The following is a 115,343-nucleotide window of genomic DNA, read 5'->3' as shown; positions in this document are numbered from 1 at the left end:
ATCCGCGCGCCGTTCAACTGCGGATGATCCAGGAGGGTGAAGCCATCTTCCACGACGACGAAATGCCGAGCAGCGACTCGCTCTTTGATGACATCGAGGCGGATCTCGATGAAGAACAACTGGATCTGGAGGTATAACCGGTGCGAGGCAAGTTCAAATCCCTGACCATGGTCAACTGGAACGGCTTCTTTGCCCGGACCTTCGATCTCGACCAGCTGGTCACCACTCTTTCCGGCGGCAACGGCGCGGGCAAGTCCACCACCATGGCGGCCTTTATCGCGGCGCTCATCCCCGACCAGTCACTGCTTCACTTCCGCAATACCACGGAAGCGGGCTCCAGCAGCGCCTCTCGTGACAAGGGGCTCTACGGCAAGCTGCAGCGCGGCCACTGCTACTCCCTGCTGGAAGTGATGAACAGCCGCGAACAGCGGATCTGGGTCGGCGTCCACCTCGAGCAGGTGGCCAACCGTGACAACAAGGTCAACATCACCCCGTTTGCGCTGGTGGATGTGCCGGAGAATCTGGCACCGACCGATCTGCTGCTGGAGAAGCTTGATGGCGGCAAGGGCCGGGTACGCGCCTTTACCGATCTGAAAGGGGCGGCCGCCGAGCTGGGGGCGCTGAAAGTCGCCAAATTCAATACGGTGACCGACTATCACAACTTCATGTTCGAGTTCGGTATCACCCCGAAGAAGCTGCGTGATCAAAAAGATCGCGGCAAGTTCTACCGCCTGATCGAAGCCTCCCTCTACGGCGGCATCTCCTCGTCCATCAGCCGTTCCCTGCGCGAGTACCTGCTGCCGGAGAACTCCGGGGTACGCAAGGCGTTTGCAGACATGGAGGCGGCCATCTATGAAAACCGCCGCACGCTGGAAGCGATCAAGGAGACCCAGGGTCAGCGGGATCTGTTCAAGAATCTGATCACCGAGACTACCCACTATGTGGCTGCCGACTATGTGCGCAACGCCGCCGAGAAGAGCCGTCTCTCCGAGCTGGCCCTCAAGGCGCGTCAGGAGCTGGCCGACAAGCGCCGCATTCTGGCCGAAGAGAAGCAGCGCGCCATCTATCTGGCCGACGAGGTGGAGCAGCTCACCAACCGCGAGAAACTGCTGACCGACGAGCTGGAGTCTGCCTCAGAGCATCTGGCCAAGGTGATGGCAGCGGTTTCCTTGCAGAAGAAGATCGAGATGTACCGCGCCGATCTGGCGGATCTCTCTGACAAACTCGAGCAGCAGCAAGCGGTGGTGGAGGAGATCCACGGCCAGCTGCTGGAAGTGGAAGAGCGCAAGGAGCTGGCACAGGCAGAAGTCGACAGCCTCAAGACCCAGCTGGCCGACTACCAGCAGGCGCTCGATATTCAGCAGACCCGCGCCATCCAGTACCGTCAAGCGGTGCAGGCGCTGGAGGCTGCCCGCGAGCAGTGCGAGCTGCCGGGGCTGACCGCCGAACAGGCGAGCGACACCCTGCACCAGTTCCGCGCAGCCGAGCAGAGCCTCACCAGCCGGGTGCTGGGGGCCGAACAGCAATTGGCGCTGGCCAAGGCGGCGGTAGCCGAGCATGAAGCGGCGTTGGCGCTGCTTTTGAGCATCGCCCCGGAGACAGTGCGCGAGGCCGCCTGGCCCACCGCGCAGGCGTTGCTCAAGCGTCACATCGAAGACAAGGCTCGCATTGCCCAGGGGCAGGGGCTGCGCGCCGCGCTGGCTCGCCTCGAGAAAGAGAGCGAAAGCCAGAAGAGTCTCTTCAAGCTGCGCGACGAGCTGCAGCAGGCCTCTGGCCAGCTGATTGCCAGCAGCGATGAGCTGGAGATCTTCCTCGAAGCCCAACGCACCCGTCAGGAGGAGCTCTCCGAGCAGCAGGCGGAGGTGAACCAGCGCCGCGCCAGCCTCGAGCATCAGGGCACCCAGCTGGGGCGTGATATTGCTGAGCTGACCAAGCTGGCGCCGCGCTGGCTGAAATCCTTTGAAAAGCTCGAGCAGCTGCGCGAACAGAGCGGTCTGCCGCTCGCCACTGCCGAAGAGCTTTCGGCCGGTATGCAGACAGTGCTCGACAAGGAGCGCGAGTTCGAACAGGAGAGCAACCGCATCGCGGCGCAGAAACAGGCGCTGGAGCTGCAAATTCGCAATCTGCAGCTGGGGGCAGGCGAGGCGGATCCACGTCTTGCCCGCATTGCCGAGCAGGTGGGGGGCGTGCTGCTCTCCGATGTCTACGACGACATCTCCATCGACGATGCCCCTTACTACTCCGCGCTCTACGGCCCGGCTCGCAGCGCCCTGGTGGTGCTCGACCTTGAGGGTGCCATCGAGCGGTTGAAAAAGCTGGAAGATTGCCCGGAAGATATCTACCTGATTCAGGGCAACCCCGACTCCTTTGATGAGGATCTGGTGGAAGCGGACGAGCTGGGGGACGCCGTGCTGGTGCGCACCAGCAAGCGTCAGGTGCGCTTCTCCCGCTATCCCGAGCTGCCGCTGTTTGGTCGCGCCGCCCGGGAAAAACGGATCGAGCAGCTCGACCTTGAGCGCGAAGGGCTCATCGAGGGTTACGCCAAGGCTGCCTTCGAGCAGCAGAAGTACCACCGTCTCTACGGTCACTTCCGCGACTTTATTGGCCAGCATCTGGATATCGCCTTCCGCCCCGACCCCGAAGCCGAAGTGCAGGCCAAACAGGCCGAACTGCGCGCGCTGCAAGGGACCATCGGTGAGTGCGACAAGCAGCTGGCCGAGGCCAAAGCGGCCGGCGCCCAGCTGACTCGCCATATCCAGCTGGTGCAGGGGATGCTGCCCTTTGCTCACCTGTTTGCCGAGACAGAGCTGGCGGCCCGCCTCGAGGCGGCTCACGCCGATGTGGAAGCCCTGAAACAGGCCGAAGCCTTTATCGCCAAGCACGGCAAGTCGCTGGAAAAACTGGAAACCATGGTGCAGGTGCTGCGTCAGGATCCGCAGGATCTTGCGGCGCTGCAGGCTGCCTATGATGAGGTGAGCGACCTGTTGGCCGAGCAGAAGCGCCGTTGCTACGCCCTCGATCAGCTGGTGGCCCGCCTGCCGCACTTTGCCTATCAGGATGCGCAAGACCTGCTGGGCAAGGCCTCCGAGATGAGCGAGCGACTCAAAGAGAAGCTGAAAGCGGCAGAGCTGGCGGCCCGCACCGCTGGCGAGCAGCACAAGCAGATTGCCCAGCGCCACACCGAGGCGTTGCAGCTGCGCACCGCCCTCAACTCCAGCGTCGAGGCCAAGCGCCAGACCCTGACCGAGTTTGAGCAGGAGCTGGCGGCCATGGGCCTGACCCTCTCTGACGATATGGAAGAGAAGGCGCGCGCTCACAAGAAAGAGATCGAAGAGCTGCTGATCCGCACCCGTTCCCGTCGCACCAGCGCCGAGGCCCAGTTGCAGGTGACCAAGCGCGAGATTGAATCCCTCGGTGGCCGTCTCAAGCTGGAAGGCAAGGATTACTACAGTGCCCGTAAATCCCTGGTGGGTCACAAGGCGAGCTGGTCGCGGGTGGTGCGGCTGGCGCGGGAGACCGACGTCGAGAAGCGCCTCAACAAGCGCGAGCTGGCGTACCTTGACAGCGACGAGCTGCGTTCCATGTCGGACAAGGCCCTCGGCGCCCTGCGGGTGGCGGTGGCACACGACGAGGCCCTGCGCGATGCGCTGCGTCTCTCCGAGGGCAACCGCAGCACCGAGCAGAAGGTGGCCTTCTACGTGCAGGTCTACCGTTACCTTAAAGATCGCATCCGCAACGACATCATCCGCTCCGATGATCCGGTCGAAGCGATCGAGGAGATGGAGATCGAGCTGGCCCGTCTCGCTGACGAGCTCAAGCAGCGGGAAACCCATCTGTCGCTCTCCTCCCATGAGGTGGCGGCCAAGATCACCAATATCATCCGCCGCGAGCAGAACCGCATCCGGGTGCTCAACCAGGGTTTGCAGAACATCGCCTTCGGTCTGGTGCGCGGGGTGCGCCTCAACGTCAATATCCGCGAGGCCCACACCCGTCTGCTGACGGCGCTGGCCGATCAAACCGCCATGCACAACGATCTGTTCGCCGACAAGGAGCTCAGCTTCTCCGAGGCGATGGCCAAGCTGTTCCAGCGCCTGAACCCGCAGATCGAGCAGGGGGATCGCAGCTATCAGGTGATGGGCGACGTGCTGCTCGACTATCGCAACTATCTGGAGCTGGAGATCGAGGTGCAGCGCGGGGCCGATGGCTGGCTGCGGGCCGAGAGCGGTGCGCTCTCTACCGGTGAGGCGATCGGTACCGGTCAGGCCATCCTGCTGATGGTGCTGATCAGCTGGGAGGAGGAGTCCCGCCGTCTGCGCGGCAAGGATATCGCCCCCTGCCGTCTGCTATTCCTCGACGAAGCGGCCCGTCTGGATGGCAAATCCATCGCCACCCTGTTCGAGCTGTGCGAGCGGCAGGATATGCAGCTGCTTATCGCAGCGCCCGAGAACATCAGCCCCGAGAAGGGCACCACCTACAAGCTCATCCGCAAGGTGCAAGGCAAGCACGAGCATGTGCATGTGGTGGGTCTGCGCGGTTTCGGCTTTGCCGACGACAAGCTGATCGCCTGACTCTGATGGGCAAATAGCAAGAGAAAAGGGAGGCATTCGCCTCCCTTTTTATTGGAGAAATATGGCAAAGTAGCGGCGCTGCCCCTGATGGGATAAGGCTGCGGATGAACGGGCTTGCCCGGTTCTGGTTAATAAGTATCCCTCTTGTTGTGCTGCGTTTCGGACGCAGATCGGAGGGGGGTTGCGTGCTCTTGTTGGCAAACGAGAGCAGAGAAGTGGCCCCTTGATTGTCTCTTAGGTGCAACAGTGGTGATTTAAAGCCTGTGTTTATTGCAACAATCGCGGTGACCACTGCGTTGGCAACAGGGCTGGGCCCCATGATGGCAAGGGGCCGCCTACATTGCGGTGGCTTGCCGGTATGGGGAGAGTCTCCCCGTTACTGCGACGTGAGATGATCCGCCGGACTATCTATCCGGCAAGGTGAGCGAGGAGAAGTAGATGCGCGGCATCGGGAGAGAGGGAGTGGTGCAATCGGTCTGCAAAGGGGGGCTGTTGCTTGTCTGCCTGCTGCTGGCCGCCTGTAGCAGCCGTTATGACGAGAGCCACGGCGGCAGCTGGCGCGGCTATAGCGAGACCGGTTATGCCAGCTATTATGCCGACCGCTATCACGGTAAAAAGACCGCCAGCGGCGAGCTCTATCGTAACAACCTCAATAGCGCCGCCCATATGGAATTGCCCTTTGGCTCCATGGTGCGGGTGACCAACCTCGCCAACGGCAAGAGCGTCGTGGTCAAGGTCAATGATCGTGGCGCCTTTAAAAGCGGGCGAATTATCGATCTCTCCAAATCGGCTTTTAGCTCCATCGGCAATATTCGCGACGGGATTATCAAGGTAAAGGTTGAGGTGTTGTGACCGCTCGTGATGCTTCAGAAGCTGCCGTTTGGAGAAATCGTAATAGGGTGATTGTGTGCTAACCGCGTATCCAATATGGCTTGAGCAGGGAAAGAGATGGATATTGAGCTGATTAATGTGCCGCAAAGTGAATTGGAGCAGGTCTTTACTGCCGTCAAAGAGGGAATATTTCCCTATGTTGAGGCGCTCTTTGGCTGGGATGACCAATTTCAACGCGAACGGCTAGCCAGCTCATATTTGCCGCAATGGTTTTCGTGGATCCTGCATGGGGGAGAACGCATTGGTCTGTTATGTAGCAAGCCATATGAGGATGCCCAGCATGTTCATCTGCTGATCATTTTCCCTCAGTATCAGGGGCGGCAGCTTGGCGCTGCCGTGATGGAACGGCTTCATCAGGAGGCTGAGCGTGAGGGGAAATGCCGGGTCACCTTGTCCAGCTTCACAGAGAACCATGGGGCGATACGGTTTTATGAGCGCCTTGGTTACAACGTGGTCGAAGAGGATCAGGCGTTTGTCTCCATGTCCCGGCCGTTGGGCAGTGACCTCGGATTGAAAAAAGTGGTTAATGGAGAGTTGTGATGGCGATTTTGAATATTTTGACGGCTCCCGACCCCAGGTTGAGGCTCAAGGCCGAGCGGGTTGAGGATATTGCTGCCGTACAGGGGCTGATCGATGACATGCTGGCAACCCTGTATGCGACGGAAAACGGGATTGGTTTGGCCGCGACTCAAGTCGGGCGTAAAGAGGCGATCGTTATTATCGACTTGTCCGAGAGCAGGGATCAGCCGCTGGTTTTGATTAATCCACAAGTGATAAGCGGTACTGAAAAGGTGCTTGGACAAGAGGGCTGTCTCTCCGTGCCGGATTATTATGCGGATGTCGAGCGTTACAGCTCGGTGGTGGTATCTGCACTGGATCGAAAAGGCAATCCGATTACCATCGAGAGCAGCGATTTTTTGGCCATTGTCATGCAGCATGAAATTGATCATCTGGATGGCAACTTGTTCATTGATTACCTGTCACCGCTCAAGCGGCAGATGGCACTCAAACGCGTTAAAAAATCGCTCAAGTCCGCCAGCTAACATCTGCGGATAGTGGCTGGCCGTTTTAGTTATGTGAAGAGCAGGCAGAATGAAAGTAGCAAGATGGAATGTCAGGGCACTGTTTGGCCGCAATAGCAAAGGAGGGCAGGGGCGTTATGGCTTATGTGCTGCGTTGCTGCTGGGAACATTGTGGGTAGCTCTCCCCGTATCAGCCGACGAAGAGCAGCTGCCGGCCGAATATCGCCCCTTTGTGCAGCAGTTGGTCGATGCGGCAGAAGCCCGTGATCATCAGGCCCTTGCCAACCAGATGAAGTACCCCTTCAAGCAGGAGTATCCCATTCCCGCCATCAAAACCCCGGCGGAGATGCTGACCCGTTTTGATGAGGTATTTGATGACGCCATATTAACAAGCATTGCTACCTCCCGGGTCGGGCAGGATTGGCAGACCATGGGCTGGCGCGGCATCATGCTGGGCAGTGGCGAGGTCTGGATGGACTTTGATGGCAAGGTCATCGGTATCAATCATCAGACGGCGCAGGCCGCCAAATTGAAAGCCGAGCTTATCGCTAGGCAGAAAAGTGGTCTGCATCCCAGTGTGCGAGAGTACAAGAGCCCCGCGCTGATGTGGCAGACCGAGAAATTTACCATCCGCATCGACGAGCTGGACGATGGCCACTATCGCTACGCCTCCTGGGCCAAGGGCAAGACGCTCGCCGACAAGCCGGATCTGGTGTTGAAAAATGGCACCGTCAGGGTGGAGGGGACGGGGGGCAATCATACCTACCTCTTCACGAGCGGCCCCTATCGCTACGAGTGCGTCGTCACCGTATTGGGTGAGCGAGGCGTGCCACCGGGTGAGCTGGTGGTCTATAAAGGCGACGTCGAGATAGTGCACCAACCGGTGATCAAGGTGCTGTGACAGCAAATCCACATAAAGAGAGATCAAAGAGCGGCCAGGTGCCGCTCTTTTGCTTTCACACACAGAGGGATGAGCTGCGCTAGCTTTGCGGCACCCTGACCCCTTTATCGAGATAGAGGCTGCTGTAGTTGGCCCTGTGGGTGACAAACATCACCTGATGGCGGCTACCGTCGGAGAGGATAAGGAAATCGCCCGCCTGGGCAGGGCTTTGCAAGGAGACCTCCTGCTCGGGGGCGGTCAGGCGGTCGACATCATCCTTGAAGGTGAGGGTGTAAGAGAACATATGGCGCTCCACTGCTGGCTCATATCAAACACTGCCTCCAAGGCTAGTTGCTGCGAGCACTGCATGCTGCGCCCGATTGGCGCTGTTCGACCAAATTTCTGAAACGGTATGCAAAGAGAAGGGGGATCACCTGGCATCGTCAAGCCAGTCCAGCAGTTGTGCACCGACCTCCGGGCTGCCGAGCAGGGCCATATGAGTGGTGCGATAGACAATCAGGGTATGTTCGGGGGGAAAGTCGAGTTGATGTGCGCGCTCCCGGTGCAGGCCCAGCGCACTGCGCAGGGGGACCAGTCCATCGCCAATCAGCCGTTCTGCCAGCAGGGTGCGTTTGGCGGATGTGGTGCCGGCGATGGCAAAGCAGGCTACGTCGCTTGGAAGCGGGAGCGGTTGGCGGGGATCACGCCCTATGGTGCGCTCCCTGTTATTGCGGGAGGCGTCGATGACCTTGCCATGGCGAAGATCCCGAATGCCCTGGCTGCGTATGCGGGTCAGATTCACAAAGGGCATGCTGTAAGGGGTGACTGGCAGCAGCTGCTCCAGCCAGTGGCCAGCGGATTCGAGCGGCGCGCCGTGGTGCGGGGTGCCAAGAAAGATCAGATGCTGCAGTCGCTTGGGCCAGCGCAGTGAGTGGATTTGGGCGTAATGGCAGGCACTTCGGATAACCAGTCCCCCCATGCTGTAGGCCAGCACGCTGAGCTGCTTGATGGCCCCCGGCCATCGGTCACACAGATCCTCCAGCTGCAGCGCCAGCGCCTGCCCGTTGCTGGCAATGGAGAGACCCGAGTTGTAGCGCAGATAAAGAGGCAGATAGCCAAGCGCCCTGGCCACCGCTTCGCCATGGTTGACGGACTTCCCCTGATAGCTGGTGTGCCACTGCAAGTCGTTCATGCAGAGGCCATGGATCATCAGCAGCACTCGCCCCGTGTGGGGAAGGTCGGCTGGCATGGTCTGCCAATCGAGCGGCTTGCCCTGATAGCGCAGAGTCATCGGGGTGGCGAGGGCGTTTTGCTGCTCGACCAGCTTGTCCCCCAGCACCCCATTGAGGGTGGCAAGCAGAGCCGCGCGCTTGGGCGTCTCTGCCACAGAAGGTCGCGTCGGGAGTGGCAGGCGGGCCAGCAGGCCATTGATACCACTGCCGAGGCTATTTGCGGCCCCGTGAACTCCCTTGTAAATAAGCCCGGTGAGCCCTGCCGTCTTACCTTTCTCTCGCCCCTTGATACCCATACCACCCAGCACCGCCTGATGCACCGCTTCCGTTATCTGTACGGTAGCGGGCAGCGCCTGGGTCAGCAGTTGCGCCAGCTCGCGGATATCCGAAAGCTGCCAGGAGGAGGGCGACTTGTCGGCGGCATCGGTCATAAGCACTCCTTGCTGTGGTGGATAAAGTGGCCGGAGCCATGCTGCGAATGGTCTGCAGGCCAAACCAGCTTGCTCCCTTTGGCCTGTGTTTACCAGTCTCGGAAAGGCGCTCGGGTATTCGGACAGATGTGGCATATATGGCTCAATGCCCTTTGCAAGGCTGCAGAGAGGAGGGGAGGCCGTCACCTCCCGGCCGCTTATCATAATGATAAAGTTGGTCTGCTTTATATCATTTCAGCCCCGAGTGATGTGTCCGGGTGATAATTATCTCTACCGTTACTCGGTTTTATCACCCCATGAGATGTGGTCGCAGCAGGATAAATTCAGTGAACGCATAACCTCATCAGCTAAATAGGGCTAATCGCTGCTATTTTTGTGGCGCCCATCACATACTTTTGCCATTTCTTATTATTCCGCCGCAAATGTTTACCTTGGCACGCTTATTGATTGCCCTATATCGACGCTAACCGATGAGCTCACCCATAACCGGGATGCTGGTGACATCGTGAGTGACTGGGGAGCTATTCATATATCATCCAACGAATTGGGGCGAACGATGAAAGCAGTGAACGAGTTAATCAAAGAGATCAAAGCACTCAAATCCAACCTGCATGAAAAAGATTTTCTGCTGACCTGGGAGCAAACACCTCAGGAGCTTGAACTGGTATTGAAACTGGCCGAATCCCTCAAGACACTGCGTGCCGAAAATATTGCTACCAAACTGTTTAACAGCGGGCTCGGTATCTCGGTTTTCCGCGATAACTCCACCCGAACCCGCTTCTCTTATGCCTCTGCACTGAACCTGCTCGGTCTGGCCCAGCAGGATCTGGATGAGGGCAAATCCCAGATTGCCCACGGTGAAACCGTCCGTGAAACCGCCAATATGATCTCCTTCTGCGCCGATGCCATCGGTATTCGTGACGACATGTATCTGGGCGCTGGTAACGCTTACATGCGTGAAGTGGGCGCCGCACTGGATGAAGGGTTCGAGAAGGGGGTGCTGCCCCAGCGTCCGGCGCTGGTCAACCTGCAGTGCGACATTGATCACCCGACCCAGTCCATGGCTGATCTGGCCTGGTTGCAGGAGCACTTCGGCAGCCTGGAAAACCTCAAGGGCAAGAAGATTGCGATGACCTGGGCTTACTCCCCGAGCTACGGCAAGCCGCTCTCCGTGCCGCAGGGCATCATCGGCCTGATGACCCGCTTTGGTATGGATGTGACCCTGGCCCACCCGGAAGGCTATGACCTGATCCCGGACGTGATCGAAGTGGCCAAGGAGAATGCCAAGGCATCCGGCGGCAGCTTCCGTCAGGTCACCTCCATGGAAGAGGCGTTCAAGGATGCCGATATCGTCTATCCCAAGTCCTGGGCTCCTTACAAGGTGATGGAACAGCGTACCGAATTGCTGCGTGCCAATGACCACGCTGGCCTCAAAGAGCTGGAGAAACACTGCCTTGAGCAGAACGCCAAGCACAAGGATTGGCACTGCACCGAAGAGATGATGAAGCTCACCAAGGGTGGCGAAGCGCTCTATATGCACTGCCTGCCGGCCGATATTTCCGGTGTCTCCTGCAAGGAAGGGGAAGTAACCGAAGGGGTATTCGAGAAATATCGTATCGCCACTTATAAAGAGGCGAGCTGGAAGCCCTATATTATCGCCGCCATGATCATGGCTCGTAAATTCTCCGCCCCGGGAGAGACCCTCGAAGCGCTGCTGAAAGAGGCCCAGAAGCGGGTTAAATAAGTAGCGTTGGCTGAAATAAATAAAAGAAATGGCAGGGGTAATCATTCCCCTGCCTGCTACAACAGCGGAATTGTCGTGAGTTTTCTCCCCGTGGTATCTGAATATCGGATTTCCCGGTGAGATGGCTCCCGACCCCATAATCTGGATGAGGTACGCATGTCCCAATTTTCTCTGAAGATGGATATTGCCGATAACCGTTTTTTTACCGGTGAACCATCTCCCCTGTTTTCTCGCGCCGAAGCACAAAAGGCCCGTGCCTTTCATAAGAAACTGGCCGGTTATGAACCGACTCCCCTGTGCGACCTGAAAGATCTGGCCGCCTATATCGGGGTAAAAAATATTCTGGTCAAGGATGAGTCAAAACGCTTTGGTCTCAATGCCTTCAAAATGCTGGGTGGCGTCTACGCCATTGCCAACCTGCTGTGTGAAAAATACGGGGTGGCCGTCGAGGATTTCTCCTTCGATCTCATCAAGCGCACCATCAAGGAGCCGATGACCTTCGCCACCACCACAGATGGCAACCACGGTCGTGGCGTCGCTTGGGCCGCCAAGCAGGTGGGTCAGCATGCGGTGGTCTACATGCCCAAGGGCTCTGCCCAGGAGCGGGTTGACCACATTCTCAATCTCGGCGCCGAGTGCATCGTCACCGACATGAACTACGACGACACCGTGCGCCTGACCATGAAGATGGCCGAAGAGCGCGGCTGGCACATAGTGCAGGACACAGCTTGGGAGGGTTACACCAAGATCCCGACCTGGATCATGCAGGGTTACTCCACTCTGGCCGACGAAGCGGTCGAGCAGATGCAGGATATGGGCATCAAGCAGCCCACTCACGTGCTGCTGCAGGCCGGGGTAGGGGCGCTGGCGGGCGGGGTGCTCGGTTATCTGGTGGACTGCTTCGGGGCGAAAAACTTGCACAGCATCGTGGTCGAGCCGGATCAGGCCGACTGCATCTACCGCTCCGGCGTGGCAGGGGAGATGGTCAACGTGGGGGGCGACATGCGCACCATCATGGCCGGTCTCGCCTGCGGCGAACCCAACCCGCTTGGCTGGCCGCTGCTCAGGGGCTGCACCACCCAGTTCATCTCCTGTCACGACAAGGTGTCGGCACTGGGCATGAGAGTGCTCGGCAACCCTCTTGGCAATGACCCTCGCATCATCTCCGGTGAATCCGGCTCGGTCGGTACCGGCGTGCTGGCGGCGGTGCGTCACCACCCGGATCGCGCGGCGCTGATGGCTCGCCTTGGGCTGGATAGCAACTCGGTCGTACTCATCATCAACACCGAAGGGGACACCGATGTTAAGCACTACCGGGAAGTGGTGTGGGAAGGCAAACATCCTGCCTGCGATTAACCCCGACTGTGACTAATCCCTGCGAGAGCAGAGACACGAATTGAAGAACTGATCGCGCCTCGCCAACGGGGCGCGGTAACGGGCACAGGGCGCTGCCGACGAACAGGCCGCGCACTCTCAGTTGTTATGGAGAATCACAATGAGCAAGCAAATTCCGTTTGAAATGGTGTTGGAGAAGGCCTACCAGTACAAGGCCGAGATGAGTCAGTTCCTGCGCGACATGATCGCCATCCCGAGCGAGAGCTGCGATGAAGAGCGTGTCGTGCTGCGCATCAAGCAGGAGATGGAGAAGGTTGGCTTTGACAAGGTCGAGATCGACCCCATGGGCAACGTGCTGGGCTATATCGGCCACGGCCCGCACCTGATCGCCATGGATGCCCACATCGATACCGTGGGCGTCGGCAACATGGCCAACTGGAAGTTCGACCCCTATGAGGGGATGGAAGATCACGAGATCATCGGTGGCCGCGGCGCATCTGACCAAGAAGGCGGCATGGCCTCCATGGTCTATGCGGGCAAGATCATCAAGGATTTGGGGCTGGAAGATCAGTACACCCTGTTGGTGACCGGTACCGTACAGGAGGAGGATTGCGATGGCCTCTGCTGGCAGTACATCATCGAGCAGAGCAAGATCCGCCCCGAGTTTGTGGTCAGTACCGAACCCACCGACTGCCAGATCTACCGTGGCCAGCGTGGCCGCATGGAGATCCGTATCGATGTGCAGGGGGTCAGCTGCCACGGCTCCGCACCGGAGCGCGGTGACAACGCCATCTTCAAGATGGGCCCCATCCTTGGCGAGCTGCAGGAGCTGAGCCACAACCTCGGCAATGATGACTTCCTCGGCAAGGGCACCCTGACCGTCTCCGAGATCTTCTTCACCTCCCCAAGCCGCTGCGCCGTGGCAGACAGCTGCGCCGTCTCCATCGACCGCCGCCTCACCTGGGGTGAAACCTGGCAAGGGGCGCTCGATGAGATCCGCGCCCTGCCTGCGGTGCAAGCTGCCGGTGCCGAGGTCTCCATGTACCAGTACGACCGTCCGGCCTACACCGGTCTGGTCTACCCGACCGAGTGCTACTTCCCGACCTGGAAGGTGGAGGAGGATCACATCACCGTCAAAACCCTCTCCAAGGCTTATCGCGAGCTGTTCAACAAGGAGCCGGTGGTAGACAAATGGACCTTCTCTACCAACGGGGTCTCCATCATGGGTCGCCACGGTATTCCGGTCATCGGTTTTGGCCCGGGTAAAGAGCCGGAGGCCCACGCCCCGAACGAGAAGACCTGGAAAGAGCATCTGGTCAAGTGCGCCGCCATGTACGCCGTGATCCCCATGCTCTATCTGGCCGAGCTGGACAAGTAAGGGGTCTGCCGGGTGGTGACTCTCATCACCGCCCGGCTGTTGCAAGTGCCCCGTCTCCATTGAGGCGGGGCTTTGCTGTTTGAAGTGATGTTCGAGGTGGTGGGGATGAAACGGCTGATCAAAAACGGTGTGCTGGTCGATGCACAGGGGGAATATCGTCAGGATCTGCTGATCAAGAACGGGGTGATCCGCGCGCGAGCCGCCGCTATCTCGCCCGATGGCGAGACCGACGTGATCGATGCCAGCGGCTGCTATGTGATGCCGGGCGGCATCGACGTCCATACCCACTTCAACATCGACGTGGGCATTGCCCGCAGTTGCGATGACTTTTTCAGCGGTACCCGTGCCGCCGCCTGTGGTGGCACCACCACCATCGTCGATCACATGGGATTTGGCCCGGCGGGGTGCAATCTGCATCACCAGCTGGCCCGCTATCACGACTATGCCGCCGATCAGGCGGTGATCGATTACAGCTTTCACGGCGTGATCCAGCATGTGGATGACGCCATCCTCCACGAGATGGCCGCCATGGTGCAGGAGGAGGGGATCAGCAGCTTCAAGCTCTATCTCACCTACCAGTACAAGTTGGGGGATCACGACGTGCTGCGCGCCCTGGCCCGCCTCAAGGAGGTGGGGGCGCTTGCCACCGTCCACCCCGAGAACGATGCCGCCATCGCGGCGCGCCGGGCTGCCCTATTGGCCGCAGGCCATCACGAGCCCTGGTATCACCCGCAAAGCCGCCCACTGGAGTGCGAAGCCGAGGCGGTGGCCCGGATGATCAATCTGGCGGGGCTCGCTGGCAATGCCCCGCTCTATATCGTCCACCTCTCCAATGGCTTGGGGCTGGAGTATCTGAAACTGGCGCGTCGTCAGGGCCAGCCGGTCTGGGTGGAGACCTGCCCGCAATATCTGCTGCTCGATGAGCAGTGTTATTACAAGGAGAACGGGGTCGACTATCTGCTGAGCCCGCCGCTGCGCTCGCGCCGCGAGCAGGACAAGCTGTGGGTCGGTATCGCTGCTGGTGACATCGATACGGTGGCGACCGATCACTGCAACTTCTCCCACGCCCAGCGCATGACCCTCTCGGGGGGCGATTTCAGCCGCTGCCCCAACGGCTTGCCCGGGGTCGAAAACCGGATGCTGCTGCTCTTTGCCCACGGGGTGCTGGGCGGGCGCATCTCGCCGTCCCGCTTTGTAGCTCTCACCAGCGCCAACCCGGCGCGCCTGTTTGGCCTCTGGCCGCGCAAGGGCAACCTGCAACCGGGGTCTGACGCCGATCTGGTGATCATGGATCCCCGCGGTGACACCCTGATTTCTCACCCACTGCTGCATGACAACGGCGACTACAGCCCCTACGAGGGGATGCGCTGCCCCGGCCGGATCAGAATGACCCTGAGCCGTGGCGAGATAGTCGCTCGCGATGGCGAGTTTCTGGGGCGGCGTGGTCATGGCCGTTTTTTGGCCAGAGCGCCCTTTGATCCGGCCTTGGCGCCGGATCTGCACTCGCCTTGCCCCGCGGCTGCAGGCTGACAATCCGTTCGAAACACGCAGAGCAGCAAGCTTATGTGAACAACGAAAGGTGGGCCGGTATCGCGCCGGCTTGTCCCATCACTGGAGATAACAAGATGAAACAGAGAATCGTACTGGCCCTTGGTGGCAATGCGCTGGGCAACAACCTGCCCGAGCAGATGAAGGCGGTGCAGAGCACGGCAGGCACCATTGCCGACCTGATCGCCCAGGGGCATGAAGTGGTGGTGACCCACGGCAACGGCCCGCAGGTAGGGATGATCCAGCAGGCGTTCGAGGTTGCGGCCCGCCATGACCCCAAGGCGCCCCATCTGCCCATGTCGGTCTGCGTGGCCCTGAGTCAGGGTTATATCGGTTATGACCTGCAAAACGCCCTGCGCGAGGCCTTGCTGGCGCGTGGTATTCACAAGCCGGTCGCTACACTGGTGACCCAGGTGGAGGTGGATAAAAACGATCCCGCCTTCCTTGATCCGAGCAAGCCCATCGGCGGTTTCTTCAGCAAGGAGGAGGCCGAGGCATTGATGGCCAGGGGCGAGCGGCTCAAAGAGGATGCCGGCCGTGGCTATCGCCGGGTGGTCGCATCTCCCAAACCGGTTGATATCATCGAGAAAGAGACCGTCTCAGCGATGCTGGCCGTCGGTCAGGTGGTGATCACCGTCGGGGGTGGCGGCATTCCGGTGCTGCGCGAGGGCAATCACCTGCGCGGCGCCAGTGCGGTGATCGACAAGGATTGGGCCAGTGCCAAGCTGGCGGAACTGATTGACGCCGACATGCTGATCATCCTTACCGCAGTAGAGAAGGTTGCCATCAACTTCGGCAAACCCGATGTGCAGTGGCTCGATCAGCTGAGCGTGGGAGATGCCCAGTGTTTTATCGAGCAGGGGCAGTTTGCCAAGGGATCCATGCTGCCCAAGGTGGAGGCGGCGCTCTCGTTCGCTACCTCTATGCCGGGGCGCAAATCCCTGATCACCTTGCTGGAGAAGGCCGCCGACGGCATTGCCGGCAAGACCGGAACCCTTATCTGCCGCTAGGCGTTCCAGCTCGGGTTGAGTGTGATTGCGGGGGCCGTCGGCCCCCTTGTTCATTTCGGGGCGACCATGGTCAGCGGAAGATGAGCGGCGTAAGATGGCCGCCTTCAAGCGCGGGCAAGACGTCGAGAGCTGATCCGGCGCAATGAGTGACAAGAGGTGAGTAACAAACAAATGAGTGGAAAGATCAATATGGCGGCACTGGGGGGGCTTGTTCTGCTCACCGCCATCTGGAGTTACAGCTGGATCGTGATGAAGCAGGTGATGCTCTACGCGGGGGCCTTCGAGTTCACCGCCCTGCGCTGCCTGTGCGGATCTCTGGTTCTGCTGCTGGTATTGGCCCTGCGCGGGCGCCGTTATCTCAAACCCACCCCGTTTCGCTATACCCTCGCCATCGCCCTGTTCCAGACCTGTGGCATGGTGGGGTTGGCCCAGTGGGCCCTGATCAGCGGCGGGGCGGGCAAGGTGGCTATTCTGAGCTACACCATGCCGTTCTGGGTGGTGATCTTCGCGGCGATCTTTCTCGGCGAGCGGATGCGCAAGCTCCACTATCTGGCGGTCGGGGTGGCGGCTTGCGGGCTGCTCTTGGTGATCGAGCCATGGCAGCTGCATCTGGATTCCATGAAGAGTGCGCTGCTGGGGATTGCTTCCGGCATCTGCTGGGGGATCAGCGCCATCATCGCCAAGCGGATGTATGCCCGCCACCCCGCGGTGGATCTGATGTCCCTCACCACCTGGCAGATGATCTACGCCACCATGGTGATGGCCGTGGTGGCGGCGCTGGTGCCGGAGCGACCCATCGACTGGCAGCCCTATGTGTTTGGTGCGCTCGCCTACAGCGCCATCTTCGCCACGGCGCTGGCCTGGAGCCTCTGGCTGTTTGTATTGAAAAAGCTGCCGGCCGGGATCGCCAGCCTCAGCACACTGGCAGTGCCGGTGAGCTGCGTGCTGCTCTCATGGTGGCTGCTTGGTGAAAATCCGGGGCCGGTGGAGGGGAGCGGCATCGCCCTTATCGTGCTGGCTCTTCTCGTCATCAGCCGCAAGGGCAAGCGCTCTGTGGTGTCGGTGGCGGGGGAGACTCGCATCAAGCACGGCTGAGTCGATTGTCGGCAACGAAATAAAAAGGGCCCGCCATGATGGCGGGCCCTTCTGGTTTTAAGAACACTCTCTTATCTGCGCTGGGCCAGATGCATCATGGCTTCCAGCACGGCGCCGCCGATGGCGCGTGCCTTGTCCGATACCGTAGTGGCATCGGCCCGCTCGCCTCTGGGGTCGATGTCACCGATCTTGAAGCCGACGGTCACCTCGATGCCATCGCTGAGCAATCCCCGTACCATGCCGGAGAGCGGCGCTATGATGGGGGCGTCTCCCACGTGGGCGATCACATCCCCCTCCTGCACCAGATCACCGAGCTTGATAATGCTCTTCATCACCCCGGCGACGGGGGCGCGCACCACCCGGCGGGCGGAGTGCCCCTCGATCACCCCGGGAATGCCGGTATTGGGCTGGGCAGGGCCCTGATAGATGACCCGGCCCAGATGGTGGCCGCGGTTGGTCTCGATGACCGCATCGCAGTCGCGCCCCGCCTCAAACCCCGGGCCAAGGGCCACCGTAATGGGGGCCATCTCCTTGTGGGTGCCGAGATTCTGCTTGGCGAGGATGGCATCCACCAGATAGCGGGGCTTGAGCTCGGCGAGGGTGGCACAGTCAGGGTCAACCAGTAGCGGAATGACGCCCCGATCCAGCTGCTCGAACGCCTGTTCGACGCTCTCGACCCGCTTGGCACGCACTCCCTCGACCCTTGTTTCGCCGTCGAACATCCCCTGAGCGAAGGCGACAGTGCGGCGGATCACCGTGGGCTTGTCGAGATCCAGCATCACCACCTTGAAACCGGCATTGTGCAGGCGCAGTGCCACCCCGGTGGCGATATCGCCGGAGCCACGCATCACCACCAGCTGATCCCGCTTGAGGCGCACATCGTCCTGCATCAGACCACCTGCTTTGCCGTTTTTCACTTGAAGTAGCTCGGCGAGGATGCTGATGGCGATCTCCTCGGGGGTTTCGGCTCCGATGTTGTAACCGATGGGGGCGTGCAGCTGCTGCAGTTGCTCCTGGCTCACCCCTTGCTGGCGCAGCGCCTGGGTGAAGGTCTGCACCTTGCGCTTGCTGGCGAGAAGCCCCAGATAGGCGAGGGGACGGCTGATGAGCCGATCCAGCGCCTCCTTGTCCTGATGGTTGGTGGCGATGATGACGAAGTTGGCGGGCTCGATGGCCAGTTTCTCGATCACCGCGCTGATGGTATCGGCCTGCACCAGATGGGTACCGGCGGGGAAGAGGTCAGGGTTGAGGCTCCCTTCGAAGCAATCCCCTACATGGACATCAAAGCCGAGCGGCGCCGCAGCATGGGCCACAGCCCGGTTGACGTGGCCGGCACCAATGAGTACCAGCCGTGGTCGCAGACCATAGACATCGATATAGACCGACATGGCACCACCGCAATCCGATCCGACCGCATGCTCACCGTTGCGTGCCATCCGGCCGTGGAAGATGCGCGGCTTGCGCTCGGCAATGGCGGCCATCGCTTCCTCGATCACCAGCCGCTCGATCATGCCGCCGCCGATGGTACCGAGGATCTGGCCATCGGCCATCACCAGCATCTGGGCCTGATGGCGCGGGGTGGAGCCCCGGCTCTCGATGATCTGGGCCATGGCAAACGGCGTGTTCTCCTGTTCCAGTTGGGCTGCGTGTGCAAACAGATTCATAAGGTACCTCTTTTCATCCTTAAAACGTCAGGGGCGAGGCTAAAGCGCCTCCCCGTGCGGAGCTGTGCAGATCAGGTGACGGATGGGGGGGGATTCGCGCACGGCCCCCTGCCAGATGGCGTGGATCTCGGGGTGGCGGCTCTGCAGCTTTATCAATTCCGCCAGCCACGACGCCTCATTTTGATAATCGCCATTGATAAACCAGATCCGGCGCGCCCCGGGCGGGGTGCCCTTGAACACCCCCTCGGGGTGGGAGAGCAGCCTGTCAAACAGTGCCCAGTCAAGTGGCTCACCCGCCGCAATCCCGCACAGGGCCTGCAATTCAGCCCAGCGGTGGATCTGCGCCGGTTCTGCATTGGCTCCCACCATGGCGCCGCCCAGCAGGGCGATCACCCAGTCACTCTGGTGTGGAATGCAAGGTTCGTGCAAAGCGGGCACTTTCAATAACTTGTGATGGGCGCCATCCGCTTCGACCAGGATGAGATCGAAACGCTGCTGTCCTTTGAGCAGGTCGATTTGGCGCAGATCCGGCCCTGCAACCTTGCCGGTGCGCTCGTCGAGATGGCTGAACAGGGCAACCAGGGTCGGGCCATCCGGCAGCGCCTGACAGCGGGTAAGTTGACGAACGGGATCCGTCTCGATAATCAATTCCCGATAGTGTGACGGGGCTGGCAGAAACATCCGGGTGGTGGTGGTAATTAGCACCCTTTTACCCTGCTTATAAAAATATTCCGCCAGCCAGAACAGGGTGCTGGTTTTTCCGCCGGCACCACAAAGGCTAATTAGCATGGTATGGTTGTCACTATTTTCAAGCAGTGGATTTAAAAGCGAACCAATATCTGGAAACGCGTGAATAACAGAGTGTGGCAAGAACATGGCAATGACCGAAATAAATTGCGAGGTGAATGAAAAGGTGCAGGCTCGGGGGCGTGAACAGTGTGACTGTATAATTACCGCAGCAGGTTTGTCATCCCGCATGGGGGCATGGAAAATGATGCTACCTTATGGCTCGGGGACAATTCTTGATGCAAGTCTCAAAAATGCCCTGGCCTTCTGTTCCCGGATTATTTTGGTCGTGGGCCATCGCGGGGCCGAGCTCGCTGCCTGTTATGGGAATCGCCCCGACATTCTCATCGTCCATAACCCTGACTATGAGTTGGGGCTGGGCAGTTCCATTCGCTGCGCTCTGGCGGCCAGCGATGCTGACTACCTCTTTATCAGCCACGGGGATCTGCCCTGTATCCCGCGCGAGGTCTATCAACAGTTGTGGCAGGCGCGCGGAGAGCTCGCCCTGTTCCCGAGCTTTGAGGGGGAGGCCGGCCACCCGGTGTTGCTGCCAAAATCCCTCGCAAGGGAGCTGGCTGCCGCGCCGGCACAGGGTTCGGTGCGCCGCTGGTTACTGCAACGCCCCCATCGCACCATACCGGTTGTGAGTCCTGCCATCCTCTTTGATATCGATACCCCCGAGCGCTATCAGGCGCTGATCCGCGGCGAACTGGAGCTGCGTTCTGCCGAAGCACTGGCACCTGAACAGGGCTGAGTCGTATCGTTGGGACCCACCTCCCTCTGCATACAATGGCAGCCAGAGGGGCGGTAACGCGAGTCATCTCGCAGCCTTTGGATAAACCGAAATAGCGACGACTGCCTTTTATATAGCAGTGACTTTTAAGCAAACCCCGGCCATATTGGCCGGGGCTGGCTTGCGATAATGCTGGATGATTTTCACCCTATCAAAGTGATATTTATCGCTGCCGATTTGATACTTTTCATTTTTCTCTGGCATTGCCTTGAATAAAATATCAAGTGAGTGAGAACCACTCTCATTAATCATAATGGCGACATGCCAAACCGCCTTCATTAATTCGAGCCATCTCACGCTTTTACCCTAAAAAATAGTTTTGCCGATGGAGTGGCCTGATAGTTGCTGCTCTCCTTGCCAAGGGGTAATGCCCGTGCGGGATACCCCATTTATTCATGCTGCCAATGCGCAGAACAGCTGCAAGGAGATAGCCATGGGCGATATTATGCGACCCGTTCCCTTCAAGAACCTTCTGACCCGTATTTTTGCGGAATATAAAGAGAGTCAGACTATTTTCGGTATTCCCGCCGCACAATTTTATCGCAAGCAGGACGAGCGCAAGATCAAGGTGTTCGGTGAAACCTGCGAGACTCCCATTGGCCCAGCAGCCGGCCCCCATACCCAATTGGCCCAGAACATCGTCACCTCCTGGCTGACCGGCGGGCGCTTTATCGAGCTCAAGACGGTGCAGATCCTGGACCGTCTCGAACTGGAAAAGCCCTGCATCGATGCCGAAGACGAGTGCTTCAACACCGAGTGGTCTACCGAGTTCACCCTGCCCAAGGCGTTTGACGAGTATCTGAAAGCCTGGTTTGCCCTCTACCTGCTGGAAGAGGTGTTCGATCCCCGCCTCGACGGAGAGGCCAAGTCATTCATCTTCAACATGAGCGTGGGTTACAACCTCGATGGCATCAAACAGCCACCGATGCAGCAGTTCATCCACAGCCTGATGGATGCCAGCAGCAGTCCGAAATTTGCCGAGTACCAGCAGGTGGTACGCGAGCTGGTTGCCGACGAGCAGTTTATCGCCGAGCTGGGACTGGGGGCGCGGCGCGATCGCCTGCAACAGCTGGTGGAGCGCATCCCGGCCAATCTGGTGCACGGCGTCACCCTCTCTACCATGCATGGCTGCCCGCCCAACGAGATCGAGGCCATCTGCCGCTACATGCTGGAAGAGAAGGGGCTCAACACCTTCGTCAAACTGAACCCGACCCTGCTGGGCTATCCGCGGGTGCGCGAGATCCTCGATACCTGCGGCTTTGATTACATTGGTCTGAGCGAAGAGTCGTTCGATCACGACCTCAAGCTGGATCAGGCCAAGGCGATGCTGACCCGCTTGATGGCGCTGGGCGCCGAGAAGGGGCTCACCTTCGGGGTCAAGCTCACCAACACTCTCGGCACCATCAACCGCAAAGGGGCGCTGCCGGGGGATGAGATGTATATGTCCGGCCGGGCGCTGTTCCCGCTCTCCATCAACGTGGCCGCCGTGCTGTCCCGCGCCTTCGATGGCAAGCTGCCCATCTCCTACTCCGGTGGTGCCAGCAAGTTCAATATCGCCGAGATCTTCGAGACCGGTATCCGTCCCATCACCATGGCCACCGATCTGCTCAAGCCGGGTGGCTACCTGCGCCAGATTGAGTGCCTCAAAGAGATCGACGCCTCTGACAGCTGGGGCATGAGTCAGGTAGATGTGGCCAAGCTGGAGGCGCTTGCCGCCAAGGCCCTCACCATGGATTACACCCAGAAGGAGTGGAAGTCCGAGGATCGCATCGAAGTGGGTGGCGGCCTGCCGCTGACCGATTGCTACGTGGCGCCCTGCGTCACTGCCTGCGCCGTGCATCAGGATATCCCCGAGTACATTCGTCTGATGGGCGAGGGAGAGTATGTGGCAGCCCTTGAGCTGATTTATCAGCGCAACGCCTTGCCTGCCATCACCAGCCATATCTGCGATCACCAGTGCCAGTACAACTGCACCCGTCTCGACTACGACAGCGCGCTCAATATCCGCGAACTGAAAAAAGTGGCGCTGGAGCGCGGCTGGGAAGGGTACAAGGCCCGCTGGCACAAACCGGCCGGCAGTGGTGACAAGCACCCGGTGGCGGTCATTGGCGCCGGTCCGGCCGGTCTCTCCGCCGGTTACTTCCTGGCCCGTGCCGGCCATCCGGTCACCGTGTTCGAGCGCGAAGCGGATGCCGGTGGCGTGGTCAAGCACATCATCCCCGAGTTCCGCATTCCGGCCGAGCTTATCCAGCACGATATCGACTTTGTTGCAGCCCACGGGGTCAAGTTCGAGTTTGGCTGCGATCCGGCGCTCACCGTCGACAAGCTGCACGCCCAGGGCTTTAGCTATGTCTTCGTCGGCATCGGCGCCGACAAGAATGGTGGCATGCGCCTTGAGGGGGGGCACGAGCGGATTTACAAATCCTTCCATTTCCTGCGCAGCTTCAATCAGGGCAAACCGCTGCCGCTGGGCCGTCATGTGGCGGTGATCGGTGCCGGCAACACCGCCATGGACTGCGCCCGCGCGGCTCTTAAAGTGCCGGGTGTCAGCGATGTCACCGTGATCTACCGTCGCAGCGAAAAAGAGATGCCCGCCTATCGCGAAGAGTATCTGGAAGCGGTGGAGGATGGGGTGCGTTTCTGCTTCCTCACCAATCCGGAGCGTTTTGAGAAAGATGGCAAGCTCACCGTGCGGATGATGGCGCTGGGGGATCCTGACGAGCAGGGCCGCCGCCGTCCGGTGCCCACCGAGCAGACCGAAGTGATGCAGATGGATGCCCTGATCACCGCCATCGGCGAGCAGCCTGACTGCGAGGTGCTCAAAGCGATGGGGATTCCCCTTGGCAGCGATGGCTGGCCCGAGGTGGATGGCCAGACCGGCGAAACCAGCCGTCGCAACGTCTTCCTCATCGGTGACGTGCAGAGTGGCCCGTCCTCCATCGTCGGTGCCATCGGTGGTGCCCGCCGCGCCGCGGATTTGGTGCTCTCTCGCGAGCATATCGCCAGCCAGCAGAGTGAAGTGACCATCCAGCCGTCGGGCAAAGACGAGATCTACCGCCGCAAGGGGAGCATCGCCGTCACCATGGTTGACAAGAGCGAGCGCGATGCCTTCGTGGCGCAAGAGGCGCACCGTTGCCTCGAGTGCAACTACCTCTGCAGTAAGTGCGTGGATGTCTGCCCCAACCGGGCCAACGTCGCCATCGCGGTGCCGGGCTTCAAGGATCAGTTCCAGACCCTGCACTTGGATGCCTACTGCAACGAATGTGGCAACTGCGCCCAGTTCTGCCCGTGGCAGGGCAAGCCCTATCAGGACAAGGTCACCATCTTCAGCCTGCCTGAGGACTTCGACAACAGCCGCAACCCCGGTTTCTATCTGGCTGACGGTGGCGAACTGCGGGTGCGTCAGGATGGCGAGACCTATCGCCTGACCATAGATGCCCAGAGCCGGATCAAGGACGCGCCAGCGGCCCTTGGCGACATGTGCCGGATCATCAGCCATGTCCATGCTCATCACCACTACCTGCTGGGGGCCGTCGAGGCCTGAGCGAACCACGAATAAGCGAAGGAGCAAACCATGTTTATTCTGAAGAACGTCACCGCTGTCCAGCTGGAGCCGACCCGGGTGCTGGAAGGGGTGGACATCGCCATCGAAGGATCGCTTATCAAAGCGATGGGGCCCAATCTGCGGGCCCTCTACCCGGAGGCCAACTATCGGGAGATGGGGGGCAAACTGGTGATGCCGGGCATCGTCTGTGCCCACAACCACTTCTACTCCGGCCTGTCGCGGGGGATCATGGCCAATATCGCCCCCTGCCCGGATTTTATCTCCACCCTGAAAAACCTCTGGTGGCGGCTGGATCGGGCGCTCGATGAAGAGTCCCTCTACTACAGCGGTCTCATCTGCTCGCTGGAAGCGATCAAGAGCGGCTGCAGCGCGGTGATCGACCACCACGCTTCGCCCAACTTCATCAAGGGCTCCCTGAATGTGTTGCGCAAAGGGTTTATGGAGGCGGGTCTACGCGGCATGACCTGCTTCGAGACCACGGATCGCAATGGCGGCCTTGCCGAGCTGCAGGCCGGGGTGGAGGAGAACATCCTGTTCGCCCAACAGATCGATGCGGCCAAAGCCAAGGGGAGCGAACCCTATCTGGTGGAGGCTCATATCGGTGCCCACGCCCCCTTCACTGTGCCCGACGAGGGGCTGGCCATGCTGCGCGAAGCGGTGCAGGTCACCGGTCGCGGGTTGCATATCCATGTGGCGGAAGACCGCTACGACATGGCTCACGGTCACCACCACTATGGCAAGGAACCCATCGCCCGGCTGGACGAGTTTGGCCTTATCGACAGCAAGACCCTGATCGCCCACGGCATCTACCTGAGCCCGGCTGACATCGAGCTGCTCAACAGCCGCGATGCCTTCCTAGTGCACAACGCCCGTTCCAACATGAACAACCATGTGGGCTACAACATGCACCTGCCGGAGTATCGCAATCTGGCGCTCGGTACCGATGGTATCGGCTCCGACATGCTCGAAGAGCTCAAGTTTGCCTACTTCAAGCACAAGGATGCCGGCGGCGCGCTCTGGCCCGACAGCTTTGCCCGCTTCCTCTGGAACGGCAACACCCTGCTGGAGCGCAACTTCGACGCCAAATTTGGCCGCCTGGAGCCGGGATACAAGGCCGACCTCACCATTTGTGACTACGCCGCACCGACCCCGCTGGCGCCGCGCAACCTCGGCGGCCATCTCGCCTTTGGCATGGGCTGTGCCAGCGTTAACAGCGTGATGGTCGAGGGTCGCATGGTCTATCAGGACCGCGAGTTCGCCTTTGACGTCGAACCCATTTATCAGCAGGCCAGCAAGGTGGCGAGCCGCCTGTGGCAACGGATGGATCAGCTGGCCTAGGGCCACCCTCCAGAGTTTTGGACCGGATTGCCCGCCCTGTGGATCTCCCCGGCGGCGGGCTGCAAGAGTAAGGACGACACATGATTGAGCAATTCTTCCGACCCGAACAACTGGGTCAGGCTTTGGAACTCAAGGCCCGCTTTGGCAGCGACGCCGTCTACATGGGGGGCGGCAGCAAGCTCAACGCAGCCCCGACCCGCACCGACAAGAAGGTCGCCATCTCGCTGGACAAGCTCGGACTTGGCCAGATTGAGCAGCAGCACGGTCAACTCCACATCGGCGCCACCATCACCCTGCAAGCCCTCAAAGATGACCCCCGTACCCCGGCCGCCCTGTGCGAGGCGCTGGGGTTTGTCTACTCCCGCCATCTGCGCAATCAGGCCACCATTGGCGGCGAAATTGCCTGCCAGCAGCAGGACTCCCCGCTGTTGCCGGTACTGCTGGTACTCGAAGCCGTGGTGGTGCTGGAGAACAATCAGTTGCAACCCATCGATGCCTATCTGGCGGGCCAGCGCAAGGAGCTGGTGCTGGGGGTTGTGCTGCCGGAGCCCGCGCTGCGCTGCGCCACTCGCCGCATCAGCCGCAACGCCGACGGTCTGGCGGTAATGACCGCCGCCGTGGCCCTTGATGCCCTTGGCGAGATGCGGGTCGCCGTTGCTGGCGTTACGCCGCAGCCGATGCGCCTGCGTGATGTGGAGCGCCGCGATCTGCACGATGCCGCGCTGGAGGCGGCCGTGAGCGAGCTGGTTGCACCGCGCGAGGATCTCGGTGGCAGCGTGACCTACAAGCGCTATATCAGCGGGGTAGTGGTGGCGGATCTGCTGGTCGAGTGCCAGCAGCAGGAGGTACAGGCATGATGGAACTCAACTTCACACTGAACGGTGCCCTGCGCACTGTCATCACCCCGGCTGGCGAGAATGCCCAGCGTGTGCTGTTCAACCAGTGCCGGATGCACTCAGTGCGCAACAGCGACGACGGCTTTGGCTTTGCCGGCTCCGACGCCATTCTCTTCAACGGCAAGGTGATCAACGCCTCCCTGCTGATCGCTGCACAACTGGATGGATCAGAGGTGCGCACCGCCGAGTCCCTCGGCAGCTGGAACCAGCTCAGTCTGGTGCAGCAGGCGATGGTGGACGTGGGCGTGGTGCAGTCCGGCTACAACGATCCGGCTGCGGCGCTCATCGTCACAGACCTGCTTGATCGCCATCCCAAACCGACCCGTGATCAAATCGATGACGCGCTCTCGGGCCTCTTTCACCGGGACGGCGGCTACCAGCAGTTCTATCAGGCCATCGAGCTTGCCAGTTCACGGATGAAGGATCCCGATTATCTGTGCCAGATTGCCCCCGAGTTTTGTGACGACCTGCGCCACATCGGCAAGAGCTGCCCGAAAGTGGACGCAGCCAAGATGGTACAGGCCAAACCCTGCTACGTGGAGGATCGGGTCACCGAGGATGCGCTGGTCATCAAGATGCTGCGCAGCCCCCATCCCCATGCGGTGATCACCAAACTCGACGTGAGCCGCGCCGAAGCCATGCCGGGGGTGGTGCATGTCATCACTCACCTCAATTGCCCGGATATCTACTACACCCCGGGTGGCCAGAGTGCCCCCGAGCCGTCACCGCTGGATCGCCGCATGTTTGGCCGCAAGCTGCGCCACGTAGGTGACCGGGTGGCCGCCGTGGTGGCCGAGAGCGAAGCCATCGCATTGGCTGCGCTCAAGCTCATCGAGGTCGAGTATCAGGTGTTGCCGGCGGTCATGAGCATTGACGAGGCGATGGCCCCCAATGCGCCGCTGGTCCACGACGAGCCCATCGTCTACATGGCCGGGGCGCCGGCGGATCTCGAGCAGCAGAACGCCTGCTCGGTGCGTCGCGGTGACGAGCACATGATCATCAACTTCCCCATCGGTTCCCGTCCGCACGAGAACCTAGCCGCCAGCGTCCATGGCCAGATCGGCGATGTGGCCAAAGGCTTTGCCGAGGCGGACGAGATTGTCGAGCGCACCTACGAATCGACCCAGGCCCAGCAGTGCCCGACTGAGCCGCACATCTGCTTCACCTACATGGATGGCGATCGTCTGGTCATTCACGCCTCCACCCAGGTGCCCTGGCACGTGCGTCGTCAGGTGGCGCGCATCGTCGGCATGAAGCAGCACCAGGTGCATGTGATCAAGGAGCGGGTAGGGGGCGGCTTTGGCTCCAAGCAGGATATCCTGCTGGAAGAGGTGTGCGCCTGGGCGACCAAGGTCACAGGCCGTCCGGTCACCTTCCGCTACACCCGTGAAGAGGAGTTCATCAGCAACACCTCGCGCCATGTGGCCAAGGTGAAGGTGAAAGTGGGGGCCAAGAAAGATGGCACTATCACCGCCATCGAGATGGATTTTCGTGCCAACACCGGCCCTTACGGCAACCACTCATTGACGGTGCCGAGTAATGGCCCGGCGCTCTCCCTGCCGCTCTATCCGTGCGACAACGTGCGCTTTACCGTCAACACCTACTACAGCAACATCTGCCCGACCGGTGCCTATCAGGGCTACGGCGCGCCCAAGGGCAACTTCGCGCTGACCATGGCCATTGCCGAACTTGCCGAGAAACTGGGCATCGATCAGCTCGACATGGTGGAGCACAACCGGGTGCATGAAGGAGACATCCTCAAGGTGCTGGGTGCCATCGGCGAGGGCAAGATGCCTACCTCGGTGCCCCACGCGGCCAGCTGCGCCCTCGAACCCATCCTCAAGCAGGGTCGCGAACTGATCGCGTGGGATAGCCCCAAACCCGCCGATGGAGATTGGCGCATCGGCCGTGGCGTCGCCATCATCATGCAGAAATCGGGGATCCCGGATATCGATCAGGCCAACTGCATGGTCAAGCTGGAGTCTGACGGCACCTTTATCGTCCACTCCGGTGGCGCCGATATCGGCACCGGCCTCGATACCGTGGTGGCCAAGCTGACCGCTGAAGTGCTGCATTGCCCGCTCGGGGATGTGCATGTCATCTCCGGCGACACCGACCACGCCCTGTTCGACAAGGGGGCTTACGCCTCATCAGGTACCTGCTTCTCCGGCAACGCGGCCAAGAAGGCGGCCGAGAACCTCAAGGAGAAGATCCTGTTCCATGGTGCTGCCATGCTGGGCGAGCCGGTAGCCGATGTTGAGCTGGCGTTCCCGGGCGTGGTGCGCGGCAAGCTGGGGGAGGTGACCCTCGCCAAGCTGGCCCACAAGGCCGAGACCGGTACCGGCTTCGGTATCCTCGTGGGCACCGCCAGCTACATCACCTCTGAGCTTGCCTTCCCGTACGGGGCCAACTTCGCCGAGGTGGCGGTCAACGTCAGAACCGGCGAGATCCGGCTCGACAAGTTCTACGCCCTGCTCGACTGCGGCACCCCCATCAACCCGGAGCTGGCGCTCGGCCAGATCTACGGGGCGACTATGCGGGCTATCGGTCACTCCCTGACCGAGGAGATCTGCTATGACGGCAAGGGCATTCCGCTCACCCGGGATCTGAAGAGCTATGGCGCGCCCAAGATTGGCGATATTCCGCGCGACTTCCGGGCCTTCCTGGTACCGAGTGACGACAAGGTCGGCCCTTACGGCGCCAAGTCCATCTCGGAGATCGGGGTCAACGGCGCGGCGCCCGCCATCGCCACCGCCATCCATGACGCCTGTGGTGTCTGGCTGCGCAAGTGGCACTTCACGCCGGAGCAGATCCTGCGCGAACTGGGCAAGCTGTAGTCATAAAACGGCAGAGACCGGCAGGCGGAGCAGACTCCGCCTGCCGGATAAACCCGGGTCACTGTGGGGTGTGATGCGCCGGGGTTATTGGATCGTGTTCGATACACCGGAGTAATGAAGGATGTCTGAGAAATCGCGCAAGGACTCTGACCTGATCTACGCCTTGGAAGATCAGCCCCCCTTTGGCCAATCCCTGGTCGGGGCGGTGACCCATCTGCTGGCCATTCTGGTTCCCATGGTCGCACCTGCCCTTATCGTGGGGGCGGCCCTTAATCTCTCGCAAGAGATCACCACTTATCTGGTGTCGATGTCGATGATTGCATCGGGCATCGGTACCTGGTTGCAAGTCAACCGTTATGGCCCCATCGGTTCGGGCCTCCTCTCCATTCAGTCGGTCAACTTCTCGTTCGTCACCGTGATGATCTCGATCGGGACCGCCATGGGCAAAGAGGGGATCGATGAAGCCCAGATCATCTCCTCCCTGATGGGGATCTCCTTTGTCGGGGCGTTTCTGGTGATGGGGGCATCGTTCGTGCTGCCCTATCTGACCCGGGTGATCACCCCGACCGTGAGCGGCATTGTGGTGCTGATGATTGGCCTGTGCCTCATCAAGGTCGGCATTATCGACTTTGCCGGTGGCATGGCGGCCAAGAGCAGCGGCACCTTCGGCAACTATGAAAACATCGGCGTCGGCCTGCTGGTGCTGGCGGTGGTGATCGGGTTCAACTGCTGCAAGAGCCCCCTGCTGCGGATGGGGGGAATCGCCATCGGCCTGCTGGTGGGGTATATCGCCTCCATCATGCTCGGGATGGTGGACTTCTCCGTGTTGCAGGGGTTGCCGGTGGTGACAGTCCCCATGCTGTTCAAATATGGTTTCTCTTTTGATTTCGGCGCCTTCCTGGTGGCTGGCACCATCTATCTGCTGAGCGTACTGGAGGCGGTCGGGGCTCTGACTGCCACCGCCATCGTCTCCCATCGTCCGGTGGAGGGGGAGGAGTATACCCGCCGCCTCTCCGGTGGTGTGCTGGCAGATGGGCTGGTATCGGTCATTGCCTCGGCGCTAGGCTCACTGCCCTTGACCACCTTCTCCCAGAATAACGGGGTGATCCAGATGACCGGGGTAGCGTCGCGCCATGTGGGCAAGTTCATCGCCATGATCCTGGTGATCATGGGGCTCTTCCCGATTGTTGGCCGCTTCTTTACCACTATCCCGTCCCCGGTATTGGGCGGGGCCATGACCCTGATGTTCTCCATGATCGCCATCGCCGGTTGCCGGATCATCCTGACTCACGGCATGGATCGACGGGAGACCCTGATCGTCGCCACCTCGCTGGGGCTGGGGCTCGGTGTCTCCTACGACCCGAGCGTATTCAGAGTCTTGCCCGATGCCATTTATGTGCTGGTGGAAAACCCCATCTGCGCCGGTGGTATCACTGCCATCATCATGAATCTGGTATTGCCCCAGAGCCGTACCCGCAAAGCGAAGGCTGCTGCCAAAGCGCTCAAGACCGCCGATGCGGTAGAGGTGATCCAGCTGAGCGACAAACCGGATGTGACTTTCACCGCCCGTCCTGTCAGCACTGCGAACCGCCGTGATGAAGAGGCTCTGGCCGATGCCAAACCGGTCGCCGTCGTTCAGGTCGAACGGGTTTGATGGTCACAACAGAACAATAATAAGTAGGGGAACGAGGTATGAAATACGACAACTCCGTCAAAGCCGTGCGCGGCAGCTTCTTCGACATCACCCGGGTGGTGGATCAGCCCGAGGAGATTGAGTCCAACGCTCGTCTTATCGAGGATGGTCTGCTGATCATTCGCAACGGCTGCATCGACTGGTTCGGTGAGTGGGAGGAGGGGAAAGATCGCATTCCGGCCGAGGTGCGGGTGCGCGATTACCGCGGCAAGATGATAGTGCCTGGCTTTGTCGACACCCACATTCACTATCCCCAGAGCGAGATGGTGGGGGCCTATGGCGAGCAACTGCTGGAGTGGCTCAACCGCCACACCTTCCCGGCCGAGCGGCGTTACAACGATCTCGAGTATGCCCGCGAGATGTCCACCTTCTTTATCAAGCAGTTGCTGCGTAACGGCACTACCACGGCGCTGGTGTTTGGCACCGTTCACCCCGAGTCGGTGGATGCTTTGTTCGAGGCGGCCAGTCGCATCAACATGCGGATGATCGCGGGCAAGGTGATGATGGATCGCAACGCGCCCGACTATCTGCTCGATACCGCCGAGAGCAGCTATGTGCAAAGCAAGCAGCTTATTGAGCGCTGGCATGGTAACGGTCGACTTTTATATGCCATCACACCACGATTTGCACCCACGTCGACATCCGAGCAGCTGACGATGGCGCGGCGGCTGCGCGAAGAGTTTCCCACCACCTATCTGCACACCCATTTATGCGAGAACAAGGATGAGATCGCCTGGGTAAAATCTCTCTTCCCGGCACACAAGGGTTATCTCGACGTCTATCACCAGCATGGGCTGACCGGCCACAACTGCGTGTTTGCCCACTGTGTCCATCTGGAAGAGCAGGAGTGGGATTGTCTGAAAGAGACCAATTCCACCATCGCGTTTTGTCCCACCTCCAACCTCTATCTCGGCAGCGGCCTGTTCAAGTTGCACAAGGCGTGGCGCAAGCAGGTGAAAGTGGGGATGGGCACCGACATCGGCGCCGGTACCACCTTCAACATGCTGCAGACCCTCAACGAGGCCTACAAGGTGATGCAGTTGCAGGGCGAGCGCCTCTCGGCCTATCAGGCCTTCTATCTGGCGACCCTGGGCGGTGCCCATTCGCTCGGGCTTGATGAGAAGATCGGCAGCTTTGCGGTAGGCAAGGAGGCGGATTTCGTGGTGCTCGACCCGGTCGCCACCCCGCTGCAACAGCTGCGCTACGACAACTCCACCACCTTGCGCGACAAGCTCTTTGTGCTGCTGACGTTGGGTGATGACAGAGCCATTTACCGTACCTATGTGGATGGTCAACTGGTCCACGAACGGGGTTAGGGAGAATAAACCGGGCAGGGCAGCAAGATCGCCGCTCTGCCACGAATACGGAGGCTGGCGTGCCCGCTCGGGACGCCAGCGCCGCGATACATCAGGGCGCCCCCCTGATGACCAACCTGAAATGGCCCGGTTTTTTGATCAGCAAGGCAAACGTTTGATTGATGCTGCCAGCCCTGGTCTCTGAGTTGCACCTTCGTGTGCAATGGCAGATCCACAGATCCTGTCGCCATTTCGTGATGAAACACTCAGGCGCTTGTGAAGGAGTTGGGTATGACCCAAGCAAACAGCAGGACAAACAGCGTGGAAGGGCTGGCCAGTCAAGACACCGGCAAGACCGCATCACAACAGCAACCGCTCACCGCTCTCGATCGCTATTTCATGATCAGCGAGCGGGGCAGCAACGTCAGACAGGAGGTGCTGGCCGGGCTCACCACCTTTCTCGCCATGGTCTATTCGGTGATCGTGGTGCCCGGCCTGCTCGGCAAGGCAGGGTTTCCACCGGGCGCCGTCTTTGTGGCCACCTGTCTGGTGGCGGGGTGTGGTTCATTGTTGATGGGGCTCTGGGCCAAGCTGCCGATGGCTATCGGTTGCGCCATCTCGCTCACCGCCTTTACCGCTTTCAGTCTGGTGCTGGGGCAGCAGATCCCCATTCCGGTCGCGCTCGGTGCCGTCTTCCTGATGGGGGTGCTGTTTACCGCCATCTCTGTGACCGGGGTGCGTAGCTGGATCCTCGACAACCTGCCGATGGGGATTGCCCATGGCACCGGTATCGGTATCGGCCTCTTCCTGTTGCTGATCGCGGCCAACGGGGTAGGGCTGGTGATCAAGAACCCACTTGAGGGGCTGCCGGTGGCGCTGGGGGCCTTTACCTCTATGCCGGTCATCATGACCCTGCTCGGCCTTGCGGTGATCTTCGGGCTGGAGAAGCTCAAAGTACCGGGCGGGATCCTGCTGGTGATCATCGCCATCTCCATCTTTGGCCTTATTTTTGACCCGGCGGTGAAGTATCAGGGATTGTTCGCTCTGCCGAGTCTCTCCGACGATCAGGGCAAGTCTCTCATCTTCAGCCTGGACATCATGGGCGCGCTCTCGCCGCTGGTGCTGCCCAGCGTGCTGGCACTGGTGATGACCGCGGTGTTTGATGCCACCGGCACCATTCGCGCCGTGGCAGGGCAGGCCAATCTGCTGGATAAGGATGGCCACATTATCAACAGCGGCAAGGCGCTCAGTGCCGACTCGGTGAGCAGCATCTTCTCCGGTCTGGTGGGGGCATCTCCGGCCGCCGTCTATATCGAATCGGCGGCGGGCACGGCGGCGGGGGGCAAGACCGGCCTCACTGCCACCGTGGTGGGCGGCCTCTTCCTGCTGATGCTGTTTCTGGCGCCGCTCTCCTATCTGGTGCCTGCCTATGCCACCGCACCGGCATTGATGTATGTGGGTCTCCTGATGCTGAGCAACGTCACCAAGCTCGATTTCAGTGACTTCGTCGGGGCCATGTCCGGTCTGCTGTGCGCCGTCTTTATCGTGCTCACCTGCAACATCGTCACCGGTATCATGCTGGGCTTTAGTGCGCTGGTGATTGGCCGCATCTGCTCCAAGGAGTGGCACAAGCTCAACACGGGCACCGTCATCATCGCCCTGGCGCTGGTGATTTTCTATGCTGGGGGGTGGGCTATTTAGGGATAACCCGCCCGTTTCGGGGCTGCAATCGGCAGCCCCGCTTTTCTTTGCCAAACCTGCATGTTCCTTTGATTTTCACCCCGTACCATTTTGATAAATCTCCTTACCAGATTGATAGCGCAGCGGGCACTGGTTGCATCGGGGGCTGCTGCTTCGTCTTTGGTTGGCACCTTGCCGGCCAGAAAAAGGGAGACAGATGGGATCCTCTTCACACTTCTTCCCATCGCCGGGGAGAGAGGGGGAAATAGGCGCATATCTTGCTGTTTTTTATCCCGGTTCTGGATTTTTCTTCCCTGAAAAAGGACTTGATCATGTCCATAGGATTACCGCTCAAGCGGGTGGATGCCGAGGCCAAGGTGACCGGCAGTGCCCGTTATACCGATGACAACATCATGCTCGGCATGCGCCACGCCAAGTACGTGCGCAGCAATGTCGCCCACGGCAAGGTGCTTGCAATCGACGCCAGCGAGGCGCTGGCGCTGCACGGGGTCGAGGCCGTGTTTACCCACGAGGATGTGCCTACCACCTGTTTTCGCACTGCCGGCCACGCCTGGTCCCTCGATGAGGCCAAGCGGGATGTGAAAGACCGGCGTCTGCTCACCGACCATGTGCGTCACTTTGGTGATGGCGTCGCCATCGTGGTGGCGCGCGATCCGCTGGTGGCCGAGAAGGCTGCCGCCCTGGTCAAGGTGACCTACGAGCCGCTGCCGGTGATGACGGATGCCCACAGTGCGCTGGCCGAGGATGCTTATCCCATCCATCCGAATGGCAACCTGCTGCGGCAAAGCCAGATCCGGGCGGGTGAGCCGGAACAGGCAATCGCAACAGCGGATCTGCAGTTCAAGGCGCACTATCAGACGCCGGTGGTGCAGCATTGCCATCTGGAGACGGTCACCTGTTACGCCTATATGGATCAGCCGGACCACATCATAGTGGTCAGCAGCACCCAGATCCCCCAGATTGTGCGCAGCCGGGTGGCCAAATCCCTCGGTCTGCCCTGGTCGAGCGTGCGGGTGATCAAGCCCTACATGGGCGGTGGTTTTGGTAACAAGCAGGATGTGCTGGAAGAGCCGATGGCGGCGTTTCTGAGCTACAAGCTTGGCGGTGTGCCGGTCAAGGTTACCTTGAGCCGGGAGGAGTGCTTCTTTGCTTCCCGCACCCGCCACGGCTTTGCCATCGACGGCACCCTCGGTATCAACCGGGATGGCACCCTCAAGGGGTATCAGCTCGACGTGCTCTCCAACACCGGCGGCTATGCCTCCCACGGCCACTCAATCGCCAGCGCCGGGGCCAACAAGATCAGCTACCTCTATCCGCGCAGCGCCTTTGGCTACGACGCCAAAACCTTCTACAGCAACCTGCCCACCGCCGGTGCCATGCGCGGTTACGGTGCGCCGCAGGTGGTGTTTGCCCTTGAATGCATGCTGGATGATGCCTGCGCCGAGTTGGGTCTGGATCCGCTCGAAGTACGCATCGCCAACGTGGCGCGCGAGGGGGATGTCAATCAGGTCAACCAGAAGACCATCTACAGCGCAGGGCTCCCTGAGTGTCTGCGCCGGGGCGGCGAGCAGTTCGAGTGGGAACGGCTCAAGGCCGAGTGCCTGGCGCAGGATCCGGCGAGTCGGGTACGCCGTGGCATCGGGGTGGCGTGTTTTAGCTACGGCTCCAACACCTACCCGGTGGGGGTCGAAATTGCCGGCGCCCGCATGCTGCTCAATCAGGATGGCACCGTCAATCTGCAGATCGGCGCTACCGAGATAGGACAGGGGTCGGATACCGTCTTTGCCCAGATGGCGGCCCAGACTTTAGGCATTCCGTTTGAGCAGATCCGGGTCATTTCGACTCAGGATACCGACATTACCGCCTACGATCCGGGCTCGTTCGCCTCGCGCCAGAGCTATGTGGCAGCCCCTGCCATTCATCAGGCGGCGCTGCAGCTGCGGGCGCGCATTTTGTCGCTGGCAGCCCAGCTCTGCCATCAGGATGTGGGATCGCTCACCCTGATCGACGGCTACGTGGTGCTGGCTGGTGCGCCGGACAAGGTGTTGATCAGCGTCGCCGAGGTGTCGGTCAATGCCTATTACCATCTCACCATCGGCGGCCAGATCACCTCCGAGGTCTCCCACAAGACCACCACCAATCCGCCGAGTTTTGGCTGCACCTTTGTCGATCTCTGCGTCGATATCGATCTCTGCAAGGTGACCATCAATCGCATTCTCAACCTGCACGATGCGGGCAAGATCCTCAACCCGCAGTTGGCTGAGGGGCAAGTGCACGGCGGCATGGGGATGGGGATCGGCTGGTCGCTGTTCGAGGAGATGATCATCGACGCCAAGAGCGGCGTGGTGCGCAACCCTAACCTGCTCGACTACAAGTTTCCCACCATGCTGGATTTGCCGGAGCTTGAGTGCGATTTCGTTCAGACCTACGAGCCCCAGTCGGTCTATGGCCACAAATCCCTGGGGGAACCGCCCATCATCTCGCCGGGCCCGGCCATCCGTAACGCCATTCGCATGGCGACCGGGGTGGCCATCAACGAGCTGCCCATCACCCCCAAGACCCTGTTTCGGGAGTTTGTCGCCGCGGGTTTGATTGGCGAGGGAGCAGGGGAGGAGCAACACCATGTTTGATATTGCCCGTTATTACAAGGCGCACAGTGTGGCCGAGGCGGTTGCCCTGCGTCAGGCCGACCCCGAGGCGCGCCTGTTGGCCGGTGGCACCGATGTGATGATCCAGCTGCATCACCTCAACGCCGCCTATCGCCATATCGTCGATATTCACGACTTGCCCGAGCTCAAAGGGGTGAGCGAGCTGGCCGACGGCTCTATTCGCATCGGCTCCGGCACCACCTTTACCGAGCTCATCGAAAACGAGCTGGTGCAGCGCCGCCTGCCGATGCTGGCCGAAGCTGCTGCCACCATCGCCGGGCCGCAGATCCGCAACGTCGCCACCTATGGCGGCAATATCTGCAACGGCGCCACCAGTGCCGACTCGGCTGCGCCGACTGTCGCGCTGGAGGCTGAGCTGGAAATCGCCGGACCCAATGGCACGCGCCGCATCCCCATCGCCGGATTTCATACCGGCCCCGGCAAGGTGGCGCTGCAACCGGCGGAGATCCTGGTGGCGTTTCACTTTGCGCCGGATCCCCATCCCCATGTGGGCTCTCACTACTTCAAATATGCCATGCGCGATGCCATGGATATCGCCACCATCGGCTGCGCCGCCTACTGCCAGATTGAGAATGGCCACTTCAAGAGTCTGCGGCTGGCCTATGGGGTGGCGGCCCCGACCCCGGTGCGTACCCCGCACGCGGAAGCGGCGGCCGAGGGGCAACCGCTGACTCGCGCCACACTGACAGCGATTGCCGAGGCGGTGGTTGCCGATGTGGCGCCGCGATCCTCCTGGCGGGCAGAGAAGGAGTTTCGCCTGCACCTTATCAAAACCCTGGCGCAGCGGGTGGTCGCCTGCGCAGTAGAACGTGCCGGAGGCAAGATCCTATGATGCAACCGCAAAGCTGTCCTGCAGTGGAGATCCAGTGCGAGATCAACGGCAAACCCTACTCCTACGCTGTGTCGCCCACCATGTCGCTGCTTCATTTCCTGCGCGGGCAGGGGCTGATCAGCGTGAAAGAGGGGTGCAGTGTCGGTGAGTGCGGCGCCTGTACCGTGCGGGTGAATGGCACGGCTATCGACAGCTGCCTCTATCTGGCAGTGTGGGCCGATGGCAAATCCATTCGTACCGTGGAGGGGGAGCGCAAGGGGAATGAGCTCTCCGATGTGCAGCAGGCCTTTATCGACGAGGGGGCGGTGCAGTGCGGTTTTTGCACCCCGGGTCTCGTGATGGCGAGCGCCGCCCTGCTCGACAAGACCGAGCGCCGTCCGCTGACCGATGCGGAGATCCGTCGCGGGCTGTCAGGCAACCTCTGCCGCTGTACCGGTTATCAGAACGTGGTGCGGGCGGTGAAGAGGTGCTGCAAGGGTTGAGCAGCAGCTTGCCCCTTCGGTGACAAAAGCCGCGTAACAAGCGATAAAACCAAAGGCCCGTCTCGCAAGAGGCGGGCCTTCTCTCTTTGAGTCGTTAACCGGGTTGATTACCCTTTTTGCGGCTCGATCACCAGTTTGCCATCCTTGACCGGAATGGTGGGGCCGGGAGCCTGTTTCATCCGGATCACCCCCTCCTGACCGGCTAGGCGGTAGGTCACGTCATAGCCGATGGTGCGGGTACTGCTATCCTGCACCGTCTTGCAGCGCTGCTCGGTGGTGGTATAGGTGTCGCCCGCCTGCATATTGCCCTGCACCTGATTGCCGGCGTAGCCACCCGCAACCGCTCCGGCGGCTGTCGCAACCTTCTTGCCGCTGCCACCGCCAAACTGGTGGCCGAGCACACCACCCAGCGCGGCGCCAACCACGGTGCCGAGGATCTTGTTCTCATCCTGTACCGGTTTGCGGTGGGTGAGCGTGACGTTGCGACACTCCTGACGCGGAGTCTGGATGGTCTCTGTGACCGGCTTGCTGGCAATCACCTCGGCAAAGGTGGGGGTCGGTGTAAAGAGCGAGCCACTGGCCGCCGCCGACAGCGCGAGTGCGGAAGCGACGCCAATACCGATACCTGCCATCATGGATCTGTTCATTTTGTTGTTCTCCTGCAATGTCCATTCGAGCTGTTCCAATCTGGCGCCATCTTGTCATAGCCGCTGCAGCGGACAAGGCGAGAGGGATGAGGGTGCGACAGCCGGTGACAAGGTCAAAAAACAGCCACCATGAAAAAGTGTCTGACTTTGGCGACAGAGCCGTAAAAATGACCATTTTGGCGATAATGAAAAGGAGGCGAGGGGGGGGATGGCCCATTATGAGTCGCATTTTGCAATGAAAAAATGACGGTTGTCTGGCATGTGGCAAACTGCTTCCGCCCGCGAGGTCAAGTGGAGAGTGTGAGTCCCCATATGCTGCCGCCAACTCATTGATAAAACACTGCAGCCAGATCGTCTTTGTGCCGATAAGAGAATACGGCAAGCCTTTTGCTTGGATTGGGGTAAGGAGAGTGGGGCGTTAGGCACCAAGGGGCCGCGCCAGACAGGAGACCACCTCCGAACCGGAGCAATGAGGGGGAGATATGTCAATGTTACCCAGCTGGATCACCCCGGCCATTCAGGCCAACATCATCACGGTGCAGCAGGCCGAACGTCTGCTCTCATCCCTCTACCGGCCCCTGGCCGAGCAGGGAGAGGAGCTTCCCGCCGATATCGCCGATATCAGCCTTAAACTCTACTGCTTCCGCCAGCAGGGGCGGATCCGCCACTGAGCTCTATCCCAAAACAAAGAGCCTTTTACTCACGGTGAGAGGCTTCTCTTCGCTGTCTCGTTCTTCATCACCTAGTTGAGGCTCTCTCTAAGACGTTTTGCTAATACCTGTGGCCATTACCTCGCGGTAGGCTGTGATCCCCGATACGAGCACCATCTGGCAGGATGCCAGAGGATGGTTGCCGGCGCTCCCGGGAGCGCACCGCTTTTGCTACCTGCGAGGAAGGAACCCGATGACAGAGCAGAACATCTATCAGCGCGATCTGGAAAAAAATCCCGCCAATTACGAGGCGCTGACCCCCATCAGCTTTCTGGGACGGGCAGAGCGGGTCTACCCCGACTATCCGGCGCTGATCCACGGCCCGCTGCGCCAGAGCTGGGGCGAGACCGCCCGCCGTTGCCGCCAGCTGGCCTCGGCCCTGCGGCTTCGCGGTATCGGGGAGGGGGATACCGTCTCCATCGTCGCGCCCAATATCCCGGCGATGTTTGAAGCGCACTTCGGCGTGCCCATGAGCGGCGCCGTGCTCAACACCATCAATACCCGCCTCGATGCCGAGTCGATGGCCTTTATCTTCCAGCATGCCCAGAGCAAGGTGGTGCTGGTGGACAGGGAGTTTGGTGCCGTGGTGCGCAAGGCATTGGATCTGCTGGAGAGTCAACCGCTGGTCATCGCCATCGACGATCCCCTCTACCAGGAGGGGGCGCTTGTCAGTGGCCTCGACTATGAGGCGTTTCTTGCAGAGGGGAATGGGGATGAGCCTGGCTGGTTGCCGCAAGATGAGTGGCAGGCCATCTCCCTCAACTACACTTCCGGCACCACCGGCAATCCCAAGGGGGTGGTCTATCACCATCGCGGTGCCCACCTCAACGCCATCAACAATGTGCTCTCCTGGGAGCTACCCAAACACACCGTCTATCTCTGGACCTTGCCGATGTTTCACTGCAACGGCTGGTGTTTCCCCTGGACGCTGGCGGCCACGGCCGGGGTGAGCATCTGCCTGCGCCATGTGCAGGCGGTGGCCATTTATGAGGCGCTGCACGAGCACAAGGTGAGCCACTTCTGCGCTGCGCCCATCGTGCTCAATATGCTCAACAATGCCGATCCGGCGCTCAAGCAGGGGCTGGATCACCCCATCAAGGTGATGACCGCTGGCGCTGCGCCCCCCGCCACCGTGATCGCCGGTATGGAAGCGATGGGGATCGCCGTGACCCACGTCTATGGCCTCACCGAAACCTATGGCCCCTGCGTGTTGTGCGAACCGCAGCGAAGCTGGCAAGGTCAAGATGCCACCACGCTGTCGCGTCTCAAGGCACGGCAGGGGGTAGCATCCCCCCTGCAGGGGGAGATGCGGGTCATCAATCCGGTCAGCGGCGAGCCGGTGGCCAAAGATGGCAAAACCATGGGCGAAATCGTGCTGCGCGGTAATGTAGTGATGAAGGGGTATCTCAAGAACCCTTCTGCCAGCGCCGAGGCGATGGCCGAGGGGTGGTTTCGCAGTGGCGATCTGGCGGTGTGGCACCCGGACGGTTATGTGGAGATCAAGGACAGATCCAAGGACATCATCATCTCCGGCGGGGAGAACATCTCCAGTCTGGAGGTGGAAGATGTGCTCTATCGCCATCCCGATGTAGACGAAGCGGCGGTGATCGCCATGCCTGATGAGAAGTGGGGGGAGGTGCCCTGCGCCTTCGTGAAATTGAAAGAGGGGCGAGAGACCACCGAGGCCGAGCTTATCGCCTTTTGTCGCGAGCAGATGGCCCACTTCAAGGCGCCCAAGCGCATCATCTTCACCCCGTTGCCGAAGACCTCGACCGGCAAGGTGCAAAAGTTTGTGCTGCGCAAACAGCTGGGCTAGGCGCCAATGGCGCGTGAGTGAAAACTGCGTGCAATAGGAGCGAGAGATCGGGATAAGTGCAAAAAAAGGCGGTGGGAGAGCCTGACTGGCCAGCCAGCTATCGCGCCTTGCACGCGACGCAGTTGCGGCCGGTCTGTTTGGCCTGATAGAGCATTTGATCGGCGCGGGCGTAGAGGCTCTCCATCAGCTCCCCCTCGCCATTTTCCACCAGCCCGGCACTGATGGTGATGACCAGCTCATCCCCATCGGGCAGGGGCAGCGTGCTTTGCATCACCTGCAGGCGCAGCCGTTCGGCCAGTGATGCTGCGGCCTGGAGGGTGGTGTTGGGCAGTAAAATGGCGAACTCGTCGCCACCGATACGAGCCAGCACATCTTCGCTGCGCAGCACCGATTGCATCACCCTGCCCAGATGAACCAGCGCCCTGTCCCCCAGGGGATGGCCGAAGCGATCGTTGATGCACTTGAACTGATCTACGTCCAACACCATCAGCACCGAGGTGAGGTGGTGGCGCATGTCCAGACTGAGGTTCTTCTCGCACATCTCGAAAAAGAAACGGCGGTTGTAGAGGCCGGTGAGGCCATCGCGCACCGACTGCTGGTGCAGCTGCTCCTTGAGCTGGTGCAGTTCGGTGATATCGGAGGAGATACCGATCAGGGTCGGGGTGCCATCCCCCAGCAGAAAGGGCACCTTGACCGACCAGTAGTAGTGCTGATTGCCCTCAATATCGGTCAGCGTCTCTTCTCCGGCTTGCAGTTCTCCCGTTTCGAATACCCGGTTGTCCAGCCGCCATAGCTGGCAGGCGCTGGCGGCCGGGAACACCTCATCATCGCGCCGGTTGATGATCTGCTCGGCAGGAAGGCCAAGCAGATTGGAGACCTTTTGATTGACGTAAAGAAAGCGGTGCTGGCTGTCCTTCATGTAGATATGGGCATCGACATTGGCGAGGATGATCTCCAACAACTGGTGCTGCTCGGCCAGACGGGCTTCTATCAGTTTTTGCTCTGTGATATCGGTAGAGATGCCGCATAGTCCGATAAGTTGTCCCTCACCGTCGTAGAGCGGTTTCTTTACACTCCAGTAAACCCGCTTTTCTCCGGTGAGTTTGAGGTAGTTCACCTCTTCTCTGGCGATCGCAACCTGTTGTTCCAGTACCAGCCGGTCGTTGCGGGAGATGGAATCCGAAATATGCAGATCGAAGAAGGCACTGTCATCCTGCCCCTGCAACTCGCTCAGTGAGCAACCAAACAGGTCGAGGACTGCCTGATTGGCATAGGTGTAGCGCCCCTCCAGATCCTTGGTAAACATGTAGGCGCCCGTCTCGTTGAAGATGGATTTGAGGTGATCCAGCTCGTGCTGCAATCGGGTAGAGAAGGAGGGAGCCTTCATGTTTGTCTGGTCATCCTTGAGCAGAAACGATGGAGTTCGAACAGTGACGAACATTTCCATCAACTGCTTTAAATTAAGCACTATCCCCCTCAATTTTCGCGGATTTTGTGAGGGATCTGCGGTATATCACACAGTTATTGTCATGTCCTGATATCGAAGGAAATCAGCTGAGTTCTGCATTCTGTGAATGATGGAAGCTGAATGACAACGTGCGTGGTAAGGAGTGGCAAACAAGTAAAAAAGCCGGGGTTTTAATCCCGGCTTTGCTGATGAACACTATTTTTGATGCCGCTCATAAAGTCGCTGTACCACATCCTGCAATCCCAGCCCTTCATTTTGCAGCAGCACGGTCAGGTGGTAGAGCAGATCGGCGGATTCATTTATGAGCTCTTCCCGATCCTTGGCCATGGCGGCCAGTGCCACTTCCACTCCTTCCTCACCGACCTTCTGGGCGATGCGCTTGGTGCCTTTGCCGTAGAGGCTGGCGGTGTAGCTGGTGGCCGGATCGGCCCCTTTGCGGGCGGCCAGCACCTGCTCCAGCTCCGCCAGAAAGCCGAGCGGCGGCAGCGGGTGACCATGGAAGCAGGAGGTTGTGCCCTTGTGGCAGGTGGGGCCGACGGGGTTGGCGGCGATCAGCAGGGAGTCCTGATCGCAGTCGGTGCTGATGGCCACGAGTTGGAGCACATTGCCCGAGCTTTCACCCTTGGTCCACAGTCGCTGTTTGCTGCGGCTAAAGAAGGTGACCTGACCGGTGGTCTGGGTTTTTTCCAGCGCCTCGCGGGTCATAAAGCCCTGCATCAGAACCTCGCCGCTGGCGGCGTGCTGGACGATGGCGGGGATCATGCCACCACACTTTTCCCAGTCGAGCTGCTCGGCAAAGGGGCGCGCGCTGGCGGTTGTTTGTGCATTTTCAGAGAAGTTATTCACGGATGGCGACTCCTTCGGTTTTCAGCCAGCGTTTCAATTCGGGAATGGGGATAAGGCCCTTGTGGAACACGGAGGCGGCCAGCGCCCCGTCCACATCGGCGAGGGTAAATGCATCGCGAAAGTGCGCCATGGCACCGGCACCGCCGGAGGCAATCAGCGGCACCTTGCAGACGCTGCGCACCAGTTTGAGCTGTTCAAGGTCATAGCCCTGACGCATGCCGTCCTGATTCATCACGTTCAGCACGATTTCGCCTGCGCCGCGTTTTTGCACCTCCTGCACCCAATCGAGGGTATGCCAGGCGGTGGTGCGGGTGCGGCTCTCGTCACCGGTAAACTGTTTGACCTGATAGTGGCCCGTCTCGGCGTCGAAGTAGGAGTCAATGCCCACCACCACGCACTGCACGCCAAAGCGCTCGGCCAGTCGGCTGATGAGGGTCGGATCGGCCAGTGCCGGAGAGTTGATGGAGACCTTGTCGGCACCAAATTCGAGGATCTGGCGGGCATCTTCCACGCTTTTGATGCCACCGGCGACGCAGAAGGGGATATCGATCACCTCAGCTACCCGGCTCACCCAGCTCTTGTCCACCACCCGCGCATCGCTGGAGGCGGTGATGTCATAGAACACCAGCTCGTCGGCCCCTTCCTCGGCGTAGCGGCGCGCCAGCTCGACAATACCGCCCATCACCTCGTGGTTGCGAAACTGCACCCCCTTGACCACAACGCCATCTTTCACGTCGAGGCAGGGGATAATGCGTCTTGCCAGCATCAGTTGCCTCCTGTGGTAACGGCTGCGGGCGTTTGCCAGCAGGCGATGGCGTCACCCACCGAGAACTTGCCCTCCAGCAGGGCGCGGCCAAGGATGATCCCCTTGACGCCGGAGCCCTTGAGCGCCTCGATATCCGCGATGCCGCCAATGCCGCCGGAGGCCTGAAAGGCGACGCTCGGGTAGCGGGCGCAGAGATTACGATAGAGCTCGACATTGGTGCCAGCCAGGGTGCCGTCACGGCTGATGTCGGTGCAGAGCACGTGCTTGAGCCCGGCGGGGAGGAAGCGCTCGATCAGCACCTCGATGGTCACGCCGCTGTTCTCCTGCCAGCCTGCCACCGCGATATGGCGATTGCCCTGCTCATCGATATTGACGTCTAGCGCCAGCACGATCTGCTCGGGGCCATATTTCTCCATCCAGCTCGCCACCAGATCCGGGGATTTGACGGCGGTGGAGCCAATCACCACCCGGTTGGCACCGGCGGCCAGCAGATCTGCCACATCCTGTTCGGTGCGCACGCCGCCGCCGACCTGCACCGGCGCTTCGGTGGCCGACAGCAGTTGGGTCAGTAGGGGCAGCTGGCGCGCCTTGGCATCCTTGGCACCGTCCAGATCCACCAGATGGAGCTGCACCGCCCCCTGGGAGACATATTCATCGAAGCGGGCTTGCGGGCTGCTGCTGTATTCGGTCTTCTGCTCGTAGTCCCCCTGATAGAGGCGAACCACCTGACCGTTGATAAGGTCAATTGCGGGAATGATCATGCTAGTCACAGCTCCAGAAAATTTTGTAGCAAACGGGCACCGGCTGCACCTGAGCGCTCCGGGTGGAATTGGGCGCCGAAGAAGTTGCTGTGCTCTGCAACCCCACCGACGATGGCGGTAAACGGCTGGCCGTAGTCGCAGGTCGCCAGCGTCGCTTCGGTCACCTCCAGCGCATAGGAGTGCACGAAGTAGAAGTAGCTGCCGCTCGGGATCCCCTTGAGCAGAAGATGGGTCTCGTCATGCTCAATCTGGTTCCAGCCCATATGGGGCAGGCGCAGATTGCCTACCTCCATCAGCTTGATCTTGCCCGGCACTATGCCAAGGCAGTCGATAAGCCGCTCTGACGAGTCATCCGTACCCATGCTCTCTTCGGAGGCCTCTGCCAGCATCTGCATGCCGAGGCAAAAGCCCAGCAGCGGCTGCTTGGCGGCGCGAATAAGGGGCACCAGCCCCCGTTCATTGAGGTTGTTCATGGCGGCCACCGCAGTGCCGACGCCGGGCAGGATCAGCTTGTCCGCCTGCTCGATATCGGCGGCCTGGCTGGAGACCAGCGGCTGCACGCCGAGGCGCTCGAACGCCATTCTGACCGAGGCCAGATTTGCACAACCGGTATCGATAATGACCAGCGTCTGCTTGCTCACATCCATCACAGCACTCCCTTGCTGGAGGGAAGTTCGCTCCCTTCCACCCGAATAGCCTGACGCAGGGCGCGGCCAAAGCCTTTGAACAGCGCCTCTACCTGATGGTGGGTATTGCCGCTGCCCACCTTCATCTGCAATGTGATGGCCATGGCATCCGAGAGGGAGCGGAAGAAGTGGGGCACCATCTCGGTGGCCATCTCACCCACCTTGTCGCGGCCAAAACCGCTCGGGCAGTCAAACACGAAGTAGGGGCGACCGCTGAGATCCAGCGCGGTGCTCACCTCCTGCTCGGTCAGCGGGCGCGCATCGATCACTGCCTGCACCTCATCCATCGCCAACACGAAGCCGAAACGGCCGATCCCGCGCTTGTTGCCAAGGGCCTGACGCAGCGCCTGGCCCAGCGCCAGCCCCACATCTTCCACCGTGTGGTGATCGTCGATATGCAGATCGCCGCTGACGTTCAGCTTGAGCTGGAAACCGGCGTGGGTGGCGATCTGATCCAGCATGTGATCAAAGAAGCCGATGCCGGTGGCGATCTGGTTGCCACCGCTTTTGTCTAAATCCACTGCCGCCTGGATGCGGGTCTCCTTGGTGTAGCGCTCCACCGAGGCTACGCGCCCCTTGGACAGAAGCTGATCACGGATGGCGAGCCAGTCGTGATCCTGCGGGTGGTAGCGAATACCGCCAATGCCCATATTCTCGGCAAGCTGCAGATCGGTCTGGCGATCACCAATCACGAAGGAGTTGGCAAAGTCGATGCGACCGGAGGCGAGATACTCCTTTACCAGCCCGAGGTGGGGCTTGCGGCAGCTGCAGCCGTCGGTGGGGAAGTGGGGGCAGATCAGCACCTGCTCCCAATTCACTCCTTGCGATTCAAACAGGTGCATCATCAGGTCGTGGGGTGGCTGGAAGTTCTCCAGCGGCAGGCTGGCGGTGCCCAACCCATCCTGATTGGTCACCATCACCAGCACGTAACCGGCGGCCTGCAACTCGCGCAGCACCGGAATGACCATGGGTTCGAAGCGCAGCTTGGCGAGGCTATCCACCTGCTTGTCGGTCACCGGCTCTACAATCAGGGTGCCGTCGCGGTCGATAAACAAAAACGGGGTCTTCATCGCTACATCCTTGTTTTAAAGAGAGGGAGAGGGCAGGTCACGCAATACCGCCAGCACGGCATCCATCTCGCCCTGATAGCCGATGGTGACGCGAATGCTGTTATCAAGGCCGGGTTTGGTCGAGAAATCCCGCAGAATGATGCCGGCGGCCTTCATGGCGGCAAAGACGGCGGCGCCATCCACAAAGCGCACCAGCACGAAGTTGCCCTTGTCCTCGAATACTTCCTTCACGCAGGCAAGCTTGGCCAGCTCTGCCTTGAAGGCGGCTTTTTGCTTGTTGAGCTCTACCACTCGCTCTTGCATCAGCTCCAGCCCAATGGGGGAGAGGGCCTGCGCCGCGATCTGGGCGATGGGCTCGGGGATGGGATAGGGGGCGATCACCTTGGCCAGCATGGCGATCACCTCTGGGCTTGCCAGAGTAAAGCCACAGCGGATACCCGCCAGGGCAAAAGCCTTGGAGAGGGTGCGGGTCACCACCAGATTGGGGAAGCGGGCCAGCAGGTCCACCACGGACGCCTCGGGGCAGAACTCGATATAGGCCTCGTCCACCACCACGATGGCGCGATCACGCGCTTTTTCCAGCAGGGCGATGAGGCCGTCGCGACCCACCAGATCCCCGGTGGGATTGTTGGGGGAGCAGAGAAACACCAGCTTCACGTCACTGAGGCGATCGGCAATGGCGGGCCAGTCGGGCTGACGGTTGGCGGTCAGCGGCTGTTCGACGATGCCCACGCCACAGGTCTCGGCGCTGATGGCGTACATGCCGTAGGTGGGCGGGCAGATGAGGATCTGATCTTCACCCGCTTCACAGAAGGTGCGGATCAAGAGCTCGATGGCCTCATCGGCGCCGCGGCTCACCAGTACCTGATCCGGATTAACCCCGGCATAGGCGGCATAGCTGTTCACCACCTCGGCCGGTTGGCACTCGGGGTAGCGGTTGAGGCGGTTCCCCTCGATGGTGAAGGGATAGGCCTGCGGCGCCTCGTTGGCGTTGAGCCAGACGTGGCCCTTGCCGCCGATGCGGCGGGCGGATTGATAAGGGGTGAGGGCCCGCACCACGCGGCGCGCCAGATTGGCAATGCTCATGACAAATCCTTCTGCTGTGCTGTTGGTTGGGGCGCGGTGGCCAAGGCATTCAACCTGATGGTGACGGCATTTTTGTGGCCATCGAGCCCCTCGGCCTGGGCGATGCGCTCGACGATAGGGCCAAGGCCGCGAATGCCTTCGGCGCTCAGCTCCTGCACCGTGTAGCGGCGCTGATAATCGGCAAGGCCAAGGCTGGAACAGGTACGGGCATAGCCATAGGTAGGCAGGGTGTGGTTGGTGCCGCTGGCGTAATCGCCGACTGATTCCGGTGTCCATGCACCCAGGAAGATGGAACCGGCGTTCTCGAGTTTATCCAGCAGATCACGCGGGGCGCGGGTCTGAACGATCAGGTGCTCCGGCGCATAGGCGTTGGAGATGGCACACGCCTCGGCCAGAGCATCGCAGAGGATCACCAGACTTGAGCCGAGCGCCTGCGCGGCGATATTCCGGCGGCTCAACTTGGCCAGTTGGCTCTTGATCTCCCCTGCGATGGCATCGGCCAGCAGCGGCGAGGTGGTCACCAGCACCACCTGACTGTCGGGGCCGTGCTCGGCCTGGGAGAGCAGATCCGCCGCCACGAAGGCCGGGTTGGCGCTCTCGTCGGCAATGACCAGCACCTCGGAGGGGCCGGCGGGCATGTCGATGGCGGCGCCGCGCCAGTCGCGGGAAACCTGCCCCTTTGCTTCGGTCACATAGGCGTTGCCCGGGCCGAAGATCTTGTCCACCTTGGGAATGCTCTCGGTGCCGTAAGCCATGGCGGCGATGGCTTGGGCGCCGCCAATGGCGAACACCTTCTCGACCCCGCAGGCGCGGGCGGCAAACAGGATCTCGTCGCTGGCGGGGGACGGGGTGCAGAGCACCACTTCCCGGCAACCGGCGATCGCAGCCGGAATGGCCAGCATCATCACGGTGGAAGGGAGCGGTGCGCTGCCCCCCGGCACATAGAGACCGACCCGGCTGATGGGCTGGGTTCGCAGCTCACACACCACCCCGGGTTGGGTTTCCACCCGCACTACCTGCTGCAGTTGCGCGGCGTGGAAGGTGCGAATATTGGCAATGGCCGCTTCGATGGCGCTTTTGATGCCGTCATCCAGCCGCGAGCAGGCGGCTTCAATCTCATCTTCACTAACGCGTAGCTGTTCACGGGGGGCGCGCTCGAAGCGCTGGCTCAGCTCGCGCAGGGCCTCATCGCCACGGCTTCGCACCGCTGTGATGATCTCTTTGACCACGGCGCCAATATCGGCCTCGTCATTGAGGGCTGGTCGTGTCAGCACGTCGGCCTGCTGGGCAGGGGAGAGGGTCTTCCAGATCAGGGTCTGCATGATATCCCTTCCTTATTCCATCATCTTTTCGATGGGCAGCACCAGAATGGAGCTGGCACCGAGGGCCTTGAGCTGCTCCATGGTCTCCCAGAACAGGGTCTCGCTGGATACAACGTGCAGGGCCACCTGATTGGTGTCACCGGCCAGTTGCATGATGGTGGGGCGCTCGGCACCCGGCAGCAGATCGGTGATGGCATCGAGCTTGTCTTTGGGGGCGTGCAGCATGATGTACTTGCTCTCGCGCGCCTGCTGCATCCCCTGAATGCGGGGCAGCAGGGTGTCGATGATCTTCTGCTTGGCATCGGACAAGGGGTTGGGGGCCTGTACCAGCACCGCTTTGGAGCGGTAGATCACCTCTACTTCTTTCAGACCATTGGCTTCCAGGGTCGCTCCGGTGGAGACCAGATCGCAGATGGCATCTGCGAGACCCGCGCGGGGCGCCACTTCCACCGAGCCGCCCAGCATCACGCTCTTGAAGCCAAGACCCTTTTCGTCAAAGAAACGCTTGAGCAGCCCGGGATAGGAGGTGGCGATGCGTTTGCCGGCCAGGCTCTCTGGCCCGGTGTAGGTTACGTCTTCCGGTACCGCCAGGGAGAGACGGCAGCCACCGAAGTCGAGCTGCTTGAGGGTTTTGACCGCAAAGGGCTGACCCTGAGAAGCGCGGATCAGCTGCACCTCTTCCAGCACGTTCTCGCCGATGATACCAAGGTCGACCACCCCTTCCATTACCAGCCCCGGGATGTCGTCATCGCGCACCCGCAGGATATCGATGGGCATGTTCTCGACATGGGCGATAAGGCGCTGCTCGCGCAGGTTGATCTTGAGGCCGCAGCTCTTGAACAGGGCCTGGGAGTCCTGGCTAAGACGACCGGACTTTTGCATGGCGATACGCAGACGTTGTGTTTCCATTGCTCGATTTCCTTCTAGTCAAAAACGAAAAAACCCTCGGAAGTGGGTGCTTCCGAGGGTTTATGAATCTTGCGGTCCTTTTGGAAGTCACCAGTAACGTGTCTTCCAGCAGTCAACCTCCTGAAAGACTATTCGGGATGATGATGGTGGTGATGAGTCTTCAGGCTGGTGAACTGCATGTAATCAATCCTTTACAAATAAGATGTCGTAATTGACGCCCGATTTAAACTACCTGCCTTGACGGAAAAAGCAACCGGAAAATGTAATTTGGTCGATTAAAGTTGAGAAAACGGTTTTCTGGTCGATAACTAGACAATAACCCCTTGCAGGAGTTCGTATCATGCCCAGCCAGGACCTGTTGTTCCCCATTTTGCCCCGGGCCCCCGCTACCCCGGGCAGCGAAGAGATCAAGCGGGAAGTGAACCAGATCAGCAAGAAGCATCAGCTGCGCAAGACCAGCACTGACAACAGTGACTCCCAGCAGCGCGAGCAGGCTTATAGCCAGAAAAAGCACGATCAGCAGAAGGTGGAAGAGAGTGATCACAAGCCAGATCCCGACCACCAGATCGATCTCTTCGTCTGAGCAGATTATCTGTCCCGCTTTTGCCGCACTTTTGGCATAATGGCCGCTTTGACCGCGGGACCCCCCTTTGACCATCCAGACCCTGTTCAAGCCAGATGGCCCTCTGGCCAGCCATATCGACGGTTTCAAAGCTCGCGCTCCCCAGCTGGAGATGGCCGAGGCGGTCGCCCGCGCCATCAAGAGTCATGGTCGCTTGCTGGTGGAGGCGGGGACCGGTACCGGCAAAACCTACGCTTATCTGGTGCCTGCCCTGGAGTCCGGCAAACGGATCGTGATCAGCACCGGCTCCAAAAACCTGCAGGAGCAGCTCTTCTATCGGGATCTCCCGACCATCACTGGCGCGCTCTCTTATACCCCGCCGGTGGCCCTGCTCAAGGGGCGCAGCAACTATTTGTGCATCGAGCGGATGAACCGGCTCTTGAGTGAATCTCATCTGCAAAAGCCGGAAGTGCTCAATGATCTGGTCAAGGTGAAGTCCTGGTCTACTGCCACCGACAACGGCGACGTGGGGGATATTCCGGGGCTGCAGGAGAACGCCGAAATCCTGGCTCATGTCACCAGCACCAATGAAAACTGCCTCGGTCGGGATTGCCCCTATTACGACGACTGCCATCTGGTGGTGGCCCGCCGCCGCGCCATGGACGCCCAGGTGGTGGTGATCAATCATCACCTCTTCTTCGCCGATATGGCGGTCAAAGACACCGGATTTGGCGAGCTGGTACCGGAAGCTCAGGTCTATGTGTTTGATGAAGCCCATCAGCTGCCGGAGATCGCTACCAGCTACTTTGGCAAGTCGGTGGGCAGCCGTACCATTCTGGATTTGGCACAGGATATCCAGCTCGCCTATCGGGCTGAAGCTCACGATATGGCCCAACTCGGCAAGGCGGCTGATCGGCTTGCCATCGCCAGTCAGGATCTGCGGCTCGCTTTCGGCGTGGATGGTGGGCGCGGCAATACCCGCGACATGCTGCGTCAGCCGCTCTGGGGCCAGGCACTGGCTCGTCTTAACGATGCCATCGGGCTCTGCTATGAAGTGCTGAAGCTGGCGCTGGGGCGGGGTGAACAGCTGGATCACGCCTTCGAGCGCATCAGTGAACTGCGCACCCGCCTTGGCGAGGTGCTGGCGGTCAATCAGACCGGATTCTCCTACTGGTATGACTGCTCACGGCTGCACTTTACCCTCAACCTGACCCCGCTCTCGGTAGCCGAGCGCTTTGGCTCCGAGGTGCTGCGCCCTGAGGTGGCCTGGGTCTTTACCTCTGCCACGCTGACTGTCGATCAGCGTTTCGATCACTTCAAGGCCGAGCTGGGACTGGCGGGCAGCGCCGAACTAATCCTCGACAGCCCGTTTGATTATGGCGAGCAGGCGCGGCTCTGCGTGCCGCGTTTCCTGCCCGAGCCCAACGCCTTTGGCCGCGGTGAGCAGCTGGCCAATCTGATGATCCCGCTGATCAACAAGACGCCGGGGGGCTGTTTCTTCCTCTGCACCAGCCATCAGGTGATGCGTCAGGTGGCCGAGGTGCTGCGTCGGGAGATTGGCCGTACCGTCTTGTTGCAGGGAGAGGACAACAAGCAGCGGCTGCTCAAGGAGTTTGTCGAGAATGGCCGCGCCGTGCTGGTGGCCACCAGCAGCTTCTGGGAGGGGATCGACGTGCGAGGCGCTGCGCTCTCCTGTGTTATCATCGACAAGCTTCCCTTTGCGAGCCCCGATGACCCTCAGCTCAAGGCACGAGTGGAGGATTGCAAGTTAAAGGGGGGCGATCCCTTTGCCGAACTTCAGCTGCCCAAGGCGGTGATTGCGCTCAAACAGGGGGTAGGGCGGCTTATTCGTGATCGCAGTGATCACGGCATACTGGTTATCTGTGATCCGCGCATGGTCAACAAACCCTACGGCGCCACCTTCATCAAGAGTTTGCCCGCCATTCCGCGAACCCGCGAGCTGGCGACGCTGGGCAATTTTTTTGACCGCAGTTGAATATACCCGCCTGACATATGGCCTGTCGCAGCCGTTCAGGCGGGGGATTGTCGCTAACAAACGATTTGAACAACGGGCGAGCATCTCTCGCTTGCCCGTTATGTAATTGACTGATTTTATAGAGATTGGAAAGCATGAACGAGTTGAAGATCCTGGCCGTTGATACCGCCACCGAAGCCTGCTCCGCCGCCTTGCTGGTGGGCGACAAGGTATTCTCCCGTTGGGAGGAGGCGCCACGGGATCATACCCGCAAGATCCTGCCGATGGTTCAGGCTCTGTTGGATGAAGCGGGGATAACCTTGGACAAGCTCGATGCCATCGCTTTTGGCCGTGGCCCGGGCTCCTTTACCGGCGTGCGGATCGGTATCGGCGTCGCACAAGGGCTGGCGTTTGGTGCTGGTGTGCCGCTGATTGGCATCTCCACTCTGGCGGCCATGGCGCAAGGGGCTCATCGGCTGGAAGGGGCCGAGCGGGTGCTTACCGCCATCGATGCGCGCATGGACGAGGTCTATTTCGGTCACTACGAGCTGATCGATGGTCGTATCCAGTTGGTGGGTGAAGAGGTGGTGAGTGGCCCGGCCGCGCTGGTGGAAGCCCGTGGCAAGCACTCTGGCTGTTTTACCTGTGTCGGCACCGGTTTTGAGACCTATGGTGAGACCCTCAAGGGCCTTGCCGACGAACTGGTGGTCAGCCAGGTGCGTTTCCCGGCCGCAGAAGACATGTTGCCGCTGGCCCGCACCGCCTGGCTGGCGGGTGAAGCGGTAGCGGTCGAGCAGGCGACCCCGGTATATTTGCGTGACAAGGTGACCTGGAAAAAGCTGCCGGGTCGCGAATAAGGGCAAAGGCGCCATGACTTTCATGTCGCCTCTGCCACCGAGACTCGCCCTGTCATGGGTTGTGTCGTGGCCTTGAGGCCGTTCGGCGAGAGGAGAGTGACATGTTGAAACGTGCGATGGTGATTGGGGCGACAGCCCTGCTGCTCGGGGCCTGCAGTACGGTGCCCAAGGAGCTGGTCTATCAACCGGAGAACCAGCTGGTGGCCTATCAGCCGGCCCTCGGCGGTATGGAAGGCAAGCCTGCCCGCTGGAGCGGCATCATTTCCGCGGTGCACAACAAGGCGGATCAGAGTGTCATCGAGGTGGTCTATCTGCCGCTGCAGGCCAACGGCGTGCCGGAGCAGACCGAGCAGAGCCCGGGGCGCTTTCTGGCCATCATGAAGGGCTTTGTCGACCCGACCCTCTATGCCAAGGGGCGCAGCCTGACGGTGCTCGGCACTATCGGTAAACCGGTGGACAGCCAGATTGGCGAGCACAACTATCGCTTCTCGGTGCTCAATGTAACGGGCAGCAAGTTGTGGCCGCCGGTCAAGGAGGTGGAGGTTCGCTATGTGGATCCCTACTTCTACGACCCCTTTTACGATCCCTTCTGGCCAAGACGGCCACTCCATCGCTAGGAGCAGGCATTGAGTACCCCGATGCAAGAGCGTTTCGTCACCCTGGCGGATGGCCGCCGGGTGGCTTTGCTCGAGAACCGGCAAGTGGCTCCCGAGTTGCCACAAAAACCCCTGTTGATAGCCCTGCATGGTTGGCTCGACAATGGTGCCAGCTTTCTGCCTCTTGCGCCGTATCTCGATGATTTTCATCTGGTGTGTGTCGATCTGCCGGGGCATGGTCACTCCGATCACAAGATCGTGCCCTATGTCTTTGTGGACTGGCTCGACGATCTTTACCAGATCACCCAAACCGCAGGCTGGTCCCGTTTCATCCTGCTGGGCCACTCCCTTGGCGCCCTCATCGCTTCTGCCTATGCTGGCGTGTTCCCCGAACAGATAGAGCGGCTTGTTCTGCTGGAGGGGCTCGGGCCGCTCACGCAGCCTGACGAGGCGGTTCCCGCCCAGATAAAGAGAGCGATCCTCAATCGCAGCCGCACCCGCGAGCGAAGCGCGGCTGGCTTTGCCTCCATCGATGAAGCGGTCGCGGCGCGCTGCAAGGTGGCAGATATCACGCCTGAGGCGGCGCGCCTTATCTGCGAGCGGCAACTCGAGGAGCGGGCAGGGCGCTGGCAGTGGCGCAGCGATCCCCGCTTGCGGGATCTCTCGCCGCTCAGAATGAGCGAGGGACAGGCGCAGGCGCTGATCAAGGCAATCTGCTGCCCGGTGCTCTTTATTCGCGGTGAACAGGGATTTGCCGAGCTGGAGGCTCAGTGGCAGTTGCGACAGGGGGCCTTCAGGCAGATAGAGCAGGTGATTTTGCCGGGAAATCACCATTTTCATATGGAAAATGGCGCAGCAACCGCCGTTTGTATCGTAAATTTTTGTCAAGTTCGGTAGAATCACCGGCTTTCTATAATTCCAGGTTTGTCATCCCCCTCACATTTTTCCGTTGTTAATTTGCTGTTAATTGATGTTGCGCTGTGTAAATATGGGCGGCATTAGAGTACGTGCTTAAAACAGTTGATTGAAATCGATGTGAACAGGGACGGAGGCAACAGAGTGAGCGCACAGGTGCTAGTTATGCAGGAGAAGTTCGTGGAAAAAGTTTGGCTCAAGCGTTATCCACAAGGGGTCCCCGCCGAGATCAATCCGGAGCAGTTCAGCTCGCTGGTCGAGATGTTTGAATCCTCAGTGAGCCAGTTCGCCGACCAGCCCGCTTTCGTCAACATGGGGCAGACCATCACCTACCGCCGACTGGAAGAGCAGTCCCGCGCCTTTGCTGCCTACCTGCAAAACGAGCTGAAGCTGGAGAAGGGTGATCGGGTCGCGGTGATGATGCCAAACCTGCTGCAATACCCCATCGCCGTGTTTGGCATCCTGCGTGCCGGCATGATAGTGGTCAACGTCAACCCGCTCTATACCCCGCGCGAGCTGGAGCACCAGCTCAAGGACTCCGGTGCCAAGGCCATCGTTATCGTCTCCAACTTCGCCCATACCCTGGAAAAAGTGGTCTACGACACCCCGGTCAAGCACGTCATCCTGACCCGCATGGGTGACAACCTGGGTCTGGCCAAGGGCACCCTGGTCAACTTCGTGGTGAAATACGTCAAGAAGCTGGTACCCAAATACAACCTGCCGCACGCCACCACCATGCGCCAGGCGCTGGCCAAAGGGCGTTATCAGCAGTACATCAAGCCGGAGATTGCCTGCGAAGATCTCGCCTTCCTGCAGTACACCGGCGGTACTACCGGTCTCTCCAAGGGGGCCATGCTGACTCACCGCAACATGATTGCCAACGTCGAGCAGTGCCTCGGCGTCTATGGCCCCATGCTGGAGCGGGGCAAGGAGTTTGTGGTTACCGCCTTGCCGCTCTACCACGTCTTCGCACTGACCGTGAACTGCCTGCTCTTTATGCGCCTTGGCGGTTACAACCTGCTGATCAGCAACCCGCGCGATATCCCGGGTTTTGTCAAAGAGATCAAGAAATACCCCTTCACCTGCATCACCGGTGTGAACACCCTGTTCAACGCCCTGGTCAACAATGCCGAGTTCCAGAGCATCGCTTTTGACAAGCTCAAGCTCACCATCGGTGGCGGCATGGCGGTGCAACGCGCAGTGGCGGAGCAGTGGAAGAAGCTGACCGGCACCCCGCTGCTGGAAGGTTACGGCCTGACCGAGTGCTCACCGCTGGTGAGCGTCTGCCCTTACGATCTGAGCGATTACAACGGCTCCATCGGCCTGCCGGTCTGCTCCACCGATATCCGTCTGGTGGATGACAACGGTCAGGTGATCCACGAATTCGGTACCCCGGGCGAAATGCAGGTTCGCGGCCCGCAGGTGATGGTCGGCTACTGGCAGCGCCCCGAGGCCACTGCCGAAGTGATGCAGGATGGCTGGCTCTGTACCGGTGATATCGCCGTGTGCGACGAGCAGGGCTTCTTCAAGATCGTTGATCGCAAGAAGGACATGATCCTGGTCTCCGGTTTCAACGTCTATCCCAACGAGATCGAAGATGTGGTGGCGCTCCATCCGAAAGTGCTGGAAGTGGCCGCGGTCGGCGTGCCACACAAAGTCTCCGGCGAGCTGGTGAAGATCTTTGTGGTCAAGAAAGATCCAAAGCTGCAGGAGGACGAGATTATTGCCCACTGCCGCAAACATCTGACTGCCTATAAGGTGCCGAAACTGGTAGAATTTCGTGACGAACTTCCCAAGACCAATGTGGGCAAGATCCTGCGCCGCGTACTGCGTGACGAGGAGATTGCCAAGCAGTAAGGCGTTGCACCGGCTTTCTGGTGTGTCGCAGTGATGCAAAACCGTGGGTCATCCCACGGTTTTTTCTTTTTGGCCCTGATCAACCGCGCAGGCACAGATGCAATATCAACTTATCACTCAGCAAGCCGAACTTGAGCAGTATCTCGCTTCTCTGGCCGACGTTCCCCTGGCTATCGATACTGAATTCGTTCGCACCCGCACCTATTATCCCCAGCTTGGCCTGTTTCAGATCTATGACGGCCAGCAACTGGCGCTGCTCGACCCGCTTACTCTCGATCTGGCACCGCTCTGGCAGCGGCTTGGCCGGGCAGGGCAGATCGCCATTTTGCACGCCTCCGGTGAAGATCTGGAGCTGATCCAGCATCAGGCCGGCCATCTGCCCAACCAGATGCACGACACCCAGCTGGCTGCCGCGTTCCTCGGCCACGGCGTATCGGTCGGTTTCGGCGCGCTGGTCAAGGAGTTCCTCGGCGTGGAGCTGGAGAAGGATCAGGCCCGTACCGACTGGCTGGCCCGTCCGCTGACCCCGCGTCAGCTTGAATATGCAGCGGCTGACGTCTTCTACCTGATGCCGCTCTACGAGAAGGTGATGGCCAAGTTGCGTGAAAGCGGCAAGTTTGCCTGGTTCGAGCAGGAGTGCCACAGCCACTCCGCCCGCAAGACCCAGGGCAGCGATCCCCGTCAGGCCTATCTCGATATCGTCAACGCCTGGCAACTGGGGCGCCGCGAGCTGGCCATCCTGCGTGAACTGGCCGCCTGGCGCCAGCAGGAGGCGGTGCGCCGCGATCTGGCTCTGAACTTTGTGGTCAAAGAGCTGCACCTGTTCAAGGTAGCGGAGCGCCGTGCCGCTTCCCTGCGCGATCTCAACGAGCTCGGCCTCTCGCCCATCGAGATCAAGATCCACGGCAAGCGGATGCTCGATATCGTTGCCAAGGCGCAGCAGAGCGATCCCGACAGCTGGCCCGAGCCCATTCGCCGGCTGGTGGACTATCCCCAGTACAAGGGCGAGCTCAAGCGGATCAAGGCGCTGGTGGAGGAGAAGGCCAAAGCGAGCAACATTCCGCCCGAGCTGATTGCCAGCAAGAAGATCATCCACCAGTACTTCACCTGGAGCTGGCGGATGGGAGATGCGGAGCGTGCCCGTGCCGACAAACCCATGCTGCTGCAAGGGTGGCGCCATGAGCTGGTCGGTCACCTTTTGGAACAATAAGCGCACTTATTGTTGCACCTATGAATCAATCCCCACCCTCGGGTGGGGATTTTTTATCGGGCGACATTCAGAGAGAGGCAATGACGTGGCTGCCGATCTGGCCAAGCGATCAATTTGGCTGGTGCTAGCGGGAATAGAGGAAGAGTGAAAAAGGCAGCGGAAACCGCTGCCTTTTTTGATCACCAGATAGGCTGGGTCAGGTAGGGGTTGCTCGCCTTCTCGCGGCCGAAGGTGGAGCTGGGGCCGTGGCCCGGGATAAAGACGATCTCGTCACCCAGCGGCAGCAGGGTCTTGGTGATCGACTTTATCAGCGTCCCGTGATCGCCACGGGGGAAGTCGGTGCGGCCGATGCTGCCGGCAAAGAGCACGTCGCCAACCCAGGCGAGCTGCTCGGCTTGGGAGAGCAGCACGATATGGCCCGGGGTGTGGCCGGGGCAGAAGTAGACATCCAGCTCGCACTGGCCAAGCTGCACCTTGTCACCCTGCTCAAGCCAGCGATCCGGCGTGAAGGCGGGGGTATGGGCGAAGCCGAACATCTGGCTCTGCTGGGGCAGCATGTCGAGCCAGAAGGCGTCCTCCTTGTGGGGGCCGGTAATGGCGACGCCGGTTTTTTCCCGCAGTTCGGCGGCGGCACCCACATGATCCAGATGACCGTGGGTCAGCAGGATGTGAGTCAGGGTCAGGCCACGCTTGGCGATGGCGGCCAGCAGTTTGTCCGCTTCGCCGCCCGGATCGATCAGGGCCGCCTGATGGGTCTCGTCACACCAGATGAGGGAGCAGTTTTGGGCGAACTGGGTGACCGGGATCACCTCGAATTTCAACATAGAGTTCCTCTCTTGGGATGGGTCAGCCGCGCAGCGCGCTGGCATGCTGCTCGGCGAAATAGTCGAGGCAGGCCTGCTTGTCACCGCGAAACACGATGCGCTCTTGCTTGTTGCCAAGCTGATAGAGATACATGGGGTCGTAGTAGCGGGTCAGCAGCAACGTGATCCAGGCCAGATGCAGCGCGGTATCGCCGCTCTTTTCCTGCTCGGTGAGGGCGGTTTGCATCAGGGCATCCAGCTCGCGGTGGGCCTGATCGCCGAGGCGGCGCTTGAGGCGGGCCAGCGCATCGGTGAGGTAGGCAGCAAACAGCGGCCAGCCGGATTCCTGGCCATACATGGCTTGATAGCGCAGCCAGAGATCGTGCACGTAATCTTCACGGATCTGCTCGGCCCGAGCGATTTGCGGAACGTCCACCACCACCAGCGGTGCCTGACTCATGGCCTCATGGAGGGAGAGGGGCAGGCAGCAGCGGCCGATCAGGCGGCTCTCGTCCTCGACCACGAAGGTCTGCTCGCCGCGATGGCGGCGCTTGAGCAGTTCGATGGCGAGGTTGTTTTCAAAGTTGATGTTGCTGGGCTGGCCGCCGGGCAGTTGACCGAAGGAGGAGCCCCTGTGATGGGCGTGCCCCTCCAGATCCACCGCCTGGGTCACCTGATCGAGCATATGGGTCTTGCCGGAGCCGGTCATGCCGGTCAGCACGCTCCAGTGACACTCGGCAGAGGCCTTGTCCTGGGTGTCGATCAGGAAACGGCGCAGCTCCTTGTAGCCCCCGGCGACGCGGGGGCGAGTCATCCCCGCTTCAGCCAGCCACTGTTGTACGGTTTGCGAGCGCAGGCCGCCGCGAAAGCAGTAGAGCACGGCATCGGGCTGCTGGCGCAACTGCGCCAGCCAGCCTTCGAGTCGCTCGGCACGTACTGCTCCCCCCACCAGCTTGTGTCCAAGCTCAATGGCGGCGGCCTGACCCTGCTTCTTGAAGCAGGTCCCCACCTGGGCGCGCTCATCGTCTGTCATCAAGGGCAGATTGGTCGAGCAGGGGAAGGCCCCCTCCTTGAACTCGATGGGGGCGCGCACATCAATCAACGGCACATCGTCCAAAAAGAGTTGGGCGTAGTCCGTGGCCAGTGGCAATTCACTCATTGGACAATCTCGATAAAGCGGGAGCCCTCAAGGGGCTTGATCTGGCCGATGGGCGAGAGCGCAAGGCCATCTTCGCGCGCGATGGCGAGCAGCTCGGCTTCGCTCTCTTTCCCCACGGCGACCAGCAGGCCGCCACTGGTTTGCGGATCGCACATGATGTTGCGGGTGCGATCGTCCATGGCATCGAGCTTGTGGCCGTAGGAGTCGTGGTTGCGCAGGGTCCCGCCCGGTACGCAGCCCTCGGCGAGGTAGTAATCCACCTCGTCCAGCAGCGGCAGCGCCTTGAAGTCGAGGCGGGCGCTGACATTGGATCCCTCGCACATCTCCAGCAGATGGCCCGCCAGACCAAAACCGGTGACGTCGGTCATGGCGTGGACACCCGGCAGCTCGGCAAAGCGCTGGCCAATCTTGTTGAGAGTGCACATGGCGTTGGGGGCCAGTTGCTCGTGTTCAGGCTTCAGCTTGCCCTTCTTCTGGGCGGTGGTGAGGATACCGATGCCGAGGGGCTTGGTCAGATAGAGGGTGTCACCCACCTTGGCGGTGTCGTTCTGCTTGATGGCGTCAAGGGGCACGATACCGGTGACTGCAAGGCCGAAGATGGGCTCGGGGGCATCGATACTGTGACCACCGGCCAGCGAAATCCCCGCTTCGTGGCACACCTGACGGCCGCCGTCGATCACCTGCTGGGCCACTTCCGGCGCCAGGGTATTGATGGGCCAGCCAAGGATGGCAATGGCAACGATGGGCTTGCCGCCCATGGCGTAGATATCGCTGATGGCATTGGTGGCGGCGATGCGGCCAAAGGTGAAGGGGTCATCGACGATGGGCATGAAGAAGTCGGTGGTGGAGACAATGCCCTGACCGTTGCCGATATCGACCACGGCCGCGTCATCCTTGCTGCTGTTGCCAACGATCAGGGTCGGGTCGTTGAAGCCCGGGATCTGGCTCTTGAGAATGGTGTCGAGCACCTTGGGAGAGATTTTGCAGCCACAGCCAGCGCCGTGGCTGTATTGGGTCAGACGAATGGAAGACATACTTACCCCTTGTTTGTGCACCGTGTGCAGAGGCTCTGCGGGAGCCATCTTGGTCAATGCGCGGCCATCTACCGTCATGTAAAGAGCCGCAAAAATAGGTGGCCTTGGCTGCTTCTGGAAGCAGTGATGTCAGGCAGTCACGCAGGGCTGCCGGGTAGGACGGGGAAGAAGAGGCGACAGATGCGCCAACACAGCCCCGCCAAGGGCCACACGACAGGGCATTATGCCACAAATGCCCCCTCCGGTTCGAACAGGAATTCACACGAAGCGAAGGGGATTGGCAGGTGGAGGGTAAGGGAGGAGGGCGCTGGCATGAGCCACTCAATTATCGGCAGGGGGAGAGCACTCGCGGATTTGCCCGCAGAGGTTGGCCTAACCTCTGCGAGGCAATCAGCGGGCGAAAACGGGTTAGCCGGCTTGCTCCAGCACCGGTTGGCGAGCCTTACCCCAGCGGCGCAGGCGCCGTTGCAGTGGCCGCTCCAGCAGGTTGTAGCTCAGCGCCGAGAGGCCGATCAGCACCGCCAGCATCAGCAAGGTTGCCACCACCCCCAGCAGCGGGTTGGTCTGGCCATACCACCATTCGGTGATCCCCGGCGCCAGATAGTGGATGAGCTCGCAGCCGGTGAGCAGCACCAGCGCATGGAGCAGGTAGATGGAGTAGGAGAGATCCCCCAGCCAGTTGGTGAAGCGGTTATCCAGGAGGTGCAGCAGCGGGCTTTGGCGATCGCCTTGGCAGGCGGCAATCCAGATCAGCAGCACGTAGGAGGCGATCAGCAGCAGTGTCAGCTGCGGCGTCATGGTGAACTGCATCAGCGCGAAGGGCAGCACAAAGGCGACCAGCAGCGGCAGATCTCGCTTCATCATGGGCAAGCCTTTTGCGGCCTTGACCCTCGGCAGCAGCCAGAGGCCGAGCACAAATTCACTCACCCCGCGCCCCACCGCCAAGGCGCCGCTGGTGACATCCAGGGTGCCGCGACTGTGCACGATAAAGGCCAGCACCGTCAGCGCCAGCAGGGGGGCGAGATGGCTCCAGCGACTGCGGGTGACCGCGAGCGGAATCAGCAGCGGGAACAGCAGGTAGCTGATCCACTCCACGCTGAGCGACCAGGCTGCGAAGTTCCAGGTCAGCCCGTGATCGGTCACCACCTGTAGCAGCAGGAAGGCGCTCGGCAACGCCTCGGCCGGGGTGAAGGGGGAGCCGAAGGGGGGCATCCCTTCCCACTCCCACATCTTGAACAAGGGGCCGGCGTAGAAGCCCACCCCGTGCTGCGCCTTGTAAAGCTCCCAGCCGACCAGCAGCAGCAGGGTCACCAGATAGAGGGGGTAGACGCGGGTCAGCCGCAGCCAGAGAAAACGGCCATAGCTCACGGTACGTGGCGTGCGGGTGAAGGCCTCGCCATAGACATGGGCCAGCACCACGCCGCTCAAAATAAAGAACAGGTCGACCCAGAGGTAGCCATTCTCGATGAGTTGGGTGTGGCCTGCGAGCGACTCCATCCACTGGGGAAAGAGCAGCAAGCGGGCATGGAACAGCACCACCATCAGAGCAGCGATGCCCCGCAGCGGTGTTAACAGCGGCAATGATTGATTCATAACGGGATCCCTTGTGATGTTCAGCTTGGCCTGACATCGATTTTTGTTGTTGTACCGTCCATCACTCCTGATGGGACGGTTGCCCCGGCTTGGCTGCCGCAGGCGGGATCACACTACGGAAAAGAGAGTCATACGGGTGTGATTTAAATCATAAATGTGCAGTTATTGTGCAAAAAAATTTAAACAGATAAAGACGTAGGACGCAGGCAGGGAAAGAGGAGGAGAGAGAACACCCATAAAGCAGAGAGGGTGGTCAACGGGGCGAGGGTCAGGTCTATAGGCGTTAAGAAGCAAAACAATCAGGCCCGCAAGGGGCCTGATTGATCACAAGGGGAGGGTGGTTGCCGATCAGCGGGCGCGAACCACCAGACCCTTGAGGTAGAAGCCTTCCGGATAGGCGGTACCTATGGGGTGATCAGAGGCCTGGGAGAGCAGCTCCAGGATCTGGGCATCGCGACCGGCATCGAGCGCTGCATCGGCAACGATCTTCTGGAACAGGCTCTGCTCCATCAGGCCGGAGCAGGAGTAGGTCAAGAGCACGCCACCCGGCGCCAGCAGCTGGAACGCCAGCATGTTGATGTCCTTGTAACCACGGCAGGCACCCAGCAGCTGGGCCTTGCTCTCGGCGAACTTGGGCGGATCCAGCACGATGACGTCGAACTTCTCGCCCTTCTCGCGATATTCACGCAGCAGCTTGAAGACGTCGTGGCGGACAAACTGGGTGTTGCTGGTATCCAACCCGTTCAGCTCGGCGTTCTGGCGGGCGATATCCAGCGCATTCTGGGAGAGGTCGACGTTGACCACTTCCTTGGCGCCGCCTTTGAGGGCATAGACGCCAAAACCACCGGTGTAGCAGAAGCAGTTGAGCACCCGCTTGCCTTCGGTGTACTTGGCGGCAGCCTGACGGTTGTCCCGCTGATCCAGATAAAAACCGGTTTTGTGGCCGTTGCGAATATCCACCAGGATCTTGACGCCGCCATTCTCCTCGATGACGACCGGCTCGTTCGGGGTCTCGCCATAGATGACGCCAGTGCGCTCTTTCAGCCCTTCCTTCTTGCGCACTGCCACGTCGGAGCGCTCATAGATGCTGCACTCTGGGTAGAGGGTACGCAGTGCTTGCGTTATCAGCTCACGCTGGAACTCGGCGCCGGCAGAGAGGATCTGGCACACCAGAAAATCGGCATAACGGTCGATGGTCAGACCCGGCAGGCCGTCGGATTCGGCGGCGCAGAGGCGATAACCGGTGAGGCCCTGACGCTTGATGAGCCCGTCACGGGACTCTTGCGCATATTTGAGGCGACGGATGAAGAAGTCGAGATCGACGGTCTCATCCTTGTCGAAGGTCCAGACCCGAGCACGGATCTGGGAACTGCCCGACCAGGCGCCACGAGCAAGCCATTTGCCGTCATGGGTGAGGATCTCGACGGTATCGCCGTCAATGGGGTTGCCCTGAACCCGCTCGATCCCCTTGGAGAAGATCCAGGGATGGCGACGCAGCAGGGATTTTTCGCGGCCTTTGACGAGATAGATGGAAGCGCTCATGGATGTTTGCCAGATGGTCAAAAGAAAAGGGGCCACATTCTATGTGGCCCGCAGGTAAAACTCAAACTGCCCGGTGCATCAGCGTGCCCGAACCGGATGTGACTGACAGATCAGATCCGGATCCCCTTGAGTGCCCGGGTCAGCTCGCTGGCGGTGGCTTTCAGCCCCTGCGTGCCAGCCACCGAGGCGCTGGCAGACTCCTCCACCTGCGCCGCTTCATGGCGTACCTGATCCAGATTGTGGGTGATCTCGGCGGCCACCGAGCTCTGCTCTTCGCTGGAAGTGGCGATCTGGGTGCTCATCTCCAGCACCGCATCGCTGTGATTGCTCAGCTTCTCGATATCGAGCCCCACCTCGCTGATGAGTTGCTGGCTGCTGGCCGCGCGACCCACGGTTTTCTCCATGATGTCGTTAAGAGCGCCGGTGCCGGCTTGCAGCTCTTCGATCATCTTCTGGATTTCGACCGTTGCCTGCTGGGTGCGGCTGGCGAGGGTACGCACTTCGTCGGCCACCACCGCAAAGCCGCGGCCCTGCTCACCGGCGCGGGCCGCTTCGATGGCGGCGTTGAGGGCCAGCAGATTGGTCTGCTGGGAGATGGCGTTGATGACGCTTACCACCTCGTTGATGCGGTTGGCATTGTGAGTCAGGCGCTCGACTGCACCGGAGGCATTGCCAATCTCGTCGGCCAGGGTGCGGATCGCCTCTATGGTTCGGGCCACCCGGTTGGCGCCATTGGCCGCCTCTTCGCTCGATTGACGGGTTTGCTGCAGAGTGTCGTTGGCATTGCGCGCCACTTCGCGAATGGCGGCTGACATCTGCTCCATGGCGGTGGCCAGCGAATCCATGTGCTGGCGCTGGGCACGCGCCATGTTTTCGCCTTCACTGGCGTGGTCGCGAAACTCGTCGGCGGCCATGGTCAGCGCCTCGGCAGACTCTTCGACCAGCTTGACGATCTGATGCTGGCGGTCGGTAAAGCGGTCGATGCTGCCCGCCAGGGTAGAGAACTCGTCGCGTACCGGGAAGAAGTTGAGGCGGAAGGTGAGATCGCCGTCGGCCACGGTTTGCAGCGCCTTGTTGGTGGAGTACAGGGCGCCGGAGACAAAGGTCATCATGTAGTGGATCACCAATGCCATCAGGGCAGCCAGCGCCCCAATCATGGTGAGCGTGGTGCCCTGATCATCCCACATTGAGGAGGTACTGGTGTCGAGCTCGCCGGTCACATAGCCAGCCTGACCCGCTGGTGCGGTGAAGTGGTAGCGATCGCCCTGTTGTTCGAGTCCGCTCACCCCTTGTGGCTGGATGCGCAGATCGGCTGGCAGAGTGAGCGTTGGCTGCTGGCTGACCAGTTGTGCCGTGGTCTCGACCCGTTGTTGCAACTGCTTAATCTTGAGGTTTATCTCCTGATCGTGGCTGTTTGCCAGCAGATACCAGCTGAGAAAGGCGATGATCAGCAGGGGAAGCCAGAAGGCGATGTGGAATTTTTCACTGATGGTGAGGTGAATGAGATAGCGGTCAACCCACCGGAATTTAACTTCTTTCATAATGGAGCTGCATCCTGCAGAGATAGAGTGTCGGGCACATTATCGTCTCGGGAATTTTTTTCTTAAGCAGAAGGTGTGAGAAATGGGAGAGCAATCGTTTGTCATTCGGGTGTGGGGGCAGGTACAAGGGGTCGGATTTCGCTACTTCACCCGTGAGCGTGCCTTGCAGCTGGGGCTGCGCGGCCATGCCTACAACCTGGAGGATGGGTCGGTGGAGATCCTCATCAGCGGGCCGACGCAGGGGGTACAGATGATGCTGGGCTGGCTGGAACATGGCCCGCGCACCGCCCGGGTGACCCGGATGGAGTATGAAGAGGCGCTGCCGCCAAGCGGCCAGGGCTTTCATACCAACTGATCTGCCGGGGACATCATGACTGCCGATACGCGTGATCCCTTGCTGGCGCAGGCCCGGGTGCTGGTCGCCAGCTACCGCCATGCTGCTCGCGCTGTGCGCCGTGAAGCGAGCGAAACCCATGTCCATGGTTATCGCATCGCTGCGCGCCGCATGCAGGCGCTGCTCGCATTGTGGCGACCCGCCCTTTGCCATCCAAAACTGGAACGACGGCTGCAGCGGGCCATTGGCCGACTCTCGGCCCTGCGCGATGCACAGGTTTACGCCGCGCGCTTTGGCGCGTCATCCACAATCGTCTTGTCCAGGGTAACGGTTCCCCTTTTTTCGGGCCTGCTTGCCCGCTGGCTGGATGCATTGGAGCAAACTCCCGATACCTCAGGGCTGGCTCGTCACTACCGGCGCCACCTTGCCCGCCGCCTTGATGGGGCATTGAGCCGACTTGATGAGCACCCGGCTGGCAACGTCTCCCATCGCCAGCAGCTGCGCCGCTGGCATCATCTGCGCCTTGAGATAAAACAGGCGCGCTACGGCGCCGAGTTGCTGCTGGAGCTGGGGGCGGGGGAGGCACAGTGGGTCAGCGCCTTTAGTCATTGGCAGGAGCGGCTCGGGCAGTTGCAGGATTGGCGGCAGTGGCGGCGTGCCCTGAAAGGAAACAAGCGGCAGCGCAGGGTGAGGTGCAAACTCAAGCGCAAGATAGTGACGCGATTGCGCCGCCTCGATTGCCAGCAGGCGGAACTGGTGGGGCTCAAGGTGGCGATGCTGGATAGCCCGCTCTAACCATCTTGCCGGATGCTCAACGGGAGTAATCCGCAGAGTCGCAGAGATTTAAAAGAGTGCAGAGACAAAAAAGAGGCCCGCAGGCCTCTTTTTTATCGGGTCGATGCGCTTACTTGACGCGCATGCCCGGCTGGGCGCCTTCCTGCGGCTCCAGGATCCAGAGATCCTTGCCGCCCGGGCCTGCGGCCAGCACCATGCCTTCGGACATGCCGAAACGCATTTTGCGTGGCGCCAGGTTGGCCACCATCACGGTCAGTTTGCCTTCCAGATCTTCCGGGTTGTAGGCGGACTTGATACCGGCAAACACCTGACGGGTTTCGCCGCCGATATCCAGTTGCAGCTTGAGCAGCTTCTCGGCTTCCGGTACCGCTTCGGCCTTCTTGATCAGCGCTACGCGCAGGTCAATCTTGGCAAAGTCGTCATAGGTGATGGTTTCGCTGATGGGGTCATCAGCCAGCGGGCCTGTCACTTTCGGTGCCTGCTCCTTGGCCAAGTCTTCCTTGGATGCCTCGATCATGGCTTCAATCTTCGCCGGCTCTATGCGGGAGAAGAGGGCTTTGAACGGTGCAACGGTGTGATCGACCAGCGGCATCTCGATCCCATCCCAGCTGAGGGTTTCGGCCAGGAAGGCTTCGGCACGCTCGGCCAGCAGCGGCATGACGGGCTTGAGGTAGGCCATCAGCACGCGGAACAGGTTGATACCGACGGAGCAAACCGCTTGCAGCTCGGCATCTGCCCCTTCCTGCTTGGCGATGACCCAGGGAGCCTTGTCGTCCACATAGCGGTTGGCCTTGTCGGCCAGCGCCATGATTTCGCGGATGGCACGGCTGAACTCGCGGCTCTCATAGGCCTCGGCAATGGCGGTGCGGGCATTGGCAAACTCGGCGTAGAGCTCGGGTTCGGCGCAGGTCGCCGCCAGCTTGCCGCCAAAACGCTTGGCAATAAAGCCGGCGTTGCGGGAGGCGAGGTTGACCAGCTTGTTGACCACGTCAGCGTTGACCCGCTGCACGAAATCTTCGAGGTTCAGGTCCAGATCGTCGATGCGGCTGTTGAGCTTGGCGGCGTAGTAGTAACGCAGGCACTCCGGATCCAGGTGGTTCAGGTAGGTAGATGCCTTGATAAAGGTGCCCTTGGACTTGGACATCTTGGCGCCGTTGACGGTCACATAGCCGTGCACGTTGACCTTGGTCGGCTTGCGGAAGTTGGCGCCTTCCAGCATGGACGGCCAGAACAGGCAGTGGAAATAGGCGATGTCCTTGCCGATGAAGTGGTAGAGCTCGGCGTCGGAGTCCGCTTTCCAGTAGCTGTCAAAGTCGATGTCGCCACGCTTGTTGCACAGGTTCTTGAAAGAAGCCATGTAACCGATGGGGGCATCCAACCAGACGTAGAAATACTTGCCCGGGGCCCCCGGAATTTCAAAACCGAAGTAGGGGGCGTCACGGGTGATGTCCCACTGCTGCAGGCCGCTTTCGAACCACTCCTGCATCTTGTTGGCCATCTCTTCCTGAATGGCGCCGGAGCCACGTACCCACTCTGCCAGCCATTTTTCAAACTGCGGCAGGTCGAAGAAGAAGTGCTCGGAGTCCTTCATCACCGGAGTCGCGCCGGAGACGGCAGATTTCGGATCGATCAGCTCGGTCGGGCTGTAGGTGGCGCCGCAGCTGTCGCAGTTGTCGCCATACTGCTCCGGAGACTTGCACTTGGGGCAGGTACCCTTGACGAAACGATCCGGCAGGAACATCGATTTTTCCGGATCGAAAAGCTGGGAGATGGTGCGGCTCTTGATAAAACCACCATTTTTCAGGCGGCCATAGATCAGCTCCGCCAGCTCGCGGTTTTCGTCGCTGTGGGTGGAGTGATAGTTGTCAAAGCTGATGTTGAACCCGGCGAAGTCGGCCTGGTGCTCCTTGGAGACCGCAGCAATCATCTCTTCCGGGGTGATCCCCATCTGTTGTGCCTTGAGCATGATCGGGGTGCCGTGGGCATCATCGGCACAGATGAAGTGCACCTGATGACCGCGCATTCGCTGATAACGAACCCAGATATCGGCCTGGATATGTTCCAGCATGTGGCCAAGGTGAATGGAGCCATTGGCATAGGGGAGGGCGCAGGTTACCAGCATTTTACGAGGATCAGTTGCCATATTACGTTCTTGATGTGCTTGTTGGGATGATAGAGTGCCGTGCATGTTACCCGAATTGGGGGTAGCCTGCCTAGGGTTGTGGCTGTGCCGGGCTTGGCCGGATACACCATCAGCACCACAGGCAAGCCACTGATTTGTGTGTGGTAACCGTTCACCTCAAGATAATGACAACATAATGAGGAGTTAATGGTGATTGATTCAGTAAAACAGATCCTCGCCGAATTTAAGCCGGCAGGCTGGAGCAAGGATCTGGTCGGTGCCGGATTTGTGCGCGACGTCATCAGCAAGGATCAAAGTCTCTCTGTCCGCCTGGTGCTGCCCTTTGCCGCGCTGTCGCTGCTCGATACCCTCAAGGAGGAGTTCGACGCCAGATTGCGCGCTGCCACCGGCGCCTCCCGCATCGATTGGGCATTGGAGATCGATGTGGCCAGCATGCCGCGGGCGCAGGGGCTCAACGCAGTGCAGGGGATCCGCAACATCATCGTGGTTGCTTCCGGCAAGGGCGGGGTGGGTAAGTCCACCACCGCGGTCAACCTGGCGCTGGCCCTGAAAAAGGAGGGGGCGCGGGTTGCCATTCTCGATGCCGATATCTATGGCCCCTCCATCCCTACCATGATGGGCACCCTCAAGGAGCGCCCGGTCAGTCATGACGGCAAGCTGATGGAGCCGGTGATGGCCTGTGGCCTCAAGAGCAACAGCATCGGCTATCTGGTCTCCGAGCAGGATGCCACCATCTGGCGCGGCCCGATGGCGAGCAAGGCGCTGGCGCAGATCCTCCATGAGACCCGCTGGGGCGAGGTGGATTATCTGGTGGTCGACATGCCGCCGGGCACTGGCGATATCCAGCTCACCATGGCCCAGCAGGTACCCACCTCGGCGGCGGTGATCGTCACCACCCCGCAGGATGTGGCGCTGGCCGATGCCCGCAAGGGGATCGCCATGTTCCACAAGGTCAATGTGCCGGTGCTCGGCATCATCGAGAACATGAGCTACCACGTCTGCAGCGCCTGTGGCCACCATGAGCCGCTGTTCGGTACCGGTGGCGGCCAGAAGATGGCAGAGCAGTATCAAGTGGCGCTGCTTGGTCAGCTGCCGCTGCACATCGACATCCGCCAGCACATGGATGATGGCTGCCCGACCGTCTTCAGTTCGCCGGAAGGAAGCCTGGCTCAGGCCTATTTGAAGCTGGCGCGCAGGGTGGGAGCCGAACTCTTTTTCAGCGCAAAACCGATTGCTACCCCGCTTTATACTGTCGCGCTGGATGAATAATCAGCTGTCGGTCACCTGATGGGGATTTGAGGGTGGGCATGGCCCACCCTTTTTCATATAATGGATCGGTTTAAACAATCCCCACTGCTCTTCTCTTTTAGGTATTTGTCATGTCTGATACTCAACATTCGTGTGTGATCATCGGTATTGCCGGCGCGTCTGCGTCTGGCAAAAGTCTTATAGCCCAGACCATTTATGAAGAGCTGGTGGCAGAACTGGGTGCAGGTCAGATTGGTGTGATCACCGAAGATTGCTACTACCGTGATCAGACCCACCTGACCATGGAAGAGCGGGTAAAAACCAACTATGACCACCCCAATGCGCTGGATCACGACCTGCTGGTTCAGCACCTGAGTCAATTGCTGAAAGGGGATGCGGTAGACATTCCCCAGTACTCCTACACCGAGCACACCCGGATGAGCGAGGTGACTCCGTTCGCCCCGCGCCGCGTGATCATTCTGGAAGGTATTCTGCTGTTGACCGACAGCCGTCTGCGCGACCTGATGGATGCCTCCATCTTTATGGATACCCCGCTCGACATCTGTCTGCTGCGTCGACTGGTGCGTGACGTGCAGGAGCGTGGCCGGACCATGGACTCCGTGCTCAAGCAGTATCAAAAGACCGTACGCCCCATGTTCCTGCAGTTCATCGAGCCTTCCAAGCAGTATGCCGATGTGATTGTGCCCCGTGGTGGCAAGAACCGTATCGCGATCGACATGCTCAAGGCGCGTATTCGCCACATGTTGATTGGTTAAGTTGAAACAAGCCGGGTGATGCCCGGCTTTTTTAAAGCACAAAGTAGTCAGGAGAGTCGCCCAATGCGTCTGTGTGATACCGATATCGAACGCCATCTGGATGAGGGCAAGATCGTCATTGAGCCACGGCCCGGTGTAGAACGGATCAGTGGCGTCAGCGTCGATGTGCTGCTGGGTAATGAATTTCGGGTGTTTCGCGATCATACCGCTCCCTATATCGATCTGAGCGGCCCGAGCAGCGAGATGGCCGATGCCATCGATCGGGTGATGAGCGACGAGATCCATATCCCCGATGGTGAAGCCTTCTATCTGCACCCGGGTCAGCTGGCGCTGGCCGTAACCTATGAATCAGTCACTCTGCCGGCAGATATCGTCGGCTGGCTCGACGGCCGCTCTTCGCTGGCCCGTCTCGGTCTGATGGTGCATGTCACGGCACACCGTATAGATCCGGGCTGGTCCGGTCGTATCGTGCTGGAGTTCTACAATGGCGGCAAATTGCCGCTGGCGCTGCGTCCCAAGATGAAGATCGGCGCGTTGAACTTTGAGATGCTCTCAGGCACCGCTGCCCGCCCTTACAACAAGCGGGAAAATGCCAAGTACAAGAGCCAGCAGGGTGCTGTCGCCAGCCGTATCAACCAGGATTGATGCAGCCGGCAGGTATGATTGGGAAAGAGGAGCACAAAGTGGCTCCTCTTTTTTTGGCTATGTTGCAGGCGAGCGGGCACTGCGAAGATACGGATGGCTCCTTGCTGGTCGGATGAGAATGGTTGGCAAACGATATTTTTATGCTTTTTTATGCCTGATGGGGGTGAAAAAGGGGGCTGAAAATGACGTTTATTGGCTGAATTGTCAGCAACTTTGTTGTTTGTTGGCAACAACTGCTCGCTTTAATTAATCTCTGGCAAGCCGCATGGCGACTGGCTGTAAGATATTTTTTACCAAAAAGCTCTTTTTTTTTATGGCTGAAATATTTCACGGATAGCTATGGTGTTGGCCGCCATCTGGCATAATCCGCCGCAACTCATAAACAGGCTTTTTTTTATGTTTGAAATGTTTAGTGGTTTGGGTTTGTGGTGGTCAATCGGTTTGGTATTGGCCGTTTTTTTTGTGCTTGCCTATGAATTCATCAATGGCTTTCACGATACCGCCAACGCGGTAGCAACGGTTATCTACACCAAAGCGATGCCCGCTCACCTGGCGGTTGTGGCATCAGGGATCTTCAACTTTTTCGGTGTCATGTTTGGCGGTCTGGGGGTGGCTTATGCCATCGTCCATCTGCTGCCCATCGACCTGCTGCTTGGGATGGACTCCACCCAAGGGTTGATCATGGTCTTCTCGCTGCTCTTTTCCGCCATCGTGTGGAATCTGGGTACCTGGTTTTTCGGGATCCCGGCCTCCAGCTCACATACCTTGATCGGTTCCATTCTGGGGGTAGGCGGTGCCTATGCCTGGATCAGCCACAAGCCGGTGACCGAGGGGATCAACGTGAGCAAGGCGATCGACATCATGCTCTCCCTGATCATCTCTCCCACCATCGGTTTCATCGTGGCAGCGCTGCTGCTGCTGGTTATGAAACGCATCTGGACCAGCAACAAAATCCACAAGACCCCGGAAGAGCGTCAACTTGTTGATGGCAAGAAGCACCCGCCATTCTGGGCTCGCCTCACTCTGGTTGCTTCTGCGATGGGGGTGAGCTTTGTGCATGGCTCCAACGATGGCCAGAAGGGCATCGGTCTGGTAATGCTGGTGCTGATCTGCATGGCGCCAGCCTACTTCGCGCTGGACATGAATAGCCGCTCTTATGATCTGGATCGTACCCAGGATGCCAACCAGCGCATCATGGAAATCTACAAGCGCAATCAGGATGCGGTAAGTGGTGTTATCAACTTCAACTCAGCCTCTGCTGTGCAAGAAGAGCTGATGACTCACTGTTCAGCAGACAGCGTGCTGCAAGCAATGAACACTCTGGATGCCCGTCTTGGTGCTGTACGTACCTATGAAGAGATGAGCCTGACCGATCGCCGTGAAGTGCGTCGTCTGCTGCTCTGTATCGATGACACCGCACGTAAGGTTTCCAAACTCTCTCTGCCGGCCAAGGAGCTGACCGATCTGGCCAAATGGCGCAAGGATCTGACCGCGACTGCCGAATACGCTCCGACCTGGGTGATCGTCTCCATCGCGATGGCGCTGGGTTGCGGCACCATGGTGGGCTGGCGTCGTATCGTTCACACCGTTGGTGAGAAGATCGGTTCTACCGGTATGACCTATAGCCAGGGGATTGCGGCCCAAATCACGGCAGCCAGCTCCATCGGTATTGCCAGTCTGACCGGTATGCCGGTATCGACTACTCACATTCTCTCCTCTGCGGTGGCGGGTACCATGGTGGCCAACAAGTCAGGCCTGCAAAGCCAGACTATCAAGACCATCCTGATGGCCTGGGTGCTTACCCTGCCGCTGACCATGCTGCTCTCTGGTGGTCTTTTTATCATCAGCCATCATCTGTTCGCATAATGTCTTCAAGCGTTTATATACCAAAGGGCCTTCGGGCCCTTTTTTATTTCGACATGAGTTCCATCCCCCTTTTTTCCTATCGATTAGAGCCTGCAGCATCCTGCTAATTCAGATTGATATTATGAAGAGCGACGACTAACAAGTAGGGTGGGGGAGGGATATCTCGTTCTGGCACAAGCAAAAGCCACACAGTGTGGCTTGTTGTTTTTTATATACAACCCTGATCGGTGTTTATTGCAGCTCGCTTTATTCTGCGATACCCAGTCAATAGAGAGTATTTCACACATAGACATGAGCAAGAGCCCCGTAGTCAATCGTTCTCCAATCGGCATCAGGGATTTCTATTAACAGGAACCCAGGTTATCTGGTTAGTAGATTTAATTAGCGGAGGGGAGGGCTAACTGTAACCTCCAGCCAGAAAGTTACCGCTACAAAATATACGATTACATAAGCTGCATTTGCAGCGTCATATACTTGGGCATAGTATTTGGCTCAATCTATAACACTATTCCAGATGTAAGTCGGATTGTGGTTTTATATGGAGCGGACTTCATCTGGATAAGTGGATAGATTCCTGATATCTAAATCACATTGACAGTTCAAGGTGCAATCAACGGCTCAGCAAAAATGAATCGGAACTGGAGCGAGAGATGTACTATTGGGCGCATGACGGATGAGTTTCATATGCCAACAAACTAGTTTGTAACTTTAACCTTTGTGACCACATTTCGAATAAATAGAATTCAGGTAAAAAACTTAGGAAGTCTTTAGTTTTCAGGGAATAAACCTAGGACGTCACAGATCCGTTCTACACCGGGCCGTGGCTCAATGACGATCTTGCCCTCAGCCAAATGGTCTCCGATATCGGTATTACACAGACGCATTGGCAACTGATAACTAGGTGAATGTCACCCATAAAAAAGAGCCACACAATGTGTGGCTCTTTGCTTGTTCCAACAACAGGAACTATTAAGGACGACCTGCCGGGCAGGAAGCCACATTGACTGCTGCGGTGCTACCGCCGTGACGGCCTGAGCTAACCACTTCGCCACGAACCAGAGGCGGATAGTCCATCGGTTCACGAGCGGGCAGGGCAGGGACTTCGGCAGGGGTTGCCATCGGCGCAGATGCCTTGCGAGCTCGGGCCAACAGACCGGCACCATGCTTAACCTGCTTGGTTACGGCTACGGGAGTCTCTTCAGCTACAACTTTTACCGGCTCTTCAGCAACAGGTGCAGTAGTTACAGCTTCGGTGACCTCAACTGCTTCAACAGCGGCAACCGGAGCTTCGGCAACAACTTCAGCAGGTTGTTCAGCTTGTGTAATCTCAACCTGAGTTGCTTCAACTACTGCGACAGCAGGGGCTTCCACTTCTACGGTATCAACAACAGGTGTTGCGGCCACTTCGGTCTGTACCGCATGAGCCTGTTCAGCAGACTCCTCAGCAACGGCTTCGACAACCACGTGTTCGGTCAGCGCAGCAGAGGCTTGCAGAGCTGCAGCGACAGCTTCAGCACTCGGGATGGTAACAACTGGCACTACCGGCTCTTCAACCTGCGCTTTGGCGATATCGGCTTGGGCGGCGGTAGTCAGAGTAGGCTCGGCTTGTTGCTCTTCATCACGCTGGCTACGTGCTTCTTCATTAATACGCTTGCGACGTTGGCCTTCGATGCGCTGGCTGCGCGGAGTACGGCGGGAACGGCGCTGACCTTCGGCCTGCTCATCCTGGTCGCCAGTCTCAACGGCTGCAACCTGAACCTCTTCTACGACAGGCAGGGCAGGGGTGTCGCTCGCAGCAACATCAACGCGGATCTGCTTGCGCAGCTGGCGACGTTCGCGGCGCTCAGCCACTTTCTGCTCTTTTTCCTGACGTGGTTCGATGGCATCAACGGTTTCCACCGCGTCAACGACAACCTCGGCACGAGGCTCACGGGGAGCGCGTGGCTCACGAGCAGGGCGCGGAGCACGGGGCTCACGTTCTTGACGCGCTTCGCGTGGTTCACGTTCCATCCGCTGTTCAGTGCGAACTTCACGTTCCTGACGGGGCTCGCGCTCTTTACGAGGACGACGATTGCGGTTTTCACCACCTTCGCGATTGCCATTTTCACGTTTCTCACCAGCTTCCGCATTGTTGCGGTTGCCACGGTTGTCGTCACGACGAGGACGCTGACCACGGCCACGACCTTCTTCGCGCTGATGACGCTGACCCTCTTCCTTGCGTGCTTCGCGAGCAGCCGGTTTCTCGGCGGGCGCTTTAACTTCGGCAGGGGCAGCATCGCTGCTGAACAGACCGGTAATGCCCTTGATCAGCTTGCTGAAGAAACCTGCTTCGGCAGGTGCAGCGGCAACGGCCGGGGCTGTCTGCTGCTGAGCTGCAACCGGCGCGGGTTGAGTCGGCTGGGCAAAGCCTTGCAGCAGCGGTTGTTCACGCTCGATCACCTGAGCTTGCTTCGGCTGGTAGACCGGCTTGGCAATCTCGGTTTTAAGCTCATAGCTGGCCGCTTCCGGGATCTCGTTCTGACGAATGCGGGTCACTTCGTAGTGCGGAGTTTCCAGATGCTGGTTCGGAATGATGTAAACACGCACATCATTTCGCTGTTCCAGACTGGCGATGGCAGCACGCTTCTCGTTAAGCAGATAGGCTGCAACATCCACCGGCACCTGACCGTGAACCTGTTCGGTGTTGTCCTTCATGGCCTCTTCTTCGATGAGACGCAGGATAGACAGGGCGAGGGATTCGTTGTCACGGATCACGCCTTGACCCTGGCAACGGGGGCAGATATGGCTGCTGGATTCGTTGAGGGAGGGACGCAGACGCTGGCGAGACATCTCCAGCAGACCGAAACGGGAGATCCGGCCCAGCTGGATGCGGGCACGATCCTGATGAACCGCTTCACGCAGACGGTTTTCCACTTCGCGCTGATGGCGAACCGGCGTCATATCGATGAAGTCGATAACGATCAGGCCACCCAGGTCGCGAAGACGCAATTGACGGGCAATTTCGTCGGCCGCTTCCAGGTTGGTTTGCAGCGCAGTCTCTTCGATATCGCCGCCCTTGGTGGCGCGGGAGGAGTTGATATCGATGGAGGTCAGTGCTTCGGTCGGATCGATAACGATGCTGCCACCGGAGGGGAGGCGCACTTCACGCTGGAAGGCTGATTCGATCTGGCTCTCAATCTGGAAGTGATTGAACAGGGCAACTTCACCCTTGTACAGCTTCACACGGTTGAGGAAATCGGGACGTACCAGCTCGATATGGGCCTTGGCACGTTCGAAAATCACCGGATTGTCGATCAGGATCTCGCCCACATCGCGACGCAGATAGTCACGGATGGCACGCACGATGACGTTGCTTTCCTGGTGGATCAGCACCGGTGCCGCGCGCTCTTGGGAGGCCTTGTGGATGGAGTCCCAGTGATTGAGCAGGACGTTCAGATCCCACTCCAGCTCTTCTGGCGACTTGCCCACACCGGCGGTACGCACGATCAAGCCCATGCCTTCCGGCACGGTCAATCCACTCAGGGCTTCTTTCAGTTCAGTCCGCTCATCACCCTCGATGCGGCGGGAGATACCACCTGCACGGGGGTTGTTGGGCATCAGTACCAGGTAGCTACCTGCCAGGCTGATAAAGGTGGTGAGGGCTGCACCCTTGGTGCCACGCTCTTCCTTGTCGATCTGGACGATAACTTCCTGACCTTCGCGGACCACTTCTTTGATGTTGGGACGACCCTGATAGGAGTAACCGGAGGGGAAGTAATTGCGGGCGATCTCCTTCAACGGCAGGAAACCGTGGCGCTCGGCGCCGTAGTCGACAAAAGCAGCTTCAAGGCTGGGTTCTACGCGGGTGATCTTACCCTTGTAAATGTTCGCTTTCTTCTGCTCGTGTCCCGGACTTTCAATATCCAAATCGTAGAGCTGTTGTCCGTCAACCAGCGCTACGCGCAACTCTTCTTCTTGAGTCGCGTTGATAAGCATTCTTTTCATTGAGTTCTCATTATTGTGTCATTTTGATTTCCTCCATCTGGGTCCTGCCAGCGCCGGCCTCGGGTCTTCAGCATACTGGGGCAACCTCCCGGTTGGGGTATGCATGAGGCGCAAACTAAGGGCGTTCTGGTCATCACTTCTCGAGAAGGAATGAATAAGGATGCCGAAATGGAGACAAATAAACGGTGATGTTTGTGTTCTCCATGCGTTGTACCTCGCACCCGGGAACCGTCATGTTCTTGTATACACGGTGTTTCGGGATTGGGTGGCATACTTTTTGGCCACTTAGTACAAGGCTTGAACACAATGACAAAACCTTGTTTATTATCCCATTTAAACCTCTTTTATAGCAAGGCGCCATTTTTCAACAAACCAGCAGCCAAGGGGCGCTGGCAGTGGTAAAATCCGCGCCATGACACAGATACATCAACAAGTGCAGCTGCTCACCATCGAAGCTGAGCATGACGGGCAGCGCATCGACAATTTTCTCAAGACTCAGCTAAAGGGCGTCCCCAAGAGCCTGATCTATCGCATCCTTCGCAAAGGTGAAGTGCGAGTAAACAAAAAGCGCATCAAACCGGAGTACAAACTCTGCGCAGGCGATGAGGTGCGGGTTCCTCCCGTTCGCGTCGCTGAAAAAAATGAGCTGCCATCCGCCAACCTGAGTGTTATCCAGCGTCTGGAGAGCCAGATCCTGTTTGAAGACGATGCCATGATCGTGCTGAACAAGCCCTCCGGCATGGCCGTACACGGTGGCAGCGGCCTGAGCTTTGGCGTGATTGAAGGGCTGCGCGCCCTGCGTCCGGAAGCCCGTTTCCTCGAACTGGTTCACCGTCTCGATCGCGATACCTCAGGCGTACTGCTGGTTGCTAAAAAACGCAGCGCCCTGCGCAGCCTGCATGAGCAGTTGCGCGTCAAGACCATGCGCAAGCAGTATCTGGCGCTGGTTCGCGGCAAATGGCAGGCTCACGTCAAGGTTGTCAACGCACCGCTACGCAAGAACGATCTGCAATCCGGTGAGCGGGTGGTGCGGGTCAGCGCGGATGGCAAGCCTTCCGAAACCCGTTTCCGTATCGTGCGTCAATTTGCCGAAGCGACCCTGGTCGAGTGCAGCCCCATCACCGGTCGTACACACCAGATCCGCGTGCACACCCTGCATGCCGGTCACCCGATCGCCTGTGACGATAAGTACGGTGAAGCAGCGTTTGACGAGAAAATGCGCAGCCAAGGGCTGAAACGGCTCTTTTTGCATGCCTGGAAGCTCAGCTTCACCCATCCAGGCGATGGTCGCGAAATGCAGGTAGAAGCGCCACTGGCACCTGAACTCGACAACTTCCTCAACGGCTTGCCACGCTGATGCAGGATATCCGGCTCGCCATTTTCGATTGGGACGGTACCCTGATGGATTCGGTGGGCCGGATTGTTGCCTGTGTTCAAGGGGCCGCCAGAGATTGTGAGCTGGCGGTACCTGCACCAGCCCAGATCCGGCAGATCATCGGATTGAGCCTCGATGTCGCCATGTCCCGCCTGTTCCCTTTACGTAGCGACAGTGGCACCGCCATTGATGAGCGCCAGATTGCCACACTCATCGATCGTTATCGTCATCACTATCTGCACGACACCACCCCCAGTTCGCTGTTTGCCGGGGCAGGGGAGCTGCTGCATGACTGGCGGTCACGGGGCCTGCAACTGGCCGTCGCGACCGGTAAATCACGCCGTGGGCTGGATCGGGTATTGGATGAGACCGGGCTGCGCCCGTCGTTTGTGACCAGTCGTGGGGCCGATGAGGCTCGATCCAAGCCTGATCCGCTGATGCTTGAGCAGATCCTGGCTGAACTGGGGCTTTCACCTAGGCAGGCCGTAATGATTGGCGACTCTGTTCACGATATGGCGATGGCCGAGGCAATCGTCATGCCGCGCATTGGCGTCACCTGGGGGGTGGATAGCAGCGAGGCCCTCAGTCGTTACGAGCCAGTGGCAGTGGTTGACTCTATGACGGCTCTTCGCACGTTGTTGTAAACGTCTCACTTCTTGAGTGACATCAATCTGATTGATAAAAGGCCCGGTCAATTGACCGGGCCTTTTATATATCTTCTAGCTCATCCATTCGCCCACCATCAGGGCAGGGCGATGCCGTGGCGCTCCAGCAGCTCGATCAGGCCGATCAGCGGCAGACCGATCAAGGCGTTAGGATCACGCCCTTCCAGCCCCTTGAATAGCACGATCCCCATCCCTTCGCATTTGAAGCTGCCAGAACAATCGAGGGGTAGTTCAGCCTCTACATAGCGGCGAATGGCGGTTTCGTCGAGATCGCGAAAGTGAACTGTAAACGGTTCAATCAATTGATGAATCTCATTGGTTGCAGCGTTAAGTACGCACAGGCCGGTGTAAAAGGTGACGCTGCGCCCCTGAGCCGCCATCAGCTGTGCTATGGCATTGTCGATGGAGCCCGGTTTGCCGAGGATGCGGCCATTGCAGACACACACCTGATCAGAACCGATGATCAGCCCGTGATCACGACTATTTGCAATGGCCTGGGCCTTTGCCCGGGCAAGTCGGGCCACCAGCTCCTGAGCGGATTCATCTAGCAGTGGTCGTTCATCTACGTCGGGAGCCGCACATTCAAAGGGGAGGCCAAGCTTCTCCAGCAGGGCTTTGCGATAGCGAGAAGTTGAGGCGAGGATAAGATTCTGTGGCATAATCCGAATACCGATGAAAGCAAGTACCGGCATTCTAGGGACTTGTGGCGTTAAAATCATCGGCGGTAAGGACTTTTTCCTTTGACTATCAGTTGTTGGACCTATATTATTCGCGCCCTATGCAAAAGGTGAAGTTGCCCGTTAAGGTTGATCCAGTCCGTAGTGCCTTGAAGCTGCTCGATTATGTCGGGATAGTGGAAAAGTCGCAGATGCCCAGGCTGGAGGAATCAACCGCTGGCTTGCGGAGTGATATCGAGGTGTCGCTGCACTTTGGCAAAGATGTCCAGAAGTTGACCGTTATGAAAGGCACTGCCCATGCCAAGGTCGATCTGGTTTGCCAACGTTGCGGAGAGACTTTTGAGCATCTCTGTGAAGCTGAATTTATCTACACTCCGCTGTTCGAAAGAACAAACGAGGAAGAACTGCCGGAAGCTTATGAGCCCATTGAGTTGGACGAAAACGGCGAGATGGACCTTCATCAAATCTTGGAGGATGAACTCATCCTCTCGTTGCCTCAGGTAGCCATGCATTCTCTGGATGCTTGTCCCCGCGGTAACATGGAGATGACTTGGGGTGAAATCGAACCTGCTGATGAGCGGCCGAATCCCTTTGCAGTTCTTGAAGAGCTTAAACGTAAGTGAATTTAGGAGTTAGCCTACAATGGCCGTACAACAGAACCGTAAAACCCGTGCCAAGCGTGGCATGCGTCGTTCCCACGATGCGCTGACCACCGCTGCCCTGACTGTTGATCAGACCAGTGGCGAAATCCATCGTCGTCACCACGTGACTGCCGATGGTTTCTACCGCGGTAAAAAGGTAATCGCTTAAGGATTGCCTTTGTCTACGCAAACTGTCGCGCTAGACATCATGGGGGGAGATATTGGCCCCTCGGAAACAGTGCCTGCCGCCGTGCAGGCACTGTCTCTTTTACCCCAGCTAAAACTGATCCTGGTCGGAGACCAACATCAGACCTCCTCTCTGCTGCAGCAACATGGCTTGCTGAATCATCCCCGCGTCCGTTTCGTACATGCATCCCAGGTGGTTGGCATGGGCGATAAACCGATCGTGGCGCTGCGTACTCTGAAAGACTCCTCCATGCGGGTGGTACTCAATCTGGTGAAAGCCGGTGAGGCCGATGCCTGCGTGAGCGCCGGCAACACCGGCGCGTTGATGGCGATGGCCAAGTGCGTGCTCAAATCTCTGCCCGGGGTCGATAGACCGGCACTTATCAAGGCGCTACCGACATTGAGCGGCAAGCGCACCGTGATGCTGGATCTCGGCGCCAACGTCAGTTGTGATGCGGATACCTTGCTTCAATTTGCGGTGATGGGCTCCGTTGTGGCCGAGAAAGTCGAAGGCATCGCTTCTCCTCGAGTTGCCTTGCTCAATATCGGGGAAGAGGAGATCAAGGGCAATGATCTGGTGCGTCACAGTGCCGAATTGTTGCGCCAGTGCAACGCACTCAACTATGTCGGTTTCATTGAAGGGGATCGCATCTTCAGCGGTGAGTGCGATGTGATTGTCTGCGACGGTTTTGTTGGCAATGTCGCCCTCAAAACGGCCGAGGGGGTAGTGCGAATGATGGCTCAGCTGGCGGGATATCCCCGCAAGAAGCGCACTTTTCTTGGCCGGATCGCCGGTTTTATGTTCAAACGGCGTTTTTCATACTTGAACCCCGACCAGTATAACGGGGCAAGTCTGTTAGGATTGCGCGGCATTGTGGTAAAAAGTCATGGGCGAGCCGAGCGGCGCGCCCTGTGTAATGCGATCCTGCTGGCCGCACAAGAGGCCAAACATCAACTTCCACTGCAAATAGCAGATCGCCTTGAAGCTGTCTTTTCCGACAGGGACCTATAAGAACTCTATGCATAGCAAAATTCTGGGTACTGGCAGCTACCTGCCGAGTTCAGTGCGTACCAACGCCGATCTCGAGCAGATGGTTGAGACCAGTGACGAGTGGATCGTGGAACGCACCGGGATCCGTGAGCGCCGCATTGCCGGTGCTGATGAGACTGTTGCCACCCTCTCTTACCAGGCCGCCCTGCGGGCCCTGGATGCCGCAGGCCTGACTGCGGCCGATCTCGACATGATTGTGCTGGCCACCACCAGCGCAGAAAACGCCTTTCCGGCAGCTGCTTGCGAACTGCAAGGGCTACTGGGTGTACAGGGGATCCCTGCCTTTGACGTGGCGGCAGCCTGCGCCGGCTTTACCTACGCACTCTCCATTGCCGATCAGTTCGTCAAATCCGGTGCCGCCCGCCACGTGCTGGTCGTTGGCGCCGATGTGCTGTCGCGCATGTGCGATCCGGAAGATCGCGGCACCATCATTATTTTTGGTGATGGGGCCGGTGCCGTGGTGATTGGTGCCAGCGAAACACCGGGCATTCTCTCCACCCATCTTCATGCCGATGGCCGTTATGGCGATTTGCTCAAGCTGCCGCAACCCCGTCGCGGGATGCCGGGCGCCGAACTCGAAGCCTACATGTACATGAAGGGCAACGATGTGTTCAAAGTGGCAGTCACCCGTTTGAGCGAGATCGTGACTGAGACGCTGGCAGCTGCCGGTCTCGAGCCGAGCGAGCTGGACTGGCTGGTGCCCCATCAGGCCAACTTCCGCATCATCAGCGCCACAGCCAAGAAACTCGGCATGGGCCTCGACAAGGTAGTGTTGACCCTCGACAAGCACGGCAATACCTCTGCTGCGTCCGTCCCTATCGCCTTCGATGAAGGGGTGCGGGATGGCCGGATTAAACCGGGCCAGCTGGTCTTGCTGGAAGCCTTTGGCGGCGGTTTTGCCTGGGGCTCGGCGCTGGTTCGCCTCTGATCCAAAGCGGGATGAGCGAGTGCTGTCATCCCGCAACGATTTCATTTTTGCTTATCTAAAAGGAATCAATGATGACCCAATTTGCCATTGCCTTCCCGGGACAAGGCTCCCAAACCGTGGGCATGCTGGCCGAGCTGGCCGAGCAACATGCAGTGATCAAGGAGACCTTCGCCGAGGCGAGCCAGGTGCTGGGTTATGACCTGTTTGCACTGGTAATGAACGGTCCGGCCGAAGAGCTGAACAAAACTTGGCGTACCCAGCCCGCACTGCTGACTGCTTCTGTCGCACTGTGGCGTCTGTGGCAACAGCAGGGAGGGGCAACGCCTTCCGTCATGGCTGGTCACAGTCTGGGTGAGTATTCCGCTCTGGTTTGCAGCGGTGCGCTGGCCTTTACCGATGCCGTCAAACTGGTCGAGCTGCGTGGTCTGGCCATGCAGGAAGCGGTACCGGAAGGTACTGGTGCCATGGCTGCCATCATCGGTCTGGACAACGACACTATTGCTGCTAACTGCGAAAAAGCGGCTGAGGGGCAGGTGGTTTCTCCGGTCAACTTCAACTCTCCGGGCCAGGTGGTTATCGCTGGCCACAAAGAGGCTGTCGAGCGTGCCAATGTGCTGATGAAAGAGTCGGGCGCCAAGCGTGCGCTGCCGCTGCCGGTCTCTGTGCCATCCCACTGTGCGCTGATGAAACCTGCCGCAGAAAAACTGGCAGCTGCGCTGGACGGGATCGAGATCAAGGTTCCTGCCATCGCGGTCATCAATAATGTCGACGTATCCTGTGAACAGGATCCGGCTGCCATCAAGCAAGCACTGGTGCGTCAGCTGTTCAGCCCGGTTCGTTGGACCGAGACTGTCGAGCGGATGGCCAATGAGGGCGTTACCCTCGAAATCGAGATGGGGCCGGGCAAGGTATTGACCGGGCTCGCCAAGCGCATCGACAAGCGCGTGGAAGGTATTCACGCCAACGATGCAGCCTCTTTCGAGCAGGCACTGGCCCAGATCAAGTAAACAGGAGCAAGTAATGAGCTTTACCGATAAGGTTGTGTTGGTGACCGGTGCCAGTCGTGGCATCGGCCGTGCAATTGCCGAAACTTTCGCGGCCCGTGGCGCCAAAGTCGTCGGCACAGCGACCAGCGAGAGCGGTGCTGAGGCAATCAGCGCTTACTTGGGCGAAAATGGTTGCGGCATGGCACTGAACGTGACCAGCCAGGAATCCATCGAAGCCGTTTTCGCTGCCATCAAGGCGCGTTTCGGCGATATCGACATCCTGATCAACAACGCTGGTATCACCCGCGACAACCTGTTGATGCGGATGAAAGATGACGAGTGGAACGAGATCATCGATACCAACCTGACCTCACTCTACCGCCTGAGCAAACCGGTTCTGCGGGCGATGATGAAGAAGCGCAATGGTCGCATCATCAGCATCGGTTCCGTCGTTGGTACCATGGGCAATGCCGGTCAGGTCAACTATGCAGCCGCCAAGGCGGGTCTGGTTGGCTTTACCAAATCGCTGGCACGTGAAGTGGCCTCCCGTGGTATCACGGTCAACGCGGTTGCCCCCGGTTTCATCGAAACCGACATGACTCGCGCCCTGAACGAAGAGCAACGTGCCGGCATCATGAGCCAGGTTCCTGCCGCTCGTCTGGGTGATCCGAAAGAGATTGCCGCCGCTGTGGTATTCTTGGCTTCCGATGAAGCAGCCTATATCACCGGTGAAACCCTGCATGTTAATGGCGGGATGTACATGGTGTAATCAATTTGTCGTGAGTTCTGTTCAAATTTGCGATAGTACGCCGAAGTTTGGCGAATTTCGTGGTTTGACCAGCGGCAAGCTACTTGCAAACTCACGTCAATTGAATAAACTACCCCAACCAGACGCAATAGCGTATTTTTAAAGGAAAATTCAGGTCATGAGCAACATCGAAGAACGCGTAAAGAAAATCATCATTGAACAACTGGGTGTTAAAGAAGAAGACGTTAAGAACGCTGCCTCCTTCGTCGACGACCTGGGCGCTGACTCTTTGGATACCGTTGAACTGGTAATGGCGCTGGAAGAAGAATTCGATACCGAAATTCCTGATGAAGAAGCCGAAAAGATCACCACTGTTCAAGCGGCTATCGACTACATCACCGCTAATCAGGAATAAGTTCCTGTTCTGAAAGAAGCGGCCCAAGGGCCGCTTCTTTTGTATTTGTTTCCTTTCAAATCACCTCTCGGAGACTACCTCAGTGTCAAAACGCAGAGTCGTGGTGACCGGCTTGGGGATGCTTTCCCCGGTAGGCAACACAGCCGAATCCAGCTGGCAAGCCCTGCTCAACGGGCAGAGCGGCATTTCCCTTATCGACCATTTCGATGCCAGCGAGTTTGCAACCCGTTTTGCAGGTCTGGTCAAGGACTTCGATCCCGAGCAGTACGGTATCAACCGTAAAGACGCTCGCAAGATGGATCTCTTCATTCAATACGGTATTGCTGCCGGTATGCAGGCACTGGATGATTCCGGCCTCGTAATCAACGACGACAATGCCGAGCGCGTCGGTGTGGCGATCGGTTCCGGGATTGGCGGTCTGGGTCTGATTGAACAGAACCACGACAGCCTCGTGAACGGCGGCCCGCGCAAGATCAGCCCCTTCTTCGTGCCCTCCACCATCATCAATATGGTGTCCGGTCATCTCTCCATCATGAAGGGATTGCAAGGTCCAAACATCGCTGTGACCACCGCCTGTACCACTGGTACCCATGCCATCGGCATGGCTGGCCGGATGATCGCTTACGGCGATGCCGACGTGATGGTCGCCGGCGGTGCCGAGAAGGCTTCCACCCCGATGGGGATGGGCGGTTTTGCAGCTGCCAAGGCGCTCTCCAACCGCAACGACGAACCGCAGAAAGCGAGCCGTCCGTGGGATAAAGATCGCGACGGTTTCGTGCTGGGTGACGGTGCCGGGGTACTGGTACTGGAAGAGTACGAACATGCCAAAGCTCGTGGTGCCAAGATCTACGCCGAACTGGTCGGTTTTGGCATGAGTGGTGACGCTTACCACATGACTGCACCTCCTGCCGATGGCAACGGTGGCGCTCGCGCCATGAAGAATGCCATCAAAGATGCCGGTATTGCACCCGAGCAGGTGGGTTACATCAATGCCCACGGCACGTCGACCCCGCTGGGTGATGTGGCCGAACTGCGCGGCATGAAAGCCGTCTTTGGCGAGCACGCCAAGTCACTGATGGTCAGCTCGACCAAGTCGATGACTGGTCACCTGCTGGGTGCTGCCGGTGCCATCGAGGCGATCATCACTGTGCTGGCCCTGCGCGATCAGATTGCACCGCCCACCATCAACCTGGACAACCCGGATGATGAGTGCGACCTGGATCTGGTGCCCCACGTGGCCAAGCCGGGTAACTTCGAGTACGCCCTCTCCAACTCGTTTGGTTTCGGCGGTACCAATGGTTCCCTGATCTTCAAACGCGTATAATTGCCTGCGGGCAATGACAGAGGCCCGATACTGCCGGTATCGGGCCTTTTTTATCGGAGGGATCTCTTTGCTGATCAATGGATTGAAGCTCGATACCATCTCGGCCCGCGACCGTGGTCTGGCCTATGGCGATGGCCATTTCACCACTATGGCCGTACGAGAAGGAAAGGTATTGCAGTGGCCAGCGCATCTGGCTCGACTGCAACAGACCAATAGCCGGCTAGGGATGGGTGAACCGGACTGGGAATTGTTGGCTCGGGAACTCGAGACCCTGGTTGCCGGTGAACAACAGTGTGTTGCCAAGGTGATGCTGACTCGGGGGGAGGGTGGCCGTGGTTATGATGGCAGCGAGTGCCAGCAGACGACCCGTATTCTTTCGCTGGCGCCTTTTCCTGCCCAGTATGCCCAGTGGCAACGCGAGGGGATCAACTTGCTGGTGTGCCGCCAGCGCATTGGTGATGCCCCCATGCTGGCCGGGCTCAAGACCCTCAACCGGTTGGAGCAGGTGCTGCTCAAGAGCGAACTTGTCAGCCGTGGTGCAGTCGAAGGAGTAGTGCTCAGCAGTCGTGGCGTGCTGGTTGAAGGGGTCAGTGCCAATCTGTTTTGGCGTCGGGGCAAGACGGTGTTTACGCCCGATCTGGCCAGTTGCGGGGTTGACGGCATCATGCGCCGTCAGGTCATGGCGATGCTGAAACAGATGAGTATTGAGTTGCGTGTGGTAGAGGCTCCGTTGGAGTCACTATGGCAGGCGGAAGAGGTGTGGCTCACCAATACCCTGATGGGGGTGGTGCCGGTCAACGGCATCGAGGATAAACAGTATCCAGCCCCGGTATTGAGCCGCCGTTTACAGGAGCGTTTGGTCATTGAAGTTTAATCGGCTTTACACCCTGCTCGCGGGGGCGGCACTGACTGTGGCCGTCGCCGGGGGCTATGTGCATTACAAATGGCAGCAGGTGGAGACGCTCACCAACAAGGGGCCGACTCGCCTCTTTACGGTGGAGAAGGGGGCCCATGCCGCTCGCCTGATCGCCGAGTTGGGTGATGGTGAACCCAGTCCGTGGGCGGTGCGCCTCTGGCTGCGCGGTCATCCCGAGCTGGTTGCCATCAAGTCAGGCACCTATGAAATCAAGGAGGGGGCCCTGCTCAAGGAGACCCTCTCGCTCTTTGCTTCGGGCAAGGAGTTTCACTTCAGCCTCACCTTCGTCGAGGGCTCCCGCTTCGAAGATTGGTTGAAGCAGTTATCCAGTGCACCTTATCTGGAACGGCTCACGGTTGAGTTGCCCGAGGCTGATCTGGCCAAGGAACTGGGTATCGAGAATGGCAAGCTGGAGGGGTGGTTTTTGCCGGAAACCTACGCCTATACCACCCATGCCAGCGATCTCTCCATTCTGCGCCGCGCTCACCAGGACATGGAGACATTCCTGCAGCAGAGCTGGGACAAGCGGCAGGCCAATCTGCCTTACAAGACCCCCTATGAAGCGCTGATCATGGCCTCGATCATCGAAAAAGAGACCGGTCTGCCTGAAGAGCGGGCACAAATCGCCTCGGTGTTCGTCAATCGTCTGCGTCTTGGCATGAAGCTGCAGACCGACCCCACCGTGATCTACGGGGTGAAGGATCGCTATGACGGCAATATTCGCCGCAGCGATCTGACCGACAAGAACCCCTACAACACCTATGTGATCGATGGTCTGCCGCCGACGCCCATTGCCATGCCGGGCAAGGCATCCATCGAAGCGGCACTCAACCCCAAGTCGACCGACTATCTCTATTTTGTCGCCAAGGGCGGTGGTGCTCACTACTTCTCCAAGACCCTTGATGAACACAATCGGGCGGTTCGCGAATACATATTGAAGAAATCCTGATGTCTAAATTTATCGTTATTGAAGGTTTGGAAGGGGCAGGGAAGAGCTCTGCCGTCCGTTACGTCACCGACTATCTGCACCGCCATGGCGTCGAGCGGATCGAATGTACCCGCGAGCCGGGCGGTACGCCGCTGGCCGAGCGGATGCGAGCCATCGTCAAAGAGGTGCATGACGAGCGCCTTACCATCGAAGCCGAGCTGCTGCTGATGTATGCCTCCCGGGTACAACTGGTGGAGACCCGCATCAAGCCGGCACTGGCCGATGGTGTCTGGGTGGTGGGGGATCGCCACGATCTCTCCTCCCAGGCCTATCAGGGTGGTGGCCGTGGTATCGATGCTGCTCTTATCGGTGCCATCAAGCAGGCGGTTCTCGGCAACTTCAAACCGGATCTCACCCTCTATCTCGATATCGATCCCGCACTCGGTCTGCAACGCGCCCGCCATCGTGGCGAGCTGGATCGGATCGAGCTGGAGCAGCTCAGCTTTTTCGAGCGCACCCGCACCCGTTATCTCGAACTCGCCGCCAAGGATGATTCCATCGTGGTGATCGATGCGGGGCAAATCCCGGAACAGGTAAAAGCGGCGATTGAAGCTGCGCTGGATGCACGCCTATGTATCCATGGTTGATCCCCGACTGGCAGGCACTGAGCCAGACGGCAGCGGCCGGCAGACTGGGTCATGCCTGGTTGTTGCTCGGCGATCCCGGTCTTGGCAAGGAGCAGCTAGCTGAACGGTTGGCGCGTTTGCACCTTTGCCAACAACCTGATCGCGGAGAGCCATGCGGTCATTGCCACTCCTGCCAGCTCTTTGACAAAGGCCATCATCCGGATCTCGGCACCATCAGTCGCGACAGCAAGACCATCGGGGTCGAAGCGATCCGTGATATCTGCAACCGACTGCAGGGCTCGGCCCAGCTCGGCCGCGGCAAGGTGGTTATCATTCCTGATGCGGAGCGGATGACCGAATCGGCAGCCAATGCGCTGCTGAAAACCTTGGAGGAGCCTGCCGGTGACAGCCTGCTGATCCTCATCGCCTCCCAGGTTTCCCGTCTGCTGCCCACCATTCTCAGCCGTTGCCACAAACATGTGTGCCAGCTGCCGAGTGAGGGTGAAACGGTGCGCTGGCTCGCTGAACAGGGACATCAGGCGACTCTGGCTCAGGTGCGGATCTGTCAGGGGGCGCCGCTGCGGGTGCTCGACTACATCGAGCAGCTGCAAGATGGTGCTCGCCGTGAGCTGCTCGAGGATTTTGTCGCCCTCGCCAAGTCCCCGATCAAGGCGACCACATTGTGCAGCCAGCTCGGTCAGGAGACACAAGTTCGCCTGCATTGGGTACAGCTCTTTTTGTGCGATGCTCTGAAAACTCAGGCGGGATGTGGCCACCATCAACTGGCGATGCCGGATCTGGCTACCTTGAGCCAGCAGTTCGCCGGACAGCATTCCAGTGAAAAACTGCTGGATGCCGAGCAACAACTGGTCGCCCTGAAAGCGGCGTGTCAGCCCGGACAGCTATCCAATCCCACCATTCATCTGATGAACTGGCTCAGTCGCTGGTTATAGAACGTCATTAGCAATAAAGGTTTTGTATGTTACTCGTTGACTCCCACTGTCATCTCGATCGTCTCAGCTATGGCAGCAAACAGAACAATATGGCTGATGTGCTGGCCAAAGCGGCAGCGCAGGAGGTGGGATACTTTCTCTGTGTCAGCGTGACGCAAGAACAATTTCCGACCATGATGACGGCGATTGCCCCTTATCCCCAGGTGTTTGCCTCCTGCGGGGTGCATCCCCTGAATCAGGAACCCGGTGTCGATGCCGAGTTGCTGCTCAAGCAAGCTGCCGACCCACGTGTAGTGGCCATCGGTGAGACCGGTCTCGATTACTTCTACTCACCCGAGAACAAGGAGGTTCAGCAAGCCTCCTTCCGTGAACATATCCGGGTTGCCCGTGCGCTGAACAAACCGCTGATCATTCACACTCGTGATGCCCAGCAAGATACTTTGCAGATCATGCGCGAAGAGGGGGCGGATCAGGTTGGCGGCGTGTTGCACTGTTTCACCGAGTCTCTCGAGATGGCAGAAGCGGCAATGGCGATGGGGTTCTATATCTCCATCTCGGGGATTGCTACGTTCAAGAATGCCACGGCGTTACAGGAGGTAGTGAAGGCATTGCCTCTCGATCGACTGTTGGTCGAAACGGATGCGCCCTATCTTGCTCCCGTTCCCCATCGGGGGAGGGAGAACGAACCCGCCTTCGTGCGCGATGTTGCCCAGTTTATTGCCGACTTGCGCCAAATACCGTTAAGCGAACTGGCCGAAGCAACCAGTCGCAACTTCTTTGAGTTGTTTAAACTCGCCCACAAATAAGAGCTGACGCCCCGCAACGCGGGGCGTTTTACTTTCAGCAACCCGATAAGCAGTAAAGAAAGAAGCGATAAATAAAACTGTTATCTCTCACTATCGCAACATTGTATTGCCATCAGCGCAATTACCCAACCTGTAAACCGTAAATGAATACGACATCTGTTTAGAAAAAACGGAGATGCTGGATTGGGGGTTAAACAGACACCCATCAAGTATCGATAATATTCATTATCGATACTTGATGAACCTGAAAGATCCTGTAAGATCCTCCTAAACTTCATATGAATCATGATCTTCCGTGTCACATCCATCCATTTCAGGCTCAGCTCATCAGTCATTGCAAACGGTATTTGATGCCCAGCTAAATAGCCGTGCTCGCCGCTTCCTGCGCTGTGCCAAAGCTGATTCGACCCTCAATGCCTATCAGGCGGATACCCGGATTTTTGTCTTCTGGTGCCAGTTGCATGGTCTGGATCCACTGCAAACGACCCATCACGACATCATGAACTTTCTGGCAGATCAGGCCGACGGGGTACTGGCTGACTGGGTATGGCTCAATAAAGAAGAGGGGAGAGGGGAGCTGCGTAATGGTGAACCGCGCAAACCGGCAACTCTTGTGCGAAGGCTCGCCGGGATCCGCTACGCCTTCAAACAAAAAGGCATTCACCCGATGCCGACCGAGCACCCTGAAATCAAAGAGATGATGCGCGGTATTGTCCGACTTGGTGATAACCGCAAGCGCAAAACAGGCGCCCTGACGCTGCAGCCATTGACCCAGGTGCTGGATGGCATCGATACCAATGATCTGGCGGGACTTCGCGATCACACCCTGTTGCTGTTGATGTTCAGTGGTGCCTTACGCCGCTCGGAAGCCGCCCGAATTGAGGTCAGTGACCTCGATTTTGTGGGGCAGGGGATCCGACTTCGCCTCAAACCTAGCAAGCATCAACTCCATGAGACCGAGATTGCCCTTATCCCCGGCAAGCACTATTGCCCGGTTGCAGCGATTGGCAACTGGCTCAAGAAGAGCCGGATCAATGAAGGGCCGCTCTTTCGGCGGATGAATCGCTGGGGCCAACTCACATCAGACCCTCTGGGGCCGCAGGGTATCAACCTGATGATCAAGCGGCGCACCGGTCAAGCTATCGATGACCTCTATGTCAGTGGCCACAGTTTGCGCCGCGGATTTATCACCTCGGCCGTCACCGCTGGCAAACCGATGAACAAAATCATCGAGGTTACCCGTCACAAGGATATGCGCACCCTGCAAGAGTACTTTGACGATGCCCATAAATTCTCTGATCACGCGCTGGATGGACTGCTTTAACATAAATGCGTCACTGCATTTTTTATGTTAAATGATATCCTATTGATCTGGTGGTATATTTGGTTGCCTTCGTAGTTAGCTGGCAGGGTAGGGGATACCCCATCTTTCACCACTATGCGAAGATATGTGAGAGATAACCAGTTATAAAAACAAGTATCGCAAGGTCATATGAGCCAGGAAATCAACGAGCTTGAGGCAAAAGAGACCGCCTCGCAGAACAACGCCAAGCGCCAGCGTCAGCATGTAAAACGCAAACAAGAGAGTCATACCCGGTTGCAATGCTGGATCAGTAATCGCCATGCCGAACGGTTGGCGGCACTCGGCTTGCATCTTGAAGATAGCCAGGCATCACTCATCGAACAGGCGATCGATCTGCTCTATCACCATGAGCTGGGGTGCGAACCTCACGCAGAGAAAGTGGAGATAGCTCTGTTGGAAGAGAGTGTCGAATAACGATGAACTTGGCTAAGAAGAGATAAAAAAAGCCAGGTACGAATTCCGTGTACCTGGCATAGGGGAATTGGCTCCTTGCAGAGCCGTGCGCTAACTGGTGTTTGGTGTTCGGATTGCCTTAAGCTTAGACAAGGCTCAAGGCTTTTCAAGAACCCGATAAAATTTCAACCAGAGTGTGGGTTTTGCAGACTCGAACAGCGTCGAGTCACCTTTCCTCGTTCAGTCAAAATCAGCCAAACAGATTGTTGTCGCGCACCAGCTCCCGGGGCAGAGCATTCTTGATCCGGCTCCCCACCCATTTCCCCATTCCCAAGGTATGCCCCTGATAGCGGACAATCACCTCGCCAGCGCCAGCATCCTGCTCTGGCCAGACGTCCCGCCCCATCATGAATTCCCGCGCGTTGGCGCTGTCCAGTTCGACCACGCCCTTGCTCGCTTTATCACCATAGGCGAGCGCCCACTCGTGGGTGAGGCGATAGCCTTTCTTGAACGTCTCGGCCAACTTGATGCCGATGCGATCGAAGCGCAGCTTGCCCTGAACCTGTTCAAACAGATGAGGAAATAGCCAGATCTCGTCATTGCGGCCAAACAATTGACCTTGTGGGGCCACACCAAAATTGGCTTCAATTTCGCGCAGCATGGGTTCAGACTCTTTCGCTGCCAATGGCAGGAAGGGGAATTTGCCGAGCTTGCCCGGTTTGAACATAGTGTTGGGCACCGAGTGGTGCTTGCGCAATCTGGCGACAAAAAAGCCTTCACTGTCGAAGATCTGGGGCCAAACGTGCAGGTATCCTTCGGATGTGCAGGCCTGCTCGGCATGGGGGAACAGGTCGGCCAGCGAGTCAAAACTCAAGGCATCACCAAACTTCCCCAGCAATGACTGACAGACCTCCTGATTCTCCTGCAAACTGAGCGTGCAGGTGGAGTAGACCAGTACGCCACCCGGTTTCAAGGCATGGAAGGCACTCTCCAGCAGCCCCTGCTGCACCGCCGCAATCTCGTCAATGCTCTCGATGCTCCAGTTGCGCAGCGCATCTTCATCCTTGCGCACGGTACCTTCACCGGAGCAGGGGGCATCGAGCAGGATGGCATCGAAGGTCTCAGGCAGCCACTGACCAAACACCTTGGCATCAAAGTGAGTCATTCCCACATTGGTTACGCCGCAGCGCTGAATATTTGCGCTCAGCACCTTTAGCCGACTGCTGGAAAACTCGTTGGCAACCAGCATCCCCTGATTGTTCATCAGGGCGGCGATCTGGGTAGTCTTGGAGCCGGGGGCCGCGGCCGCATCCAGCAGCATGCCGTCCGCTTTGATCTTGTCGCTGGCAAAGAGCGCCGTCACCGGCAGCATGGAGCTTGCTTCCTGAATGTAAAAGAGGCCGCTCAAATGCTCGGCCGTGTTGCCTAGTGGCACGCTCTCATCTGTGCGGCTCAGCCAGAAGCCTGTCTCGCACCAGGGCACGGGATCGAACAGCCAGCCTTGTGGCTGCATCTTTTCAACGAAGTCAGAGACGGCAATTTTGAGCGTATTGACCCGGATACTGCGGCGCAGCGGTCGCCGGCAACTTGCAACGAACTCATCCATGGAGAGATGAGCAGGCATGATAGCCGCTATATGGCGCAAAAAGTGATCGGGTAGATAGGTATTGTCGTGCACTGTGCCGTCTCGTTGACCGAAAAAGAGGGGCGACATCTTATCACAGGGCTAGGAATATTCTTAAAGTGCAGCAGGTAAAAATGAACAAGCCCGGCATTTGGCCGGGCTTGGATAACAATGTGAAGAGAGGGATCAGGGTTTGATGCGGGGACTCCACTCCTGCCACTCCTTCTCGGCCTTGCCGTAGAGGGGATAGCTGTGCCCGGCCTTGACGGTCGGCCCCATCTCTTTTTCCGGTGTATTGAAGGCAATGCCGCCGGCAAGCAGGCTCTGCACCGTCTCAACCTCGATAGTGCCACCGGTCAGGCCAATGTCCGCCTTGACCCCGGAGACATTCCAGAAGCGGGAGTTGGCACGCACCAGATGGGCATACTCCTGCTCAACATTGACGTCGATCACCACCTCGCTGCCATCGCGGGCCAGTGCTACCTTGGTAACACTGCCGACCACCATCTTGCGAAACAGCAGCGGGCTGCCAACCGAGAGGCCATTAACCGACGGGCTTTTCAGGGTGAGGGCCAAACCCGCAGGGCCGCTCTGGCTCAGGGGAAAGCTGTTTCGGCCAGCCCCTTGACCGGGCTCGGCCTCAACAAAGGCCCCCTTGATCAGGGTATCGAGATGGGCGACCCCGCCCAGACCCAGCTTGGCCTGCACCAGGGTAAAGCGCGCGCCGGATTGCAGGAAACGCTCGGCGTACTGGCCATCCAGCTCGGCTTTGAAGATCACCTGACCCAGGGTCGGCTCCAGCTCAATCTGCTCAATCTTGCCGATATCAACACCGCGATAGCGGATCGGGCTGCCAACCCCCAACCCCGGGTTATTCTCAGCCACCAGTGACAGCGTGCGGATCTTCGCCTTTGCTTGCTCCTTGTTGTCAAACAGCTGATGGCTGCTGCGGCCATTGGCCAGATAGTCGAACTCGATGGCACCGCGCAGCAGAGTGCCAAGATTGCCAACTTTTACCTGCACACCATCGACCCGTACCCGGGTGTCGATGGCCGGTTTTTTCCAGAATTGCGGTTGGCGGGCGAGGAGAGGGGCGTAGATGCCGTCAATCTCGAGCTCGATCTCCACACCCTCTTTGGCGGCGCGCAGCTGTTTCACCTTGCCCGCTTCCAGCCCCAGATAGAGCACGGGAGAACCGATGCCGATGCCGTCTGCCTGATCCGCCTTGAGCAACCAGCGTTGCGGCTTGGCATCACGGGTACCGAGCAACGCCAGCTCCTGATTGGGGTAGAGGCGGTTGATCCGCTCGCCGCTGCTCGCCTGCACCAGCTTGATGCCACCGCTCAGCCAGGCACTGGCCGGGCTGGCCTCGACCTTGATACCGCTCAGATCAGCATCTATTTGTAGCGGCGCAGCGCGATAGAAACGGGCACGGTTCAACAGATGGGCGTAAGCGGGCTGGAGCTGCAGGGCCACGCTGGCATTGCCGCGCCCATCGAGATCGAGCTGGCTGATGCGACCAACCTGCAGCCCCTTGTACCAGATGGGGGCATCCTGATTAAGACCGGCTAGATCGTCCGCTTGCAGCGTCACCTTGATGCCATCTTGTGGTGCCCGATCGGTCAGCGCCATCTTGGCCACTTCTTGGCCTGCCACATAGTCAAGGCGAATGGCTGGGCCGGAGAGCAGCCGATCGGCATTCTTCACGCCGGTCGGGGAGAGAGAAACGCTCTCCCATACCAGCTGACTCTTGTCGGTGATGCGATATGCCTGCTCCGGATTGATTAGCGCCGTCACCACCCGCCCCTTGTCGGTGAGATGGATGGGATCAACGCGACCAATCTCGATTCCTTCGAAGAGAATGGGCATCCCCTCCTTGATGGGCAGATCGCCCGCCACGATATCGATGCGCTTGCCGCGCGCCGCTTCTGCCAGCCCCTTGTAGAGGACGAAGGTTTGTCCTTTCTCCGACTCGGGAGACGCTTTGGGGGAGTCAAAGGCGATGCCGCCGCTCAGAATGGAAGTGAGGCTGCCAGCCTCAACGCTGACACCCGCCAGACTGAAAGAGCCCTTGATGCCACTGATGTTCCAGAAGCGGGTATCGGCTTTGACCAGATGTTCAAAACGAGGCTCGATCACCAGATCCAGAATGACGTTCTGGTTGTCCTGACCCAGGCGGGTATTGATAACGCTACCCACCTCGATGCCGCGGAAATAGAGCTTGGCACCGATACCGACCGAGCCCAGCGAATCGGCGGTGAGGTGCAGCATCCGCCCCTGCGCCTGATAACCGGGGGGAGGGCCGTCGAGGGCATCAAACTTCTCCTGCAGCGGGTTGCTCTCGCGCCCAGGTTGCAAGTTGATGTAGTTACCGGAGACCAGGGTATCGAGACCGGAGATCTCGGTCAGCGATGCCTTGGGGCTCACCAGCCAGAAGTCGGACCCCTTGCGAATAAGCGGGCGGGCACGGCTGTCAATCTTGGCCAGCACCGCAATGCGGCGGCCATCCTCGGCCAGCTCCAGCTCCTGCACCACCCCGATGGCAACCCCCTGATAACGGATCTGGGTCTTGCCCGGCAAGATGCCGTTACCCTGAGCGAAGTTGATCTGGATAAGCTGGCCGCGGCTCGCTATCTGTTGATAGAGAAAGCCGCCAGCCAGCAGCAGAGCGATGAGTGGTAACAACCAGACTGGCGATAGCCAGCGGCGCTTTTCGATGACGGGTTCAGCCCCGATCATAGTGACTCCTTATTGACCGGGCGCAGCCGCCCATCAGACAGAAACAGAAAACGCATCAACGGGCCGCCTTGTCCCAAAGCAGCCGGGTATCGAGCATGCGGGCCGACATCATGGTCAACACCACCACGCCGGCAAAAGCGGTTGCGCCGGGACCGGCGCGGACGCTCAGCATGACGCCACGATCGACCAGCGCCACCATCAGCGAAATGACAAATAGATCCAGCATCGACCAGCGGCCGATAAAGTCGATCACCCGATACATCAAAAGCTGGCGTTTGCGCCGCACCGGTTTGGCCCGTTGCAGCTGCCAGCAGATCCACGCCAACCCGATTATCTTGCCCACCGGTACCAGTATGCTGGCGGTGAGCACTATGGTGGCAATCCCGCTCATCTTGCTGCGATAGAGCATCAGGATCCCGCTGAAGATGGTATCCGACTGCAATAACCCCTTGTTGTAGAAGTGGGTGATGGGCAACAGGTTGGCGGGGAGCAACATAAAGGTGGCCAGCGCCAGCAAGCCCCACGACCAGGCAAGAGAACGGGGAATACGCACCTGCAACTTGCTGCCACAGCGCGGACAGACCTTGCCAGCCTGATAGCGCACCAAGAGGCCACAGGTATGGCAGCCGCAGAGCCCCATTTCACGGGCGCTGGTCATCGCCTTCCTCCTTGAGCGGGATCCGATCCCAATAGGGGGCCGGATCAAAGAGGATCAGCAAACTCATGTTAAGCAGCATCAGAATGCCGAGGCTGAGCAGCCCACCACCCAACCTGACATCGGCGATATCGATCAGTTTGAACAGGGCAACCAGCAGGCTGACGATATAGACCTCCAGCATGGCCCAATGACGAAACACTTCGACGGCCTTCAAGGTTGGCGCAAGGAGATGCCAGCGTTTGGCCAGGCCCGATGCCAGCGCAAAGATCCCGGTCAACAGACCGATGGGGGCCAGCACGGCGCACCAGAGCACCAAGGAGGCAACCCAGAACTCCCCCTCGCCAAACAGCACAAAAATCCCGTGCAACAAGTTGGCATCGGAGTTGACGCCAGCCAGCCGCAGATAGATGAGGGGTTCGAAAAAGGCGGAGGGGAGCAGCAGAAATCCGGTGATGGTCAGCGCCATCAATTGAGAGGGACGAAAAGCATAACGGCCATAGAGATGCTGGTGACAGCGAGGGCAGTGGGCATGACGACGCAGCGGCAGCGCCTTGCGCTGGATAAGCAAGTCGCACGCCGGACAGACGATCACGGAACCGGGCTCCATCATACAATTCAACCTGTTGAAGCAATTGGTGAAATTTACCCTAAAACCGGTTCCCTGTCTTGCCTGCCTCCTTAATGTTACGAAAGTATAATTGACGTTAACGTAAACGTGATATTAGATGGTCAAACCAGACAGATGAAAGGAGTCATGATGTCCAGTTTGCCCCCCTCGGCAGGGCTGCGTTTTCGCACCGCCCTTGCCAACGAAAAGCCACTACAGATCGTCGGCACCATCAACGCCTATATGGCGCTGATGGCCGAGCGCAGCGGCTTTCAGGCGATCTACCTCTCGGGCGCCGGTGTTGCCAACGCCTCCTACGGCCTGCCGGATCTCGGCATGACCTCCCTCAACGATGTGCTGATCGATGCCGAGCGGATCACTGCTGCCACCCGAGTGCCGCTGCTGGTCGATATCGATACCGGCTGGGGTGGGGCATTCAACATCGCCCGCACCATTCGCGCATTCGAGCGGACCGGTGTCGCCGCTGTCCATATGGAAGATCAGGTGGCCCAGAAGCGCTGCGGTCACCGTCCCAACAAGGCGGTGGTGTCGCTGGAGGAGATGTGTGATCGGATCAAAGCGGCAGTGGATGCTCGCGAGAATGGCGAGTTCGTCATCATGGCTCGCACCGATGCGCTGGCGGTGGAGGGGATGGAATCTGCTCTTGAGCGCACCGCCGCCTATGTGGCCGCCGGGGCAGACATGATCTTCGCCGAGGCGGTGACCGAACTGGCCCAGTACGACCAGTTCAAGCAGGCGGCCCAAGTGCCGATCCTCGCCAACATGACCGAGTTCGGCAAAACCGAGCTGTTTGACAAGGAGCAGCTCGCCGCCCACGGGGTCGACATGGTGCTCTACCCCTTGAGTGCCAACCGCGCCGCCAATCAGGCCGCCCTCAACGTCTATCACCATATTCGCCAGGATGGCCATCAACGGGCCGTCGTGGAGACCATGCAGACCCGGGAGTCGCTCTACGACTTTCTCGGATATCACCACTACGAGCAGACACTGGATCGTCTGTTTTCAGCCAAGGAATAGGAGGCAGCTTATGGGACAACAGAAACCGTTGGGCGGGGCAGGTCTGCGCGGTCAAAGCGCAGGGGAGACCAGTATCTGCACCGTGGGCAAGAGCGGCACCGGGCTTACCTATCGCGGTTACGACATCAAGGAGCTGGCCGATAGCGCCCAGTTCGAGGAAGTCGCCTATCTGCTGCTCAAGGGAGAATTGCCGAGTAACCAGCAACTGGCCGACTACAAACGCGAGCTGCGCAGCTTGCGCACGTTGCCGGCGGCGCTGCTTGAGGTGCTGGAGCGCATTCCCGCCGATGCTCACCCCATGGATGTGCTGCGCACCGGCTGCTCCATGCTCGGCGATCTGGAGCCGGAAGATGGCTTCGAGCATGAACACGAAGTAGCGGATCGGCTGCTGGCCGCCTTTCCGGGCATTCTGATCTACTGGTACAAGTTCAGCCACGAAGGAGTTCGCATCGCCCTCGACAGCGACGAGGAGTGTATCGGCGGCCACTTTCTGGCGCTGCTGCACCAGAAGGCGCCAAGCGAGCTGGAGCGTCGGGTGATGCATGTCTCCCTCATCCTCTACGCCGAGCATGAGTTCAACGCCTCCACCTTTGCCGCGCGAGTCTGCGCCTCAACCCTTTCTGACATGTTCTCCTGCATCACCGCCGCCATCGGCACCCTGCGCGGCCCGCTCCACGGCGGCGCCAACGAGGCAGCCATGGCGATGATCGAAGATTGGCAAGACGAGACGCAGGCAAGGCGCGAACTGCTGGCCAAGCTGGCGGCCAAGGAGAAGATCATGGGCTTTGGCCACGCCATCTACCGCACCTCGGATCCGCGCAACGTCATCATCAAGGCGTGGTCGGCCAAACTTGCCGAGGCGGTGGGTGATGATCGCCTCTATCGCGTCTCCTGCGAGGCGGAGAAGGTGATGTGGGAGGAGAAAGAGCTCTTTCCCAACGCCGACTTCTTCCATGCCAGCGCCTATCACTACATGGGGATCCCGACCAAGCTGTTCACCCCCATCTTCGTCTGCTCGCGGGTCACCGGCTGGTGCGCCCACGTGATGGAGCAGCGCGAGCACAACCGGATCATCCGTCCGAGCGCCGATTATGTCGGCCCGGCCCCCCGTCACTTTGTCTCTCTACAACAACGATAAGGAAGTCACGATGTCCGCCAACGTCGACGTCAACCACAGACCAGACCCCGATCAGGTGCTGGTCGATATTGCCGATTATGTCTGCAACCACCCAATTACCAGCGAGGCGGCCCTCGACACCGCCCGCTACTGCCTGATGGATACGCTCGGCTGTGGCCTGCTTGCCCTGCGCTTCCCCGAGTGCACCAAGCACCTTGGCCCCATAGTCCCCGGCACCCTCGTACCCCATGGCGCCCGGGTGCCCGGCACCCAGCTCTGCCTCGATCCGGTCAAGGCGGCCTGGGACATCGGTGCCATCATCCGCTGGCTCGATTACAACGACACCTGGCTAGCCGCCGAGTGGGGTCACCCATCCGACAATCTGGGCGGTATTCTCGCCACTGCCGACTGGCTCTCCCGTACTCGCGTGGCAGAGGGGAAATCACCGCTCACCATGAGCGATGTGCTGGTGGCCATGGTCAAAGCCCACGAAATTCAGGGGGTGCTGGCGCTGGAGAACTCCTTCAACCGGGTCGGTCTCGATCACGTGGTACTGGTCAAGGTCGCCAGTACCGCCGTGGTGACTCATATGCTGGGGGGAACCCGCGATCAGGTGATCGATGCGGTATCCCAGGCCTGGGTCGATGGCCAGAGCCTGCGGACCTACCGTCATGCCCCCAATGCGGGTTCCCGCAAGAGCTGGGCGGCGGGGGATGCCACCTCCCGCGCAGTGCGCCTCGCCCTTATCACCATGAGCGGCGAGATGGGCTACCCCGGCGTACTGAGCGCGCCAAAATGGGGCTTCTACGATGTGCTGTTCAAGGGCAATCAGTTTGCCCTGCATCAGGGGTACGGCAGCTATGTGATGGAGAACGTGCTGTTCAAGATCTCCTATCCCGCCGAGTTCCATGCCCAGACCGCGGTAGAGTGCGCCATGAAGCTGCATGGGCAGGTGAAGGGGCGGCTCGACGAGATAGACCGTATCGAGCTCACCACCCACGAGTCGGCCATTCGCATCATCAGCAAGGTCGGCGCCCTCAACAACCCGGCCGATCGGGATCACTGCCTACAGTACATGGTGGCGGTGCCGCTCATCTTCGGTCGCCTGATCGCCGAGGATTACGAGGACGATGTAGCCGCCGATCCCCGCATCGACGCGCTACGCGGCAAGATGGTGGTGCAGGAGGACAAACGCTACAGCCGTGAATATCTGGAGGCGGACAAGCGCTCCATTGCTAACGCCATCCAGATCTTCTTCAAGGACGGCTCTCACACCGCCAAGGTGGAGGTGGAGTATCCGGTCGGCCATCGCCGCCGGCGGGAGGAGGGGATCCCGCTGCTGGTGGAGAAATTCCAGCACAATCTGGCCACCCGCTTCCCGGCCAAACGGGTCAGCGACATCCTTGCCCTCTGTCAGGACGGGCCACGACTTGCCGCCACCCCGGTACACGCCTTTATGGATCTGTTGGTGATCTGACCGATATCTACCGGCAAACAGCGATAAACGAAAAGCGGGCCCATCGGCCCGCTTTGTCGTCTGGCAACTCTTATCTGGCAACCTCTTGCACAATCAGACGTTCAGACGTTGCTGATTCTGTCTGTTACCAACGATCGGGCCTCGCGTTTTTGTCGTGTCACCACCACGGCAACGATCCGCTTCCCGCGAACAGTTTCACTGGTGCAACAACATCTCATTTCAACTCGATTTATTTGCAACAATCTTTGTCTACCGAGCTTAAGCCAGCACGCTGCTATCACCGCTAAAGAGCGCCGTCATGATCGCCGTCTCGCGACTGGCGATGGTTTCAAGAAACTCGTTGGCCCCCCCCATGTGATGGCACACCTGATAACCCCGCTCGACAAAGGAGAAGAGCTCGCCAAGCCCCGCCAAATGGGCCGGGCCCGAGACCAGCTTGAGGGTTGCTCCCAGCAGCGGCTTTCTCGCCAGCCGATCCAGCGTCATACCAAGCTGGCTCACCAGCGCAATCTGATGCTCCCGACGAGCCTGCTCACCCACGGCGCGATAGGCAATGGTGTAGTGTTCGGCGGTGATGGGATTGAGCCCGCCAATGCGGCGCAACGCCACCACCATCAGGTAATCGAGCTCTTCGGAGAGGGCGTCGAGCTCGATCGCCTGCGCCAGCACCTTGTGGCCGGACTCCGGCAACAGCCGCTCTGCAGTTGGCATTACCCGCATCACGTCGGCATCGCGGCGAGCACTGTCACCCGGCCCGTAGAGATCGGTCAGAAAGAAGCGGGCGGCCGGCCCATAACGGTCGCTCTCCAGTAAATCCCTGTGGGTGCGCCCCAGCCGGTCGGCCTGCCACTGACGCAAGCAGTCCCGATCCTGCATATCTTGCGGATGGCAGCGCATCTGCTCGCGCAAAGCCGCCACCCGATTGAGCTGGCGATAGAGCTGACCAAGGGTGCTCTCGTCATCGGGGGAGTGGGATTGATGGGTCATCGACAGCTCTCTGATTGTGTGGGACTGGACGGAGTTATAGATTCGAAATAGACAACCGAATGAAAAACAAACAGTTTTTACACCTTCTTCACTGCCAAGTGTAGCCTGAAGGTGGCCGGGAATAAATCCTGCGCCACGCCAGCCCTTGCCATGACGGCAGACACTGTTAAGTGAGTCCCATTTATGTAAATGACTCTTTCACTTGTTGTGAACATGTGTTTAATATCAACAGATATGTCATTACCCTGAGTACTCATCATGTTTCTATACGATTCGCTCGCTGGCAGTCGCGGGCTCTCAACCATCCAGATCAGCCGTCAACACCCCCTGGGGTTGGCTGGTGCCCGGGTGGCCGCAGAAGCCATCGCCCAGGACATGTGCGAAAACTATCAACTGGATTGTGAATGGGCGGATGAAGAGGAGACCGAATTGCGGTTTCGTGGCTCGGGCGTTCATGGTTCGCTCATTCTCGATGAGGAGAATTTGCAGCTCGATGTTCATCTTGGCCTGATGCTGCTGCCGGTACGCAGTGTGCTGGAGCAGGAGATCCTCGATTATGTGGAGAATCGATTACCCTGCCCGAAACGGGTATGAAACCAATTTCACCCGCCATTTTAAATAGCGGTGAAGAGAGTAAGACATGTATTGAACAGGCTATTTCTGCTCGACTCTCTGCTTATTGTTCGGTGAATGTTTAGCAATGCATTTTGGATATTTAATATAACCATCACTTTTCGTACTTAATATTTCGAGCCGGCCTGACCACCTCATCTTTAATTACGTTTTCCGCTCATTGCGAGATGAAGGGAGAAGGTTTCTGGCTGTCTCGACAATTTCATTTTGCAGGGAAACAGCATGCCAACGAGTGAATTTATCTCTTGCGTTGATACCGCATGGCTACGCATGGACAGACCCAACAACCTGATGCAGATCATCGGCGTTCTGATGTTTGAAGGGCAGCTTGATGAAGAGCGTCTGCGCAACGGGTTGCGCCACACCATTTCGGTACAGCCCCGCTTCCACCAGCGGGCCGTGCTGGAGGGGGGATCCTACTGCTGGCGCCATGATCCCGACTTCGATCTCGACCAGCACCTCAAGCGGGTGATCCTGCCCGGCAAGGCGGGCAAAATCGAGCTGGAGAAGCTGGTGGCCGATCTCGCCTCGACCCCGCTCAACCACCAGCGTCCCCTGTGGGACATGCACCTGACCGACACCTCGCTGGGCGGTCAGGCGCTGGTGGTGCGCATCCACCACGCCATGGGGGATGGCTTCTCGCTGGTGCGGGCCATGCTTACCATGATGGACAACTCCCCGCAGCCGGTCACTCCCATCCGTCCCAAAGTGGCGCCGGAGCCCACCGATGAGGAGGACGATGACGACACGCCCCACGGCAGCAGGCTGGTCAAGGCGGGCCTCAAGCTGACCGGTACCCTCTGGTCCAAATATGTCGAGGTGCTGACCCATCCCACCAAGGCGGTGGATTACCTCAAAGCCGGTCGCGATGTGGCCAGCGAGCTGTGCAACATTGCGACGCTGGGCGATGATTCACCCTCCCGCCTCAAGGGCAAGACGGGCAGCAGCAAGCGGGTTGCCTGGTCGGAACAGATCCCGCTGCCCGACATCAAGGCGGTGGGCAAGGTGCTGGGCTGCTCGGTCAACGACCTGCTGATCGCCGCCACCACCGGTGCGTTTCGTCACTACCTGGAGGAGAAGGGTGACGATGTCGACAACATCGAAATTCGCGCCCTGGTGCCGGTCAATATGCGATCCCCAGACGATGACGGTGCCCTTGGCAACCGCTTCGGGCTGGTGGCCCTCGATCTGCCGCTCGATATCGCCCATCCGCTGCAACGCCTCTATGCGGTGCGAGATCGGATGCAGGCGCTGCGCAGCTCGCTGCAACCTGTTGTGGTGCTCAATCTGCTCCATGGTCTTGGCATGGCGCCCAAGGCGGTACAACAGCAGGCGGTTGATCTGCTGGCGGCCAAAGCCAGCGCGGTGATCACCAATGTGCCGGGGCCGCAGCAGACCCTCTATCTGGCCGGTGCGCGCCTGCGCCAGCCGCTGTTCTGGGTGCCACAGGCCGGGGATATCGGCGTCGGCGTCTCCATCCTCTCCTACGATCACGGTGTGCAGCTGGGGCTTATCACCGACAAGAAGCTGGTACCGGATCCTGATCAGGTTGTCGACCGCTTCGCAGTGGAGTTTGAACAACTGCTACTGCTGGTGTTGCTGGAGCCGGAGCTGCTGTTCGACCCGAACGGCCTTGATGCGCTGCTGGGCTGATCCGGCACATAAAAATCCCGATAAAAAGGGGCCAACCCGCGGGTTGGCCTCTTTGCTATCTGTTGCCTGACGCTGCTGCGTAAAGCCGGGGATTAATCCTCCAGCTCTTCGCGCGCCGCCTCCACATCGAGGCGCTCCATCGCATCCATCGGCTCACACTCGGCCGCTTCGGCATAGAGAGCTTCGGCCGCTTTCAGGCGGCTTTTGCCATGCAGCATCACCTGGGCATTGGCATACTCCATCCGCGCGATGGCGGAGTCGGGGATCAGTGCCAGCGCCTCCTTGAAGTGACGCTCGGACTCCTCCTTCTTGGCGCCATAGGTGAGGCCGCCGATCATGGCGCCCAGCTTGTCGACGATCTCTGCGTGCCATGCACCAAAGGCGATATGGGCTTCCGCGTGGTCGGGTTCGATCTCCAGCGCCTTCTCCAGACTGGCCTTGATCTTGTCGCCAATGCCCTGAGAGAGGGCTTTGGAGATGGAGATCACCTGGCTGTAACGGCCAAGGGCCAGAGCGTGGAAGTACCAGGCGTTGGCATTGTCCGGCTGGCGTTTTTGCAGCTTCTCGGCATGGCTGGCCGCCCGCTCGAAGGCGGCACGCTTGGCATACTTGTCCTCCAGCAGGTAGCTGGCGTGGATCACCAGCGCCTTGTTCGCCACATTGAGACCCGCCTCACCGGCCGCTTCGCCAAGGGCGACGGCCTGGGCAAAATCCCCTGCGTGATAGGCCCGCCAGGCATCCTGTACCTGCTCATCTTCCGGCCATGGCTCGGCATCCCCCTGATGGAGGCGTTCCCAGTTATCGGCCAGCTTCTGGCCGGCATAGTCATAGGCCACATCCGCGTAGGGGAAGGGGACGAATTCGAGTTGTGAGGTGGTCATGCTTGTTCTCCCTGTAGCATTTGAGTCAAACCTTTTCGGTGTATTGGTGGGCGAGAGCGCCCAGATGAACACGGGCATCGTCCCGCAGGTAGGGGGCGACCAGCTGCATCACCTGAAAGACACCCAGTGCAATGTCGGCGTCGCTCCGGGGGTGCAGTGCCCGCTGGTACGAGATCCAGAATGTGCCCACCAGCGCCACGTTGGCAGCCAGTGAACGCAGCTGTTGAGGGCTTCCCTCCATCAGGCCGACCGTCTGCAGGTGAGTGCAGATGGTGATGGCTGTCTGCTCCTTGCGGCGCAGCAGGGCGGAGAAGCGCTGCTCGACCCGATGGTAGCCATTCATCAGGGTGGAGATATCGTAGTAGAAGAAACGGTATTTCCAGATGGCTTCAAACATCAGGTGGAGGAAGAGCCAGATATCCTCAGGCTCATCGGACGGGGCACTGACCGCATCGAGCAGGCGCTCCATCTCCTGCTCGAACTCGTCGAACAGGGCATTGACGATCTCCTCCTTGTTGTGGAAGTGGTAGTAGAGATTTCCCTGGCTTATCTCCATCTCGGCCGCAATGGCCGAGGTGGTAACGCTGGGTTCGCCCAGCAGATTGAAGCGGGCGAGGGCAGTGGTCAGGATCCGTTCCCGGGTACGGCGTTTGGGCTTGCGATCCATGCTACTCCTTCACGTGTGGACGACGTACGCCACGGCGATAACGCCTGGCGAGCCAGTGTTGCAGCTGTTCCAGCGACTTGTCGAGGGCCGCGACTGATCCACTGCTGGGGGCCAGCAGGGTGCGGTCGGGGTCGGCGAGCGCCTTCAAATTGAGCTCGAAGCCATGCCTGGCCAGGATGGGGGCAAGCTCGTGGCGACGCTGCCAGAGATCACGACGGGTGTGCTGGAAGGCGTGTTCGCACAGGCGACGCCGATCCCGATAGCTGAACACATTGGTAAAAAACATCTCGCCATCGGCGGGGGATGGTTCAAACAGCAGTGCGTCGGCGTTGGGGTATTGGTGGCGATAGCGATCCATCCCCACATGCATCCGCGAGTGAATGATGGCGCGGAAGGTTTGGGCCAGCACCACAGGCAAACCGCTATCCACCAGATTGGTGGGCTCTCCGGCCGCCATCCCGGCATCGAAGGGCACCAGCGGATTGATGCAGAAGACCAAATCTGCCCCCTCCTGCAGCGCCACCGAGGCGTGCAGGGTCTTGATCAGGGCGCCATCGACATAGTAGCGGCCATTGATCAAGGAGGGAGGAAAGAGGCCGGGCAGCGCCGCTGAGGCCTGCACGGCCGCCGAAATGGGCACATCATCGAGCCCCGGCCCGCCAAAGGCGACCGGATGGCCGGTATCCAGCTCGGTCGCCACCACGAACAGGCGGCGGTTTAGCTGGCGAAAATCGTTGCTGCGACCAGGACGGGAGAAGAACTGGGTCAGGATGCGATCCACCCCGCGATTGTCGAACAGCCCGGTCGGGATCGCCCTGGAGAGGCCCTGCAGCGATTCAAACAGGCTGCGTTTCCAGGGGGCAGCCAGATAGCGCATCAGACACTCCAGCGCCAGAGGCGGGATGGAGCCGAGTCGCAAAGCGTATTCACGAAAGGCGGGACGCAGCAGGGTGGCGGGATCAAACATCTCGCCGGAGTCATCGCTGAGCAGTATGCGCACCAGCTTCTCTGCCGAGATGCCGTTGGCCAGCGCCGATGCCACCACGGCACCCGAGCTGACGCCGACATAAATATCGGCATGTTCAAGGCGCAGGCCGCTGATGCTGTCGGAGAGGGCAGCGCAGGCACCGATCTCGTAGATGCCACCGAGCGGCCCGCCACCGGCAAGGGCGATTGCTACCGTACTCATAGAGCCTCCTCCCTATCCATAGAAAACCGGCCCAGCGCTGGGCATGGGCCGGTGATGCTCACTCTTTGCCATCGAGACGGATTACGGCAGAACGCTCTCGGCCTTGGCCTTCACCTCTTTGACTGCATCTTCTGCAGCGGAGAGGAGATCAGCAGCCTGCTCAACCACAGCCTCTTTAGCCTTGGCGACCGGCGCCTTCTTTACCGGCGCTTTCTTGACCGGCGCTTTTTTCGGAGCTGCCGGTTTGGCTTCAGCGGCCGGAGCCTCTTCGTCCTGGGCATCCAGCAGCTGCTGCACCACTTCGGTCAGCTCGGCCATGCGCTTGGAGAGCTTGTCGATGTCCTTGCGAGTCGGGATACCCAGACTGGCTACGGCGCGGGCAACGCGATCTTCGAACACCTGCTCCAGGCGGCCCCAGGTACCGGCAGTCTTGTCGGCTACCGCAGCAATCTTCTCGTCAGCACTTTGACGGGTTTTGGCTTGCAGCGCTTCACCTTCCTGCACCAGCGCTTCAAAAATCTTGCCGCCCTCTTCCTGCGCCTTGGCATAGGCGCCCAGGCCGGCCAACCAGATCTGCTGGGTGGACTCTTTGATGGTGGAGGTGAGTTGGTTGTCGGTCACTGAACCTGCCAGCGCTTTAAGTTTTTTAGCCATGATCTTCTCCTTGAATAACGACAGATAAATGTAATGGCGACAACGAAACTGCAATCGGGTTGTGGCATTACTGATTTTTCAACTTCAGTCTAGGGACAAAAAATAGAGGGTTCTACCTAATAACGGAACAGGCACACCACCGAAATTAGGGTTTGCTCACGAACCGACAATCAAATTGCGGATTTCCATATGAATCGTGATATATCTAACAACCTAGTAACACCCTAATCAGTAGCAGGATTCTCTCTATGAACTATTTCATTACCGGCGGTAGTGGTTTTATCGGGCGTCGATTGATCAAAAAGTTATTCCAACTGCATCCCGACTGTACCGTCTATTTTCTGATGCGCTCTTCTCATCAGGAAAAATTGCCAGAGCTGTTCTCATTCTGGCATGTGGATGAATCGCGCGCGGTCCCGGTTTTTGGCGACATGACGCAACCGCTGCTGGGGGTATCGGTCGAGATACAGGAGCAGTTGATCGGCAAGATCGACCACTTCTTCCATCTGGCTGCCATCTATGATCTCAACGCCAAGGCGGGGATCCAGCAACAGGTCAACACCGAAGGAACCCGTCAGTCCGTGCAGCTGGCCGAACGACTCGCGGCCCGCCAGTTCCACCACTGCAGCTCTATTGCTGCCGCCGGTCTCTTCGATGGTCTGTTTCGCGAGGACATGTTCGATGAGGCCGAACACCTCGACATGCCTTATTTCCAGACCAAGCACGAAGCGGAAGGGATTGTGCGCAATGAGTGCGCAGTTCCGTGGCGAGTCTATCGACCGGGGATCGTTGTAGGTGACTCCAATACCGGCGAGATGGACAAGATCGACGGCCCTTACTACTTCTTCAAGACCATCCAGAAGCTGCGCCGTCTGCTGCCGCCCTGGATGCCGGCCATCGGGGTTGAGGGCGGGCGCATCAATATCGTGCCGGTCAACTTTGTGGTCGATGCCATGGTGCATATCGCCCATCAAGAGGGCGAGGAGAACAAGACCTTCCACCTGACCGACCCCAACCCGATGCGGGTTGGCGACATGCTGAGCACCTTCTCCCGCGCCGCCCATGCGCCAGAGCCTGCGATCCGCATCAACGCCTCTCTCTTTAATTTCATTCCCCGCCACCTGACCGCCATGCTGATGACCATGGCGCCGGTGCGCCGCATCCGCGATGCCGCCATCGCCGATCTGGGTCTGCCCAAGGATGTGTTCCGCCTTATCAGCTATCCCACCCGTTTCGACAGTCGCGAAACCCAGCGGGTACTGAAAGGGACCGGTATCGAAGTGCCGCCGCTGCACAGCTACGCCTGGCGGCTGTGGGACTACTGGGAGCGTCACCTCGATCCCGAACTCTTCATCGATCGCTCCCTCCGTGGTCGGGTAGAGGGCAAGGTCGTGCTGGTGACCGGTGCCACCTCCGGCATTGGCCGTGCAACCGCACGCAAGCTGGCGGGGGCGGGGGCCAACGTCGTTACCATCGCCCGCGACGAGCAGAAGATTGCCGAGACTAAAGCCGAGTTTGCCGAGCTGGGACTGACCATCGAGATCTATCAGGGTGATCTCTCCAATCTGGCGCAGGCCGAGGAGATCACCGCTCGCATCGTGGCCGATCACGGCGGCGTCGATATTCTGGTCAACAATGCCGGCCGCTCCATCCGCCGCTCCATTGAGGACTCCTTCGATCGCTTCCACGATCTTGAACGCACCATGCAGCTCAACTACTTCGGCGCGCTCAAGGTGATCATGGGGGTGCTGCCCACCATGATCGAGAAGAAGAAAGGCCACATCATCAACATCTCCTCCATCGGGGTGTTGACCAATGCACCGCGCTTCTCCGCCTATGTTGCCTCCAAATCTGCCCTCGATGCCTGGGTGCGTACCGCCGCCTCCGAGTTTGCCGACAAAGGGGTGAGCTTCTCCATCATCAATATGCCGCTGGTGAAAACGCCGATGGTCGCACCGACCAAGGTCTATGAGCAGGTACCGATGATGACGCCGGAAGAGGCGGCCGATCTGGTATGCGATACCATCATCAACAAGCACGTTCGTCTGGCCACTCGCCTCGGGGTATTTGGCCAGGTGGTTCACGCTCTGGCTCCGCGCGTCGCCCAGGTCATCATGAACACCAGCTTCCGCACCTTTGCCGACCCCAAGGATGGCGACAAGTCCAAGGCCACCGCCGATCAGGTTGCCGTCTCCACCTTCATCAAGGGGATCCACTTCTAAGCCAGCGCAGTTGCAAGGAAGATAAAAAAGAGCAGGCCCGAACATTCGGGCCCGCTCTTTTAGTTTGAGATGATTCCTTATGGCCTAATTGCGAGCCAGCAGAGTGAGCAGCAGCGCCGTAGTGCGGCGCGAGTAGAGCAGGGTGAGGTGGCCAATCCCCGCCAGCTCGATATCTTCCATTCCCGCCAACCGTTGCCGCTCCTGCGGCATAACCACGTTATCGTGGCTGGTACGCACCGAGATCCCGGGAACGCAGAGAGGCACAGAGGCAAAGCGCTGCAACCAGCCGGAGCCCGGCTCCATCTCCCGCGCATTGGCCCCCACCCCCAGCATCGCCAGCTGGCTGCCCTGATGGGGCGTTGCCAGCGTGATAAGGCTCGCTACCTTGTCGCCACCATGGACCGCCAGATAGTCGCGGCAGACCAACCCCCCCATGCTGTGGCCGATCAGCACCAGCTGGCTGGCACCGGTTGCCGCGAGCACATCGTCGATCCGCTTGGCCAGCAGCGGCACCATCTCGTCGATATGACCAAATGGCGGCGTCAGAGTAATGGTGGCCACCACATGACCCGCAGCTTCCAGCCGGGCCCGCTGGGTACGCCAGATGCCGCGGCTGCAACCATAGCCATGCACCAGCAGTACCGGCCGTCTGCCGGGAGGCAGCCTGTCTGGCGCCATCAGCAGCGGCTCGAAGGGGAGCAACCAGGTAAAGGTGTAGAGGTAGGCGAGCATCTCTCGCGCCATCATCGTCACTCTTGCCGGCATGCCGATGGCCGGGGAGGGATAAAAGCGGGTAAATAGCCAGCTACCGAGTACCACCAGGCAACGCAGGGTGAGCAGGGCCAGGATCACGAACAGCAGAGTGACCAGCCATGAAAAATCCAGTACCAGATGGGCGATGCTCCCAATGAGCAGCACCTCAACCATCAGCAGAATAAACAGGTGTCGTACGATCGTCATGCCCCCATGATCCGGCGACATAGCCATAGAAGTCAAATGACGCTTTTCTACCCTGCAGGCCCCGTCACGCTTGCCCCGATATAGTCCTTTCCCATTACTGTGTCAGGTTATTTGCAATACTGTATATCCATACATATACTTATCTCATCATCACCAGGAGGAGGCCATCATGGCTGTTGAAATCAAATATGTTGTGGTTCGTGGGGGAGTGGAAAAAATGACTTTTGCCAGCAAGAAAGAGGCTGACGCCTATGACAAACTGCTGGATACCGCCGATGAGCTGATGGCACTACTTGCCGGCGCCCCTGTCGAGATGACCCCGGAGCAGCAGGAGAGTCTGGCGTTTTACCTCGCCGAGCAGCGTGATCAGCTGCAAAACCTGCTGCGTGGTGGCAAGGTTGCGGCAACTGGCAACAAGGAGGAAGAGCCCGCAGCCAAGCGCAAGGAGAAGGCGCTCAAACAGGTGGCATAAGCAGTTTTTTGGTGGCCTATCGGGGTAACGGCTTGAACATCATTCACTTAAATTGCATTTATCACCATTTTTCAGGCTATTTACCCCGAGAATTTTTTAACAAAGGTGCATATTGATTGCATAAGGTAATTCAATGCCAGATTTCTGTTTCTGGCTGGTAACCATCCAATCCACCTTTGATAAACCGGGCCTGGCCCTGTCTTTCGGACGATACCACCGGCCATTTCTCTTCATTTTTAACCAAGCAAGACCATGACTCATCAACCCATTACCTTGCCACCGGCCATGCCGCTTTTTGACAATCTCACCTATCTGGAAGAAGGCAATGCTCAGGTTAACCACTACCTCGCCAATCTCAGCCTCAACACAGTGCCTGATGCAGGTCTGGTCTATGAGCTGGCGGTCGACTGGCTGCTTGAACAGCGCCATAGCGAGAACAACTACAAGACCTACCGCAGCGAGCTGACCACCTTTTTGCACTGGTGCTTTTGCGAAGTCGCCATCAGCCCAAAGGCGCTGACCCGGCGCATCATGATGCGCTACCTCGACTACTGCCAGTCACCACCGGAGCCGCTCATCGCCTATCGCAACGTCGCCCAGTTTGTACAGGACAAAGAGTGGGGAGAGCGGTTACCCAATCCCCAATGGCGTCCATTTCTCGGTAAAAAGGAGCTGGGCCAGCCACTGCCATACCGCTTGAGCGAGCCGGCGATGAAGACCAAGCTCGCTATCCTGTCAGCCTTCTTCCAGTTCCTCATTCAGGAGGAGTACATGGATAGAAACCCGGCGCTGCTACTGCAACGGGTGAAAAAGCCCCTTGCACAGGAGGCTGACGATCAGGTGCAAGCCTTCAGCGAACTGCAATGGTCCTACGTGCTGCAGGCTGCTGAAACACTCGCTCAAGACAACCCTGAACAACATGAGCGCAGCCGGTTTCTCGTCATCCTGATGTATGCCTGTTATCTGCGGATCTCGGAAGTGGCGGCCAGACCCGGCTTTACCCCCGTGATGGGGCAGTTTCGTCGTGACAGCAAAACCGGCGTCTGGGGGTACTACATCCCGAGCAGCAAGGGGGGAAAACGCCGCACCGTCGCCGTCTCACAGGCGCTGCTCCACGCCCTCGAACGCTACCGTGCGTTTCTGGGACTCTCGCCCTTGCCGGCCCCCAACGAGCAGACCCCGCTCTTTATCCGTCATAAAGCGGCCGCCCACGGCCGGGAGCAGGGAGAATTGAATGCCAATCTTGGGATCCGTCAGCTGCGCGAACTGGTGCAGGCAGTGATAACCAAAGGTGCCGAACTGGCCGAGCTGGATGGCTTTTATCAGGATGGTGCCGAAATGCGGCAACTGACCCCCCACGCCATTCGCCATACCGGGATCACTCACGACATCAACCTCAACGGTCGACCACTTTCCCACGTACAAGCCGATGCCGGCCACGACAGTATCGACACCACCTCCAAATACCTGCACACCAGCCAGAGCGAACGTCATGAGAGCGCCCAGCAAAAACCGCTCGACAGGTTGCGATAAAGACCCGGATAGGTGAGAGATAACAAGAAGTAAAAATCGGATATAGGACTACCAATGTTGCCGTAATTTTTACGGCATATTCCTGTCAATTGGCGCGAGCGCAATGGCTGCCCACAGCGAAAAGGGGAGCCCAATACACATATTACTCAAGCGTTTTAATAGTGAACGCTTGTCTCAAAATACGGCATTTGTTGTTCCAGAATATCGGCCAAGGGGAGGGGGTTAGGTGATTGCTATTTCGTGGTAACCGAGAGAAATGGCTTGGCGCTTCAGCACAAAGTAGATAGCCATTTCATCTCTACATATCACCCCGATCAGTAATACGGGGGGAATTCCCAGACAACTATGCTCACACCATGCACGGGCGAGGGGTGTTATCTCTTACGAAGTAGGTTTTTTGTCAGTAAGGGCTTGGTTTAACAGCAATTGCCCCAACTTTCATTTAATGCCGATAAAGCTAGTTATCGGCATTAAGCCGTTTACTCTGTGTACAGATAGTCAGGAGGAAACCCAACAGTTTGAAAAAAAGGAAATCCATATGACAGTCGATCATATTGAAAAGTCAGAACACCTTGAGGCATTAGAGGTCTCTCTTCGGGAAGAATGGCATGCCATGATTGCAGCAGGTGCGCCTAAAGCAGACATAATTGCTAAATCCAAAGAATATACCGCTGCGTATTTTGCTAGTCAGAACTCAAGGTGCAAGTTTATCCAGCCTTATCGAGATGGGCGCTAGGTGCCGAACTCTACATTGAGGATGTGAATATGATTGAGCGTTTCAAAATTGAAAATGTGACTGAAGCTGATGCCTTCTTAAGAGATTTTAAAGATGAGTATCGCTCTATGGATGAAGTGATTGTACGGGCACGCGAGCTTGTTCCGGATGACAATCTTCGTATGTACTTCATTAACAAGGCGAAAGAGATTCTTGGCGTCACAGCCTGAGTGGAATTCAGGCGAAACAATCTATCAAGGGGCCTCAGGCCCCTTTGTTCTACCTACAGGCCTGACTGCGCATAATGCGACGTTTTGTTAAATCCCCATCTGAAACCTGCCGATAAGCCAGCCCACGCAATTTTGCTGGTTTATCAGGTATTTAGTTGGATGGAACGAGAGTTGACCAAAAACTTCATTTTTCGTTGGTTTGAGTGCGGTTTATCAATTGAAGAGACGGCCAATCTTTGTTTTGTTTCTGTGAGGCAGGTCACATACTGGGATAAGGGCAAAGAGATCCCACCTGCTTATAAACGGCTTATGCGTATGGCTTCGGGTAGAGAATTGCCCACTATCTGGAAGGAATGGGAAGGCTGGCGGATGAAGAATGATTGCCTTGTCTCCCCGACAGGAGTCACGTACGACAGGCGAAGGTTGGAGGCGATAGCCATCATTCAGGTAGAAAGATCGGAGCGACAAATGGCTGCGTTCTACTGGAGGAAGAAACTAGGCGTTAGCTGACGAAGGGGGCGAGAGCCCCCTTTACATTAAATGCCGCTCATTATGTGGTCTCTGTCTTCTCGTAACAGTTGATCCCTGAACACGTAGCTGCCTTTGATCTTTGATACATCTTTTAGAGTTGGGCCGTGAGCCGCAGTGGCCTCAGCTACCAAGCCCACAACCTTTCCTTCTGATGACAACCCCCAAGCTGCAAGCGGGTAGAGGGCATAATCACCATCAACGAGTGGGTGACGAAAGAACCACCCATCTGCTGGCATAATCTGCTGAATCATAAAAACCTACTGAAGAGTTGCATTGAGCACATGCCCATTAAACCAGATGGGGCTTCAAATGAGAAAATCAAGCCTGTTGAACAACAAGGAAGAGAGTGTAGACCAAGAGTACAAATTGGTTATAGAAGAAGAATTCCCCCCGTATTACTATACGGGGGAGACCGGAGTCAATGAATCAGGAGCAAGCATACCCCCGGTGTCAGGATAGTTGTCGCCTGATCTGATCTATCTACAAGTGAAGACCGGGGGAGGATAAAGAGTGTCGAATGGCTCGTTATTCAAGTGAACGGAAGGCCGCTTTGCTCAAGAAGCTACTG

100 protein-coding genes, 1 pseudogene and 1 other annotated feature (1 of these 102 running past the window's edge) are annotated in these 115,343 nt (G+C 59.0%); of the genes and pseudogenes, 66 read left to right on the top strand and 35 right to left on the bottom strand.

Annotated elements, in window-relative coordinates:
* The 6 genes from mukE to AAHA41_RS12355 form a co-directional block, all read left to right on the top strand.
* Nucleotides 1-137, top strand: the 3' portion of a protein-coding gene (gene mukE, locus AAHA41_RS12380) for a chromosome partition protein MukE (RefSeq protein WP_005336835.1). It extends 583 nt beyond the left edge of the window; the window shows 137 of its 720 coding nt (coding positions 584-720); its start codon lies off the left edge, out of view; the stop codon is at nucleotides 135-137.
* A gap of 3 nt (nucleotides 138-140) precedes the next feature.
* Complete coding sequence (mukB, locus tag AAHA41_RS12375) at nucleotides 141-4,568, top strand: chromosome partition protein MukB (RefSeq protein ID WP_323069128.1); 4,428 nt, start codon at nucleotides 141-143, stop codon at nucleotides 4,566-4,568.
* Nucleotides 4,569-5,006: 438 nt separating this feature from the next.
* The gene (locus AAHA41_RS12370) at nucleotides 5,007-5,420 is read left to right on the top strand and encodes a septal ring lytic transglycosylase RlpA family protein (RefSeq protein ID WP_323069126.1); all 414 of its coding nucleotides are present in this window, start codon (nucleotides 5,007-5,009) and stop codon (nucleotides 5,418-5,420) included.
* 96 nt (nucleotides 5,421-5,516) lie between these two features.
* A complete protein-coding gene (locus tag AAHA41_RS12365; RefSeq protein ID WP_323069125.1) occupies nucleotides 5,517-5,999 on the top strand; it encodes a GNAT family N-acetyltransferase in 483 nt (160 codons plus the stop codon).
* Entirely contained in the window at nucleotides 5,999-6,502 is a 504-nt protein-coding gene (gene def, locus AAHA41_RS12360; protein ID WP_323069124.1) for a peptide deformylase, read from the top strand. Before AAHA41_RS12365 ends, def begins: the two co-directional genes overlap by 1 nt.
* A gap of 49 nt (nucleotides 6,503-6,551) precedes the next feature.
* On the top strand, nucleotides 6,552-7,382 hold the full coding sequence (locus AAHA41_RS12355) for a hypothetical protein (RefSeq protein WP_323069122.1): 831 nt from the start codon (nucleotides 6,552-6,554) through the stop codon (nucleotides 7,380-7,382).
* Between the two features lie 79 nt (nucleotides 7,383-7,461).
* Here the strand turns inward: AAHA41_RS12355 and AAHA41_RS12350 are convergent, their stop codons facing one another.
* Together AAHA41_RS12350 and AAHA41_RS12345 are read right to left on the bottom strand one after the other, a co-directional pair.
* Nucleotides 7,462-7,665, bottom strand: coding sequence for a hypothetical protein (locus AAHA41_RS12350; RefSeq protein ID WP_033113256.1), 204 nt, complete (start codon nucleotides 7,663-7,665; stop codon nucleotides 7,462-7,464).
* 126 nt (nucleotides 7,666-7,791) lie between these two features.
* Nucleotides 7,792-9,024, bottom strand: a complete 1,233-nt coding sequence (locus tag AAHA41_RS12345; protein ID WP_323069121.1) for an alpha/beta hydrolase — start codon at nucleotides 9,022-9,024, stop codon at nucleotides 7,792-7,794.
* A 556-nt stretch (nucleotides 9,025-9,580) separates the two neighbouring features.
* Between AAHA41_RS12345 and ygeW the strand changes: the two genes are divergently transcribed.
* From ygeW to AAHA41_RS12315, 6 genes are all read left to right on the top strand, one after another.
* Entirely contained in the window at nucleotides 9,581-10,768 is a 1,188-nt protein-coding gene (gene ygeW / locus AAHA41_RS12340) for a knotted carbamoyltransferase YgeW (RefSeq protein ID WP_323069119.1), read from the top strand.
* Nucleotides 10,769-10,924: 156 nt separating this feature from the next.
* Nucleotides 10,925-12,124 (top strand): diaminopropionate ammonia-lyase, encoded by a 1,200-nt coding sequence (gene dpaL, locus AAHA41_RS12335; protein WP_139396288.1) that lies wholly within the window; start codon nucleotides 10,925-10,927, stop codon nucleotides 12,122-12,124.
* Nucleotides 12,125-12,263: 139 nt separating this feature from the next.
* The gene (locus AAHA41_RS12330) at nucleotides 12,264-13,481 is read left to right on the top strand and encodes a YgeY family selenium metabolism-linked hydrolase (RefSeq protein WP_040070003.1); all 1,218 of its coding nucleotides are present in this window, start codon (nucleotides 12,264-12,266) and stop codon (nucleotides 13,479-13,481) included.
* A 105-nt stretch (nucleotides 13,482-13,586) separates the two neighbouring features.
* Complete coding sequence (gene hydA, locus AAHA41_RS12325) at nucleotides 13,587-15,011, top strand: dihydropyrimidinase (RefSeq protein ID WP_323069212.1); 1,425 nt, start codon at nucleotides 13,587-13,589, stop codon at nucleotides 15,009-15,011.
* 95 nt (nucleotides 15,012-15,106) lie between these two features.
* Nucleotides 15,107-16,039 (top strand): carbamate kinase, encoded by a 933-nt coding sequence (gene arcC, locus AAHA41_RS12320; RefSeq protein ID WP_323069118.1) that lies wholly within the window; start codon nucleotides 15,107-15,109, stop codon nucleotides 16,037-16,039.
* A 171-nt stretch (nucleotides 16,040-16,210) separates the two neighbouring features.
* On the top strand, nucleotides 16,211-17,134 hold the full coding sequence (locus tag AAHA41_RS12315; protein ID WP_323092140.1) for a DMT family transporter: 924 nt from the start codon (nucleotides 16,211-16,213) through the stop codon (nucleotides 17,132-17,134).
* Between the two features lie 71 nt (nucleotides 17,135-17,205).
* Here AAHA41_RS12315 and yqeB read toward each other — a convergent pair whose 3' ends face one another.
* Nucleotides 17,206-18,798 carry a selenium-dependent molybdenum cofactor biosynthesis protein YqeB gene (gene yqeB, locus AAHA41_RS12310; RefSeq protein WP_323069743.1) on the bottom strand — a complete coding sequence of 531 codons (1,593 nt, stop codon included), beginning with the start codon at nucleotides 18,796-18,798 and terminating at the stop codon, nucleotides 17,206-17,208.
* Between the two features lie 39 nt (nucleotides 18,799-18,837).
* On the bottom strand, nucleotides 18,838-19,674 hold the full coding sequence (gene yqeC / locus AAHA41_RS12305; RefSeq protein WP_323069741.1) for a selenium cofactor biosynthesis protein YqeC: 837 nt from the start codon (nucleotides 19,672-19,674) through the stop codon (nucleotides 18,838-18,840).
* On the opposite strand from yqeC, the gene mocA reads away from it, so the two are divergent.
* On the top strand, nucleotides 19,673-20,338 hold the full coding sequence (gene mocA / locus AAHA41_RS12300) for a molybdenum cofactor cytidylyltransferase (RefSeq protein ID WP_323069739.1): 666 nt from the start codon (nucleotides 19,673-19,675) through the stop codon (nucleotides 20,336-20,338). The genes yqeC and mocA overlap by 2 nt on opposite strands.
* Before the next feature lie 108 nt (nucleotides 20,339-20,446).
* Here mocA and AAHA41_RS12295 read toward each other — a convergent pair whose 3' ends face one another.
* Entirely contained in the window at nucleotides 20,447-20,674 is a 228-nt protein-coding gene (locus AAHA41_RS12295) for a hypothetical protein (RefSeq protein WP_159158880.1), read from the bottom strand.
* A 136-nt stretch (nucleotides 20,675-20,810) separates the two neighbouring features.
* On the opposite strand from AAHA41_RS12295, the gene ygfK reads away from it, so the two are divergent.
* The 10 genes from ygfK (at nucleotide 20,811) to xdhC (ending at nucleotide 37,685) form a co-directional block, all read left to right on the top strand.
* Nucleotides 20,811-23,921, top strand: a complete 3,111-nt coding sequence (gene ygfK, locus AAHA41_RS12290; protein WP_323069736.1) for a putative selenate reductase subunit YgfK — start codon at nucleotides 20,811-20,813, stop codon at nucleotides 23,919-23,921.
* A gap of 30 nt (nucleotides 23,922-23,951) precedes the next feature.
* Nucleotides 23,952-25,280 carry a putative aminohydrolase SsnA gene (gene ssnA / locus AAHA41_RS12285; protein WP_323069734.1) on the top strand — a complete coding sequence of 443 codons (1,329 nt, stop codon included), beginning with the start codon at nucleotides 23,952-23,954 and terminating at the stop codon, nucleotides 25,278-25,280.
* 80 nt (nucleotides 25,281-25,360) lie between these two features.
* Nucleotides 25,361-26,137 carry a molybdopterin-dependent oxidoreductase FAD-binding subunit gene (ygfM, locus tag AAHA41_RS12280; RefSeq protein ID WP_323069732.1) on the top strand — a complete coding sequence of 259 codons (777 nt, stop codon included), beginning with the start codon at nucleotides 25,361-25,363 and terminating at the stop codon, nucleotides 26,135-26,137.
* A complete protein-coding gene (locus AAHA41_RS12275) occupies nucleotides 26,134-29,013 on the top strand; it encodes a molybdopterin-dependent oxidoreductase Mo/Fe-S-binding subunit (protein WP_323069730.1) in 2,880 nt (959 codons plus the stop codon). Before ygfM ends, AAHA41_RS12275 begins: the two co-directional genes overlap by 4 nt.
* Before the next feature lie 121 nt (nucleotides 29,014-29,134).
* The gene (locus tag AAHA41_RS12270) at nucleotides 29,135-30,667 is read left to right on the top strand and encodes a nucleobase:cation symporter-2 family protein (protein WP_323069729.1); all 1,533 of its coding nucleotides are present in this window, start codon (nucleotides 29,135-29,137) and stop codon (nucleotides 30,665-30,667) included.
* 38 nt (nucleotides 30,668-30,705) lie between these two features.
* Nucleotides 30,706-32,022, top strand: a complete 1,317-nt coding sequence (gene guaD / locus AAHA41_RS12265) for a guanine deaminase (protein WP_201929790.1) — start codon at nucleotides 30,706-30,708, stop codon at nucleotides 32,020-32,022.
* Between the two features lie 378 nt (nucleotides 32,023-32,400).
* Entirely contained in the window at nucleotides 32,401-33,702 is a 1,302-nt protein-coding gene (locus AAHA41_RS12260; protein ID WP_162516894.1) for an NCS2 family permease, read from the top strand.
* Between the two features lie 311 nt (nucleotides 33,703-34,013).
* Complete coding sequence (xdhA, locus tag AAHA41_RS12255) at nucleotides 34,014-36,332, top strand: xanthine dehydrogenase molybdenum-binding subunit XdhA (RefSeq protein WP_323069725.1); 2,319 nt, start codon at nucleotides 34,014-34,016, stop codon at nucleotides 36,330-36,332.
* Nucleotides 36,325-37,203 (top strand): xanthine dehydrogenase FAD-binding subunit XdhB, encoded by an 879-nt coding sequence (gene xdhB, locus AAHA41_RS12250; RefSeq protein WP_323069724.1) that lies wholly within the window; start codon nucleotides 36,325-36,327, stop codon nucleotides 37,201-37,203. Before xdhA ends, xdhB begins: the two co-directional genes overlap by 8 nt.
* The gene (xdhC, locus tag AAHA41_RS12245) at nucleotides 37,200-37,685 is read left to right on the top strand and encodes a xanthine dehydrogenase iron sulfur-binding subunit XdhC (protein WP_198506172.1); all 486 of its coding nucleotides are present in this window, start codon (nucleotides 37,200-37,202) and stop codon (nucleotides 37,683-37,685) included. The genes xdhB and xdhC overlap by 4 nt, the downstream gene beginning before the upstream one ends.
* 107 nt (nucleotides 37,686-37,792) lie before the next feature.
* Here the strand turns inward: xdhC and AAHA41_RS12240 are convergent, their stop codons facing one another.
* The gene (locus AAHA41_RS12240; RefSeq protein ID WP_043850854.1) at nucleotides 37,793-38,332 is read right to left on the bottom strand and encodes a glycine zipper 2TM domain-containing protein; all 540 of its coding nucleotides are present in this window, start codon (nucleotides 38,330-38,332) and stop codon (nucleotides 37,793-37,795) included.
* 482 nt (nucleotides 38,333-38,814) lie between these two features.
* On the opposite strand from AAHA41_RS12240, the gene AAHA41_RS12235 reads away from it, so the two are divergent.
* Both AAHA41_RS12235 and AAHA41_RS12230 read left to right on the top strand, forming a co-directional pair.
* Nucleotides 38,815-39,003, top strand: a complete 189-nt coding sequence (locus AAHA41_RS12235) for a hypothetical protein (protein ID WP_323069723.1) — start codon at nucleotides 38,815-38,817, stop codon at nucleotides 39,001-39,003.
* A 232-nt stretch (nucleotides 39,004-39,235) separates the two neighbouring features.
* Complete coding sequence (locus AAHA41_RS12230) at nucleotides 39,236-40,858, top strand: acyl-CoA synthetase (protein WP_323069722.1); 1,623 nt, start codon at nucleotides 39,236-39,238, stop codon at nucleotides 40,856-40,858.
* Nucleotides 40,859-40,955: 97 nt separating this feature from the next.
* On the opposite strand, the gene AAHA41_RS12225 is transcribed toward AAHA41_RS12230, so the two are convergent.
* The 9 genes from AAHA41_RS12225 to hisG all read right to left on the bottom strand — a co-directional run bounded on the left by AAHA41_RS12225 (nucleotide 40,956) and on the right by hisG (nucleotide 49,772).
* A complete protein-coding gene (locus AAHA41_RS12225; protein WP_323069720.1) occupies nucleotides 40,956-42,245 on the bottom strand; it encodes a sensor domain-containing diguanylate cyclase in 1,290 nt (429 codons plus the stop codon).
* 276 nt (nucleotides 42,246-42,521) lie between these two features.
* On the bottom strand, nucleotides 42,522-43,172 hold the full coding sequence (hisIE, locus tag AAHA41_RS12220; protein WP_323069719.1) for a bifunctional phosphoribosyl-AMP cyclohydrolase/phosphoribosyl-ATP diphosphatase HisIE: 651 nt from the start codon (nucleotides 43,170-43,172) through the stop codon (nucleotides 42,522-42,524).
* Nucleotides 43,165-43,938 carry an imidazole glycerol phosphate synthase subunit HisF gene (gene hisF, locus AAHA41_RS12215; RefSeq protein ID WP_101319952.1) on the bottom strand — a complete coding sequence of 258 codons (774 nt, stop codon included), beginning with the start codon at nucleotides 43,936-43,938 and terminating at the stop codon, nucleotides 43,165-43,167. The genes hisIE and hisF overlap by 8 nt, the downstream gene beginning before the upstream one ends.
* Entirely contained in the window at nucleotides 43,938-44,699 is a 762-nt protein-coding gene (hisA, locus tag AAHA41_RS12210) for a 1-(5-phosphoribosyl)-5-[(5-phosphoribosylamino)methylideneamino]imidazole-4-carboxamide isomerase (protein ID WP_323069717.1), read from the bottom strand. The genes hisF and hisA overlap by 1 nt, the downstream gene beginning before the upstream one ends.
* A 5-nt stretch (nucleotides 44,700-44,704) precedes the next feature.
* A complete protein-coding gene (gene hisH / locus AAHA41_RS12205; RefSeq protein WP_323069715.1) occupies nucleotides 44,705-45,346 on the bottom strand; it encodes an imidazole glycerol phosphate synthase subunit HisH in 642 nt (213 codons plus the stop codon).
* Nucleotides 45,346-46,455 (bottom strand): bifunctional histidinol-phosphatase/imidazoleglycerol-phosphate dehydratase HisB, encoded by a 1,110-nt coding sequence (gene hisB, locus AAHA41_RS12200; RefSeq protein ID WP_323069713.1) that lies wholly within the window; start codon nucleotides 46,453-46,455, stop codon nucleotides 45,346-45,348. The genes hisH and hisB overlap by 1 nt, the downstream gene beginning before the upstream one ends.
* Before the next feature lie 15 nt (nucleotides 46,456-46,470).
* Nucleotides 46,471-47,541 carry a histidinol-phosphate transaminase gene (gene hisC, locus AAHA41_RS12195; RefSeq protein ID WP_323069712.1) on the bottom strand — a complete coding sequence of 357 codons (1,071 nt, stop codon included), beginning with the start codon at nucleotides 47,539-47,541 and terminating at the stop codon, nucleotides 46,471-46,473.
* On the bottom strand, nucleotides 47,538-48,863 hold the full coding sequence (gene hisD / locus AAHA41_RS12190) for a histidinol dehydrogenase (protein WP_323069711.1): 1,326 nt from the start codon (nucleotides 48,861-48,863) through the stop codon (nucleotides 47,538-47,540). Before hisD ends, hisC begins: the two co-directional genes overlap by 4 nt.
* A 12-nt stretch (nucleotides 48,864-48,875) precedes the next feature.
* A complete protein-coding gene (gene hisG / locus AAHA41_RS12185; protein ID WP_104014779.1) occupies nucleotides 48,876-49,772 on the bottom strand; it encodes an ATP phosphoribosyltransferase in 897 nt (298 codons plus the stop codon).
* A 28-nt stretch (nucleotides 49,773-49,800) separates the two neighbouring features.
* Nucleotides 49,801-49,925, bottom strand: a sequence feature (His leader region).
* 187 nt (nucleotides 49,926-50,112) lie between these two features.
* Here hisG and AAHA41_RS12180 point away from each other — a divergent pair.
* The 7 genes from AAHA41_RS12180 (at nucleotide 50,113) to rnd (ending at nucleotide 57,744) form a co-directional block, all read left to right on the top strand.
* Nucleotides 50,113-50,355 (top strand): hypothetical protein, encoded by a 243-nt coding sequence (locus tag AAHA41_RS12180; protein ID WP_041207701.1) that lies wholly within the window; start codon nucleotides 50,113-50,115, stop codon nucleotides 50,353-50,355.
* Between the two features lie 67 nt (nucleotides 50,356-50,422).
* Nucleotides 50,423-52,330, top strand: a complete 1,908-nt coding sequence (locus AAHA41_RS12175; protein ID WP_323069709.1) for an ATP-dependent DNA helicase — start codon at nucleotides 50,423-50,425, stop codon at nucleotides 52,328-52,330.
* A gap of 134 nt (nucleotides 52,331-52,464) precedes the next feature.
* Complete coding sequence (tsaB, locus tag AAHA41_RS12170) at nucleotides 52,465-53,166, top strand: tRNA (adenosine(37)-N6)-threonylcarbamoyltransferase complex dimerization subunit type 1 TsaB (RefSeq protein WP_042030932.1); 702 nt, start codon at nucleotides 52,465-52,467, stop codon at nucleotides 53,164-53,166.
* Nucleotides 53,167-53,267: 101 nt separating this feature from the next.
* Nucleotides 53,268-53,783, top strand: a complete 516-nt coding sequence (locus AAHA41_RS12165) for a Slp family lipoprotein (protein ID WP_041207704.1) — start codon at nucleotides 53,268-53,270, stop codon at nucleotides 53,781-53,783.
* A 9-nt stretch (nucleotides 53,784-53,792) separates the two neighbouring features.
* Nucleotides 53,793-54,659: an alpha/beta hydrolase gene (locus AAHA41_RS12160; RefSeq protein ID WP_323069707.1), complete on the top strand. Its 867-nt coding sequence runs from the start codon at nucleotides 53,793-53,795 to the stop codon at nucleotides 54,657-54,659.
* A 198-nt stretch (nucleotides 54,660-54,857) separates the two neighbouring features.
* Nucleotides 54,858-56,534 carry a long-chain-fatty-acid--CoA ligase FadD gene (gene fadD, locus AAHA41_RS12155; protein WP_108570586.1) on the top strand — a complete coding sequence of 559 codons (1,677 nt, stop codon included), beginning with the start codon at nucleotides 54,858-54,860 and terminating at the stop codon, nucleotides 56,532-56,534.
* Nucleotides 56,535-56,631: 97 nt separating this feature from the next.
* A complete protein-coding gene (rnd, locus tag AAHA41_RS12150; RefSeq protein ID WP_041207707.1) occupies nucleotides 56,632-57,744 on the top strand; it encodes a ribonuclease D in 1,113 nt (370 codons plus the stop codon).
* Nucleotides 57,745-57,923: 179 nt separating this feature from the next.
* On the opposite strand, the gene AAHA41_RS12145 is transcribed toward rnd, so the two are convergent.
* From AAHA41_RS12145 to AAHA41_RS12120, 6 genes are all read right to left on the bottom strand, one after another.
* The gene (locus AAHA41_RS12145; RefSeq protein WP_323069706.1) at nucleotides 57,924-58,568 is read right to left on the bottom strand and encodes an MBL fold metallo-hydrolase; all 645 of its coding nucleotides are present in this window, start codon (nucleotides 58,566-58,568) and stop codon (nucleotides 57,924-57,926) included.
* A gap of 22 nt (nucleotides 58,569-58,590) precedes the next feature.
* On the bottom strand, nucleotides 58,591-59,706 hold the full coding sequence (gene mnmH / locus AAHA41_RS12140; RefSeq protein ID WP_323069705.1) for a tRNA 2-selenouridine(34) synthase MnmH: 1,116 nt from the start codon (nucleotides 59,704-59,706) through the stop codon (nucleotides 58,591-58,593).
* Nucleotides 59,703-60,740 carry a selenide, water dikinase SelD gene (gene selD / locus AAHA41_RS12135; RefSeq protein ID WP_323069704.1) on the bottom strand — a complete coding sequence of 346 codons (1,038 nt, stop codon included), beginning with the start codon at nucleotides 60,738-60,740 and terminating at the stop codon, nucleotides 59,703-59,705. Before selD ends, mnmH begins: the two co-directional genes overlap by 4 nt.
* Before the next feature lie 408 nt (nucleotides 60,741-61,148).
* Nucleotides 61,149-62,333: an acyltransferase gene (locus AAHA41_RS12130; protein ID WP_323069703.1), complete on the bottom strand. Its 1,185-nt coding sequence runs from the start codon at nucleotides 62,331-62,333 to the stop codon at nucleotides 61,149-61,151.
* Between the two features lie 348 nt (nucleotides 62,334-62,681).
* Nucleotides 62,682-63,875: a class I SAM-dependent methyltransferase gene (locus AAHA41_RS12125; RefSeq protein ID WP_025201720.1), complete on the bottom strand. Its 1,194-nt coding sequence runs from the start codon at nucleotides 63,873-63,875 to the stop codon at nucleotides 62,682-62,684.
* 110 nt (nucleotides 63,876-63,985) lie between these two features.
* Nucleotides 63,986-65,416 carry a methyl-accepting chemotaxis protein gene (locus AAHA41_RS12120; protein WP_323069702.1) on the bottom strand — a complete coding sequence of 477 codons (1,431 nt, stop codon included), beginning with the start codon at nucleotides 65,414-65,416 and terminating at the stop codon, nucleotides 63,986-63,988.
* A gap of 82 nt (nucleotides 65,417-65,498) precedes the next feature.
* On the opposite strand from AAHA41_RS12120, the gene AAHA41_RS12115 reads away from it, so the two are divergent.
* Both AAHA41_RS12115 and AAHA41_RS12110 read left to right on the top strand, forming a co-directional pair.
* A complete protein-coding gene (locus AAHA41_RS12115; protein ID WP_033113652.1) occupies nucleotides 65,499-65,771 on the top strand; it encodes an acylphosphatase in 273 nt (90 codons plus the stop codon).
* A 15-nt stretch (nucleotides 65,772-65,786) separates the two neighbouring features.
* A complete protein-coding gene (locus AAHA41_RS12110) occupies nucleotides 65,787-66,545 on the top strand; it encodes a CHAD domain-containing protein (protein WP_323069700.1) in 759 nt (252 codons plus the stop codon).
* A gap of 109 nt (nucleotides 66,546-66,654) precedes the next feature.
* Here AAHA41_RS12110 and metG read toward each other — a convergent pair whose 3' ends face one another.
* Nucleotides 66,655-68,688 carry a methionine--tRNA ligase gene (metG, locus tag AAHA41_RS12105; RefSeq protein WP_071910189.1) on the bottom strand — a complete coding sequence of 678 codons (2,034 nt, stop codon included), beginning with the start codon at nucleotides 68,686-68,688 and terminating at the stop codon, nucleotides 66,655-66,657.
* Nucleotides 68,689-68,874: 186 nt separating this feature from the next.
* Between metG and apbC the strand changes: the two genes are divergently transcribed.
* The 4 genes from apbC to AAHA41_RS12085 all read left to right on the top strand — a co-directional run bounded on the left by apbC (nucleotide 68,875) and on the right by AAHA41_RS12085 (nucleotide 73,223).
* Nucleotides 68,875-69,957, top strand: a complete 1,083-nt coding sequence (apbC, locus tag AAHA41_RS12100; RefSeq protein WP_071910187.1) for an iron-sulfur cluster carrier protein ApbC — start codon at nucleotides 68,875-68,877, stop codon at nucleotides 69,955-69,957.
* Nucleotides 69,958-70,067: 110 nt separating this feature from the next.
* Nucleotides 70,068-70,712 (top strand): uridine kinase, encoded by a 645-nt coding sequence (gene udk / locus AAHA41_RS12095; protein WP_041207717.1) that lies wholly within the window; start codon nucleotides 70,068-70,070, stop codon nucleotides 70,710-70,712.
* Between the two features lie 63 nt (nucleotides 70,713-70,775).
* Nucleotides 70,776-71,357, top strand: a complete 582-nt coding sequence (gene dcd / locus AAHA41_RS12090; RefSeq protein ID WP_041207718.1) for a dCTP deaminase — start codon at nucleotides 70,776-70,778, stop codon at nucleotides 71,355-71,357.
* Between the two features lie 396 nt (nucleotides 71,358-71,753).
* The gene (locus AAHA41_RS12085) at nucleotides 71,754-73,223 is read left to right on the top strand and encodes an inorganic phosphate transporter (RefSeq protein WP_041207908.1); all 1,470 of its coding nucleotides are present in this window, start codon (nucleotides 71,754-71,756) and stop codon (nucleotides 73,221-73,223) included.
* Between the two features lie 803 nt (nucleotides 73,224-74,026).
* Here AAHA41_RS12085 and AAHA41_RS12080 read toward each other — a convergent pair.
* Nucleotides 74,027-74,107: pseudogene (locus AAHA41_RS12080) on the bottom strand (dCTP deaminase); the annotation flags it as partial.
* 85 nt (nucleotides 74,108-74,192) lie between these two features.
* On the bottom strand, nucleotides 74,193-77,207 hold the full coding sequence (gene rne, locus AAHA41_RS12075) for a ribonuclease E (RefSeq protein ID WP_216994360.1): 3,015 nt from the start codon (nucleotides 77,205-77,207) through the stop codon (nucleotides 74,193-74,195).
* A 412-nt stretch (nucleotides 77,208-77,619) separates the two neighbouring features.
* Between rne and rluC the strand changes: the two genes are divergently transcribed.
* Together rluC and AAHA41_RS12065 are read left to right on the top strand one after the other, a co-directional pair.
* Complete coding sequence (rluC, locus tag AAHA41_RS12070; RefSeq protein WP_201966376.1) at nucleotides 77,620-78,564, top strand: 23S rRNA pseudouridine(955/2504/2580) synthase RluC; 945 nt, start codon at nucleotides 77,620-77,622, stop codon at nucleotides 78,562-78,564.
* Nucleotides 78,564-79,226 (top strand): HAD-IA family hydrolase, encoded by a 663-nt coding sequence (locus AAHA41_RS12065; protein WP_323069698.1) that lies wholly within the window; start codon nucleotides 78,564-78,566, stop codon nucleotides 79,224-79,226. The genes rluC and AAHA41_RS12065 overlap by 1 nt, the downstream gene beginning before the upstream one ends.
* 98 nt (nucleotides 79,227-79,324) lie before the next feature.
* Here AAHA41_RS12065 and AAHA41_RS12060 read toward each other — a convergent pair whose 3' ends face one another.
* The gene (locus AAHA41_RS12060) at nucleotides 79,325-79,906 is read right to left on the bottom strand and encodes a nucleoside triphosphate pyrophosphatase (RefSeq protein ID WP_323069697.1); all 582 of its coding nucleotides are present in this window, start codon (nucleotides 79,904-79,906) and stop codon (nucleotides 79,325-79,327) included.
* 119 nt (nucleotides 79,907-80,025) lie between these two features.
* Between AAHA41_RS12060 and yceD the strand changes: the two genes are divergently transcribed.
* From yceD to AAHA41_RS11985, 15 genes are all read left to right on the top strand, one after another.
* Complete coding sequence (gene yceD, locus AAHA41_RS12055) at nucleotides 80,026-80,547, top strand: 23S rRNA accumulation protein YceD (protein WP_041207910.1); 522 nt, start codon at nucleotides 80,026-80,028, stop codon at nucleotides 80,545-80,547.
* Between the two features lie 19 nt (nucleotides 80,548-80,566).
* Nucleotides 80,567-80,734: a 50S ribosomal protein L32 gene (rpmF, locus tag AAHA41_RS12050; protein ID WP_005300935.1), complete on the top strand. Its 168-nt coding sequence runs from the start codon at nucleotides 80,567-80,569 to the stop codon at nucleotides 80,732-80,734.
* Nucleotides 80,735-80,743: 9 nt separating this feature from the next.
* Nucleotides 80,744-81,763 carry a phosphate acyltransferase PlsX gene (plsX, locus tag AAHA41_RS12045; protein WP_041207723.1) on the top strand — a complete coding sequence of 340 codons (1,020 nt, stop codon included), beginning with the start codon at nucleotides 80,744-80,746 and terminating at the stop codon, nucleotides 81,761-81,763.
* Nucleotides 81,764-81,770: 7 nt separating this feature from the next.
* On the top strand, nucleotides 81,771-82,730 hold the full coding sequence (locus tag AAHA41_RS12040) for a beta-ketoacyl-ACP synthase III (protein ID WP_033113678.1): 960 nt from the start codon (nucleotides 81,771-81,773) through the stop codon (nucleotides 82,728-82,730).
* 71 nt (nucleotides 82,731-82,801) lie between these two features.
* Complete coding sequence (fabD, locus tag AAHA41_RS12035) at nucleotides 82,802-83,737, top strand: ACP S-malonyltransferase (protein WP_110303661.1); 936 nt, start codon at nucleotides 82,802-82,804, stop codon at nucleotides 83,735-83,737.
* A gap of 13 nt (nucleotides 83,738-83,750) precedes the next feature.
* Nucleotides 83,751-84,485: a 3-oxoacyl-ACP reductase FabG gene (gene fabG, locus AAHA41_RS12030; protein ID WP_104014793.1), complete on the top strand. Its 735-nt coding sequence runs from the start codon at nucleotides 83,751-83,753 to the stop codon at nucleotides 84,483-84,485.
* Between the two features lie 157 nt (nucleotides 84,486-84,642).
* Nucleotides 84,643-84,879, top strand: coding sequence for an acyl carrier protein (acpP, locus tag AAHA41_RS12025; protein WP_005300909.1), 237 nt, complete (start codon nucleotides 84,643-84,645; stop codon nucleotides 84,877-84,879).
* Nucleotides 84,880-84,961: 82 nt separating this feature from the next.
* The gene (gene fabF, locus AAHA41_RS12020; RefSeq protein WP_041207727.1) at nucleotides 84,962-86,203 is read left to right on the top strand and encodes a beta-ketoacyl-ACP synthase II; all 1,242 of its coding nucleotides are present in this window, start codon (nucleotides 84,962-84,964) and stop codon (nucleotides 86,201-86,203) included.
* 67 nt (nucleotides 86,204-86,270) lie between these two features.
* Entirely contained in the window at nucleotides 86,271-87,077 is an 807-nt protein-coding gene (pabC, locus tag AAHA41_RS12015) for an aminodeoxychorismate lyase (protein WP_320654842.1), read from the top strand.
* A complete protein-coding gene (gene mltG, locus AAHA41_RS12010; protein ID WP_043850823.1) occupies nucleotides 87,067-88,068 on the top strand; it encodes an endolytic transglycosylase MltG in 1,002 nt (333 codons plus the stop codon). Before pabC ends, mltG begins: the two co-directional genes overlap by 11 nt.
* A complete protein-coding gene (gene tmk / locus AAHA41_RS12005) occupies nucleotides 88,068-88,694 on the top strand; it encodes a dTMP kinase (protein ID WP_323069695.1) in 627 nt (208 codons plus the stop codon). The genes mltG and tmk overlap by 1 nt, the downstream gene beginning before the upstream one ends.
* Nucleotides 88,679-89,626, top strand: a complete 948-nt coding sequence (gene holB, locus AAHA41_RS12000; RefSeq protein WP_323069694.1) for a DNA polymerase III subunit delta' — start codon at nucleotides 88,679-88,681, stop codon at nucleotides 89,624-89,626. The genes tmk and holB overlap by 16 nt, the downstream gene beginning before the upstream one ends.
* A 26-nt stretch (nucleotides 89,627-89,652) precedes the next feature.
* Nucleotides 89,653-90,432, top strand: coding sequence for a YchF/TatD family DNA exonuclease (locus AAHA41_RS11995; RefSeq protein WP_323069693.1), 780 nt, complete (start codon nucleotides 89,653-89,655; stop codon nucleotides 90,430-90,432).
* Nucleotides 90,433-90,814: 382 nt separating this feature from the next.
* Nucleotides 90,815-91,756 carry a site-specific integrase gene (locus AAHA41_RS11990; protein ID WP_323069748.1) on the top strand — a complete coding sequence of 314 codons (942 nt, stop codon included), beginning with the start codon at nucleotides 90,815-90,817 and terminating at the stop codon, nucleotides 91,754-91,756.
* Between the two features lie 168 nt (nucleotides 91,757-91,924).
* Nucleotides 91,925-92,209 carry a hypothetical protein gene (locus AAHA41_RS11985; RefSeq protein ID WP_323069692.1) on the top strand — a complete coding sequence of 95 codons (285 nt, stop codon included), beginning with the start codon at nucleotides 91,925-91,927 and terminating at the stop codon, nucleotides 92,207-92,209.
* 229 nt (nucleotides 92,210-92,438) lie between these two features.
* Here AAHA41_RS11985 and rsmF read toward each other — a convergent pair whose 3' ends face one another.
* The 4 genes from rsmF to AAHA41_RS11965 form a co-directional block, all read right to left on the bottom strand.
* Nucleotides 92,439-93,866 (bottom strand): 16S rRNA (cytosine(1407)-C(5))-methyltransferase RsmF, encoded by a 1,428-nt coding sequence (rsmF, locus tag AAHA41_RS11980; RefSeq protein ID WP_323069690.1) that lies wholly within the window; start codon nucleotides 93,864-93,866, stop codon nucleotides 92,439-92,441.
* Nucleotides 93,867-93,998: 132 nt separating this feature from the next.
* On the bottom strand, nucleotides 93,999-96,551 hold the full coding sequence (locus AAHA41_RS11975) for an MlaD family protein (protein ID WP_323069689.1): 2,553 nt from the start codon (nucleotides 96,549-96,551) through the stop codon (nucleotides 93,999-94,001).
* Between the two features lie 55 nt (nucleotides 96,552-96,606).
* On the bottom strand, nucleotides 96,607-97,209 hold the full coding sequence (locus AAHA41_RS11970; RefSeq protein WP_041207739.1) for a paraquat-inducible protein A: 603 nt from the start codon (nucleotides 97,207-97,209) through the stop codon (nucleotides 96,607-96,609).
* A complete protein-coding gene (locus tag AAHA41_RS11965) occupies nucleotides 97,193-97,819 on the bottom strand; it encodes a paraquat-inducible protein A (protein WP_139474311.1) in 627 nt (208 codons plus the stop codon). Before AAHA41_RS11965 ends, AAHA41_RS11970 begins: the two co-directional genes overlap by 17 nt.
* A gap of 147 nt (nucleotides 97,820-97,966) precedes the next feature.
* Here AAHA41_RS11965 and prpB point away from each other — a divergent pair, with 147 nt between their 5' ends.
* Genes prpB through AAHA41_RS11950 form a run of 3 tightly spaced genes read left to right on the top strand, consistent with a single transcriptional unit; the run spans nucleotide 97,967 to nucleotide 101,448 of the window.
* Entirely contained in the window at nucleotides 97,967-98,854 is an 888-nt protein-coding gene (prpB, locus tag AAHA41_RS11960; protein WP_323069747.1) for a methylisocitrate lyase, read from the top strand.
* 10 nt (nucleotides 98,855-98,864) lie between these two features.
* Nucleotides 98,865-99,992, top strand: coding sequence for a 2-methylcitrate synthase (gene prpC, locus AAHA41_RS11955; protein ID WP_323069686.1), 1,128 nt, complete (start codon nucleotides 98,865-98,867; stop codon nucleotides 99,990-99,992).
* A 10-nt stretch (nucleotides 99,993-100,002) separates the two neighbouring features.
* Nucleotides 100,003-101,448, top strand: coding sequence for a bifunctional 2-methylcitrate dehydratase/aconitate hydratase (locus AAHA41_RS11950; RefSeq protein ID WP_323069684.1), 1,446 nt, complete (start codon nucleotides 100,003-100,005; stop codon nucleotides 101,446-101,448).
* A gap of 258 nt (nucleotides 101,449-101,706) precedes the next feature.
* Here the strand turns inward: AAHA41_RS11950 and AAHA41_RS11945 are convergent, their stop codons facing one another.
* Entirely contained in the window at nucleotides 101,707-102,435 is a 729-nt protein-coding gene (locus tag AAHA41_RS11945; protein WP_323069683.1) for a hypothetical protein, read from the bottom strand.
* A gap of 258 nt (nucleotides 102,436-102,693) precedes the next feature.
* Between AAHA41_RS11945 and AAHA41_RS11940 the strand changes: the two genes are divergently transcribed.
* Nucleotides 102,694-103,029 (top strand): polyhydroxyalkanoic acid system family protein, encoded by a 336-nt coding sequence (locus AAHA41_RS11940; protein ID WP_042030967.1) that lies wholly within the window; start codon nucleotides 102,694-102,696, stop codon nucleotides 103,027-103,029.
* A 261-nt stretch (nucleotides 103,030-103,290) separates the two neighbouring features.
* Entirely contained in the window at nucleotides 103,291-104,721 is a 1,431-nt protein-coding gene (locus AAHA41_RS11935; protein WP_323069681.1) for a wax ester/triacylglycerol synthase family O-acyltransferase, read from the top strand.
* 92 nt (nucleotides 104,722-104,813) lie between these two features.
* Here the strand turns inward: AAHA41_RS11935 and AAHA41_RS11930 are convergent, their stop codons facing one another.
* The 4 genes from AAHA41_RS11930 to AAHA41_RS11915 form a co-directional block, all read right to left on the bottom strand.
* Nucleotides 104,814-105,602 (bottom strand): hypothetical protein, encoded by a 789-nt coding sequence (locus AAHA41_RS11930; RefSeq protein ID WP_323069680.1) that lies wholly within the window; start codon nucleotides 105,600-105,602, stop codon nucleotides 104,814-104,816.
* A gap of 25 nt (nucleotides 105,603-105,627) precedes the next feature.
* Nucleotides 105,628-106,269: a TetR/AcrR family transcriptional regulator gene (locus AAHA41_RS11925; protein WP_041207755.1), complete on the bottom strand. Its 642-nt coding sequence runs from the start codon at nucleotides 106,267-106,269 to the stop codon at nucleotides 105,628-105,630.
* Nucleotide 106,270: 1 nt separating this feature from the next.
* The gene (locus tag AAHA41_RS11920; RefSeq protein ID WP_071910129.1) at nucleotides 106,271-107,458 is read right to left on the bottom strand and encodes a patatin-like phospholipase family protein; all 1,188 of its coding nucleotides are present in this window, start codon (nucleotides 107,456-107,458) and stop codon (nucleotides 106,271-106,273) included.
* Between the two features lie 81 nt (nucleotides 107,459-107,539).
* Complete coding sequence (locus AAHA41_RS11915; RefSeq protein WP_042030972.1) at nucleotides 107,540-108,112, bottom strand: phasin family protein; 573 nt, start codon at nucleotides 108,110-108,112, stop codon at nucleotides 107,540-107,542.
* A 248-nt stretch (nucleotides 108,113-108,360) separates the two neighbouring features.
* On the opposite strand from AAHA41_RS11915, the gene AAHA41_RS11910 reads away from it, so the two are divergent.
* Nucleotides 108,361-110,334, top strand: coding sequence for an SDR family oxidoreductase (locus tag AAHA41_RS11910; RefSeq protein ID WP_323069678.1), 1,974 nt, complete (start codon nucleotides 108,361-108,363; stop codon nucleotides 110,332-110,334).
* 84 nt (nucleotides 110,335-110,418) lie between these two features.
* Here AAHA41_RS11910 and AAHA41_RS11905 read toward each other — a convergent pair whose 3' ends face one another.
* A complete protein-coding gene (locus AAHA41_RS11905; RefSeq protein WP_323069677.1) occupies nucleotides 110,419-111,294 on the bottom strand; it encodes an alpha/beta fold hydrolase in 876 nt (291 codons plus the stop codon).
* Nucleotides 111,295-111,463: 169 nt separating this feature from the next.
* On the opposite strand from AAHA41_RS11905, the gene AAHA41_RS11900 reads away from it, so the two are divergent.
* The 5 genes from AAHA41_RS11900 (at nucleotide 111,464) to AAHA41_RS11880 (ending at nucleotide 114,754) form a co-directional block, all read left to right on the top strand.
* Nucleotides 111,464-111,766, top strand: coding sequence for a YebG family protein (locus AAHA41_RS11900; protein ID WP_042030978.1), 303 nt, complete (start codon nucleotides 111,464-111,466; stop codon nucleotides 111,764-111,766).
* Nucleotides 111,767-112,018: 252 nt separating this feature from the next.
* On the top strand, nucleotides 112,019-113,299 hold the full coding sequence (locus AAHA41_RS11895; RefSeq protein ID WP_323069676.1) for a tyrosine-type recombinase/integrase: 1,281 nt from the start codon (nucleotides 112,019-112,021) through the stop codon (nucleotides 113,297-113,299).
* A gap of 538 nt (nucleotides 113,300-113,837) precedes the next feature.
* Nucleotides 113,838-114,035: a hypothetical protein gene (locus AAHA41_RS11890; protein WP_323069675.1), complete on the top strand. Its 198-nt coding sequence runs from the start codon at nucleotides 113,838-113,840 to the stop codon at nucleotides 114,033-114,035.
* A gap of 29 nt (nucleotides 114,036-114,064) precedes the next feature.
* Nucleotides 114,065-114,244 carry a hypothetical protein gene (locus AAHA41_RS11885; RefSeq protein WP_323069674.1) on the top strand — a complete coding sequence of 60 codons (180 nt, stop codon included), beginning with the start codon at nucleotides 114,065-114,067 and terminating at the stop codon, nucleotides 114,242-114,244.
* A gap of 159 nt (nucleotides 114,245-114,403) precedes the next feature.
* Nucleotides 114,404-114,754, top strand: coding sequence for a DUF3653 domain-containing protein (locus AAHA41_RS11880; RefSeq protein ID WP_268017306.1), 351 nt, complete (start codon nucleotides 114,404-114,406; stop codon nucleotides 114,752-114,754).
* The last annotated feature ends 589 nt before the right edge of the window (nucleotides 114,755-115,343 follow it).

It is taken from the genome of Aeromonas sp. SER (assembly GCF_038739615.1).
Classification (GTDB): domain Bacteria; phylum Pseudomonadota; class Gammaproteobacteria; order Enterobacterales; family Aeromonadaceae; genus Aeromonas; species Aeromonas jandaei.
This window is presented reverse-complemented; position numbering and strand designations above follow the sequence as displayed.

Excerpts from the sequence above, each read along its gene's own strand:
- AAHA41_RS11880 (WP_268017306.1), top strand. The coding sequence starts at position 114,404 with ATGGAACGAGAGTTGACCAAAAACTTCATTTTTCGTTGGTTTGAGTGC.
- mnmH (WP_323069705.1), bottom strand. The coding sequence starts at position 59,706 with ATGAGTGAATTGCCACTGGCCACGGACTACGCCCAACTCTTTTTGGAC.
- AAHA41_RS11920 (WP_071910129.1), bottom strand. The coding sequence starts at position 107,458 with ATGAGTACGGTAGCAATCGCCCTTGCCGGTGGCGGGCCGCTCGGTGGC.
- AAHA41_RS11895 (WP_323069676.1), top strand. The coding sequence starts at position 112,019 with ATGACTCATCAACCCATTACCTTGCCACCGGCCATGCCGCTTTTTGAC.
- AAHA41_RS11885 (WP_323069674.1), top strand. The coding sequence starts at position 114,065 with ATGATTGAGCGTTTCAAAATTGAAAATGTGACTGAAGCTGATGCCTTC.
- rnd (WP_041207707.1), top strand. The coding sequence starts at position 56,632 with ATGCAATATCAACTTATCACTCAGCAAGCCGAACTTGAGCAGTATCTC.
- AAHA41_RS11940 (WP_042030967.1), top strand. The coding sequence starts at position 102,694 with ATGTTTCTATACGATTCGCTCGCTGGCAGTCGCGGGCTCTCAACCATC.
- AAHA41_RS11925 (WP_041207755.1), bottom strand. The coding sequence starts at position 106,269 with ATGGATCGCAAGCCCAAACGCCGTACCCGGGAACGGATCCTGACCACT.
- AAHA41_RS12120 (WP_323069702.1), bottom strand. The coding sequence starts at position 65,416 with ATGAAAGAAGTTAAATTCCGGTGGGTTGACCGCTATCTCATTCACCTC.
- AAHA41_RS11995 (WP_323069693.1), top strand. The coding sequence starts at position 89,653 with ATGTTACTCGTTGACTCCCACTGTCATCTCGATCGTCTCAGCTATGGC.
- hisF (WP_101319952.1), bottom strand. The coding sequence starts at position 43,938 with ATGCTGGCAAGACGCATTATCCCCTGCCTCGACGTGAAAGATGGCGTT.
- AAHA41_RS12110 (WP_323069700.1), top strand. The coding sequence starts at position 65,787 with ATGACTGCCGATACGCGTGATCCCTTGCTGGCGCAGGCCCGGGTGCTG.
- AAHA41_RS12330 (WP_040070003.1), top strand. The coding sequence starts at position 12,264 with ATGAGCAAGCAAATTCCGTTTGAAATGGTGTTGGAGAAGGCCTACCAG.
- tmk (WP_323069695.1), top strand. The coding sequence starts at position 88,068 with ATGTCTAAATTTATCGTTATTGAAGGTTTGGAAGGGGCAGGGAAGAGC.
- tsaB (WP_042030932.1), top strand. The coding sequence starts at position 52,465 with ATGAACGAGTTGAAGATCCTGGCCGTTGATACCGCCACCGAAGCCTGC.
- arcC (WP_323069118.1), top strand. The coding sequence starts at position 15,107 with ATGAAACAGAGAATCGTACTGGCCCTTGGTGGCAATGCGCTGGGCAAC.
- hisH (WP_323069715.1), bottom strand. The coding sequence starts at position 45,346 with ATGGATGTGAGCAAGCAGACGCTGGTCATTATCGATACCGGTTGTGCA.
- AAHA41_RS11910 (WP_323069678.1), top strand. The coding sequence starts at position 108,361 with ATGAACTATTTCATTACCGGCGGTAGTGGTTTTATCGGGCGTCGATTG.
- AAHA41_RS11915 (WP_042030972.1), bottom strand. The coding sequence starts at position 108,112 with ATGGCTAAAAAACTTAAAGCGCTGGCAGGTTCAGTGACCGACAACCAA.
- metG (WP_071910189.1), bottom strand. The coding sequence starts at position 68,688 with ATGGCAACTGATCCTCGTAAAATGCTGGTAACCTGCGCCCTCCCCTAT.
- xdhA (WP_323069725.1), top strand. The coding sequence starts at position 34,014 with ATGTCCATAGGATTACCGCTCAAGCGGGTGGATGCCGAGGCCAAGGTG.
- dcd (WP_041207718.1), top strand. The coding sequence starts at position 70,776 with ATGCGTCTGTGTGATACCGATATCGAACGCCATCTGGATGAGGGCAAG.
- AAHA41_RS12370 (WP_323069126.1), top strand. The coding sequence starts at position 5,007 with ATGCGCGGCATCGGGAGAGAGGGAGTGGTGCAATCGGTCTGCAAAGGG.
- AAHA41_RS11975 (WP_323069689.1), bottom strand. The coding sequence starts at position 96,551 with ATGATCGGGGCTGAACCCGTCATCGAAAAGCGCCGCTGGCTATCGCCA.
- apbC (WP_071910187.1), top strand. The coding sequence starts at position 68,875 with ATGGTGATTGATTCAGTAAAACAGATCCTCGCCGAATTTAAGCCGGCA.
- fabD (WP_110303661.1), top strand. The coding sequence starts at position 82,802 with ATGACCCAATTTGCCATTGCCTTCCCGGGACAAGGCTCCCAAACCGTG.
- AAHA41_RS11935 (WP_323069681.1), top strand. The coding sequence starts at position 103,291 with ATGCCAACGAGTGAATTTATCTCTTGCGTTGATACCGCATGGCTACGC.
- hydA (WP_323069212.1), top strand. The coding sequence starts at position 13,587 with ATGAAACGGCTGATCAAAAACGGTGTGCTGGTCGATGCACAGGGGGAA.
- udk (WP_041207717.1), top strand. The coding sequence starts at position 70,068 with ATGTCTGATACTCAACATTCGTGTGTGATCATCGGTATTGCCGGCGCG.
- AAHA41_RS12125 (WP_025201720.1), bottom strand. The coding sequence starts at position 63,875 with ATGAGCGCTTCCATCTATCTCGTCAAAGGCCGCGAAAAATCCCTGCTG.
- acpP (WP_005300909.1), top strand. The coding sequence starts at position 84,643 with ATGAGCAACATCGAAGAACGCGTAAAGAAAATCATCATTGAACAACTG.
- dpaL (WP_139396288.1), top strand. The coding sequence starts at position 10,925 with ATGTCCCAATTTTCTCTGAAGATGGATATTGCCGATAACCGTTTTTTT.
- yceD (WP_041207910.1), top strand. The coding sequence starts at position 80,026 with ATGCAAAAGGTGAAGTTGCCCGTTAAGGTTGATCCAGTCCGTAGTGCC.
- rpmF (WP_005300935.1), top strand. The coding sequence starts at position 80,567 with ATGGCCGTACAACAGAACCGTAAAACCCGTGCCAAGCGTGGCATGCGT.
- AAHA41_RS11950 (WP_323069684.1), top strand. The coding sequence starts at position 100,003 with ATGTCCGCCAACGTCGACGTCAACCACAGACCAGACCCCGATCAGGTG.
- AAHA41_RS12145 (WP_323069706.1), bottom strand. The coding sequence starts at position 58,568 with ATGTTGAAATTCGAGGTGATCCCGGTCACCCAGTTCGCCCAAAACTGC.
- AAHA41_RS12115 (WP_033113652.1), top strand. The coding sequence starts at position 65,499 with ATGGGAGAGCAATCGTTTGTCATTCGGGTGTGGGGGCAGGTACAAGGG.
- AAHA41_RS12270 (WP_323069729.1), top strand. The coding sequence starts at position 29,135 with ATGTCTGAGAAATCGCGCAAGGACTCTGACCTGATCTACGCCTTGGAA.
- AAHA41_RS12230 (WP_323069722.1), top strand. The coding sequence starts at position 39,236 with ATGACAGAGCAGAACATCTATCAGCGCGATCTGGAAAAAAATCCCGCC.
- AAHA41_RS12365 (WP_323069125.1), top strand. The coding sequence starts at position 5,517 with ATGGATATTGAGCTGATTAATGTGCCGCAAAGTGAATTGGAGCAGGTC.
- mocA (WP_323069739.1), top strand. The coding sequence starts at position 19,673 with ATGGCAATGACCGAAATAAATTGCGAGGTGAATGAAAAGGTGCAGGCT.
- hisG (WP_104014779.1), bottom strand. The coding sequence starts at position 49,772 with ATGGAAACACAACGTCTGCGTATCGCCATGCAAAAGTCCGGTCGTCTT.
- AAHA41_RS12040 (WP_033113678.1), top strand. The coding sequence starts at position 81,771 with ATGCATAGCAAAATTCTGGGTACTGGCAGCTACCTGCCGAGTTCAGTG.
- AAHA41_RS12260 (WP_162516894.1), top strand. The coding sequence starts at position 32,401 with ATGATCAGCGAGCGGGGCAGCAACGTCAGACAGGAGGTGCTGGCCGGG.
- AAHA41_RS12180 (WP_041207701.1), top strand. The coding sequence starts at position 50,113 with ATGCCCAGCCAGGACCTGTTGTTCCCCATTTTGCCCCGGGCCCCCGCT.
- prpB (WP_323069747.1), top strand. The coding sequence starts at position 97,967 with ATGTCCAGTTTGCCCCCCTCGGCAGGGCTGCGTTTTCGCACCGCCCTT.
- AAHA41_RS11985 (WP_323069692.1), top strand. The coding sequence starts at position 91,925 with ATGAGCCAGGAAATCAACGAGCTTGAGGCAAAAGAGACCGCCTCGCAG.
- hisA (WP_323069717.1), bottom strand. The coding sequence starts at position 44,699 with ATGATCATTCCCGCAATTGACCTTATCAACGGTCAGGTGGTTCGCCTC.
- AAHA41_RS12130 (WP_323069703.1), bottom strand. The coding sequence starts at position 62,333 with ATGAATCAATCATTGCCGCTGTTAACACCGCTGCGGGGCATCGCTGCT.
- AAHA41_RS11970 (WP_041207739.1), bottom strand. The coding sequence starts at position 97,209 with ATGACCAGCGCCCGTGAAATGGGGCTCTGCGGCTGCCATACCTGTGGC.
- yqeB (WP_323069743.1), bottom strand. The coding sequence starts at position 18,798 with ATGAATCTGTTTGCACACGCAGCCCAACTGGAACAGGAGAACACGCCG.
- AAHA41_RS12345 (WP_323069121.1), bottom strand. The coding sequence starts at position 9,024 with ATGACCGATGCCGCCGACAAGTCGCCCTCCTCCTGGCAGCTTTCGGAT.
- hisB (WP_323069713.1), bottom strand. The coding sequence starts at position 46,455 with ATGAAGACCCCGTTTTTGTTTATCGACCGCGACGGCACCCTGATTGTA.
- yqeC (WP_323069741.1), bottom strand. The coding sequence starts at position 19,674 with ATGTTCTTGCCACACTCTGTTATTCACGCGTTTCCAGATATTGGTTCG.
- ygfM (WP_323069732.1), top strand. The coding sequence starts at position 25,361 with ATGATTGAGCAATTCTTCCGACCCGAACAACTGGGTCAGGCTTTGGAA.
- ygeW (WP_323069119.1), top strand. The coding sequence starts at position 9,581 with ATGAAAGCAGTGAACGAGTTAATCAAAGAGATCAAAGCACTCAAATCC.
- AAHA41_RS12060 (WP_323069697.1), bottom strand. The coding sequence starts at position 79,906 with ATGCCACAGAATCTTATCCTCGCCTCAACTTCTCGCTATCGCAAAGCC.
- guaD (WP_201929790.1), top strand. The coding sequence starts at position 30,706 with ATGAAATACGACAACTCCGTCAAAGCCGTGCGCGGCAGCTTCTTCGAC.
- AAHA41_RS12275 (WP_323069730.1), top strand. The coding sequence starts at position 26,134 with ATGATGGAACTCAACTTCACACTGAACGGTGCCCTGCGCACTGTCATC.
- AAHA41_RS12350 (WP_033113256.1), bottom strand. The coding sequence starts at position 7,665 with ATGTTCTCTTACACCCTCACCTTCAAGGATGATGTCGACCGCCTGACC.
- xdhB (WP_323069724.1), top strand. The coding sequence starts at position 36,325 with ATGTTTGATATTGCCCGTTATTACAAGGCGCACAGTGTGGCCGAGGCG.
- fabG (WP_104014793.1), top strand. The coding sequence starts at position 83,751 with ATGAGCTTTACCGATAAGGTTGTGTTGGTGACCGGTGCCAGTCGTGGC.
- ygfK (WP_323069736.1), top strand. The coding sequence starts at position 20,811 with ATGGGCGATATTATGCGACCCGTTCCCTTCAAGAACCTTCTGACCCGT.
- AAHA41_RS12085 (WP_041207908.1), top strand. The coding sequence starts at position 71,754 with ATGTTTGAAATGTTTAGTGGTTTGGGTTTGTGGTGGTCAATCGGTTTG.
- rluC (WP_201966376.1), top strand. The coding sequence starts at position 77,620 with ATGACACAGATACATCAACAAGTGCAGCTGCTCACCATCGAAGCTGAG.
- AAHA41_RS12225 (WP_323069720.1), bottom strand. The coding sequence starts at position 42,245 with ATGAAGGCTCCCTCCTTCTCTACCCGATTGCAGCACGAGCTGGATCAC.
- AAHA41_RS12165 (WP_041207704.1), top strand. The coding sequence starts at position 53,268 with ATGTTGAAACGTGCGATGGTGATTGGGGCGACAGCCCTGCTGCTCGGG.
- AAHA41_RS11965 (WP_139474311.1), bottom strand. The coding sequence starts at position 97,819 with ATGATGGAGCCCGGTTCCGTGATCGTCTGTCCGGCGTGCGACTTGCTT.
- AAHA41_RS11890 (WP_323069675.1), top strand. The coding sequence starts at position 113,838 with ATGACAGTCGATCATATTGAAAAGTCAGAACACCTTGAGGCATTAGAG.
- xdhC (WP_198506172.1), top strand. The coding sequence starts at position 37,200 with ATGATGCAACCGCAAAGCTGTCCTGCAGTGGAGATCCAGTGCGAGATC.
- AAHA41_RS11900 (WP_042030978.1), top strand. The coding sequence starts at position 111,464 with ATGGCTGTTGAAATCAAATATGTTGTGGTTCGTGGGGGAGTGGAAAAA.
- AAHA41_RS12240 (WP_043850854.1), bottom strand. The coding sequence starts at position 38,332 with ATGAACAGATCCATGATGGCAGGTATCGGTATTGGCGTCGCTTCCGCA.
- hisC (WP_323069712.1), bottom strand. The coding sequence starts at position 47,541 with ATGAGCATTGCCAATCTGGCGCGCCGCGTGGTGCGGGCCCTCACCCCT.
- AAHA41_RS12065 (WP_323069698.1), top strand. The coding sequence starts at position 78,564 with ATGCAGGATATCCGGCTCGCCATTTTCGATTGGGACGGTACCCTGATG.
- AAHA41_RS12315 (WP_323092140.1), top strand. The coding sequence starts at position 16,211 with ATGAGTGGAAAGATCAATATGGCGGCACTGGGGGGGCTTGTTCTGCTC.
- AAHA41_RS12355 (WP_323069122.1), top strand. The coding sequence starts at position 6,552 with ATGAAAGTAGCAAGATGGAATGTCAGGGCACTGTTTGGCCGCAATAGC.
- rne (WP_216994360.1), bottom strand. The coding sequence starts at position 77,207 with ATGAAAAGAATGCTTATCAACGCGACTCAAGAAGAAGAGTTGCGCGTA.
- hisD (WP_323069711.1), bottom strand. The coding sequence starts at position 48,863 with ATGCAGACCCTGATCTGGAAGACCCTCTCCCCTGCCCAGCAGGCCGAC.
- AAHA41_RS12235 (WP_323069723.1), top strand. The coding sequence starts at position 38,815 with ATGTCAATGTTACCCAGCTGGATCACCCCGGCCATTCAGGCCAACATC.
- AAHA41_RS11930 (WP_323069680.1), bottom strand. The coding sequence starts at position 105,602 with ATGACCACCTCACAACTCGAATTCGTCCCCTTCCCCTACGCGGATGTG.
- ssnA (WP_323069734.1), top strand. The coding sequence starts at position 23,952 with ATGTTTATTCTGAAGAACGTCACCGCTGTCCAGCTGGAGCCGACCCGG.
- holB (WP_323069694.1), top strand. The coding sequence starts at position 88,679 with ATGTATCCATGGTTGATCCCCGACTGGCAGGCACTGAGCCAGACGGCA.
- AAHA41_RS11905 (WP_323069677.1), bottom strand. The coding sequence starts at position 111,294 with ATGACGATCGTACGACACCTGTTTATTCTGCTGATGGTTGAGGTGCTG.
- selD (WP_323069704.1), bottom strand. The coding sequence starts at position 60,740 with ATGTCTTCCATTCGTCTGACCCAATACAGCCACGGCGCTGGCTGTGGC.
- AAHA41_RS11945 (WP_323069683.1), bottom strand. The coding sequence starts at position 102,435 with ATGACCCATCAATCCCACTCCCCCGATGACGAGAGCACCCTTGGTCAG.
- def (WP_323069124.1), top strand. The coding sequence starts at position 5,999 with ATGGCGATTTTGAATATTTTGACGGCTCCCGACCCCAGGTTGAGGCTC.
- prpC (WP_323069686.1), top strand. The coding sequence starts at position 98,865 with ATGGGACAACAGAAACCGTTGGGCGGGGCAGGTCTGCGCGGTCAAAGC.